Origin of the sequence: Sporolactobacillus terrae DSM 11697 (genome assembly GCF_000648615.1) — a bacterium.
Taxonomy (GTDB): Bacteria; Bacillota; Bacilli; order Bacillales; family Sporolactobacillaceae; genus Sporolactobacillus; species Sporolactobacillus terrae.
This window is the reverse complement of record NZ_JFZC01000025.1, coordinates 1-115,343: the sequence shown is the minus strand read 5'-3', so window position 1 is coordinate 115,343 and position 115,343 is coordinate 1. Positions and strand designations below refer to the sequence as shown.

Genomic DNA, 115,343 nt, shown 5'->3' with positions numbered 1-115,343 from the left:
CGCCAGTTTTGCAACACTGCTCATCCCTTCAGATAATTGGTGCGTGTAGGGAGCCAAGTTTTGGATTCCGCTTGAAAGCTGATCGGCACCATCATTCAACTTAGAAACAGCAGCTACAAGTTTTTCGACATCCGGTTTGGCCTCACTCAATTGCTGATTCAGCGTGTCAATGCCATCTTTCTCTTTATTCATGCTGGTTTGGAACTGTTGCAATCCCTTAAGATAATGTTCCATGCCATTGCTCAAGCTCTGCCCCCCACTACTGAGTTGACCGGATCCGCCGGCAAGTTTCTCAGCACCTGCATTCAGTTCATCAAGCTTATCAGCAAGTGTGCTTGCACCATCTGCCAGCTTTGCAATATCCGCACTGTTTGTACTGGTCTGATCATAGAGCTGACGGGTTCCGCGAGCAACCTGATTCAAGCCGCTGGTTAATGCATCAGCACCGTCCACCAGTTTTGCCGAACCGTTTTTTAACTGGCCGGTGCCGTTCATTAACGATTTAAAACCGTCGCGTAAATGAACGATGCCATCGACGACTTTCTTATTGCCTTTGGTTAATTGATTGGAGCCAGAAGCAGCATTTCCTAATCCTTTGGTCAATTCATTTATTTGTGCATACATCGTTTTCGCATAGGTTTTCGTTAATTCCTCCGACACGCGTTTCTGAAGTTCCTGAACGCCCGAACTTGCAATACGCCCAGCAATAAAGTTGTAATCGGAATTAATTTGATAGCGAAACTGCGTTGGCTTCAAGTGATCATCAGCTAAAGTCACTGCATTATCTGAGAATGTTCTCGGAATTGTGACCACCATAAAATAACGATTCTTTTTAAATCCGTCTTCAGCCGACTTTTCGCTTACAAAGCGCCAATCAAAATCCTTGTTGTCTTTTAATTCATCAACTAAATCCGCGCCCGCATGAATGTGTTTACCGGCGAGGATCGCGCCGTCATCATGATTGACGACGGCAACGGGAAGGTTGCCCGACTTGCCGAACACATCCCAAAATCCATAAAGAAACATGCCTCCGTAAATCAACGGAATACACATCACACCAAGCATGACAATGATATGATGCGGTTTTGTTACAATTGCTTTCAGCTCGGCACTGATTAAGCGAATCACATTCATTGTGCTTCCACCTGCTTTCTGTCGTTCATTCCAAGATGAATACCCAGGCAATCTAAATGACCAAATGAGTCAATTGGTCAATCCAGCTTAAAAAAATAACAGCTGCAACTATTATTTTTTTAAGCCCTGTACCAAATAGAGTTCAAATAAGTGAGCGATTTCCTCTTTTGATAAAGGCTGATGACGTTGTTCCCACTCAAAAACAAGCGAAATATACAGGTGGAGGATAACAAAAGCAGTCACTTTAGGATCGCACAGCTTGATTTCTTGCTTCTGCTCAGCATGACTGATGAATTCCTCCATAAATCCGAGTATAGCATCCTCAATATTGGCTAACGCTTGTTTTGCTTGAGCGGTTCCGATTTCACGCAGTTCTTGAGTCAGTTTGATTGTGAGCTGATGCTCTTTGCGCAATTCAAGCATTGAATAGAGTGCGCGATGCAAGTTGACGAAAAAATGATCATCATCATGTATTGCATTTGTTGCTGTCGCCTTTATCCGCTTGATAAACTGATTCATGATTTCATTGAAGAGCTCTTCCTTATTTTTAAAAAAGGTATAAATCGTTCCTTTTCCAACATTGGCCAAACGCGCAACCAAATCCATCGTTGTTGCTTTATAGCCAAAAGAAGCGAAGGTACGTTCAGCAGCACTTAATATCATTTTTTTTCGATCAATCGCCACGGGAATCACCATTTTCCAAAAATGACCGTATGAACAGTTTAGTCATTTTGTTCTGAAGAGAATTTTATCACAGACACTTTGGAACAGCAAGGGATTGGCGAAACTTTTTTCATCCATCACTCAAATGTATTTAATACAGTTGAAGCAAGGGCGTCGATAAAAAGCGGATGGGTATCCGGCATCTGCGGGCGATGATAGATGCCACCCAATGATTCAACAAGTGTTCGACATTCACGATCATTATCAAACAGCACCTCTAAGTGTTCAGCAACAAAACCAATCGGACAAAAGATAAAGTGCTTAAAGTGCTCCTCTTGCTGAAATAATGTTCGAATCTGATTCAGTACATCCGGGCCCAGCCAAGGGTCACCTGTTTTTCCCGCACTTTGCCAGGCTTGCGTATAATGGAGGAGATTTGCCTGGTCGGCGATCTTTTCTGCTGTTTCGCGAATTTGATCCGGGTAGGGGTCACCATTTTTTAAAATCTTCTTTGGGAGACTGTGTGCTGTAAACAGAACAACGGTCTGATCCCGCTCTTCTTCGGGGATCTTTGCTAGCTGATCTTTAACTGAACGTACCCAGAAATCAATAAAATGAGGCTGATCATACCAGCTCTTAATCGATGTCATTGTGAATTCACCGATCTCTTCAGCCTTCTTCTGTGCACGATCCGTGTACGCTTGCACGCTGAATCTGGAGTAGTGCGGTGCCAAAGCTATTGATACAGCGTGATCAATGCCATCATCATGCATTTGTTGAACCGCATCTTCGATCAACGGATGTATATACTTTAAACCAAGATACGCTTTGAACGTGTATACAGATTGCTGTTCATTCAAGCGCTTTTCGAGTGCATTTGCTTGTGCCTGCGTCAATTCAGCAAGTGGTGATGTCCCACCGATCGCCTCATAACGACGTGCAAGATCAGCAATTTGTTCGTCACTTGGTCGATGTCCGTGACGAATTGCCGTATAATAGGGAACAATATCTTCCTTCTTGTACGGTGTTCCATACGCCATGACCAATAACCCAATTTTTTTCTGATTCATCGTTTTCAACCCTTTCCAACATCATGCTGTTTTTCTATGTAATGGACCTATTTACTCAATCAAACATCCTCTATTCTAGTACTTTTACGAACAAATGACGAGAAACTGGCATCAAAACCGCTTTCTACTTTCTGGCAAACACAATACCTGTGTCTAGGCAAAAAGCGCCCGGTCCCTAATCTTCAGCCATGTGTGATGGGGGCGTGTCTTTTCGGTGCTGAATCGTCGCTTCGGTTACTCGCTTGCCGCGGGCAGCCCGGTACTTTACCAGCTTCTTATAATTTTGAGAACCAGTTAATTTCGACCGACGGAGACGCTTTACCGCTTTGATTCGTCTGTGGATTATAAGGCACCACATAGTACGTCTCATTGCTCATAGGATTAACGAAATCAATTCGATAATGGGTTTGCCCTTTGACCTCGCCTTTGAGCGAACGCCGTCCATCTTTTTCTGCGTAGATCCGGTAAACAATTCGTTTATCCGTATTCCCCTCCCAATTAAGCTGAAGAGCAGGCAATGCATATTTTCCAAGTACACCCTTCGCACGCAGGCGCGAGACCGAGGCGATCCGAATCGGCTCGTCAAGATCCGTAACGCCGTCAGGTTTGCTGAAACTCAGCTTTTGTTCGCCGGGCATGCTGTTGATGACCGTCTTAAACAGCCGAACCGCATCATTGCTGGAGCCGGTCAGATATTGGTTTTTATTCGTCTGGTCGTAACCGATCCATACAGAGCCGACCGCATCAGGCGTATAGCCGACAAACCACGCATCGCGCAGTCCATTTTTCGAATATGCCGTGGATCCTGTTTTACCGGCAATCTCCGCTGGACTGTACCCTGAACGACCGGTTCCGTCTCTCATGACGGCCTGCAGCATCCGCGTCATATACCAAGCAGTTTGTTTCGAAAAAACCTTTTTCGTTTGCGGATGTGCCTCGCCAATCTTTTTGCCTTGATGATCATAAATCGCTGAGATAAAATACGGTTTCGACTGAGATCCGTTATTGCTGAATGTCGTGTAGGCGGTCGTCATTTGCAGCGGCGTGACGCCCTTGCTCAGCCCGCCGAGTGCTATCGCCAGCCCATGGTCTGATAGATTAATCCCCATTTTTGTTAAATAGCTTTTACTTTTCGCAATACCAATCTGATTGAGCAGCCAAACCGCCGGTGCATTTTGTGATACGGTAATCGCATCGTACATCGTCATTGTGCCTGTATATTGGCCGTTGTAATTCGTTGGCGTATAGTTTCCATAGCTGACCTTCTTGTCTTGAAGCATCGAATAGGGCTGATACTTGCCCGAATCAAGTGCCGGTCCGTAGACAGCCAGCGGTTTAAAGGCAGAACCGGGCTGCCGTTTATCATTGACGCGGTTATAGCTTCCGCGGACATAATTTCGCCCGCCTTGAACCGCGAGCATGGCACCATTTTTATTCATCAAGGTGAATGCGCCTTCCGGTGATTGATTGGGATTGCTGCCTTGAAAATACACATTATTTTTGAATGCATTATAGGATGCCGATTGCGCTTCTCGGTTCATGGGCACAACAATTTTATAACCGCCGCGAATGAGATCCTCAGAAGAAATATGATACGTTTTCTCGGCCTCTTGCTTCACAAGATCCATGTAGGAATCATACTCCGGATGGGTTTGAATTTTATGGACATTCAGCCCAAGCGTCTTTCCTTTGAGACGCACCGTCTGTTCTGCGGATAAATAGCCGTTCTTCTCAAGCAGCGAAAGGACAAGATTTCGGCGGACAAGTGCTTTTTGCGGATGCAAAATCGGCGAGTAGCCGTTAGGTCCCTTCTGCATCGCTGCAAGCAGCGCTCCTTCGTCTTCTGTCAAATCACCAACATCTTTATTAAAGAAAAATTTTGACGCCATCTGAATGCCGTAAACGCCATGACCAAAATACACCTGGTTTAAATACATTTCCAAGATCTGTTTCTTACTATATTTTCGTTCGAGACTGATCGCAATGGTTGCCTCTTTGAATTTTCGAAACCATGTTTTCTCGTTCGAGAGATAGGCATTTCTAGCCAATTGCTGTGTGATGGTACTTGCTCCCTCGGCTTTGTTGCCAGCAACAATGTCTGTAACCAGCGCACGCATCACGCCGCGTAAATCGATACCCGAATGCTGATAAAAGCGCAGATCTTCGGTCACGATAAACGCATTCTGAACCGGTTTGGGAATCTTATTTAATGAAACCGGTTCACGGTTCTCAGCATAAAGTCGGGAAAGCTCATGACCTTGTTCATCCACAACGACAGAAGTCCTGCTCATCACCAATTTCTCATCATCCGTATAATGATTGCCGATCAGAAGAACAACAAAATAGACAAGCAGCCCGACGATTGCTGCGCCGATAATGAAATAAGCTGCCTGGAACAACCGTTTGTACAGCTTTCCTCTGTCCATTTGTCCTCCACCTTTCTAAACACTTCGATACATACATAGTCTTTGCAATATCTCTATACACATTAGCAAAAAAAGAAAAATCCGTCCTGTTTTACGAAAATTTTTGACAGGATTCCCCGAATGAGAGGGTTCAAAGCACGGATTAAATAAAAATAAATGGGTATGTATGTTTATACGTCCGACTGACACCGCTTCATGCCTCTTAAACATAAAAATCTCCCGGCACATGAACACATGCTCGGGAGATTGAATCATTAATTTGTCTAACCGAATAAAATTAGCTCTGCAACTGTTCATCAACACTGCTTTTCGTGCGAAGCGCACTATGCTTATAGCTATAGGCAAAGTATACGATCAGTCCCAGTACGAACCAGACAACAAAACGGATCCACGTTGCCGGCTGAAGCCCGGAAATCAGATAGCCGCATGAAAGAATACCGAGAATCGGTGTAACCGGAAAGAATGGAGCCTTGAACGAACGCTCGAGATCTTTGCGTTTGTAACGGAGCACAATTGTACCGGCGCAGACAATGATAAAAGCAACCAGTGTCCCGATGCTCACCAGCTCAGAGACAATGCCGATTGGGAAAAGTCCTGCGGTCAATGCGCAGACCGTTGCCACAATTGTCGTTGAAACGGCAGGCGTTTGATGTTTTTGGCTGACACCGCCAAGCACCTTAGGGATCAGACCATCTCTTGCCATCGCGAAGAAGATACGTGACTGGCCGAACATCAACACAAGGCATACCGATGTAATCCCGCAGATTGCGCCAACCGAAATAAGCGCAGCACCCCAATGAATACCAATCAAATCAAGCGCGTAAGCAACCGGTGCATTGTGTCCTGCCGGCGTTTTGTAGGCTGTATATTTTACAATTCCCGTTAAGATTGCGGAAACAGCAATATAAAGAACCGTACAAATCAAAAGTGAGGCTATAATTCCTCTTGGCATATCTCTCTGCGGATTGCGCGTCTCTTCAGCAGCCGTTGACACTGCATCAAATCCGATATAAGAGAAGAATACAACGGCGGCACCGGAGATAACTCCATTGAATCCGTATGGCATAAACGGTGTCCAGTTGCTTGGTTTGACATGCCATACAGCTAAGACAATGAACAACAGCACAACCGCAACTTTAATAATAACAATCACGCCGTTAACGCCTGACGTATTGCGGACACCACTAATCAGCAGCCAAGCAATCAAAGCAATGATCAGCATTGCCGGAACATTAATGACCCCGCCCTCAAACGGTGAGGATGTGATTGCCTTCGGCAGAACAATTCCGATATTATTAAGAAGGTTGACCACATAGCCTGACCAGCCGATCGCAACGGTCGCAATACCAACTGCATATTCCAAAATCAAATCCCAGCCAATAATCCAACCCCAAATTTCACCTAGACCGGCGTAGCCGTATGTATAAGCACTACCGGCGACAGGAATCATCGAAGCAAATTCTGCATAGCAAAGTGCTGCGAAGCAGCAAGCGAGTCCGGCAAAAACAAATGAGAGGACCAAAGCCGGGCCTGAGAGATCCGCGGCCGCAACACCGGTTAAAACAAAAATACCGGTACCGATAATACAGCCGATACCAAGCATTGTCAGATCAAGCGGTCCCAATGCTTTTTTAAGTCCGGATTTCCCTTTGGTCTCTGCAATGAGACTGGAAACGGGCTTCGTTCTGAATACATTCACTGAAAACATCCCCTTTTCCATATATAAAAATAATTTCAAATACGATTATAACTCTAATGTAAGAAAATGTGACCTAAAAGGTATAACTTTTCTCCATTTTAATCGATTTTTTATTTAAGAAACCCTTTTCCGGTCATTATTCAATGATTATTTCGTTGCATCCGGATGTATTTGTTACGTTTTTTCCCGTTCCAATTACTTAAAGCGTAATTTTCTATTTTGGGGTTGACCCTATTTTCCTTGAGCAGTATAATCTGTAACGTACTCTTTATGGGGCATTAGCTCAGCTGGGAGAGCGTTGCCTTCGCATGGCAGAGGTCAGGGGTTCGATCCCCCTATGCTCCATCAAAAATAAGCATAATATTGTTGCAGTACTTACTCTTCATGTGTCTCGAGATTACTGCACAAAGAAGCCGCCGATTATCAATTAAATCGGCGGCCTTTTGATTCATGTTTATTTTCGTTTATTTCTTGCCTTTCGTTTGCTGACCCGTTTCTTGATTCTTCTGCGTTCTTCTTTCCACCAATAGTGCTCCTCAGGATTATCCAAAATATTCTTGATTTCTTTCTCGCCAACAACTGCCGGTGCGGAACCTCTCAGTGCTTTACCAGATGTATTGTGGACAAAGAACGTCATGACAATGAGTCCGATCACGCAAGCAGCAATCATGTAATAAGCAGGCATCATCGTGTCGTTGGTGGCGTGTGTCAGCCAAGCCAAGACCATCGGCGTCGTACCGCCGAAGAGTGAAACAGAAATATTATACGTAATCGCCAGTCCCCCGTATCTTACCGATGTGAAGAACAGAGATGGAAGCAAAGAAGGTACCGTGCCTTCAAAACAGGACAGGAAAACCGCAAGGACAAGCAGTCCCGTAAAGACGAGTATACTGTTTCCGCTTCCGATCATGAAAAAGGCTGGTATTGATGCAAGAATCAAGCCGACTAGTCCAATCTGAACCACCCGTTTATTTCCAATTCGATCACTGAAATGCCCCATTAAAACGACAATTGGGATCATGATAAACATGACAATCAAGATCAAAAGAAGCCCTTCGGTTTCTCCATAACCGAGTACGGCACTTAAATGGGACGGCATATAGGAAAGCAACAGATACTCGACAAGATTGAAGAAGCATACGATAACCGCACAGGCAATCAGCGGCCGTAAATGATACAGAAAGATCTCCTTAACCGATACCTGTTTTTCTTCTTTCTGGTGTTTCTTCTTCATGGCTTGGAAAGCCGGAGTTTCTTCAAGATGTTCCCGCAAATAGAAGCCAACCATGCCAATTGGTGCGGCAATGAGAAAAGGAATGCGCCAGCCCCATGACAGCATCGCTTCGCTGCTTAAAAAATAAGTGAGCAGCGTCACAACACCGGATCCGGCGATGTAGCCGCTGAGCGTGCCGACTTCCAAACTACTAGTCATGACTCCGCGTTTTTTATCCGGCGTCGACTCGGCAAGAAAGGTCATTGCTCCGGAATATTCACCGCCGGTTGAGAACCCTTGAACCAAACGCGCAGCAAGCAATAGTAGCGCGGCTGTCGGACCAATCGCAGCATAAGAAGGGATTAAACCAATACTTAACGTCGAGAGCGCCATCATGATTAGCGTTACCGTTAATACCTTTTTTCGGCCATACCGATCGCCCATCATACCAAAAACCAAACCGCCGATCGGACGCGCGATAAAGGCAATCGAAAAGGTTGCAAATGTATAAATTAATTGTACAGAATTACTCATTTCCGGGAAAAAGACTTTGCCTAAAGTCACTGCCAGATAAGAGTAGATCCCGAAATCAAACCACTCCATCGCATTGCCAACGCTTGTGGCAATCACCGCTTTGCGCGCTGTTTTTAAATCAATGACCGTAATGTCATCTTTTTTTACAGTTTCATTTTCTTTTCTTTTCATGTTCCTGTCTCCTTCAGTCATTTGTTCGTTTTCGATGAATATGCGTTTTTTACATACGCTGCATCGAAAACCTCATTCCCCCTTATTTATTAAATTTCCCGTTTTTGCAAATTCACACACAAACCGGGTATGGATTTTTAAGGTTAACAATGATTTCTGTGCCTGTCAAATTTTTCTTATCTTTTGCATGGGGTTAAAACGCTGTTTTTATGCGGCTTTTAAGCTTTTTTATGAGCAAACAACGCCAACAGGCAACGTGTCAAATAAATAGAAAAAGCAGAAAGTCATCCTTCTGCTTTTGTGAATTCAATCGGTTTATTTCATTTTCAGCATACTAAAGATTTTTTGAATACCAAACCCAATAATACTATACACGATCAGGGCAAATAATGCGGAAAGGTCGAGGATATGTTCTTTATAAACGATCGGATGAAAAATGCCTTGAAACGGATTAAGGATCGGTTCACTTAAGCTGTTCAGAAAATTAACAAACGGCGTCGGATTTGCTCCAAAAAATTTAAGCAAAAGATATAAAGCAATGACAACTTGGACAAAAGTCAGCAAAATGCTGATCAGTTTAGGAAACATCCCTGTTTTATTACGTTTCACACGCCCTCTATCCTTTCGTGCAATCAGTTAGAACTCGTCTTCTTCGTGAATCTCTGTTTTTATGTTAAGCGATAAAGCGTTGATCGTCAAACCTGCGCGTCGCAGAAGTCGCGTCAATACGTCGGCTAGAATCTTATATAAGAAAAATTGGGCAAAGCCCAGTCCTCATTTTCGCAGGATGCGATGGCTTTCGCGTTACCTACAGGACATATGCGCGCTTAGCGAAAGTTCCTTTAGGAAAGTTCCTTCATACATGTGTGATGGACTCGTGTCTTAACAGTGCTGAATCACCGCTTCGGTTACTCGCTGGCACGCATCAACTAAGCGCGATCCCGCAGGCGCCACAGTACCTCCGCTTTGATTCTCGGCCAAGACACTGGGCTATTGATTTGAAGACGGGGTAAAATCACATACTTTCTTTACCTGCAAAAAAAGTTTCGCCGTCAAACGGCGAAACTTTTTTATATCGTATTTAAGCATTTTAAATCAATGATTCAGACGTGCTTCGAGCGATGCCTTCTCTGATTCATAGCCCGGTTTGCCAAGAAGAGCGAACATGTTCTTCTTATACGCTTCAACACCCGGTTGGTTGAAGGGGTTGACGCCGAGCAAATAACCGCTGACAGCCACTGCTTTTTCGAAGAAATAAATCAGATAGCCAAAGTGATAAGCCGTCAATTCAGGAATCGAGACCACCAGTTGCGGCACTTGACCGTCCGTATGAGCAAGACGAACGCCTTCAGCTGCTTTCTTATTTACGTAGTCCATCGTTTTATCCGCCAAGAAATTCAAGTTGTCCAAGTTTTCCTTTTCCGCCTTAATGGTTACATTCTTTCTTGGTTCGTCAACAAGCACTGCCGTTTCGAACATCACGCGTCGGCCTTCTTGAACGAACTGGCCGAGCGAGTGAAGATCAGTACTGAAATCCGCAGATGATGGATACAGACCCTTGAAGTCCTTGCCTTCACTTTCGCCAAATAGCTGCTTCCACCATTCTGAGAAGTAGTGCAGATGCGGTTCGAAGTTAACCAGCATTTCAACCGTTTTGCCCTTGTTGTACAGAATATTGCGGACAGCTGCATACTGATAGGCTTGGTTCTTACTCAGTTCCGGTTCGCTGAAATCATTTTGTGCATCGCGCGCACCGGTCATAAGTTCATCAATATCAATGCCTGAGGCAGCAATCGGAAGTAGCCCGACAGCCGTCAAGACAGAGAAGCGTCCGCCCACATCGTCTGGAATGACAAACGATTCATAACCTTCTTTATCGGCAAGTGTTTTTAGAGCACCTTTGGCCTTATCGGTCGTTGCATAAATTCTTTGTTTCGCTTCTTCTTTTCCGTATTTGTTTTCTAGGAATTCGCGGAAAACACGGAATGCGATCGCCGGTTCGGTCGTTGTTCCCGATTTCGAGATCACATTGACCGACACGTCCTTGTCCTTTAGAACATCGAACAGCTCGTTAAGGTACGTTGCGCTGATGCTGTTCCCTGCGAAAAAAACTTGAGGTACTTTACGTTCCTCTTTAGGCAGCACATTGAAAAAAGAATGGTTCAATGTTTCAATAGCAGCCCGTGCTCCCAAATAAGAACCGCCAATACCGATAACAACCAGAACGTCTGAATCCGATTTAATTTTTTCAGCTGCTTTCTTAATTCTCGAAAATTCTTCTTTATCATATGCAGTCGGCAAGTCAAGCCAGCCCAAAAAATCGTTGCCTGCGCCCGTTTGTTCATGAATTGCTTTATGGGCAGCAGAAACTTGTGACGTCATATAGTCCACTTCATGCTGTGCAAAAAAGGAAAGCGCATTACTGTAATCAAAAGCAACTTTCTTGCTCATCTCATCGGCCTCCATTATTCATTATCATTCCTTCTTAACTGTACAAGATCGCGGGCGCAAATTCAAGTCATCATGGATGAATATCCCTCTATCTGCAAACGATTTCACAATGTGATCATATTTTGTAATCTTTCGCCCCAATCACGATTTAAATGAATAGTTTTGCCAGAAAAAGACATGATAGGGATGCACGCACATAAAAGGAGGAACGGTTATGAGCGGTTTGCAGAAAACATGTCTCGTCTTGCTTATTATCGGAGGAATTAACTGGGGGCTGATCGGCTTCTTTCGCTTTGATCTTGTCGCCGCCATTTTCGGAGGTGCAGGATCCGCTCTCTCACGTCTTATTTACGGTATTGTCGGACTCTGTGCCTTGTATTGCCTAACAATCCTGTTTCGCCCAAGCGAAAGTGTGGAACACGAACGTGAAACACAAACACGTTAAATGGTGCAGGCCCATAAAAAGGATCTCAACCGATCATGGCTGAGATCCTTTTTATTTTCTACTTTTATGCTTGAAAAGCAGGTTCAGGGTGAACCGTCACCGTTTTCTCAATGAAAATCTGATGCCAGAGCATGAACATCAGTATTGTCCAAATTTTTCGGCTGTTGTCAGCTTTGCCGCTGCAATGATCATCCAGCAGTTTCAGCGCATAAGATTTATTAATCAATGCATCAGTATTACTTTCATGAATCAAATTTACCGCCCAATCGTGCAGCTCATCCTTAAGCCAGATACGGATTGGAACCGGAAAGCCTAGTTTTTTTCGAAACAGAATCGAATCAGGTACAATGCCACGCATTGCTTCTCGGAAAGCATATTTCGTTGTTCCTTCTCCAGTCCTCAGGGCAGCAGGGAGGGTCCGTGCTGCTTCAAAGACATGTACATCCAAGAACGGGACACGAAGCTCCAGCGAATGGGCCATGGTCATGCGATCAGCAACCGTAAGAATATCGCCGCGCAGCCATGTCTTAAGATCAACCAGCTGCATCTGGTCCAATTTATTTTTAGAAGCTTGGCTATAAATTGGATCCGTTATCTTAGTAAACCGCGCTTGATCAGAGTACGTTTTGAGCACAAACTTCTTCTCTTCCTCATCAAAGATGAACGCATTACCGACGTAACGCTGCGAGAGCGGTGTCGTCCCACGGAGCAAATAGCTTCGTCCCCTCATTCCGACCGGCATCTGCCGTGCAATGGCGTGAAGTAAATTTTTGCCAAGTTTCGGTACCTTGTCAAACCAGTTTAAAGCAAGCGGCTCACGGTATATATTGTACCCGCCGAATAACTCGTCGGAACCTTCGCCCGATAAGACGACTTTCACTTGTTTTCTCGCTTCACGGGCAACAAAATAATTGGGTATTGCTGCTGGGTCTGCCACAGGATTATCCAAATGCCAGACAATCTTCGGTAATTCTTCCAAAACCATTTCCGGTGTGATCTCCAGAGAATTGTTCTGAACGCCTAGCTTATCTGCCGAGTCCTGAGCAATATCAATTTCGTTATATCCTTTGCTGGCAAAACCAACGGTAAATGTTTTGATTTGCTCATTATAACGTTTCGCTAATGCCACAATGGAAGTCGAATCAATGCCGCTGGACAAGAAGGCTCCGACCGGGACATCGCTTCTCATATGAATTTTCACTGAATTGATTAACGCGTCCTGTATCTTTTTCTTGGCATCCCCAAGTGTCTGTTCCACAGGGGCAAAGCTTGGTTCCCAAAACGCCTTCTTGGTCAACGGTTCACCATCTTTTTTGAGCAGATAATGCCCTGGTTCCAAGCACTTAATATCCGCAGCAAGCGTTTGCGGCTCTGGAACAAATTGGAAAGTCAGGTAATATTGCAGTGCTTCTTCAGCGACCGGATGCGTATTTTCACCAACAAGCATGCTCTTCATTTCAGAAGCAAAGAAGATACCCTCCTCTTTTTCCATATAATAGAAAGGTTTGATGCCGAAATGGTCGCGTGCAGCAAAAAGCGTCCGTTCCTCTTTGTCCCAAATAATGAAAGCAAACATCCCCCGCAACTCATTCACGCAGTCGATTCCACGATCTGCATAAAGCGCAACAATCACTTCAGTATCTGAGGTCGTCTCAAATTGAAAACCTTTTTTCTTTAATTGATTTCGCAGCTCAACGTAGTTATAAATTTCACCATTGAAAATGATGTAATAGCGTTCGTTTTCATAAGGCAGCGGCTGATGTCCACCCGCCAAATCGATGATGCTTAATCGGCGAAAGGCAAGTTGTACTTGGTCATCTGTATAGTAGCCTGCATCATCGGGACCACGGTGATTGATGATCTCTGCTCGCGCGGTCATTTTATTCTGTTTGTGATTCCCCGGTTGCAAACGATGATCGTTTGCAATATAGCCGCAAAATCCGCACATATCAATTCTCCCTTTCAAAGGAACGATAGAGTCACTATGCCGATCGGTTCGTATCTCTGCTTCATTCACTAAATTATTTCATCCTTGTTTTAGTTTATCATCAACACGAACAAAATCAACGTTATGTATGCGTTCCATCAACAATCATTTTCACCACTCTTTTTATAAATCATCCTTCTCATCCCTTTCTTCTCTTTCCGTAAAAAAGGTTTCAATCGGTTGGTTTAAAACGGTTGCCACCTTTGCAAGCATTTCCGCACTGATTTTGCTTCGCCCGCTTTCCAAGTAATAGTATCCATTAGCGCTCTGATAACCGATTTGCTGTGCCATCTCTCGTAAGGACATTTGCGATTCTCGTATCTTTTTCAGTTTCGTTAGATCCACAGTCAGCATAGGCTAACTCCCCCCAAACAGTTTCCTTATTGGTAATATTAATCAAAATTATAGCATTTTTGTCGCTAATATTCTTAATGATTTTTCCTATTTGGTAAATTAAGCCCATGTAAAATGAGAACATGATACTATTTTCTTGTTTATATACGCCGTGCAATGTATGTACAGGAGGAACCATTCGGAATGGAGAATACTCTCGGCAGCCGGATTCGCTTTTTGCGTGATGAGCAAGGCTTATCTCAGTTGGAAATGGCACGTCAACTAAATATTTCCAATGCACAGCTCAGCCGCTATGAATCGGGCGCAAGGAAACCGGATCCGGATATGATCGTGCGAATTGCCGATTACCTGAATGTTTCCACCGATTACCTGCTTGGTCGTACGCTCATGGTTAATGAGCCGGAATTAAGCTACACAACGCTTGAAGATCAAGTACTGTTGAAAAAAATAAAAAGTATATCTGGACTGGACCATTTGATCGACCAAATGGCTGAACAGCCGGAAAAAGCGGCAACATTGATCAAAATTTGGTCCGTTCTTCAATAATTAATAAGAAAAACCGGGCATAGCTCAGCAGCCCTTACTTCCGCAGGATGCGCCTTTCATTCATCAACGCTATGCTTGAACGACACTTCAGCTGCTCGCTGGCACGCTGTTCTCGCTGGCACGCTGTTCTCGCTGGCACGCTGTTCTCGCTGGCATCTCACGCTTACGTGTCTTGAACCGATTTGTTGATGAAATGACGCTAATTGTCGTGACAGAAAGGCAAAATCGCATACTATCTTTACCTGTAAAAAAGCTGTACGACTCTTTTTCATTCGAGGTACAGCTTTTTTATGCATTTTTAAATAGTGCATGATGCAAACAAACGCCTTTGATCAGCCGATCGGCTAATCAAAGGCGTTTGTTTTTGATTCCTTTTTTACAGGAGATTTAATTTGCCCTTCTTCAGAACGAGCGGGACTCCACCAAGCATCAGCAAATAACGGTCGTCAATCACTTTTTTCATTGCTGCGGCCGGCTTTCCGGTCAGTTTGTGATCAAATACAACGCCAATGGCCTGTTTTTCACCAAGTGAAGCAACCGTACCCTTCGGCTTATAAACAAAAGCCTCGGTCTTTTCGCCATGGAGAATATGTTTGATGTTCTTAGCCAGATTCTCAGCTTCTTGAATCGCAATCTGTGCTGTTGGCGGGTAAGGACGCTCAGCATTTTTCGGGAAAACCACGGCGACGTCACCGACGGCGAAGACATGATCATCCTCGGGATAACGAAGATCCTCAGTCACCTGAATCTTGCCGCGATTTGTTTCGAATCCGGAATCAGCAGGTATATGATTGGCTTTCACGCCTCCGGTCCATACCACCGTACCTGCTTGAATCTCTTCCAGTTCCTCGCTGTCTTTTTTCTGCACTTTAACACCTTCAGGGGTTGCTTCTTTGATAAAGGTACTCAGTTTAAATACAACGCCCTTGCTTTCTAAATAATTCTGCGCGTATTTTGCAAGTTCGCGATCAAATGGAGGCAGAACGAACGGCATGCCTTCAACATCGACAATTTTGACCTTGTTCGGATCAATATCGTATTCTTTGCACAGATCAGGAATTCGGTCCACAAGTTCACCGAGGAATTCAATACCGCTGAGTCCGGCGCCACCGACAACAATCGTCAGATCACTGTCCTTAGCATCCGGATCATTGTTGTAGCTTGCAAATTTATACTCAATATGTTCACGGATTTTGCGTGCTGTATTTACACTGCGAATTGCAAATGCATTTTCTGCCAATCCTTTAATGCCGAACGTATTTGATTCAAATCCAAGGGCAACGATTAGATAATCGTACGCGATCTCGCCGTTTTTTAGCGCAACTTTCTTGTTCTCCCGGTCAATGGATTCTACTGTGTCTTGTACAAATTTAACGCGTTTTGTGTTTATGACATTCTTAATCAACATTCTTGTACGGTCATGATGAATGGTTCCCGCTGCTGCTTCATGCAGCCAAGTTGTTTGGTAGTGATAATTGTGCTTGTTCACCAGTGTTATATCGGCATCCTCCGCTTTTAATTCCTTTTCGAGGCGTACGGCGGTCATCATGCCGCCGTATCCGGCACCAAGGATCACAATCTTAGGCTTGCTCATGGTATTCACTGCCACCTTTTTTATAGTATGAAAAAAAATAAAGCCTTTGTCTGATGAATGGACACATCATAGGCTTGATTGATCACGTGTTGATCCAAGCAGACAGAAAATTCTATGCAATAATTTGTTTTTCCTCATTAATAATATGTCTTTTTTGTTAACATTTCAAGGATAATTTGTGTCGAAATCAGGCGATTTATGTCTTTTATTAAAGAACAAGAAACGACCTTTAATGGGTGGATTAGATCAGAACAACCAAGAACATCTACGAAAAAACAAAAAACCATCTTCTCGTTTGATCGTTTCAAGAAGATGGTTTAGCGTCTATTTTACCGATGAAAAACGTAGTGAGCAATCAGCAGTCGCACTGCTTTGCAGGCTGTCCTTCGTTGTCTGCAGTCTTAAATGAATGACCGCAGCCGCATGAAGAAATTGCGTTTGGGTTGTCGATCGTGAATCCTCCGCCATCGAGATTTTGTTTAAAATCAATGGTAACACCATCGAGCATTGGTGCGCTGTTTTGATCAACAACGACGTTAAAGCCTTGTCCTTCAAAAGCGAGATCACCGTCAATCATTTTATCATCAAAACCCATGCCGTACGTCAGTCCGGAGCACCCACCACCGCCGACACCGACACGAAGGAACAGATCTTCTCCCGGTTCATTTGCCAACATTTCCCGAACACGAAAGCTTGCTGCATCGGTCAACGTAATATTCATTTCCTTCAGCTCCTTATGTGAGTTATTAACATTATATCCTGATGTGCGATGAATCACAATCAAAGACAATCAGAAATGGTTTTTTCGTTCATCTCCTACATTCAGATGAGTCAATGCTCATAAAAATACACACCGTCACAAATTGTCTTCGCCTCTCCGGTCATCAGCACATGATTGGTTGCGGATTGCCATTCAATCGTCAGATCGCCGCCGTCAAGATGAATCGTGATCGGTATATCCTTCCGTGCACGTTCTTCTAAGATCGCCGCTACCGCAGATGCACACGCGCCAGTGCCGCATGCTTGCGTAATTCCTGAGCCACGCTCCCAAACTCGATAGTTTAATTCATGGTCGGTCAATGGTTGAACAAAGCCGATATTGGCGCCGTTGGGAAAGAGCGGATCGGTGTCTGCGAGCCGTTTTCCAAGCGCATGAATCGGCGCTTCTTGAATATGGTCCACAAAGAACAGGGCATGCGGATTTCCCATTGAAACCGCCGTAAACCGATAGGTCTTATCCGCGATAGTCAAAGGCTCCTCAATGACCCGCTGCGCTTTCGGCGTTCCGGCAACCGGAATCCGCTCTCGCTCAAGGATCGGTTCACCCATATCAACCGTTACCGTGTCAACCATTCCATGTTCTGTATGCACGGTTGCCTGCTTATTGCCGGAGCGTGTCTCAATCAAAAATTGCTTGCTGCGCACCAAATGGTGATCATAAGCATATTTGGCAACGCAGCGAAGCCCGTTGCCGCAGTTCATCGCCTCAGAACCGTCTTTATTAAAGATGCGCATTTGCACATCGGCTGAGTCTGAAGGCAAAATGAGGATTAAACCGTCTGAACCGATCCCTTTATACGGATCCGATACACGGCGCGCCAGTTCGGGAAAAGAGGGAACTGCCAAATCCCGCGTGATTCCGTCCAGATAAATATAACAGTTGCCCAGCCCATGCATTTTCGTAAACGGTACATCTTGTCTCACAATTATCGCTCCATTTCTTCTGCTCAATCTTCGCTAACGCAGCACCTGTGTAGCCCAGATATAATCGCGATCCATTGTCTCAATCACGATTTTCTCATGGCAGCAGGGCATGACGAGATTGGTTTTTATTCCTTGGAATGCACGTGCTTCCGCCTCCTTTTTTAAAGAAAGCAAAACCGGTGATTCATGACAAAAGGGGCACTCTTCAAAATAAAGATCACTGGCCACTCGTTCATAGGGCCAGCTGTGATGAAAGTCAAGCATACGGCAATCTCCCCCATTTCATTTTGTTTCTTATGATCAGTATACAGCTCCTTACTCCGCGCTCCTTCCGCTATTGTCCAAGGGAGTCATCCCGTTCCGGATACAGAACTGCACAATCGGTTTTAAGGAAATAAATCCCTCACCGAGCACTTCATCCTCGTGTACGACCAATGGGTAAAAAAAGTCATCAGCAAGAATTTTTGTGCAGTACACGCGATCCTTCTCTGTTTCCGGCTGATAAATATCAATATAACGGACAAGCATTTTCTCTCTGAATTTGCGGCTTAAGGCGGATTCAAGCCATTCCGCCGTCGTCTTTGACGGAGGCGCTTGAACGCAGCTTGCACATACGGCTTCTGCACCATAAACGGTGAGCTCCACTCTGTTCACCTCTGACTTGTTGTTGAATTATAAATTAATATAGCAAATTCAGGCGCCGCCGTCACTGATTTGATTTCCATCTTTCGCATTCTCGACTGAAACATCCCGCAATGAATCGAATAAATAGATTTTCTGTTTCAAAAAAGATATAATGACCTTATCTGTGATAGTTAAGGAGTGAGTGTATGTATCAACAAGTCGAAGAAGTATTGGAGAAACTTCGTCCTTATTTGCTTCGCGACGGCGGAGATGTTGAACTACTCGAGGTTGAGGACGGCGTGGTACGCGTTCGGCTGCTCGGTGCATGCGGAAACTGCCCGAGCTCAACGCTCACATTGAAAGCCGGCATTGAACGGGCACTCATTGAAAATGTTCCCGGAATCAAAGAACTGGAACAAGTTTTTTAAAATAAAAATCATCCGCAAACAAAGGCCGCTCTTCATGAGCGGTCTTTGTTTCTCGTTATGGACGCATCAACCATTCCGGCGCGGATACGCGTCCTCCATAACGATCGATCACACCTTTTAAAACACGCTCACGCTCTTTTATTTTTTCTCCGCACCGGCGCAGCTGAAGCTCAAGCGTCCGCTGATCATCGCCTTGGTTGGCGAAATAACGTTCACAACATTCGATAAAAGCCAGCGGATAAAGCAGCCGCCCAACCATTTTCTCAATCACCGGTTCAGTGAGCGGAAAACGCGATTCATAAGCATCAAGAAAAGCATTTGCAGCCACATCTGCGTCACCAGCACTGCGCCAGGCAAAAAGACGCATTGCTTCGGCTAAATCCCTTGAACGGTCATCGATCACCCACTGTGAAGGATCTTCTGTCATTTCCTGTTCATCGATTGAATAGCGATAATGACCGACACACAACTGCTCCTGATTTGGATAATCAATGGCATCATCTGCATACATTTGCACAGCATTTTCAGCGCAACATGCAAAATAGGGAAATAGTTCGATGAATGTCCGCTCGAAAGAAGACGGGTCTTCTTCACTGCGGCATCGCTCATAGAAGCCTTGCAGTGCATCCAGTCGGCCCAACAATTCTCCTCTTGAAGCAGCTGGTGACTCCGGGAAGGCTTGCAGATTCGCACCGATTGTCCGGGCATGCAGTTCGCTCAGCAGCTCTGCTGACGAGCGGCGCTGCCAGCGCGGGTCAATCTCCAGTCGGCTCATTAAAACCCATGAACGCCCATTCATTTTCGTCTCGTAGCTGCCATAACGGTTAACCATTAAGCGCGACACCGGAAAATCGGCTTGTTCGGACAAAAAGTCTGCGACACGTGCTAATTGCTGTAAATTTTGATGGTAAAACCGGCTCAATGGTTGAAAATAAAGCTTGACTGTCGCGTTCAGATCATCCAAGTCATAGTAGTAAGCAGCAGTTTTTCGTACATCCGGCATCTCCACGTTCTGTGTCCCTCCAGTCGTTTTGCCAGCCATAATCCCTCTCTATTCATTTTATCGGTGAATCTGCCAACTATGCCTTCGCTTTTCTGTAGTCCCCGCAGGCATCTCACGCCCGCAGCTTTGCTGATCAGTCAAGACATTGTTTTTAAATAAAGGAAAAAAGAGGGTGTCTCAACAGTCAATTGACTGTTGAGACACCCTTAAAAAAACGTCTATTTTGAGGTTAAGCGCGAAGATGCGCGACTCCTGCGAAGCGTTCCCGTTGATCGCGAGCCAAAGCAGACCCCGCTGGCTTTACAGGATCAGCCGAGGAGACTCCTGGATCGTCCGCGGCCGCGCTCTGTTGATGCGAGCAATCGGAGCGCAGTATAAATCTAACCCCTTTTGGGACGCCCTCTCAGTTCATGCATCCAGTGGTGCTCAAGAAATGTTTCGTGCATGCGTTTAGTTGAATCTCCATTCACTCAGTGAATGCAGTGCGAAGGTCGGCTGCACCTCCTTCGTTTTAAGCGCTTCTGGCGTCGTTACACCGGTGTGTACCAGCAGCGTATCAATTCCCGCATGGATCCCTGCCAAAATGTCCGTATCATAGTTGTCGCCAATCATTATTGTATGTGCTTTTGACGCCCCAAGCTTCTCAAGCGCAAGATCAATAATGATCGGTTCCGGCTTTCCAATAAACGTCGGTTTTACCCCTGTAGAAACGCTGATAACCGAGGTTAATGCACCATTTCCAGGCACAAGACCGCGCTCATTTGGAAGCGCAACATCAGGATTGGTTGAAATGAATGTCGCGCCGGAACGGACCGCCAGACAAGCTTTTGCATATTTCTCGTACGTAATTTGCCGATCCATACCAAAGGCAACAAAATCTGGATGTTCCTCATCGTAGATAAGCCCTGCATGCTCTATCGCTTGTTTTAATCCTTGTTCGCCGATATAAAGGACTTTTGCATCTTTTTTTTGCGCTTTGATGTAGCTCGCTGTTGCCATGCTGGTCGTCAAAACATCATCAGGCGTGCAAGGAATACCGAATCCGCTTAATTGATCAGCAACGGTTTCTTTTGTCCGCGTTGAATTATTGGTGACAAACAAATAACGCAGCCCTTTTTCTTTTAGCGTTTTAACAAAGGTTACCGCTTCGGGAATTTCCTCTTTTCCCCAGTAAACGGTGCCATCCAAGTCCAGTAAAAATGTATCATAGCTTGTCACATCTCTGCCTCCCGTTTTCGTCCTATTTCTCCCCATAATAAAATCCATCAGGATCTAAATGCTCAGTCATTAATTTTTTAATTTTGTACACACTAACGAACAAGGTTCAATCGAACATCATTTTTTGTTCACTTTTTTAAGTACAAAATAGGCACAACCGAAACTGCAATATTCGACAATATAGTCGACAAGCGTGCTTATTTTTGTATCGAAGGTTGATTTGGAATTGTGGTTATCGTAAAAGCCGCGCAGTCTAAGCTGCTCGTAACCCCAATCACCCACAATATAGTCGAATTTACCTAAGATTTCACTGTATCTTTTTAAAAAGGCTTCCTCATTCCAGCCATTGCGGACATCTTCAATGACTTCATATGTATTGGAATCAACCGAGACAGTCGAACCGGTCAATGGGATAACCTCCCCTCTGATTAGTAAAGCGTATCGCCTGCCGGAGCAAGACAGAAACGGTGCTCTTTACGACGTACTACTTATTATAGCAGATCATGCGCTTATGGTGAAAAGTGCAAGAAACAAATGGATCAGAATAAATTGATAGGAAAGGACCGCTGTTCATCAATGAAACGCTCACGAATGTTCTGTCTTTTTTGCGTTATCTTAATTTGGATCATGACACCTGCATTAACGTGTCAAGCAGGTTCACATGTAGCGGCTCAAGACCGAAAAGCCTTATATTTAAAGACGGCCGCATTGACCGGGATACGCTGGAGCATTCTGGCCGGTTGCGACCAATATGCACGTAACATCCTTGCGCTTGATTCAGAGCATGCTAACAAAGACGAATTGATCAGCATTGCCTTTGATAAACGCACATGGGCCGGTCCGTTAAATCCTAATCCGGACGACCAGAATCCGAGTACAATTGCCTTGTTCGGTGGAATCGGAAGGGATGGAAATGGTGACGGTCGCGCGCAACGGAGCAGTGCAGAAGATCGGCTCTATGCGTTTGCACAGTCCATTGCTCAAGCAGGACCTGGTGAAGAAAATACACGAATCGGTCTCTGGCAGCACTATCGGCGTGGTAAAGCAGTCGACTTAATTAATCATTTCGCGCGGCTCTTTGAACATGCAGCACCTGAGGAATTGGAAAAACATGCCTTCCCAGTACCGCTCAATTACAACTATGATTATGCCTCGACATGGGGGGCAAAACGCGGCTGGGGCGGCAACCGTATCCACGAAGGTACCGATATTTTTGCTGACTACGGTACACCGGTGCGCGCCACTTCCTACGGCATCATTGAGCTGATCGGTTGGAATAAATACGGCGGCTGGCGCATCGGCATCCGTGATCTTCACGGGAACTATCACTACTTTGCCCATTTGAATGGCTATGCACCGGGCATCCATCATGATGTGATTGTAAAGCCGGGGCAAGTGGTCGGTTACGTTGGCAGTTCTGGATACGGACCCAAGGGCACAATGGGCAAATTTCCGCCTCACCTGCATTACGGACTCTACCGTGATAATGGGCGTGCCGAATATTCGGTTGACCCCTATCCGGCTTTGCGCATCTGGGAACGGCAGGATGCGGCAAAAAAATGAAGCTTGCCAAAAAAGGCACAGCCATGAAAACGAAATGTCGTCCTACTGATTGCTCTTCTTATTTTCAGAAGGCGTTTCAATCGGAACGGCCGGCGTGACGCCTGATCCGTTTGACCCGTAAAAGTAAGGAACACCCGGATTTAAGCCTTTTATGCCAATCGGGATGCGCTGCTTGATCGTTTGTGATTTCATCGCAAACGGAACAATCACATCCACCTTGACGGTCACGACCATGTAAATGGAGTAGAGCGGGTTGTTAATACCAGCATTTTTATAGTCCTCCTTAATATCTGTTTCAACGTTGCTGACGACCTCCATTTCTACGGGAACACGCGGGCCGTAATTACTGAGCAGTGCGTTGTTTAAGATCTGACCGAGCGGAATATCGGCGATAATTGCGTCGCCATGGTGGTTTTTACGGTAAATGAGATCATCTTCCGGACCATTGGTAAATGAAATACGGCCCTTCTCCGCTGCGCGAAGAAACCATAGAATTCGATTTGAGATCTGTCCTTTAAGCTGATTTGCTTTTTCGGAATTAAGCTCAAAATCAGTGATTTTCTGGTCCTCGGTACGATGGGTAATGAACAATTCTTCTATTTTGGGAATTTCATTAGGATCATTCTCTTCAGTAATGTTGCTGAGCACATGCTCTCCGATGCCGTAATTAATTGCGTAATGAGCCATCTGTTCCGTCTGCGTCTGCGCAATACTGAACAATGCCGGTTTCATTTTTTCGTTTACCAGCCAAATGGCTAAAGAAACGCAGAGGATGAAAATGAACAAGGAGAGCAGCAGCGATTTTTTAAAAGACAGGTTTCTTCGTCGATAACGTCTGCTCGGTTTAAACATGACAACCCTCCTCCACTTCAATATATATGAAGGTGAAGGAGGGTTCAGTCTTTTTTCTTTGGAAAGGCTCATTCTGGGTAATGGATGCTTTCCTTAGAAACCCATTGAAATCAATGCCTTATTTTTACGTCAAGCCATTTTTTTTAATGCATCAATACCGCTCATTCCCGGATGAACACCAATCTTTTCTGCACCAACGGTTACCTCAGCAAGTGGGGCATGCAAAAGATCTTCTAAGGTCCGAACGCCGACTGCTTTGCCTGCTCGCACATCGCGGTCCGCCAGTTTATCGTTCAGCAAACCGACATCAAGAGCGCCGCACATAATGTAGCCGGATGCTCCAGTGATGATCAGTAACGTTGTCTTCGGCAAGGAAACACTGATGCCTTGAACTAAGCGGCCGTCAATAGCAAAAGGTTGCACGTGAATCATTCTAAAGCCTCCCCTCCTCATTCAGTTTATGGAGGGATGAGGCAATGGGTGACTGTCCGGTTTTGCATCGCTGCGCTTACTGAGCTGCCAAGCAAGTAAATCGCGCAGCGTCTCCGGCAAGTAAAAGCGCTGCTCCGCTTTAACAATTGGCGGCAGCATCGCGCCTAGCGTAAACATGTCGATTGTTCCGATGCTGTAGCGTCCCGCTTTATCAAGGGGTTTACCGTTGATTCGAACATGAACCGCAGTCTCCCCTTCCTGCTCATAAGTCAGATGACTGAAAATGAGACAGCCGACGCGTTTCCCGCGAAAGCCGAACCCTTTTAGCGCATAATTTTGGAAAGACTTCTTCATGCCGAGCTGAATCATCGAAATAATCGCATTGCCGGACACTTCAACCCGACACGGATTAATCGGGTGTGGGCAAATCTGATGCACCATGAAACGGGTCACAGCGCCTTTAGGAAGCGGACCAAGAATGACTCCCGCATTGACCAGGCCAATGTCGGCATCACACCATAAGCGAAGCGCATCCGCCATCATTGACGGCAATTCAGACGATTGAAACCAATCGACCTGCAATGGATGATCCAAATAAGCAATACGATGCTGCATATTGGCAATCCCGCGATCCGTTAATCGTTTCACTTCAAGAGCGGCGGACTGATCTTCAGGCTTGCGCAGTGTAATCAAATCCGCACCTTTATGAAGAACCTTACGCTTGCATTCATCGTATTCAATAACAATATGACCGGCATAGCCCAAGAATTTGCCTGTCTGTGCAATTAATGTGCCGTCCAACAGTTCTCCTTGTTCGAGCACATGATGCGTATGGGCGCCAATGATCACATCAATCCCGGACAACTCTTTTGCCACACGTTCATCAAAGGGCAGCCCGCAATGAGACAGCACAACCACAAGATCTACTTTACCTCGCACTTGATCCACTGCCGCCTTCAGCTCTGTGTAGGGGTCTGAAATGCTCCAGCCGAGTAGGCGGTAAAAGTTTGGGAAAGCGGCGGTTATCCCGATCAAACCCACTTTTATCCCTTGCATGTCATCAATGACCCAAGGCAGACACCACGATGGCCGCGAGCCCGAATGCTGATCATAGAGGTTGGCAAGCACAACTTTGAAGTGGCGCATGGTATACGCAGCGCTAAGTTGATCCTTGGTAAACGTGATGCCTTCATTGTTGCCGATCGTTGCGTAATCATATCCGGCTTCGTTTAGCAAGTGTACATTGCCTGCGCCAAGCAAGCCTTCGGTCAGCGGGTTTACGCGATCCATATGATCACCGAGATCAAGCGTCAGATACGGTTCCCCGACCTGATCGAGCCGATGGCGTTCATCGTTTAAATAGCGGACCAGGCAGCCCCAATTGTTGAGATGACTGTGAATATCATTTGTATGGAAAAAGTGTAGTCGTATCACGCATTTGTCCCCCCGATCATAAACCAAATGCAAAACGAACGAAATCAAATGAATGCTTCTATTTTACCTCACTTCAGCTGCTCGCTTTACCTTCTTATTGTAAAACAAAAACCTTTCAAATTGCGCGTATTCGCGCATTGAAAGGTCTGCTGGAAAGGATCGGAAACCGAACGATCAGCCGATCGAGCCTTCCATGTTATATTTAATCAATCGATTCATTTCAACCGCATATTCCATCGGAAGCTCTTTGGTAAATGGCTCGATGAAGCCCATCACAATCATCTCAGTAGCTTCTTGTTCCGTAAGGCCGCGGCTCATCAAATAGAAAAGCTGCTCTTCAGATACTTTTGAAACTTTCGCTTCATGTTCCATCGAAATGTCTTTATTCAGGACTTCATTATATGGAATCGTATCCGATGTTGATTGATCATCCATGATCAAAGTATCGCATTCAATGTGGGAACGAGAATTCTTTGCTTTAGGCGAAAAATGAACTTTCCCTCGATAAGTAACATTTCCACCATTTTTAGCAATCGATTTAGAGATAATTGTTGATGATGTATTCGGCGCAAGGTGGATCATCTTTGATCCTGAATCTTGATTTTGTCCTTTTCCGCCAATAGCGATTGTCAACGTGCTGCCTCGCGAACCTTCACCCTTGAGAACAACCGATGGATACTTCATTGTAACCGCAGAACCAATATTGCCGTCAACCCATTCCATCGTCGCGTGATCCTCACAAATCGCACGCTGAGTCACAAGATTATAAACATTGTTTGCCCAGTTCTGAATCGTCGTATAGCGGCAGTATGCATCTTTGCACACATAAATCTCAACGATTCCGCTGTGCAATGAACTGCTCGAATAAACCGGAGCAGTACAGCCTTCAACATAATGGACAGACGCCCCTTGATCGACAATGATCAAGGTTCGTTCAAATTGACCCATACTTTCGGAATTAATCCGGAAATAAGCTTGCAGCGGTGTCTTGCACACAACGCCCTTTGGAATATAAACAAAGGAACCGCCGGACCAGCATGCCGCATTAAGGGCAGAGAATTTATTATCGGCATAAGCGATCACTTTGCCAAAATATTGTTTAAAGAGTTCTTCGTGTTTCTGCAAGGCGGAATCCGTATCAAGGAAAATCACGCCGTCCTTTTCCAGCTCGTCTTTCATGCTGTGGTAGACCACTTCGGATTCGTATTGGGCAGAAACGCCGGCCAGATATTTGCGCTCAGCTTCAGGAATACCAAGCTTATCAAAAGTGTCTTTAATTTCATCCGGCACTTCATCCCAAGAACGTCCCTGATTATCCACCGGCTTTACATAGTAGGTTAGATCATCGAAATCTAATCCACTGAGATCAGCACCCCATTGAGGCATCGGCCGTTTATAAAAATGATGCAGACCCTTCAGACGATAATTGAGCATCCATTCCGGTTCATTTTTCTTCTTGGAAATTTCGCGCACAATATCTTCAGTCAGACCCCGCTTGGTCCGAAATACGGACACATCTTTTTCCCTAAATCCATATTTATACTCTTCAATGTCAGGAAGCTGCTGCTGTTCTGTAGCCATTGCGGAATTCCTCCTTTTTAGCTTTATAAGGCGATGCACCGCATCGCATATTTATTGATCACAGAGATACACCGAATGTTCACCTGTTCGAATTCATTAAGTCGTACATACCCTAAGTGTACCATAAGTCACAGAAAAGTTGCATGTACTGCTCATTCATGATTCAAGTCTTGATCTGCTGTGCGCAGTGCTTTTTCAACGGCTTTCCACGCCAGCGTCGCGCACTTAATCCGAGCCGGATATTGCGAAACCCCATGAAGCGCTTCAGCATCGCCAAGATCCAGGTCGTCATTATGCGCTCGACCTTGAACCATTTCCGAGAAATCAAAAGTAAGTTGATGGATTTGATCAACATCAAGTCCTTTAATTGCTTCGGTCATCATTGAAGCTGAGGATTGACTGATCGCACAACCCGATCCCAAGTACTTTACATTCTTTACCTTATGGTTCTCAATCTCCAGAGAGACCTGAATTTTATCGCCGCATGACGGATTGTTCATTTTCACCGTCACACAATGATTGCCGTTGAGTTCGCCGCGATTTCTCGGTTTCTTATAATGGTCCATAATGACCGAGCGGTACAGCTGGTCAAGATTATTAAACAACATGTCCAAAGAACTCCTTCGTTTCTTTAATTCCTTTGGCTAACGCTTCAATCTCATCCTCGGAATTATAGAAGTAGAAGCTGGCGCGAACCGTCGATTCACACTTTAAACAGCTCATCAGCGGCTGCGCACAATGGTGTCCGGCGCGAACCGCAATGCCTTCCGAGTCAAGTGCTGTTGAAACATCGTGAGGATGTACACCGTTAATGTTAAACGAAACCAGTCCGGAGCGTTTGCCCGGTCCGTACAAGGTCACACCGTCAATCTGCGACAACAGCTCATAGGCCTTATCGGTCAACGATTCTTCATAGCTTTGGATCTGATCCATGCCGATCTGCTGTAGATAATCAATCGCTGCACCAAGGCCGATTGCACCGGCGATATGCGGCGTCCCTGCTTCAAGCTTCCACGGGAGTTCTGCCCATGTCGCACTTTGAAAACCAACCTCATCAATCATTTCTCCGCCGGTTTCAATCGGTTCCATTGCCTCAAGCAGTTCCTGCTTGCCATACAAGATACCGATTCCCGTTGGACCCAGCATCTTATGCCCGGAAAATGCAAAAAAGTCTGCATCAAGCGCTTGTACATCAACCGGCATATGCGGGGTACTCTGCGCACCGTCAACAATCATGATTGCACCGCATTCATGGGCAATTTTTGCAATGTCTTTCACCGGATTAACCGTACCCAAGACATTGGATACTTCTGTCACAGACACGATTTTCGTCTTATTGGAAATCGTCTCGCGGACTTTTTCCAGTGCGAGCGTACCGTCTTCTTCCATTGGAAAATAACGCAGCACGGCTCCGGTCTTTTGCGCGACCTGCTGCCACGGTATGAGATTCGCATGATGTTCCATCGGCGAGATAACAATCTCATCGCCCTCACCAAGACGTGCGAGCCCATACCCATAGGCAATTAAGTTTAAGCTTTGCGTGGTACCGGTTGTATAAATAATTTCTTTATCACTTTTCGCATGAATAAAGCGGCGTATTTTTTCGCGTGCTTCCTCATAGCGATCCGTTGCTAACGTCCCCAGTGTATGTACACCGCGATGAACATTAGAATTATAGCGTTCATAGTAATCCACCATCGTTTGAATGACTGATGTTGGTTTTTGCGAAGTCGCTGCATTGTCTAAGTAGACAAGCTGATGTCCATTAACCTGTTGATCGAGAATTGGGAAGTCCTTACGAATTGTTTGAATATCCATTAGCCGACTTTCCTCTCAATTAGTTTTGTCAACTGTTTCTGAACGCCTGCAACAGGGAGCAAATCAACGACCGGTGCAAGAAATCCTTCAACAATCAATTTTTCAGCGGTTTCTTGCTTTATTCCGCGGCTCATTAGATAGTAGAGCTGATCCGGATCAACGCGTCCAACAGATGCCGCATGTCCGGCAATGACATCATATTCGTCAATGAGCAAAATCGGATTGGCATCGCCGCGTGCTTGGTCGCTCAGCATCAGCACACGCTGCGTCTGTTCACCATCCGCACCGGATGCTCCGTGTTCAATCTTTGTCCGCGCATTAAAGATCGAGTTTGATGCATCTTTTTGAGCGGCGCGAACAAGCAGCTGACTTTTTGTTGCTTTGCCAACATGGCGCACATAATTATCAAAGTTTTGTTTTTGAGATCCGCTGCCGATACTTACCGCCTTAATGTCTGCTTCGGCACCGTCTCCCTCAAGATTCGTCGCATTTTCGGACAAGGTATTGCCGTCATTCATTTGTCCGAGTGCCCATTGAATACGACCATCTTTAGCAACGTTGGCCTGCCGACTGACATAGGTGACAAATTGATCAGAGAATTCATCGACTGCACCATAGTTCACTTGGGCATTCGCACCGACGACAACTTCATTGACAATATTGGCAACACTTTTACCTGCCGCTGCATCAGAAAGATAGCTTTCTACAAAGGTGACCGAACTGCTCTCTTCTGCGACAACAAGCGTATGGGCAATCAGTCCCGCTTCCGGTGCATCTTGGTAATAAACCGCTTGGATCGGTTCGCTGACCACGACATTTTTCGGCACGTAGAGGAACGTTCCTCCATTGACGAGTGCTGCATTTAAAGCGGTCAGTTGGTGTTTGTCAATGGACGTTGTCTTGAAATAATAGTTTGCGAGCAAATCGCTATGTTCACGAACTGCAGTTGCCAGGTCTGTATAGATAACGCCCTGATCCTTGAGGTTCTGTGATAAATGGTCAAAAACGGCCGAATTGTTCACATGAATCAATACATTGCCGACCTGATCGCCTTTGCCCATCAGATTGCTGATTTCTTCAGGCAGATCACTCAGTTGATCGACAGCACCGCTTTCGGTTTGAACGTTAAATTTTGTAAAATTCCAATCCGCGATGCGCGTTTTTTCCGGTGTCGGCAATGGAAGTTCCTCTGCAAGACCCAACCCCTTCAGACGGATCTCTGAAAACCATTTCGGTTCATTTCGATTCTTTGTAAAATTAGTGATTGCTTCCGCATCAAACGGAAGGTTTTTCAGCTGCATAGACATCGTCACCCCTCCTTACTATTTCAACGTTCAGGCTTCTACCGTTTCATCGTCTTTAATACCCAGTTCAGCCTTCATCCCGTCATAGCCTTCTTTTTCAAGCTGCAAAGCAAGTTCCGGTCCGCCTGTTTTAACAATCCGTCCTTGCATCATAATGTGTACCTTATCCGGTTTAATATAATTCAACAGCCTCTGATAGTGGGTGATAATTAAGCAGCCAAAGTTCTCTGAGCGCATCGAGTTAACCCCTTTGGCAACCCACTTCAACGCATCAATATCCAACCCAGAATCAATTTCATCCAAGATCGCAAATTTCGGTTCAAGCATCATCAGCTGCAATATTTCGTTGCGTTTCTTTTCACCGCCGGAGAATCCTTCATTGACATAGCGTTCGGCAAAGGATTCATCCATTTCCAGCATGTTCATTTTTTTATCCAGCGTTTTGATAAACTTCATCAGCGGAATCTCATTGCCTTCGCCGCGTCTGCCGTTAATCGCTGTTCTTAGAAAATCAGCATTGCTGACACCGCTCACTTCACTTGGGTACTGCATGGCGAGAAACATTCCTGCGCGGGCACGTTCATCAACCGCCATATCCAGCAGGTTCTGCTCGTTAAGCAAAGCCTGTCCTGAAGTGACTTCATACTTCGGATGCCCCATCAGTGCCGATGCAACCGTTGATTTCCCTGTTCCGTTTGGCCCCATCAAGGCGTGAATCTCTCCGCCCTTCATATCTAGATCAAAGCCCTTGACAATGGACTTGCCTTCAACGGAAACGTGAAGGTCGTTTATTTTCAATTCAGGTGCAGTCATCTCAAAACCTCCAGTATGGATAATGTCAATTTGCAGATTGATTCACATTCTCAATCTATTCTCATTATCATCTTATATCAGATGTAAATAGATAGCAAATAAAAGGATATCCCCATCGTTTATAAATGTATGTACCCGTATTATACCGCTGTTTTCAAGATTCATCATTGATCTTTGATAAAAAAACAACTTTATTTATGATTGTAAAAGGAGAAACGAATCGCTCTGATTAGAATAGAAAAAAACCGCTCAGCCATGGCTATCGAGCGGTTTCATCGGTCTTGTATTTGTTATTATTCAGATACCGGCAGTACTGCGCCTTTGTATTTTTCATTAATAAATGATTGGATTTCCTTAGATTGAAGCACATCGACTAACTCTTTAATTGCTTTTTTATTTTGATCGCCCTTGCGTACGGCGATAATATTCGCATATGGCGATGAAGCGCCTTCGAGAATCAACGCATCTTTTTTCGGCTGCAGTTTTGCTTGAAGCGCAAAATTTGTATTAATCGCAAACAGGTCTGCCGCACTATTTTCGTAGGCTTTTGGCAGAAGTGCCGGATCAATCGGCTGCAGGAATTTCAGATGTTTGAAGTTATTAATGTCTTTTAGTGTAGCAGAAATCGGATCAACGCCGGATTTGATCTTCAAAAGCCCTTTCGACTGCAAGAGCAGCAGAATACGGCCTTGTTCTGACTTGTTGTTGCTGATTTGAACCGTTGCTCCGTCTTTTATGTCGGCAACCTTTTTATATTTCTTCGAATAAATACCAAAAGGTTCAATGTGGATTTTTCCTGCATTAACTAAATCTGTATTGTGTTGTTTATTATAGAGATCTAGGAATGGAACGTGCTGGAAGTAATTGGCGTCCAATTGTTTTGATGCAAGCGCCTGGTTGGGCAATACATAGTCTTGGAACACTTTTACTTTCAAGTTAATCCCTTTTTTCTTCAGCAGCGGTACCGCTTGTTTCAAGATTTGTGCATGAGGAACTGCTGACGCACCGACAGTGAGTGTTTGCGTCTTTTGAGACGTCTTTTGAGACGATCCTGCCGATTGTGCGCATGCGCTGAGAATGAGTGCGAATGCTAGAATGAGCGAAAAAACGATTGACTTTTTCATATTTGTAACCCCCAATTAAGATGTGTCGCCATGATTTTTTTACCATCATTTTTTTATGATCAGCTTTTAGCTGTCTATCTCTTGTCTACACGTCGCGTGATGCGATCGCCAATGTATTGAATCAAAAAAACAATGACTAGGATGATGATCGTTGCAATGAACGTAATCAAGTTATTATTTGTTTGAAAACCTTCATTATATGCAATCGTGCCTAAACCGCCGGCACCAATAACACCCGCCATTGCCGTATTGCCGATCAGAGCAATAAAAGTTACCGTCATCCCTGAGGATAACGCCGGCATCGCCTCGGGAAGCAAGACCTTCAGAACAATCTGCCACCTCGTTGCCCCCATTGCCTGAGCGGCTTCAATGACGCCTTTGTCCACTTCTCTAAGTCCAATTTCAACCAGTCGGCCATAGAACGGCGCCGAACCAATAATAATTGCCGGCAACGCCGCCGTTGCTCCGATCATTGTGCCAAGCAGGAGCATTGTGAACGGGATCAAAAGAATAATTAAGATGATAAACGGGATTGATCGGAAAGTATTGACAAATGAGGCGATCAGACCATAGATCACCTGATTTTCAAAAAGTCCACCTTTTGCGGTTAAATAGAGCAGTAAACCTAAAAAAATACCTAAAATAAATGTAAAAACACCAGATATAATCGTCATATAAAGCGTTTGTCCGGTTGCCAGCCACATGCCGGGCCAATCAACCGTTTGAAGCCATTCACTCATTAGAATTGAGCACCTCGATTGCTGCATGCTCGGAACGAATCGCTGCAAAAGCATCGTTCATCACATGGATAGTTCCTTCGACGGCAAGCAATGTCTTCTCCTGATGGTCCTTATCTGAACGCTCAGTCCCCAGCACTTTAACTGAAAGGTTAGTGTTGGCAAGCAGTCGGGCAAGATTTTTCTGAAGAAGCTGCGGATTATCCGCACTTAGATGAACCAGTGTTGCACGCTTCGGCGCCAAATCACGCAAACGTGCTGCCTTCTGCCTGCGGCCGTCATCGGAACTACCGATGAATTCTTTCGTTATCTGCTGTTTCGGGTGTTGGAACACCTCGGTAACGCTGCCCTCTTCGACAATGCAGCCATGGTCAAGAACGGCGACGCGTCTGCATAGCTTTTGAATGACGGACATTTCATGGGTAATCAATAGGATCGTTATGCCTAATGATTGATTGATCGATGACAAAAGCGAAAGAATTGAATCGGTCGTTTTGGGATCAAGTGCAGACGTTGCTTCATCGCACAAAAGCACCTTTGGGTTGTTCGCCAGAGCGCGTGCAATGCCGACACGCTGTTTTTGACCACCACTCAGTTGCGCGGGATAAGCCGATTCCTTTCCTTCCAACCCCACCATTTTGATCAATTCCGCAATTCTGGACTCGCGCTGATCTTTGTTCGTATTCGTTAACTCTAAGGGAAGTGCAATATTCTCGGCAACGGTTCGCGACCAAAGCAGATTGAAATGTTGAAAGATCATACCGATATTGCGCCGTTCTTTACGCAACTGACGCTCATTCAGCTTCGTCAAATCGTGGCCATCGATCGTGATGGTCCCTGAAGTCGGTTTCTCAAGTAAATTAATCAACCGAATCAGCGTACTTTTTCCAGCACCGCTGTACCCGATAATACCGAACACTTCTCCTTCTTGAACCTTGAGATTAACCCTTGTTAAAGCTTGGACAGGACCTCTCGCAGTTCGAAACGTTTTCTCAATATTGCTTAATTGAATCAAATGCGTTCACCGCTTTCAAAAATTACACAACGCCATCCAAGGCATAAAAAAACTGTTTTCCTGTGTTTTCGTTTCGATTATGAAACGTTTCCGGCCCCTTCACCTCTTGTTCATTCATTATTCTCCAATAAAAAAACCCGCCTTGAGAGAGGTGGGTCCGCCTCTCTCATCTGCCAGAATACATTACACTTCTGTAGGAATTAGCACCTTGACTTTGCGCATGCGCAATCAGGTTGCCGGGCATCATCGGGCCAGTCCCTCCGCCACTCTGGATAAGAGTTTTTCTATTCAATTGAGTGTACTTAATTTACCATCCAAAACGGTTCGTGTCAATTCTTTTTATCATTCCCCGTGCTGCTTCGATCAAGCTTATCACGGTACACCGTCACAGCGGTTTTCCTTGTTCTTAATCCCCTTTATACCGTTCAGGCATAACACGCAGTGCGACTATTCAGATCGTGGTAACCACTGTCCCTTTGATCGATGAACCGTTCTCTCGATTGAAACGGATTCTGAAAGAGCGGATGTGCATGCCTCCAGTCCGATACGGCCTGCTCCGCTTTTGGATGATTCGCCCGAATACTTTTCGTTTCCTTAAATAAAGCGCGCCAAGGGAGTGAAAGTGACGCCGACCGTTCGCGAATTTTCTCGGCGGACAGCTGCCGAGCATCATCAAGGGATAACGTTTTCCCATAGGCATTCGCATTTAAATAAAGCAGATACTTGCCCGCCGACAAACCACGTGCTTCAGCCGCTCGTTTTTGCTGGAGCGAGGTATGCAGCCATTGCACGCCGATGCCGTTCGCCTTTATTGCGCGACGTGTACTGCTTTTGAATGCTGCAGTCAGACCACTAGTGAAATCCGTTCGTTGCGAACGGCTGATTTGATCCGTAAGAACGGACGTAACAATGCAAAGTGAGCTGCCCGAATCCTTGCCCAATTTTGAAAGCAGCGCTGCGCTCAGTTCTTGAAAAGACCCATTCTGAAGCATTGGGCGTTCTTGAATAAATTGTTTTGCCTCCTGGTTTAAAGGTTGAACAGAAATAATGTTCATGTTGCGATCCACACTCGCTTCAACGCTCGCTTTCAGATCAAAATATACATAAGCGGCCACAGGCCCTGGGGGCGCGTATGAGCTGTGTGAAAGCGGCAGAAAACAGAGCACGGAGATGCTCAGTGCCATCATCGGTATCATAAGCGATTTGGGAAGAAGGAAGAAATGAGCAAGGTGTGCCGCCGTAACGGTTTGGCCAATCGACAATCTCGCCGTCCGTGTGAGATGAACGGACTTAAAATCTCCGTCATCAGTTAAAACGATGGCACGGCGCCCTCTCTTGGAAATGAGTACACCCTGATCTTGTTTAATCAGTGTTTCTCCCCACCTTTCTCAGGTCATTGAACCGTCTCCATTTCTGGTTCAATATAGGACCGTAATGCGCTGAACCCACCAATATAGATGAGTGCTAAAGCTATTATATACTTTCGATTCCTTTCAATCGTTTTACGGGAGCACGAAACAAATTGTAACAAATCTTTTATCGGTAACTGCTTTTTTTTCTTTAAGTAAGCGACCAATTCCTTATGTTCAACAAGCAATTTCGCAGAAACTTTTGCATTTTCGCGTGCATCTGCATGCTTCGGGCAGTGTTTGCTCAGTACATCAAACGTAATGCCGTAATCGAGCAGCAGCGCGCGGTAGCTTTCAATCTGTTCCATCCGTTCTTGAATGCGACGCTGTTCTTCGTAGTGATCAATCGCCGCTTGTTGTTCGATAAAGCTTTCTTCCATCGTATTTTCATCCGACGGTTTTGTCTGATCCAAGTAAATATGGCGTACTTGTCGGGATTCTTTTCGAATAAAATCGATGATTCGGCGACGAATAACCATATCGGCAAAAGTCAGAAATTTACTCCCCTGACCGTTCTGATATTGATTGATCGCCTCGTTGAACGCAACGAGACCCACACTGAATTCGTCCATTGTTTGATCGATAAAACGATTGCATACTTTAGAAACAACCTTTTTAATAAAAGGTTTGTAGGATTCGATAATTGAGTTTCTCAAGATTTCATTTCCCTGTTGTACTTGGGATATATTATTTTCAAGCGAAATATTAAACGCTCCGCCTAATGTCATCTGGTTTGCGCTCATCAAAACACTCACCTCTCGCTTTTGCTTCTTCTTTAAGTAAAAAACTAGTCAAGATCCAGAGTCGGTTGCTCTTCTTTTTTATAACATAACATGTCCCATTAACTGGATGAACTATTGTCAAAAACTTTTGTTAATGTACAAGTCTATCATTTTTTGTCGAATGAACACAAAAAATCCTTGTCTTATTTATACCATGGGCTGCTGCTCCAAATAAAGCAACAATACGGTAACAAATTGATGACAAGGATTGTGATGAGCGGTGGTGTCTTAAACTTTGCGCTTTTTAAATTAACCGATCAATTTCTCATAAGCAGCAGCATCAAGTAATTGTCCAAACGCAGATTCATCCACAGATTCAAGTTCAATCATCCACGCTTTTTCGTAGGGCGACTCGTTGACAAATTCGGGTGAATCCTCCAATTCATCATTAATTTCAGACACGACTCCGTTAACCGGTGCGTATAGTTCTGAAACCGTCTTTACTGATTCAACGCTGCCGAATGAATCGCCGGCATTCAGTTCTGCACCGACTTCAGGCAGTTCGACAAAAACGATATCTCCAAGTTCTTTTTGTGCAAATTCTGTAATACCGATACGAACTTTTCCATCGGCTTCTTTTTTTACCCATTCATGGTCCTTTGAATAAAGCAGGTCTGTTGGTACGCTCATTATTTTGCCTCCGTTTTTCACAAATGAATGATGTTCGTCTTCCTAAATATATACATATTATACCGTAAGGAAATGGAAGAAAAAACAGTAAAGTTTACGCGTTCTTAACCTTTTCCAGCCATTCCTTTTCAAACATGTTCTCACTGAATCCAACGGTCGCCTTTTGTTCATCAAAAACAAGTGGACGTTTGATCAGCATGCCGTCTGCTTCCAGCCACTCCAGCAATTGTTCGTCAGAAGCATCTTTTCTTTTGTTTTTATAATCGCCTTCACGGTAATGCTTTCCGCTTGTATTAAAAAATTTGCCGATCGCTGTCCCGCTTTTTTTGATGATCTGTGCTAGCAAGGCACGGTTTGGCGGCTGCTCAGCAATATTTATGATCTGATAGGAAATATCATGCTCATCCAACCATTTTTTTGCTTTTCGGCAAGTGCCGCATGGCGGGTAACTGTACATCGTAAGCACATCGCTCATCCTCTCTTCGTTTTGCTTTCTTTTTTATTATACCCAAGCTTATTGGGTAAACCAAAGATCACCACTGATTCGTATCAATTTTTTTAAAGCGTGTGGACATAATACAAAGGAGCGCCGCTACCAAACAAAACAGGAGTGTGAAAAACACATGAATATGCAACAGCAAAGCGGGCAGAATCAAGTGACCTACCCACAGCCTCCGGCAATACTTTCTACAAAAGATTTTCTGTACATTGAAGACATGCTTTCGTGGAACCTTGAAGTCATTAAAAAGGCTCATGCCTACGCGACAATGTGTCAGGATCAGGACGTTGTTCAAGCGATGAATCGGACATGCCAGCTTCACATGCGCCATTACCAAGCAATCCTGAATCACCTGAGCAAACACGTTCAAGCGAAAACAATGGCAGGAGGTATGGCAAAATGATGGAACAACAGCCGGCACAATCCACGCCGATTCAAAATCCGGAAGCTCAGGTTTCAAAAACCCCGCAAATGAATGACCGCGACTACTTGAACGATGTACTGCTTACAGAAAAGTATTTAGGCGTCTCTTATGCACATGCGCTTCAAGAAGCCAGCCATCAATCTTTATATCAAGATATAAAGAACGTCTCCGAACAGACCAGCGATCACCAACGTGATCTCTTTAACCTCATGTTCCACAAAGGCTGGTACAAAATGGAGTCTCAAGACCCGCAAAAGATTCAACAGGCGGTGCAGCAGTTCACTCAGTACGCGCAGCAGCAATTTCCTAAATAAGGTTAAGTTTTGCCTTTTGACATCATCCCATACCTTGGGATGATGTTTTTTTCATAAGGGAAGAAAGTATAAGATTTGGCGTGCAGTACTGCGCGCAGCTGTGCGTTACTTTACCCCGTCTTCAAGCGAATAGGCCAGTACCTTGACCGAGAATCAAGGCGGCAAGCGAGTAACCGAAGCGACGATTCAGCACCGGACGATTTTTGTCCGGTTTTTGTTGTTTCAAACAAAAAATGCTGATCTTCCTTTTCTAATCACCTATAATGAACAAAAAGGAGGCAACATTTTGAATAAACGATTAATTGCCGTTGAAGATTTGGCACAATTTACGTTTGCCGGAAACCCCGTGCTCTCTCCCGATGGAACAACCGCTGTCTATGTAGTAACAAAGACCGACTTACATCAAAACGGTTATGTTTCGACACTATACATAACAAATGATGAACAGGCACCAAGGCCGCTGACTCACGCGTACCAAACGGATCGGTTGATCAAGCATCACCGCCCTTCTTTCTCTGCAGACGGAACTTATGTTTATTATTTATCCAATCAAACTGGAACGGATCAGGTTTGGCGTATCCGATTATCCGGCGGTGAATCGGAACAAGTAACCAAATTTGAACATGGCGTTGAGGATTATGTACTGAGTCCAGATCGTATGCACATGGTCTGCCGAGCCATAAATAAGGATCGTCAAGAATCGGAAAATGATGATGTGACGGTCATTACAAGACTCCGCTATCTGCAAAATGGGAAAGGTTTTGTTGATCAGACAGGCGTCCTATACTTCTGCTCGATTAAGCGCAAGCAGCAGACACGGATCACCAAACCAAATTGTGATGCGAAGATGCCGCGGTTTTCATTAGATGGACATACACTCTACTTTTTAATGACAAAATCCGCTCCTGAAACAAGTGATTTTCTGTTTGATGTCTACTCGTATCACTTGTCAACGGAAACAACAACCTGCATTTATCAAGCCAACGGCACACTCTATGATCTCGCTGTTTCCCCAGATGGACGCACGGTCGCACTTGCTGGAACTGAAGATGGTGAATTTTCTCCGAAAAACATTGAGCTATTGTTGCTCCCTTCTCATGGAGGAACCGTCCATCATATAACCGAGCACTGGAATCTATCACTTGGTAACTTTGTTAGTACCGATGCCCGCTTTGATGCAGGAAATTCCTTAATTGCGTGGACGGAGGATAGCCAAGCGTTGATCTGTCTCGTTCAAGACGGAGCGATTAGCGGCTTAAAGACGGTGCATCTTGACGGGAGCTGCACAACGCTTTTTATGAAAGAAAAGCATGTCGTCACTTCTTTTGCGATGCAGAACAACGTTATTGCTGCAATCATTTCAACACCGCTTTCAACCGGTGAGCTTTATTTCCTAGGAAATAACGACTCAATTCGACAAAACAGTTTCCATAATCAATCGCTTTTTAACCAACTCGATCTCAATGAACCGATTGCTTTTACTTACAAGGGGGCTGATGATTGGACCATCGATGGATGGGTATTGCTGCCGCCAACACGCGCACGAAAAACAGGGAAAATTCCCATTGTTCTTGAAATTCATGGTGGACCCGCTTCCGCATATGGCGATTCATTTCATCATGAATTTCAATGTCTTGCAGCAGAGGGGTATGCGGTCGTTTATACCAACCCGCGCGGCAGCCGTGGTTACGGCTCTGCTTTTTGTGCGGGATGCTTTAACGACTGGGGCAGAAAAGATAAAGAAGATATTTTAAAGGGCCTTGATTATGTTCTTGATCATTTTCCAGAATGCGATCGGACGCATCAATACGTCACCGGGGGCAGTTACGGAGGCTTCATGACCAATACCATCATTGGTACGACCAATCGTTTTCGTGCCGCCGTAACCCAGCGTTCCATTTGCAACCTTTATAATTTTTACGGAACAAGCGATATCGGCTACTATTTTCTGAAGCGCTATTTTAATGGTGCTGATTTATGGGATGCTGAAGAACGGTTGATGCAGTTCTCACCAATCCGTAACGCGCCGAGAGTTAAAACACCAATCTGCATTATCCATAGCGAGCAGGACCATCGCTGCCCGATCGAACAAGCAGAACAATGGTATGTTGCCTTGCGCCGCCTTGGCGTTCCTGCTCGTTTTGTGCGCATCAATGGTGAAAATCATGAGCTTTCGCGCAGTGGACGGCCGCAAAATCGTTTTACGCGTTTACACGAACTGATTAATTGGTTTAATCGTTATTGTCCAAAAGAAACAAGCGACTAAACGTCACCGTCTCGATCACACTTACAGAGGGCATCTCAAGCGTTCGGTTTCAACTTTGAGATGCTCTTTTTTCACATAAAGAAGGTTTATGGTTTTGCACTTGCTGAACAGGGATAAGCGATATAGCGATATAGCGATATAGCGATATAGAAAAGGAACCTTCCTGATTATAAAGGAACTTTCTTGATGCAAAAGAACTTTCTTAATGATAAAGGAACTTTCGCTAAGTGCGCATACGTCCTGTATGCAACGCGAAAGCCATCACATCCTGTGAAAGTACGTCCTGTATGCAACGCGAAAGCCATCACATCCTGTGAAAGTACGTCCTGTATGCAACGCGAAAGCCACCACATCTTGCGAAGATAAGGACCGGGCGCTTTTTGCCCGGTTTTCTTGCAGGAAAAGAAAGTATAAGATTTTGCCCCATCTTCAAACCAATGGACCAGTGTCTTAGCTAAGAATCAAAGCGGAGCTATTCTGGCGCCAGCGGGATCGCGCTGAGTTGATGCATGCCATTTCCGCATTTCCTCCATTTTTACTTAATCTTCCACAAATCTGGTAACATCATGCAATTCATCCTTTTACCCCATTACTAATCTCCTAATCCCGAAACCTATGAACCAAGGAGGGAGTTATACAATGAAAAAGAAAGTTGTTGGTTTAACGATCGCAGGTGCCCTTGCCCTGCCACTCGCTTTTGGAGGAGGTCAGGCACAAGCAGCGTCTCCGTCAAACAGTAAAGTTTGCACGAAGCAATTCAATGCATTGATCAATCCATTGAATGTGCAAGAACAGCAAGCTACGGATCTCGATGCTTTGCTTAAGAAACTTGGAATCAACCTTGATGGGACCCAGCTCCAGGAACAGCTTAATTTGCAGCTGAATGCAAAAGATGCGTCGGTAAAGGCTCCGGAGAAAAAGAAGGAGACACCTCAGGCAGAAAAGCCTAAGGCTGATTCTCAAAAAAAACAACCGGCACCAAGCCAAGGAAACGGCACTTCTGAAAAAGCAGACAAGCCTGCAAATGATTCGTCACAGCCATCGGACAGTGAACTGAATGCCTTTGAACAAAAGGTTGTTGATTTGACCAACCAAGAACGGACAAAAGCAGGTCTGCAGCCATTGAAAGCAGACAACAGTAAACTGTCAAAAATGGCCCGTGCAAAATCTCAAGACATGAAAGACAAAAACTATTTTGACCACCAGTCACCGACCTATGGTTCACCATTTGACATGATGAAACAATTCGGTATTTCTTATAAAACAGCCGGTGAAAACATTGCCGCAGGACAAAAGACGCCAGAAGAAGTCGTTCAAGGATGGATGAATAGCCCGGGTCACCGTGCGAACATTCTGAAAGGAAGCTTTACGACAATTGGTGTCGGTTACGTTGACGGCGGTTCTTACGGATCTTACTGGACTCAAGAATTTATCGGCAACTAATTTCTACCCCCAAAACAATTCAACATTCACTTTCAGCATCTTGCCATGTACATGAGGCAGATGCTGTTTTTTTGTTTCTTCTCGGCGGCAGCCATCATAGATAAAATGAAAATTAAACTGCTATGACTTGACTTGATTTCATGCCTTATTGGTTCAAGCATTCTATATGCTTGAACCAGATGCAGCTCATAAGAATACATTAGAAATATGGAAACTTTCTCAATTGGAGGTGACGATTTGCGCGCAGAGCCTCTCTATACTGCACTGGGCGATTCATTAACCGTAGGCGTCGGATCAACCGTATTTCAACCTAATTTTGTTAAACTTTATCAGCGAAAGCTAGAGGTGTATTACCACATAAAGCTGCAACGACAGATTTTTGCAAAGAACGGGGCAACAACCGAACAGATTCTGCAATCCACATTTCGCCCGGAAATCGCTGCAGCGATTGGAAGATCAACGTTTCTCACGATTACAGGCGGCGGCAATGATTTTCTCAAAGCCGGCAGATATTGGATGAAAACGGGCGACTTCTCAGCAGTCTTGCAAGCGACTGAAAACAGTTTAGCCCACATGGAACAGATGATCTACAGGATTCATCTGCTTCATGAAGACAGCACTGATTCTTATCGGGTGCGCATTCTTAATTTATACAATCCACTCTTCTATATACCGGGAACTAATCATTGGCTTGAAGACTACAATAAACGTTTAAATCAGTTCGAGGATGATGCGCACGTGCGTATCGCTGACGTTTATCATGCCTTTTCAGGGTATGAACCGCAGCTGCTCGGTTTTGACCATCTGCATCCAAATCCGATCGGTTATCGTGTGATGGCTGAAGTAACGCCAGTGTGATTTTTAAACATGCCACTCGAAAAAAAAAGACTCCTTAGAAGCTGAGCCGTTTGTTTATGCAGTAGGTTTAAGTTTCGATTGGCGTGTTCTGCCACTTTGGCGGCATATTTTTCCCCCAGTAAATCGTTTTGATCTCATGATGATCCTTGAAGCCATCCAATACAGTATGATAATGGAACTGAAACGCATAGCCGGCCTGAGGTGGGTGATTCCTTCTTACATGAAGCTTCGCGACTTCCTGACCGGATAATGTATTGTAAACATGGATGATGCGCTCCCCATAACCCGCTGCCGGTGCATGGGTAATGTCAAGTGAACGAATCCACGTTTTATCGCGTGCCATACTGATCTCTTTAACCGCATTGATAAAAACTGGGACGACCTCTGTTATGTATGGGTCACTTAGCTTTTCCCCGATTCGGGTGCCAAATTTCTGCTTTCCTTGTGTCAATGCTTCACGGGACACATACGCAGAAAGTCCTTTGATTAGCTGCATTTTTTCATTTGATGATCGCCATGAATCGTCGCTTTGCTCTGATTGCTGAGCGTTTTGCTCATGAGTGCTTGTACGCGCAGTCTCCGACTCATGAAGGTTTTGCTGATCATTCTGTTTGTCCAGATCATGTGCAGGCGGTGCTGGTGTGATCAAGCCGAATGTTAGTACGGCAACAAGCGTAACCAGTCCTTTTTTTATCCATTGAACAGGCACCGAAAAACCTCCAAGTCATTTATCGTACAATTCTTATATTTTTCGTATCTTGGTCGAGATTTCTGTCAGTTAAGTGCTGTTATCACGCGTGATTTTCACTGATCGCAGGCAGACCATGCAGTACTAAAGAATCCATCGCTACAAAAAAAGAAGGTGTCTCATCATTAGCCTTGATTTTTGAGACACCTTCTTTGGTTCATACATTGTCAAAATTAAAATCTTCATCCGTGAGCGGTTCAATATTAAGAGGAACCACATAATCACCTTTCGTTGAGAAGAAATCATGGTTGATGGTTCCGGTATCGATCCCATTCAGCACGATTTGGCTCACCGGTTCATGATCATATTTATCCTCATACCCGAGATTCTGCAGGGCGCGATTCGCATTGTAGTACACATAATCCATAACCTCACGAGTCAAACCGATTTTCGTGTATATTTTTTCTGTATATATTTTTTCGATCCCAATTAACTGATCCAGCAGTTTTTCTCGCTGCTGATCTGCTTGCTTGCGTTCTTCATCCGTTAAGTCCTCGCGATACAGCCGTTGCGCCACCATTCCGGTGAAGCTTCCATGTATCGACTCGTCCTGAATAATTTTGCGAATGATCTCCCCGCTGGCAATCATGCGACCTTGTCCGGATAAGAAAACCGGATAAAAGAAACCGCTGTAAAATGAAAAGCTTTCTAAGAATACGGAAGCGCACATCGCCATATAACGCTTGAAGGGTGTCACATTTTCCTTCTTATCGTAAAGCTGATTGTACCAATACGCAATCAAGCGGTATTTTTCCTGCAATTCCGGCTGTCGATCCACCCATTCGCCGAGATAATAATCGGTTTCACGCGATGAAATTAGGGTTGAAAAAATGTGCGAATACGATTTCGCATGAATATGTTCCATCATCCCCATCCAGGCAAAAACGGCTTGTTCATGCATGTTATCATGGTGGATGGCAACAAGCGGCATTCCGTTGTCCCCTTGCTCACGATCAAGACCGGTCAGTCCGGATAACACTTCGACATAGACTGCCCGCTCATCCTCTGTCATGTTCGACCAATCGGAAAGGTCGCGCGATACTTTAAATGCCTCTTCTGTCCAAAACTGGTTAATATTTTGTTTCCAGTAAACCTTTGCAATTTGATTATCATTTCGATTCCAATTAATTGCCTTCATAAAAAATTCATCCTCCGTACTGTCAGCTGCTTGACTCCAGTATCATTTGGATCACAAATGTATTCACACCGAGCAGGCGGTGCATTCTTCAGGTGAAAGAAGCTGCGTTCTTGTATAGTAAAGCGACTTTAGCCCCTTTTTATGTGCATAGACATACAGACGTGCAAGCTGCCTTGTGCTCGTCATACTGTCGACATACAGAATTGTCGAGATTCCTTGGTCGACATGCTGCTGGATTTCAGCGATCAGGTCGATCACGCGATACTGATTGGTCTGATACGCCGATTTATAGTACCACATCGTCTGCGGTGACAAGAACGGCATTGGATAAATTGTTTCACTATTCCCATATTTGCGTCGTTCAATGACGTTAACCACCGGCATAACCGAACTGGTTGCATTCTGCACGTAACTGATCGATTGTGTTGGTGCAACCGCTAGGCGATAAGCATTGTATAAGCCGTGGGTTGCAACCTTGTGCTTAAGCTCGATCCATTCCTCAGTCGTCGGAACAGGAATGCCCTTAAACAGTTCTTGAACGCGCTCTGTTTTTGGTCGGAAATCGTCCTGTTCATATTTTTTAAAATAGGAGCCGTCTGCATAATCGGTTTTTTCAAATCCCTTGAAGGTTTCTCCGCGTTCTTTTGCAATCACCATCGATTTTTCAATTGAGTAGAAATTTACGAGCGAGAAGAACGTCCGTGCAAAATCACGCGCTTCTGCTGATTCGTAAGCGATTTGGTTCTTCGCAAGATACCCATTCAGATTCATGGCCCCTAACCCGACCGAGTGCAATTCGCGATTAGCCAGGCTGACGCCGGGTGCATTAGGGATTTCCGTCATGTCGCTGACCTTGGTCAGCGCAGCAATACCGGAATGAACGGAGTCGCGTACTTTGCCGGATTCCATTACATTAACAATATTTAAGGAGCCAAGAATACAGGAAACGTCACAACGAATATCATCTGGGACGCTGTAGTCGTTAATCGTTGAGGTCTCCTGCAACTGGAAGATCTCTGTGCAAAGATTGGACATTTTGATGTCGCCAAGACGATGAAGCGGATGATTTTTATTGGCATTGTCTTTATAAAAAATATAGGGATAGCCGGACTGCATCTGCATTTGAGCAATCAAATTCAAAAATTCACGAGCATCGGCACTTTTCTTTTTGACTGCTGGATTGGCAACGAGCTCATCATACATTTCGTCCATATTCATGTCGTCCAAGTGCTTGCCGTATGCCTTGTAGACGGTGTAGGGCGCGAACATGAAAAACGTTTTCCCGGCCTCAGCAAGTTCAAAGAACTTTCCAGGAACGATCAAACCAATGGACAAGGTTGACAGGCGAATGTCTTCATCAGCATTTTCTTTCTTCGTATCCAAAAATTCCGGAGCGTCCATGTGAAAAATATTCAGATAAGCCGCGCCTGCACCCGGACGCTGTCCCAGTTGATCTGCATAGGAGAACCCAAGCTGAAGTTTGCGTGCAACTGGTATAACGCCTTTAGCCACACCTTCTACACCTTTAATCGCTTCTCCGCGCGCACGAATCTTCGAAAGGTTCAAAGCAACGCCACCGCCGATTTTCGACAGTTGCTGCGAGGTGCTCTCAATGTAGTTGATCGAATTGAGCGAGTCGTCGGATTCAAGCAAAAAACAGGAAACCATTTCACCACGCCGTGCTTTTCCCGCATTTAAGAACGTTGGCGTGGCCGGCTGATAGCGCTGCTCCATCATCGCATGCATAAATCGCTCAGCGCGTGCATAATTTCCTCCAGAAAGGAATAAAGCAACAATCGAAACCCGTTCAGCGTAGTTTTCGAGATAGTGAGATTTGTCATTGGTTTTCATCGCATAGTCACGATAAAATTTACTTGCAGCCATGTAGGATTTGAATTGGAAATGATAGTCTGAAGCGATTTGATGCAGTCGTTCAATCTCTTCTTCACTATATTGTGCAAAAACATCGTAGTAATAATATTCGTCAACCAAATAGTGCAGCCGTTCAAGTATTCCCGGGAAATGAATCGTTTTTTCATGAACTTCTTCCATATAGACCCGGATCGCCGCTTGGTCTTTTTCCAAGCAGTAAAAACCGTCTTCTCCACGAGTCAGCACTTCATTATTTAATTCAGTATAGGACTTTGATTTGATCGCTTCGTTCGGCAAGTGCCTTCACCCTTTCTTGAAATTCCGCGACATCTTCTGCTGTGCCGCCCAGTTCAAACTTATATAGAATAGGAACATGGTAGCTTTTCGATACAACATCTGCCGCATGAGCAAAATTATGCCCCCAGTTCCTGTTTCCGCTAGCAGCGACCGCAACGAGATAATTTCCGTTTTTCATTAAAAACGCCTTAACGGTTTCCGGAGCGTCACCGAAACCGATTGTATTCGTGACGAGCACAAACGGTTCCTGAACACGGTCCACACTGCTGATTGGCTGGTGAGATAGGCCGGTCTTGCCAAGAAATCGTTTGACATTCCCCGTCATGGTTTCGTATAAAATCAGCAATTCGGGCGCATCTCCTTTACTATGTAATGAAAATGAAGAACCACATCATTTTACTACATACTGTATTATATTAAATACAATACCACAATATATTGTGGTATTTCAACGATTTTATACCAGAATATATTGTGGCTGATTGATCAGGTCTGATCCTGTTTTTTAAAAACTATCTTTTATCATAAGCCATGTTCCGATGCGTTTCAATATGTCTCTTCCTGCATCAAACCGTGAGCCTGCTCACTTCATTCGAAAATGCGCGGTTTTAAGGGGAAAAGGCTCCCCAAATTTGTCGAGAAATTTTTTCGGTTGTCCCCCATCAATGATCCGGATTCTGTGAATCTTCGTTCCCCTTGATTGGAGTAAAGGTCCGCCGTTCACGTAATGAATCCTCACGGCGAATCGTTCGCTGCGCCGCCATCTTTGCCAAGTACTCCTGAACATTAAAGGGGATTTTTCCGCGTCGATCCGTTTTTTCATAGTGATTATCGCTTCCTAGAACGCGCGTTTTGATATTGTCGCGCATCATCAAATCAAACAAATCGATGATGGTCTTTTTGATCTTTGCATTCTCAATCGGAAACATTAATTCAACGCGTCGATTTAAATTTCGAGGCATCAAGTCAGCACTGGCCAGATACACAAGTGTATCGCCGCCGTTACCGAACATATAGATCCTGCTATGCTCCAGGTAACGGCCGACAATCGAATGTACGTCAATATTCTCACTGACGCCGGGAATCCCTGTGCGCAGGCAGCAGATGCCGCGGATGATCAGTTGAATCTTCACACCGGCTGCTGAAGCGCGGTACATGGCCTTAATCATCCCTTCATCAGACAAAGCATTCATTTTAGCGCGAATAAATGCTGGTTTACCGTCCTGTGCATTTTTAATTTCATTATCAATCAAATCCATCAAGGTATCGCGCAACCAAAGTGGTGCCATGACTAATTTATGGAAATAAGGCGGTTCTGAATAGCCGGAGAGCATGTTGAATACGTTGGATGCATCAATCCCCATCTGCTCATTGCAAGTCAGAAGACCCATATCTGTATAAAAGTGAGCGGTAATATCATTATAGTTTCCCGTTCCAAAATGCATGTAACGCTTAATCCCGTTTTCTTCGCGTCTGACGACAAGCGCCATTTTGCAGTGAGTTTTCAGACCAACAAGTCCGTAAATAACATGACATCCCGTTTTCTCCAATTTCTGTGCCCAGTTAATGTTATTTTCTTCATCAAAACGTGCTTTCAGCTCAACCAGTACCGTTACCTGTTTGCCATTTTCAGCAGCTTTTTCCAAATAACGGATGATCGGAGAATGCCCTGATACGCGGTAGAGCGTCATTTTAATTGCCAGCACCTGCGGATCCCTTGAAGCTTGGCGAATCAATTCGATCACCGGATCAAAGGATTCATACGGATGGTGAAGAAAAATGTCTCCCGCGCGCATCGCATCAAAGATCGAATGCTCAAGCAATTCGTACTGAATAAATGGGCGATTCGCTGAATAGACCATATCGCCGGGTGCTTCAATTTTTCCCACTAATTTGGAAAGAAAAGTTAAATCAATCGGTCCGTTTACGCGATAGACATTTTCTTGACTCACGGAAAGACGGTCGAATAATTTAGCGATTAAGCGGTCACTGATTCCTGCCTCGACATCAAGATGAATCACATTGCCGCGCTCACGCAAACGGAGCTGCTTCTCAATTTCCTTAAGCAGATCTTCCGTATCCTCCTCATCAACCTCCAGATCCATATCACGAATAACTCTGTAACACGCCGATTCAATGACATCAAAGCCGACAAACAGCTGATGCAAATGTCGGCGAATAATGTTTTCTAGCAGAATGAAACTGGTATGTCCCTCTTGATCCGGCAGTTTGACAACGCGCGGTAGAACATTTGGAACCTGTACCGTGACAAACTCACGATGCTGGATTTGACTGTTCTTTTTATGAATGAATGCAGCGATATTAATGCTTTTATTCAAGATCAGCGGAAACGGGCGTGACGAATCGACGGCCATCGGTGTCAGAACCGGATAAACTTCACGGTTGAAGTAATGGTCGATAAAATCGAGTTGTTTTTGCGCCAATTCATCGACGTCCAGAATATGAATATTTTTCTCATCAAGGAGCTTCTTCAGCATCCGATTATACGTGGTATACTGTTGGGCAATCATATGGTGGGCAGCTGTACTGATTGCAGCAAGCTGCTGTTCCGGCTTCATTCCGGAAGGATCCGGTTTATCATAGCCAACGTTAACCATGTCAATTAATGATGCCACCCGTACCATAAAGAATTCGTCTAGATTGCTTGCGGTGATCGACAAAAACTTTACCCGTTCAAGCAGCGGATTATCTTTGTCTCTTGCTTCCTCAAGAACCCGCTCATTAAAAAGCAACCAGCTCAGTTCGCGATTGCTGAAGTACTCCTGTCGATCGAACTGTTCCATGACAACCACCTACCCTCTTAAAATCGGTTTCAACCCAAAAACTTCTTCAAAATAGGCTGACTTATCATTAAACGTCTGCTTTTCAAGCGAGAGATCATCATCAGAGCGCGCCGTGATCGTCACTTGATCCTTTTTCAGTGATACGGCAATCCGTTCTACCTTCTGCTGCCTGCTGTCATCAAGTGCATCCGCAATACGAAGCAGCGCAGCAAGTTTTGCAGCAGCCAGCCTGCTTGACTCCGGCAGCTTACGAAAAGCTGTGTTATTAATAGAAGGCGTTTCAGCACTATGATAACGGGCAATCGTGGCAACAAGATCGCGTTCCAGTTCTGAAATGCCGATAATCTCAGATGATTGGATGATGTAATAGGAATGCACATAATGCGCATTCATATCAATATAACTTCCGGTGTCCTGCAGAATTGCCGCAAGCTGAAGCAATAGCCTGTCCCGCTTGTCCAGTCCATGAAGCCGGCGCAAACGATCAAACAGGTGCAGCGCAAAACGTTCAACGACCATAATGTGCTTTGGATCGCAATTGTAGCGATCCGCAATATTGCGTGCGGATACAATGATATCCTCTGTAAACGAATGATCCAGCACCTTTTTGCGCATCTCAAGCAGTTCATGCACAATCAGTCCATCAGCTAGATCAGCTTCGGACAAAATAATACTTTTTGCACCGGTAAGCTCAAGCGTCTTTTTCAAGATCATCACCGAAGGCAGCAATTGTGTTGCCGATTCAAAGGGAACTTTATATTCCTTCGCAAGAATTTGGGGGGGAATCTTCAGAATATGGCGATAGAGTTCAACAAAACGTTCCCTCGTTAACGTATCGATACGGCCGCCCAGAAACATATGTTTAAACGAGCGCAGTTCTGTACCAACAAGCACGAACTTTTGTACTTTAACCTCTTTAGGTGCGAACTGATGGTACCCGTCAACTTTGCTGCGGATATAATCTTCCATAATTTCTACATAATCGCCTGTTTTACTTTCGAGATCGCCGAGCAGTTCGCGAATACGCAGCGGTCCAAGCTTAATATTCCGTGAAAAAACAAAATGACCTGCATTATATACCGTCAGCTGCATGCTCCCTGAACCAATGTCAATCAGCATTGTTCCTTTTTGGATGAGTTCATTAAATCGATCCGAATTATAGGCAACCGCCTGATTATGTAAAAAACGTTCCTCAGCATTCGCTAGCCATGTGAGATTTAATCCCGTTTTAATCCGAATTTGTTCTTTAATATACTCTGCGTTGCGTGCTTCTTTGACGGAACTTGCCGCGACCGCACGATATTCTCTAACGCCGTAATCATTCATGATTTGTACAAAACCTGCTAATTGACGGCAAGCCTGATCAACCGTATTGAATTCGATCATTTGATGATTGTAGATATCTGCCCCAATCGAAACGTCAGCCTTCACATAGTCAACAAGCGACATTTTTGTCAAATCGGCAATCTTTAGTACCAGTGTCTGCAGCCCAACCGTAATCGAAGCGAAGAGTTTATGATTCGCCATCGTCCTCACCCCACAACTCACATGTTCTCTATTTCCATTTTTTTAGCACTTAGTATTTATTATACGGCATATTTCATTGTATATGAGAATCCAATTAAATTCTTCATAATAAATTTACGTTGCGACTTCCGCAGGACGCGGTGACTTCTGCGTTGTGCACAGGATGTGCACGCCCTTAGCAGAAGTTCCTTTTACAATAGCGAAAGTTCATTTTGCTCTGTACGCGGTTTTGATTCATCACCTTGTTGACGCTTCGGTTACTCGCTTGCCACGGGCGCACCGCGAGCCTCCTCAGACAGGGCAGGAATCTGCGGGGTCTCTGGCACGCTGATCCCGCTGGCGCCAGAGCACCTACGCTTTGATTTTTAGTCAAGATACTGGTCTATTGGTTTGAGGATGGGTAAAATCTTACACTTCCTTATCCTGCAAAAAAGAAGGTGTCTCAAAGGTCAATTGACTTTTGAGACACCCTTAAAAAAACATCTATTTTTGGGATTAAGCACGAAGATGCGCGCTTCTGAATCGCCCGCGGTCGCGATCAGTTGATGCGAGCAATCGGAGCGCACTATAAATCCAACACCCTTTTAGAACGGCCGCTTGCATCATACGCTTGCTCATTCGTTTAGTTTAGTACGGACAGTTTCTTGTCCAAGTACAGATCAACAGCGGCGGCTGCGCGACGTCCTTCTTCGATTGCCCAGACGATCAGGCTGGCACCTCTGCGCGCATCGCCCGCAGCAAAAATACCGTCTTTACTTGTCTGATAACGAATCGTGTCTGCCTCAATCACGCGTCCGGATGAATCCCGTTTTACATCAAATGCGTCAAAGACTTGATCCTCCGCGCCTTGGAATCCAATTGCAATGAGTACAAGATCCGCGTCCCATGTTTTATGATCATCTGTATCCTTTGCATCTTTTTTAAAGGAGCCTGTAAGTAGCTCTTTCACATGACCGTTATCGTTGCCCACAAATTTTTTCGTCTCCACATAGTATTCACGTGGATCATTGCCGAGTACTTCTTCAGCCTCTTTGTATGCATAGTCCACAGAAAAAACATTCGGGTGTTCCGGCCAAGGATTGTTTTCAGCACGTTTTGCAGGCAGTTTACCGTGTTTGCCAAACTGAACGACACTTTTGCAACCTTGACGAATCGCGGTAGCCACGCAGTCCTCACCGGTATCTCCACCGCCAATCACGATCACATTTTTACCTTTGGCATCAAAATCATCGGCCAGTGGTTCCCCATAGAGCTGGTTGCGGTTGCTCGCTATCAAATAGTCCATAGCTGGAGAAATACCTTTCAAGGCTCTGCCTTCGAGCGAAACTTCGCGATGCTTGCCGGCGCCCGTGCAAAGAATCACTGCGCTATACGCTTCTTTTAACGAAGCCACACTGATTGTATTTCCAACATTTGCATTCGTTTCAAAATGAATCCCTTCGTCTTTCAATAGCTGCACACGACGATCAACAACATCCTTCTCAATCTTCATGCTCGGAATGCCATACATCAACAAACCGCCGGGACGATCAGAACGTTCAAAAACGGTCACCTCATGACCAATCTTATTCAGCTGATCGGCGCAAGCGAGACCGGCCGGTCCGGATCCAATCACAGCGATCTTCTTTCCGGTACGCCGTTTCGGCGGCTTGGGTACGATCCAGCCTTCTTCAAAGGCGCGGTCAATAATTGCCCGCTCAATTGATTTAATGGAAACCGAATCGCTGACAAAACCTGCAGTGCAGGAACCTTCACATGGCGCAGGACAAGCTCTTGAAGTAAATTCAGGAAAGTTATTTGTCTTAGCCAAACGTTCATAAGCTTCCTTCCACAAGCCATGATAAACGAGATCATTCCATTCCGGAATCAGGTTGTGGATTGGGCATCCGGTTGTTCCTCGATTAATCATCGTGCCGATTTGGCAATACGGAGTCCCGCAATCCATACATCGCGCCGCCTGCTTTTTCACTTCTTTTTCCCTTAACGGAATCTTATATTCGTTCCAGTCACGAACACGCTCAACCGTTTTGCGTTCGCTTTGATTTTTTTTCTCTATATTCATGAAACCCATTAATTGTCCCATGGTGTCCACTCCATCCTTTCAAAATTTATCCGTAGCATCAATTCGCTCGTATCTTTAAACCGTGAGATATGTGGAAGTACGGACGCTTAATTTTCCTTCTTTCTTCAAATAAAACGCCTCTTCCTTAGCCTGTTCAGCATCTAAGCCTTGTGCTTCATATCGCTCGATTTGTTCAAGTATCGCTTCATAATCGCGCGGGATTATTTTGATGATCCTTTGAATGGACATTTTCCAGTTTATGAGCGCCTGTTCTGCCTTTGGACTTCCGGTGTGATCGAGGTGGTTCTTAATCAATTCATAAACCTCTGTTTGTTCCTTTTGGTCGGTAAGCGGCTCAATATTCACCATTTCCTTGTTAATCCGATGAATCGTTTGATCTGGTGCACCATCAGGAAGAATGTAAGCAATACCGCCCGACATGCCAGCCGCAAAATTACGCCCAATCGAACCGAGCACGACAACTTTACCGCCGGTCATATACTCGCATCCATTTTCACCGACACCTTCAACAACAGCCTTTGCCCCACTGTTGCGCACGCAGAAGCGTCCTCCTGCAGTACCGCGTACATAGGCTTCACCACTGGTTGCTCCAAAAAGCGCCACATTTCCCATCATTGCTTGGGAGTCTGTATCGACACCAATAATTTCTTCTGACTTGATGATGACTTTACCGCCGGACAATCCTTTGCCAACATAATCATTCGCATCACCGGTTAAAATCATGGTTACACCTTTTGGGAGAAACGCAGCGAAACTCTGTCCCGCACTCCCAGTAAATGAAAGGGTGATCGTGTCTTCCGGAAGCCCCTTGCCACTGGTAGAGCGCGAGATGAAGTAACCAAGCGTTGAGCCAACGGTTCGATCTGAGTTTCTCAACTTATATACCAATTGGATCGGTTTCTTATTTTCAATCGTTGGTAAGCAGGTTGCGACCAGATTGCGTTCATCGAAGCGTCGATCAACATGATGTTCCTGGGCGCGCGCGAAGAATCGTTTCGATACATCGCTTTCCGCTTGATAGAGCAGGTCGGACAGATCCAAAGTACGTGCTTTCCAGTGATTGTGCACTTCTTTTTTGATCCTTAGAAGATGCGCCTGACCGATGACCTCATCCAGTGAACGATAACCAAGATCCGCCAACTGCTCGCGAATATCGCGGGCGATAAAGGTCATAAAATGAACAATATGCTCCGGACTGCCCATAAAATTCTTGCGCAGTTCCGGGTTCTGTGTCGCAATGCCGACCGGACACGAATCCAAGTGACAAGCACGCATCATAACACAGCCGAGCACAACAAGTGGTGCGGTTGCAAAGCCAAATTCTTCAGCACCAAGGCAGGCTGCGATCAGAACATCGCGGCCGCTCATTAATTTCCCATCCGCTTCAACGCGGACGCGATCGCGAAGACCGTTTTTCATTAAGGTTTGATGTGCTTCTGCCAATCCGATTTCCCAAGGCAGACCTGCATGCTTAATACTTGTTTTCGATGCTGCGCCTGTTCCACCGTCATGACCGCTAATTAAGATCACATCAGCCTTGCCTTTGGCAACACCTGCAGCGATTGTACCAACTCCGCCTTTTGCCACGAGTTTGACGCTGATTCTTGCTTTTGGATTACTTGATTTTAGATCATAGATCAGCTGTGCTAAATCTTCAATTGAATAAATATCATGATGCGGCGGCGGTGAGATCAAGGCCACACCGGTCGTCGCATGACGGGTGCGGGCAATCCACGGATAAACCTTTCCGGCAGGAAGCTGCCCGCCTTCGCCCGGCTTTGCGCCTTGCGCCATCTTAATTTGCAGTTCATCCGCTTCTGATAAATAGTAGCTGGTTACACCGAATCGTGCAGAAGCAACTTGTTTAATGGCACTCCGGCGCCAATTGCCGTTCTCATCGCGGGTGAATCGTTCTGCATCCTCGCCGCCTTCACCACTGTTGCTCTTGCCTCCAATTCGATTCATGGCAATTGCCATTGCTTCATGAGCTTCTTTGCTGATCGACCCGTAGGACATCGCTCCCGTTTTAAACCGCTTGAGTATTTTTTCTACCGGTTCGACTTCATCGAGTGGAATCGGTTTGTGATCGCGCTCAAAAGTGAGCAGACTGCGGATCGTTGAAAAGGGTGCATGATCGACCATATTTGCGTAATCTTTATACAATTTATAATCATTTGTACGTGCCGCTTGCTGCAAGGTATGCACAATCAGCGGGTCAATTTTATGTTGCTCTCCCCCTTGGCGCCATTGAAGCGTACTCCCCGGATCAAGCGGCTTCATCTCCCCGTGATCAAGTTCCTTAACGGCCGTCTCATGACGTATACGCATTTCCTGTTCAAGTTCCTCTAGACCGATACCGCCGATTTGTGAGACCGTTCCGGCAAAGTAACGCTCGATCAAACGACTGGATAACCCGAGCGCTTCAAACGTTTGTGCACCGCGGTAACTTTGAATCGACGAAATGCCGACTTTAGACATAATTTTTACGATACCGGCAACCAGTGCTTTAATATAATTCTGTTCTGCTTTTTCCTCATCCAAGTCAAGATGATCTTCCTTAATCAAAGCGTGTACCGATTCAAGCGCCAGATATGGATGAATCGCATCGGCGCCGTATCCGAGCAGTGCAGCAACCTGATGACTGTCTCGCGGTTCGCCTGAATCAACAATTAAACTGATATGCGGCCGCGTTCCCTGTTCAATCAGATGATGATGGAGCGCACTGACCGCAAGCAGCGACGGGATCGCAAGATGTTTTTCATCAACACTCCGATCTGAGAGAACGATCAAATCAGCGCCTTCATGAATCACTTCATCGACATGAAGAATCAGCTGGTCAACGGCTTTGAGAAGACCAAACGCACCATTATTTTCCGGATAGGTCAAATCAACCGTTTTTGCTTTTAACGCCTGGTGAAACAGATCTTGAAATGCTCTTCGATCAAGAATCGGGTGTTCGAGTCGAATTTGCGAGGTTACATGCTTGAGCGGATCAAGCAGACTAATTTGTGGCCCAAGCCATGTAATTTTCGACATCACTCGCGCTTCGCGAATCGCATCAATCGGCGGGTTCGTCACCTGTGAAAACCATTGTTTAAAATAATCGAATAATAGCTGAGATTTATTTGACAATACCGCCAGCGGGGTATCGTTTCCCATCGACCCGGTAGGCTCTTTACCTTGCTCAGCCATGGGTTGAATTCCCTTGGTCACATCTTCATAGGTATAACCAAATACTTTTTGCTTGAAAAGTCGTGTATCGTCTGAAAACAGCGGTGCTTTCCCATTGTCTCGATTCAGCTTCACAACCGATTTTTCCAGAATATTCTTATAATCAGCTGAAGCACAGACTTCCTTCTTCAATTCATCACTTGGAACGATACGCTGCTTCTCCGTATCAATGAGCAGAAGCTGCCCTGGCTTCAAATGACAGCGCTGTTTGATGTTTTCCGGTTTTAGATCGGCAACACCGACCTCCGAAGAGAATACAACCTTGTCGTCATTGGTGATATAGTAACGTGCGGGACGCAGACCGTTGCGATCCAGAATGGCTCCGATTTGTTTACCGTTGCAGAAACCAAGCGCCATCGGCCCATCCCACGGTTCCATTGTTCTGCTGGTAAATTCATAGAAATTACGAAGATAGTCGGGCAGCTCACTGTCACCTTCCCAAGGTTCCGGAACCATCATCATGACGGCATGCGGCAGCGAAAAACCATGGTAAGTTAAAAATTCAAGCACATTATCAAAAATTGCAGAGTCGCTGCCCTCAGGATCAATGATCTGCGGCAGTTTCCCGCCATCCAATCGTTTCGCTTTCGCATTAAACCAGCTCATATTGCCGCGAATCGTATTAATTTCTCCGTTATGGACAATCATTCGGTTCGGGTGGGCACGCTCCCAGCTTGGAAATGTATTCGTGCTGTAACGGGAATGCACTAAAGCAAGCGCCGAAACGAAACGTTCATCCTGCAAATCCGTATAAAAAGCCGAGACCTCTTTGGCACGCAGCATCCCCTTGTAAACCAAGGTTTGGCTGGAGAGGCTGGCAACATAAATTTCATCTGTTAAATTTGCTTCAATTGCTTTTCTCAATAAATATAATTTAGAATCCAGTGCCGCACCTGCATCTTGATTGGCCGTACCAATGAACATTTGATACATGTATGGGGCCTTACTGCGCGCCAATGCACTGATTTCATTTTCGTCAACCGGAACATCGCGTTCCCCATAAAGTCTCAAATTTCGCGCGGCAATGCACGCTTTAATTTTTCCAATCGCAACCATACGGCTTGAACGGTCTTGAGGCATGAAAAACATACCGACGCCGTAGTGTCCTGCAGGAGGAAGATCAAAGCTGCATGCCTCTTGAAAGAATCGATCAGGGACTTGTACCAGTATTCCGGCTCCATCACCTGTTTTTCCGTCTGCAGCTTTACCTGCACGGTGATCAAGCCGCGCCAGCATTTCCAGCGCTGTTTTAACGATTTCGTTGGATGCTCGCCCCTTAATATCCGCATACATGCCAATCCCGCAAGCATCATGTTCAAATTGCGGACGATAAAGTCCTTCCGGTTTCTCTCTCGTCAGAGCTTTGCTCATCATAAACCTCATCCTTCCTTCTGTTCGCAATCACCCATCACATCTGTGTGAGTTTTCTGAATTCGATCATTCTATCTCTTTATAGGCCAAAAGTTTTGTGATTCAATTTTACTCTTTCATTATCGATCTTTACAATATATAATTTAGAATAAATTAATCTCATTTTTAGATGAATGAAGGTTGGATGATGGAATTAAGACAGATTTACTACTTTATGGAAGCTGCAAATCGAGAACATATCACGCAGGCCTCCGAGGCACTGCACGTGGCCCAATCAGCGATCAGCAGGCAGATTGCATTGCTTGAAGATGAACTAGGTGTTCCGCTTTTTTCGCGAAAAGGAAGAAACATCCAGCTAACAAAAGCGGGCAAAATCTTTCTTGAGCATGCGGAACGAGGAATCGGCGAATTCGAAAAGGCCGAACAGAAGATCAAAGAATACCTCAATCCCGAAACAGGATTGATCCGTCTCGGCATTTCAACCAGCCTGTCTGTTCATACGCTACCTATTGTCCTGCAAAAATTTCACAGCATCCATCCAGGCATTGATTTTCAGTTACATCAAGGGACTGTGCCCTATTTAATTAAATTAATCAGCCAAGGCAGCATCGATCTGGCCTTTGCTTCACCTGTACCCAAACATCATGAACGGATACGGAGCAGCATCCTTTACACGGAACGAATGGTGCTTCTCATGCCGAAACGGCATAAAAAAGCCGGACAAGGACCGATTGCGTTAAGTCAGTTAAAAAATGAGCGGTTTATTACCTTCAGAAGCAAGCTGTCACTGCAAGAATTATTTCGCGATGCCTGCCGGCAAGCAGGATTTGCTCCGAATATTGTTTTCGAAGGCGAAGATATGGACACGATTAAAAGTCTTGTTTCATCTGATTTTGGTATTGCTTTAATGCCTGAAAACGCTGCCGCTTACAATCTTCCGGAAACGATCGTGGCCGTCCCGCTCAGTGCGCCGAAAATCTCACGCTCTGTAGGGGTCATTCGTCCACGTGACCGCGAGCTGGCACCATCGGAACAGATTTTTTCGCAGTTTATCGATGCATTCTATGATCGACTGCACCGTTTCGGACAGTAACCGTACGTTTGCACGGTTCCCATACTGTTTTTCCACAAAATAGATACAGAAAAGGGCGTCTCAAAGTCAACTCCAGTCTTCAAGACGCCCTTTCTTCTTATTCCGTTCCGTTCTCGTTCTCTTCTTGTTGAATCCGCAAATCATGTCGGCGCCGCGAATCCTCGCCAACCTGTTCATCGGCGTGATACGACGATCGTGCGAGCGGACCTGCTTCGCAATGTTTGAATCCTTTCGCCAATGCGATTTCCTTAAGTTCCGCGAACTCTTCCGGTGCGTAATAGCGTACCACATCCAAATGTTTTCGCGTCGGCTGCAAGTACTGGCCAATGACCATAATATCCACATGATTGGCAAGCAGATCATCCATTGTTTCAACAATTTCTTCTTTTGTTTCGCCCAAGCCAACCATGATGCTTGATTTCACGGGCGTATTCGGACTCAGTTCCTTCACACGCTTCAATACAGCAAGTGAGCGATCATACGTTGCAATCGCCCGAACACGTTTGGTCAGTCTCCGAACGGTTTCGATATTATGATCAAAGATATCCGGTTTCGCATTCATCAGAGTCAGAAAGCTTTCATCGTCGCCTTTCATATCCGAAGGAAGAACCTCAATGGTACAATAAGGCGCTTTTCTTCGAATGGCACGAATCGTTTCGGCAAAAACATACGCCCCGCCATCCTTCAAGTCGTCACGAGCAACCGCAGTAACAACAACATGTCGCAAACGCATTTTAACGACCGAATCAGCAACTCGTTCCGGTTCACGCAGATCTAGCTCGGTCGGTCTTCCTGTTTTCACCGCGCAAAATCGACATCCGCGCGTACAAACATCGCCAAGAATCATAAACGTCGCGGTACGGCGCGTTGCCCAGCACTCATGAATGTTCGGACATTTTGCTTCTTCACAAACCGTGTGCAGTCGTTCCGTTCGCATCAACTGTTTGATTCCTCGGTAATCTTGATTCGTATTCAGCCGAATTTTCAGCCATTCCGGTTTTCTGACGTAGGTTCCATGTTTGTTCATGTATCTTCCCCCTCTTTTCTTAGATGAGTCGGCCGATCGCGCTTCTCATCTGGATCGATTCCAAGCATCCGTTTCATATTTATTCTTCGCACGCTCGCGAACCGTCTGCTCTTCTTCATCAGTTAATACGAGTTGGCGAAGGTTTATGTTCAAGCCTTTTTCAAAACCATGATAAAAAGCTGTTTTCACTTCCTCCAGTGTCACTTTTCGCCCAAGCAGTTCTTCGAGTGCTGCCGCCTTGCCTGTAAACGCCCGCTTCGCTCGCTCTTTCAGACGCGGATTGGCATAGGAGAAGCAATCAAACAGTTGATCCGTGTTGACACTGATCGGGATCGATCCATGTTGAAGGATCATGCCTCGCTGCCTTGTTTGTGCACTTCCAGCCGCTTTTCGTCCCTCAACAATTAATTCATACCAGGAAGCTTCTTCAAAACAAACCGGCGAATGCGTGCCGATCCGTTTGTCCTCAGGAATCGCCAGATCGGCATTCAGTGCTAATGCTCTGAATCCCTCAAGCAACCCCCTCGACAAAACCCGGTAGGCGCCGACGACGGAATGCGGCATGTCCGGATAATCTTCGGGAATCACCACGCTGTAGGTCAATTCGTCATCATGCAGAACCGCCAGTCCTCCTGTCAGTCTGCGGACACAAGCAATGCCATGTGCTGCCGCACCATCAAAGTCGATTCTTCCCGCTGTTTTTTGAAAATAGCCAATCGATAAACCGGGAGGATCCCAGCCATAGAAGCGGAGCACCGGGTTTTTTCTTCCTTTTTCGCCGCATTCGAGCAAATACTCATCTAGGGCCATATTATAGGCTGGTGAATGGATCCCGGAGTCAATAAAATACCATTCCTGCTTATTCATCTGTACCTATCCCACCTTTGTTGCCAACCTTAGAAAACAGCCAAAATGGATTGTTCTTTTTCTCGTCATCGTGTTTCTACTGATGTTAACGCTATCATTTTCTGAGAAAGAGGTTGTATAGAATTGGGCTTCAATGTGTCATACTGCATAAGTACTTTTTATACTCCTATACTGAACTGCAACAAGAAATATCATAACAAGAAATTCACAAAATTGCACGTTTTGAAAGCCGCACGGAATCTTTTCAAATGCGTGTATCTCACCCGCCCATATGATACACTAATAGGATACGAACGAACGGCGACACACTGCAGCGACTGAGTTGATCTGTACTTTATTATCAGCGCGAAATTTAGGATCATGCTTAAGGAGATCTTTGTACATGGATCGTTTTTTTCAGATGACGTTTCTCCCCCATATTGAGAATACATGGAATTTTTTTTTCTGGTTGACAGACCGTGATGGCACGGCACTGCCTTTACCTGAATCAAACGCTTTGCCTTCTTGGCTTTCCGAAACTTCCGATTATCCAACCTATCCTTATACGGCAACATTCATTGACGGAAAACAAGATCATGAGGTTGACGGCATCATCATGCCGATGGCTCACGCTTTTCGGTTGATCCGCAGCGGTATCCTTCAATCGAATAATTCGTTCTACCCTGGACTGACCGTTCAATGGTTTCGGCAAATTTCCGAGGCTGTTCATAGTTTATTAGAAAACGGGCTTTTTTATCCCTTTTTCTATCATTTGCGACGCGGAAAAGATGAACAGTGCTATTTCAGCACATGGATTCCGGATGCAGAACCGCTGCACGAAAGCGGTTTATTCAGCGATTGGCTGAGCCGATTGCCTCGTCTTGCCGTCTCTATCGATGAATTACAAGATCAAAAAGTGCAGCAGTGGCTCTATTTAATTGTCATCTACTGGATCAATGCCTTGATTCGAGAGGTGCGCACAGAAAAAAACCAGACCGATCGGCTTATATCGGCACAGGATCAGAGCGCAGACAAAGCATCTGCGCATGACGACTTGCTGCCGTCCAACGAAAAGGCGTGGAAGATCACCCGCGATCCTAAGGCGATCGAAACTCTGGATCGTCTTGAATTTGAATTGGCGGGATGGGTTCAGCCCGTAGCAACCCCATCCGCGCATGCATGGATTCAGGCACTATTAACGCTAAAGCGTAAACAAATGGACGCTTACTTTGCACCGGAGAAAGCAGAGATCGCACTGCATCCAATCAATCCCCACGATCTTTTTTCTCCAGGAGCACAATGGAACTATTCAATCAGTCTCTCAGGATGGCAAAGCGGCCGACGCACCATCCGTATGCCTGAAAATGATCCTCTGTCGTCGTTGAACGCGAACAGCTGGCTTGCAAAACAGTTAACGTCCCTTCGGACAAAACTGCCGGCATCACTGATTTCTCTACTGAAACGCGCTTATACAGGCACCATGACCGTTGGGGAAATCTCTGAACTTTATCAAAATGAAGAACTTTTGAAGCGTGTTTCCATACATGTCGCTTTTCCAAATGATCTTGAGATTCACGATGCATCGGACGTATCCGTAGATCTTGATATTGAACAGAAAAAAAGTCCTGGAGACAGCTCCTTGTTCGGTTTGAATGCACTCATCAGTTACAACTGGAGAATCGCCGTTGGAGATCTGGAATTCAGCAGTGAAGAATTCGCAACCCTTGTCCGTGCCAACCAGCCGTTTATTCATCACGGAAACCAGTGGATCCATTTACCGGTGAAGCAAATGATCAAGGCCTATGCGGAAATGGAAGATGCGCTCGATTTGCTGAATCAGAGAGCAAACGTTTCCACTGCAATGAAGATCGAGGCAGCACGACGACGTAAACGCAAACCAAGCATTAAAGTCCATCTCAATACCGAATTGGATAATTATTTGAGTCATTTATTTAAGCGCCCGTCTCGAGCAATCACCCTGCCCAACAGTTTTGTCGGCAAACTGCGTCCCTATCAGCAAAAGGGCTATACCTGGCTTGTTCATTTGCGGCACCAGCATGTCGGCGGCTGTCTGGCGGACGATATGGGCCTTGGCAAGACCGTGCAAGCCATCGCTTATTTGGATTATTGCAAACAAAACCCGACACAACCGTCCCCTGATCAGACGGTCAAACGCGGGCCGTCGTTAATTATCTGTCCGACATCGCTCGTTGCAAACTGGAGTCATGAGTGTGCCACCTTTTCCCCCAGTCTCGATGTCTATATTCATCATGGGACCAATCGGCTGCATGGGCGCGCGCTCGATCAGCGTTTGCAGACCTGTGATGTGATGATCACCAGCTATGCGATCTATACGAAAGAAGCCGATCAGCTTGCCTATGAATGGAATTGCTGCATCCTTGATGAAGCCCAGGCGATCAAAAATCCGCATGCGCAAAAAACGCGGGCACTACGACATATCAAAACCGTTCATCGGCTTGTTCTGACCGGCACACCGATTGAAAATCGCTTGGAAGAATTATGGTCAATTATGGAATTCTTAAATCCAGGCTACTTAGGTTCGCTTGACCGATTCCGAGCACGCTTTATTCAGCCGATCGAGAAGAAAAACAATCGTTCCAAAGCGACCCAGCTGACACGTATGATTCAGCCGTTTCTCCTTCGCCGAGAAAAATCGGATAAACGGATCATTCGTGATCTTCCTGAAAAAATTGAAGCAAAGCGCGTCTGCAATCTAACCAAAAATCAGGCATCGCTTTATCAGTCCGTTGTAGACCGACTGAAACAAAATGTCGGTGAGACGGGCGGTATCAAAAGAAAGGGCTTAATTCTGTCTACTTTGACAAGACTGAAACAGGTGTGCGATCATCCGGAACTGGTCAGTGACTTGGATCCTGAGGCCGGTGGAACGTCTGGAAAAATGGAGCTGTTGTTTGATATTCTCGATCCGCTCTTCGATCAGAATGAGAAAGTCCTGCTCTTCACTCAGTACGTCAAAATGGGGAAGATTCTTGTGGATAAAGTGCAGCAAAAGTACCCGGATGCCGCAGTATATTTTCTCCACGGCTCTCTAAGCGCTCATCAGCGTCAGCAGTTAATCACCGATTTTCAAAATAAAGAGAAGCGAAAAACGCTCTTCATTCTTTCATTGAAAGCAGGCGGAGTCGGGCTTAACCTCACGGAGGCCGGCTATGTGATTCATTATGATCGCTGGTGGAATCCTGCTGTGGAAGAACAGGCGACCGATCGTGCCTACCGAATTGGTCAGAAGCGTAATGTTTATGTCTATAAATTGATTTGTGAGGGTACGCTGGAAGAACGGATTGATTTGCTGATTGAACGAAAAAAAGGCTTACAAAAACAAGTTTTGAGCGGCGGCGAGGCGTGGCTGACCGAGATGAGCGATCAGGAACTTTTCGATTTAATCCAGCTGCATGAAGGAGTGGTTTAATATGGTTCGACGCATTACATTCCGCAATGCCAGACTTGCGCACTGGCTTTCCGATTTTGCGGCAACACTTCCGCAAAATCGATTTGAACGGGGGATCATGCTTTATGATAAGCACCGGGTTTGGGATTATCATGCCTCTCAAAATGGCTTGCATGCAAGTGTAGAAGATCTACACAACAGCTTTTATCAAGTCGAAATCAAATGGAGTAACGCTGCAGGTGAAGCAGCAGCACTTCCCAATCCTAATGCAGCTTCCGTTACCTGCAGCTGCGCCTCTGCGGCACACTTCTGCACGCATAGCATCGCAGTCGTGCTCTATTGGATCATGAGGATGGATCAATCCGGATCCATCAATGAATCTGAAACGGCAGTTGATCAAGGCGACAGCCCTGCTTACCAAGTGCTCGAATCGAAAATGAAACAGCTTGCTTCAAAGGCTGCACCAAGCTTTCAAAGGCTGGATGCAAACAAACTTGCCAGTCATCCAGAATTGCAGATCCATCTTGAGAAGATTGTTCGTCAGGTGATGGCCCAAGATCACCAAACCTCTCATCAGCAGCCAACAGAAAATCGGCATTCTTCTGCGCATTAAAACCATTTTTCTCCATCACGAACACTTCCCTTATTCATCGCCAGTTTGTTTCCCCTCCCTGCCCTCTTTTTTTCTCAAGATAACAAAGATTTGCTTATTTCCTAACCGTTCAGTCACATTTGACAGCAAATCCTGTCTTGTTGTCAGGCTTGCTTCGGGTTATAATGCAAATTACATAATGTCGTCTCTTATTAACTGAAAAATAGAAAAGTGCGGACAGTTTCATGAATTGTTCATGCGTTGCGATGCCGTCACAGGGTTGGTGGGACGATGCGATGATTTGAGGAGTGATAAGAATTGAAGAAGGTGTCCGTAGGCTTGCTTGGATTCGGAACAGTCGGTACAGGCGTGGTCAGGCTGCTCACTAAAGATAAAGAGCGGCTTGAAGAACGTACAGGCTGCCAAATCCAATTAGAGAAAATACTTGTCCGCAATAAGAACAGGGCAAGGAAAGTACTCATTGATAACCGTAAATTAACTACAGATGTCTATGAAATTCTTGACAATCCGACTATTAATGTAATTATTGAATTGATTGGCGGGGTCGACCAAGCGTACCGCTATATTCTTCGTGCGCTGAAAAACAAGAAAAACGTCATCACGGCAAACAAGGATCTCATGGCATCCTACGGCGAAGAACTGCTGCTTGAAGCACGCGCGAACCAATGTGACCTGTACTACGAGGCAAGCGTTGCGGGCGGCATCCCGATCCTCCGTACATTGACCGACAGTTTGGCTTCCGACCGTATAAATAAAATGATTGGAATCGTCAACGGAACAACAAACTACATTTTAAGTAAAATGAGTTCAGAAGGATTGTCCTATGAGAAAGCTCTGTCATCAGCGCAGCGGCTCGGTTTCGCAGAATCTGATCCAACTTCGGATGTGGAAGGTCTGGATGCTGCCCGAAAAATGGTCATTCTCAGCCACCTTGCCTATTCCATTCCGGTCAAACTTGCCGATGTAAGCATTAAGGGGATTACAGATGTCACACGCGAGGATATTCAATTTGCCAAAAAACTTGGTTACACGATTAAACTCGTCGGTGTATCCGAAGTCAGCAATGGTGCAATCGATATTCGCGTCGAGCCGACCCTCTTGCCGGACCTTCATCCGCTTGCATCCGTTGAAAATGAAAACAACGCGATTTATGTCCACAGTGAAGCGCTTGGGCAGACGATGTACTACGGCGCCGGTGCCGGTGAAGGACCAACCGCTGTTTCCGTCGTTTCCGATTTGATTTCCGTTGCACGCAATATAGCTTTAAATGTGACCGGGAACCATATCTTTATTCCGAAGAAAGAGCTTCACTCGCGCAAGGACAGTCTCGTTGAAAGCCAGTTCTTTATTCGCATGCATATGAAGGATGAACCCGGTTCATTCTCCAAACTTACCGATCTGTTTCGTGAACAGCGCATCAGTTTGGGCAAGCTCTATCAAGAGCCAATTCCGGGCAGCGACGTTGCTGAGGTTGCAATTATCACCCATATCACCAACAAAGTGCTTTTCGAGAATTCCTTTGCGATGCTAAAAAAATTAGATGTCGTCGTAAATGCCAAATACTTCCGTGTTGAAAGGGGTTAAGAATCATGGCTTGGAAAGGTTTAATGGAAAAATACAAGGACGTTTTGCCGGTTACAGACAAAACGCCTCGTTTGACGCTTCTCGAAGGAAACACACCGCTCATACCGCTTGAGAAACTATCAAAGAAATTAGGATGCGAGATTTACGGAAAATTTGAAGGACTTAACCCGACAGGCAGTTTCAAGGATCGCGGCATGTTTCTTGCTGTCGCAAAAGCGAAAGAAAACGGAAGCACCGGGGTCATCTGCGCATCTACTGGAAATACTTCGGCGTCCGCAGCCGCTTACAGCGCGCGCGCAGGTATGAACTGCATTATTGTCATACCAAAAGGGAAAATTGCACTCGGAAAATTAGCACAATCCGTGATGTACGGTGCGAAAATATTCGAAGTGAATGGAAACTTTGACCAAGCCCTTGATATTGTCCGCTACACAGGCAAGCATTCCGAATTAGCGATCGTCAATTCAATCAACCCGTTCCGTCTTGAAGGACAGAAAACCGGTGCGTATGAAATCGTTGACCAATTGGGCGAAGCACCGGACGTTCTTTGCATCCCGGTCGGTAACGCAGGAAACATTTCCGCCTACTGGAAAGGATTTAAAGAATTGCGCGATGCGAAGCAGATCGAAGCTCCGGAAATTCACGGATTTGAAGCTGAAGGATCAGCCGCAATCGTGAAAAATAAAGTGATCGAGCATCCAGAAACGATTGCGACTGCAATTCGAATCGGTAACCCGGCAAGCTGGAAATTAGCCGTAGCAGCCGAGCAGGAATCTGGAGGAGAAATTGATTCGGTCACTGATGACGAGATCATTGCTGCGTATAAATTAATCGCACGGACTGAGGGCGTTTTTGCAGAACCCGCATCCTGCGCATCCATTGCCGGTCTGATCAAGCATGTTGAAGCTGGAAAAATTAAAAAAGGTTCGAAAATTGTCTGTATCTTGACAGGTAACGGATTAAAAGATCCGGCAACTGCTATGGATACGTTGACCATCGAACCAACAATTATCGGTGCTGACCCTTCTGCTGTTGTCGACCATCTACAGCAGGTGTCACAATGAGCAAGCCTTCAACCTTTCAGATTAAAGTACCCGGGAGTACGGCGAATCTTGGTCCCGGGTTCGATTCAATCGGTATGGCTGTAAACCGCTATCTGCTTCTGGAAGCGGATAAATCAGAGAATTGGTCGTTTCACTATCTCGATCAGCCCAAGTTCCGCCCTGCTCTGGAAAGTAACTTAATTTACGTTACCGCAAAGAAAATTGCCGACGAGTATGGGAAAACACTTCCTGCCTATTCTGTGAACGTACGAAATGAAATTCCGCTCTCTCGCGGTCTGGGCAGTAGCGGTTCGGCAATTATCGCAGGTATTGAGCTTGCTGATTTTCTGCTTGATCTCAAACTTCCTGTTGAAGAAAAGTTATGGATCGCTTGCCAAACGGAAGGTCATCCCGATAACGTCTCTGCTTCGCTGTATGGTGGGCTTGTGATTTCGTCTCAGTCTCAAACGAAGGTAACCAGTATGTGTTTACCCGCACCAGATTACGATTTTGTCACGGTCATTCCAAATTTTGAGTTAAAAACGAGCGATGCACGCAAAGCCCTCCCTCTGTCCCTTTCATTCAAGCAGGCCGTTGAAGCAAGCAGTGTCGGCAATGTTCTGGTTGCTGCACTGCTCAGCGGAGATGGAAAAAAAGCAGGACAGATGATGGCGAGCGATAAATTTCATCAACCTTATCGCGCAAATTTAATCCCGTGTATGGATAAAATAATACGTCTTGCTCATGCAAATGGTGCCTACGGGACCTTTTTAAGCGGTGCAGGTCCTACAGTAATGTCTCTCACCGAACGCAGTAGGAGCAGTAAATTATGCAGCCTGCTGCGCGATGCATTCCCTGATTATGAATGTACGATACTAAGGCCCGTAAATGACGGTGTACGTACCACCGTTCCCGCAGAAAAATAATTCAGCCGAGCATCTTTATGAAAAACCGGGCAAAAGCGCCCGGTCTTTACTTCCGCAGGATGCGGTGGCTTTGATTCATCACGTGTGCACGGGTACGCTTCGGTTACTCGCTTGCCGCGGGCGCCAGAGTACCTCCGCTTTGATTCTTGGCCAAGACACGGGTCTATTGGTTTTGAAGATGAGGCAAAATCAGCTACTTTCTTATCCTGTAAATAGAAACCTCCTTATTGTCCAAACTAGAGACAGTAAGGAGGTTTTTTTATGAAAATACGCATTGGTTGGTCGTTTATCTTCTTTTTTGCGTTGCTCTTAGGCGGATTATATATTATTTATCTCATCTTAGGCTCACACTGACGCCTCATGTCGATCATTTAGTTTGAGAAATCGTTTTCATTATTTCCTAAGTTTAACCCTGTAAAAGGATGCTGTTCTGCGTGTCGTCGCTCAACTGTGCTTCTTTACGTTGATTCATCATACTCACAAACAGCGCATCGATGAGTGTCATTTGTGCTGCGCGGGCCACATAAGACTCTGAGCGAAAGTCAGTCGGTACAGCAACGGTATGAAGCGAAACATCCATTAATTCGCCCAGTGCGGATTTCATGAATCCGGTAATGCCGATCGCCGGACATTTCTTTTGTTTCACCATTTTTGCTACTTGAACCAAATGCTTATCCGTTGCCGAATAAGAGATAAATACGGCAGCATCGAGATTGGATAGCTGCGTGGCAGACAACATCTGAAATTCTCCATCATTTGGTGCATACGTCATCACACCGGCACGAACAAATTTACGATGCGCTTCTTGAGCAATGAGTGCGGAACCGCTGCTCCCAAACAAGGCAATACGATTTGAATGGGTCAAAATGCGAACGGCCTGTTTAAAATCCGTACGGTTCAAAATCTGATACGTGTTTTCCAATGTACGGATATTGTCTTGAAAGACTTGCTCGGCCAGTTTCATCATTTCATCACTCGACTCATTCTTAATTGCTTCATCGAAACGCTGACTTCGTGCAATATCCGAGGCAAGCACGATTTTCATTTCCTGAAAGCCCTTAAAGTCGAGACGTCGGCAAAAGCGGAACACGGTCGCATCCGCAACCTTAATTCGCGCCGACACTTGGTTAATGCTGCTGTGAATCGTTTCTTTTGGATGATTTAATATATAGTCGGCAATTCTTCGTTCCTTTTCACTCAGATGCGGATAGGCGGACTGAATACGTACGATACATTGACTTTCCGTCATGTTTTTATCCCTCCCTATACTATAAATCCATTGTACATCAAACGCTTTCATTTGAAAATAATTTTCCGTGAAACGCTTTCATTTTTTTTGCTTTTCACATTCTTTTTCGTCCTTGATCGTTCTTTATGCACAGCTTCTTCTCATCCTGCGCATGCGTCATGTCAGCCATTGTCACGCCTTCTTTACAATTCACCAGTTCCATGTTTAAATGATGGAGACTGGCGAAATGCGCGCGTCCTACCAAATTGCTGGGAGCAAAGTGCAGAGGCATAACAAAACCTAAAGCCAGATTTGACAAAATGAGCGAAACTAGAACTGAATGAGGGGTGGAGCGATCACTATGTTTAAAAAGTCTCTTCAAAATCTCCGTGCCTATAATCCTGGGCCGTCTGTTGAAGAAATAAAAAAAATGTACGGCTTATCTCGCGTCGTTAAACTCGATTCCAATGAAAATGTCTATGGGGCCTCCCCAAATGTGCGCAAGGCGATTACCTTGGACGCTTTGCTTCCAGAACTCTATCCGGATTGTCAGGATCTAGACCTCAGGCTGGAACTTTCTCGGCGACTTGGTCCGGCACCGGAACATTTTCTTTTCGGTAGCGGTCTCGATGAAATCATCGTTTTAATCAGCAGAGCCTTTCTTGAGCCTGGAAACAGTATCATCATGGCTTGGCCGACGTTCTATGAATACTATTGTCATGCACAAATTGAAGGAGCAGATACACGCAAAGTCCCTTGCCGATCAGACGGAAAACACGATTGGAAGGCGATGCTGCAGGCAATCGATGAAACGACGAAGGTCGTCTGGATCTGCAATCCGAATAACCCGACAGGCACTTATCTGACGAAAAGCGAACTTGATCAATTCATAGACTCCGTTCCAAGCAATGTACTGGTCGTACTGGATGAGGCCTATATCGACTTTGTCACCGCAGAGGATTTTCCTAACGGACTGGACTATTTGAATGACTATGAAAATGTACTTGTGCTTAGAACCTTTTCTAAGTCTTATGGCCTGGCATCGTTTCGAATCGGTTATGCAATCGGCAGCTTAACTGTGATTAATGAACTAGACAAAGTGCGTCCTCCTTTTAACAATCCAAGATTAAGCCAAGTGGCCGCATTAGCTGCCCTCAAAGATGATTCGTTCAAGGAAGACTGCCTACATAAAAACCGGGAAGTCATGGCCATGACCACCGCTTTTCTTAAGGAAAAAGGGATTCGTTACGATAAATCTCAAGCCAACTTCATCTTCATTCGCGTCAATGAACCAAAGCGAATGGCGATGATTTGTAAGCAGAACGGCTTCCTGATTAATCCTTTTGAAGATGGTGTGCGTGTGACTCTGGGAAAAATGGAAGACATGAAACAATTTTTGAAACTGCTTGAATCGGCTATTGACGAGGCATCGGCAGTGGTAGGCAGCAGTAAGAAATAATTTTTCCAGAAAGAATTAAACGATTTTTCTTTACAAATTGTCAGATAGCAGTTACAATTTAGACACAATCAAGCAAACAATTTAATAAGAACTTGCGATGATGGAGACAACAAGCGTTTGCCTGTGCGTTGCAGAGAGCCGGTGCAAGGCTGGAAACCGGTACGCGCAACAATCGCTTGAGCACTCCGTAGCAGATGAGCGGAACATTGATTCACGCTGAACCATGAGAATCAATTAGTATGCACATTCGGCCTTAGGTCGTTAATGAAGGAATGAAGGCTGCTGAAGCAGAATTGTTTCAGCAGCAAATGAGGGTGGCACCGCGAATATCAACGTCCCTCGCAGTATGTAGAATCATGCTGCGGGGGACGTTTTTATTATATAAAATTGGACGGCATGCGCTTGTGATGCCAGATCCGCCATTTAGATAATCAGAGAGGATGAGTTCATTGTTTTTAGATCAGACCTATTTGTTTACACCAGGACCGACCCCTATCCCAAATAAAATCAACGCCGCGATGGCGCGTCCGATGATCGGACACCGGAGTCCTGACTTCTCCGTACTGATTGAAGATGTCGCAACACGGCTAGAACCGATATTCGGCACGAAGCATCCCGTTATGATTTTAACCAGCAGCGGCACTTCCGCACTTGAAGCTGCCGTCGTGAACACGATTCATGAAGGCGATCATGCTATTGTGATTGTTGCCGGATCTTTTGGCGACCGACTGGCAACGATCGCAGAAAATTACGGAGCTTCTGTTCATCGTTTGAATGTTGAGTGGGGCAAATCATGTACGCCGGAAATGCTTGAAGCATTTATTGACGAACTCGGCGACACACCCATCAAAGCGGTATTCGGTACATTCAACGAAACATCAACCGGTGTCTTGAACCCCATCCATGCATTAGGTCAAGTTGTCAAAACGAAAACCGACGCCCTGTTCATCGTGGACGGAGTCAGCTGCATCGGCGCTGTTCCGGTAGATATGGAGAACGATCACGTCGACATTCTTGTCACCAGCTCGCAAAAAGCACTCATGCTCCCTCCTGGCTTGGCATTTGCCGCATTCAGTGATCGCGGTCTGCAGGCCATTCGTGAATGCCCGGAACGACGTTTTTATCTCGATTTAAAACGCTATGTCGATACCTATGAAAAACAAAAATCAACGCCGTTCACACCGGCTGTTTCACTCATACAAGGTGCCCAAGCGGTTTGTGACATGATCGAAGAAGAAGGATGGGAAAATGTAATCAAACGTCACCTTCTGCTTCGTGACATGCTACGCGCCGGAATCCGTGAATTGGGGCTTCCGCTTCTGACTTCTGAGGAAGATGCCTCTCCAACCGTAACCGCGGTTAAACCAGAAGGGATCGCTGCACCGGCTATTCAAAAAGCACTTAAGAAAGATTTTGCAATCACAATCGCCGGCGGACAGAAAGATCTAAAAGGAAAAATTTTCCGAATCGGCCACATGGGCTATTGCACACCATTCGATGTACTGAAAGTTTTAAGCGCACTTGAAATGACGCTCGCCAAATTCGGACAGGCTCCTCATTTTGGTGCAGCGGTTAAAAAAGCTGAGGAGGTTTATGTAAAAAATGTATAAAGTTATCGTCACAGATCCGATTAGCGAGAGCGGACTAAAAGCACTGACTGAGCACGATGCATTCCAAGTTGAGCAGCGTGTTGGTCTTGAACCTGAAGTACTTGCAGAAGTGATTGGCGATTATGACGCCTTGATCGTCCGCAGCCAAACGCAGGTCACCCGCGACATCATCCAGGCAGCAGACCGTTTGAAAGTCATCGCGCGCGCCGGTGTCGGTGTTGACAATATCGACATTGATGCGGCAACCGAAAAAGGAATTATTGTCATCAATGCACCTGCCGGAAACACAATCGCAGCTACCGAGCATACGCTTGCAATGATGTTGGCACTTGCCCGCAATATTCCTCAGGCATACGGATCGCTGACCTCGGGAAAATGGGAACGCAAACGGTTCAAGGGCGTTGAACTTTACCAGAAGACGCTCGGCGTTGTCGGCATGGGCAGAATTGGCACTGAAGTTGCTAAACGCGCTAAAGGATTTCAGATGAACATTCTCGGCTATGATCCGTTTCTCACCGAGGATCGTGCGAAGAAACTTGGCATCATCAAAGCCAGCTTGGATGACATTGCGGCTCAAGCGGATTTCATTACCGTCCACACGCCGCTTACTCCCGAAACACGTGGATTGATCAACGCAGAATACTTTGAGAAAACTAAAAAAGGTGTGCGTTTCATCAACTGTGCACGTGGTGGAATTATCGATGAACAAGCACTCGTTGACGCGGTGAACAGCGGGAAAGTCGCCGGCGCTGCAATTGATGTGTTCGAACATGAACCACCGGAAACCCCAGGACTGACTCAAAATCCAAGAATTATTGTCACACCGCACCTTGGTGCATCAACAACTGAAGCCCAAGAAAAAGTAGCTGAATCGGTCAGTGAAGAAATCCGCGATATTTTAACAAGCGGAAGCGTGCAACACGCGATCAATTTGCCGCATATTTCTGCAACGGTAAAACAGAAAATCAAGCCTTATTTGACACTTAGCGAACAAATGGCCGAGCTTCTGATGCAAATTTTTAAGAAGGCTCCGAAAAATATTAAAATTAATTATTACGGAGAACTCTTCTTGGAAGACACCGGGTTGCTCACTCGTCAAATGATTAAAGCCCTGCTCTCTTATTACCTTGATTCATCGATCAACATCGTCAATGTGATGCAGGTGCTTAAAGCACACGGACTTGCTTACAGTGTGCAAAAGAATGCCGCACACAAAGGATTTACCAATTTCATTGAGTTGGAAATTGGAAACGGTGAGGACAAGGCAACAATCGCGTGCACCTATTTGTCCGGCTTCGGCGGCCGCATTGTTTCGGTCAACGGCTACCGTCTCGATATGGAACCGGAACGTTACTTGCTGTACATTGACCATATGGATGTTCCAGGAATGATCGGCAATGTGGGCTCAATTCTTGGAAAAGGCAAGATCAATATAGGCAGCATGTACGTCGGCCGTGAAACCATTGGCGGAAAAGCCGTGATGGTGCTGACGGTGGACAAACCGGTCCCTGAAGAGATCCGCAGCGACATTCTTAGAATTAACGACTTAAATGATGTTCAGTTTGCTGAAATTAACATTGAAGAATCCGTTGACTAATTGATTCGCCAATTCGATTAAAAATCCTGCTCCCAAAATGTTGGGAGCAGGATTTTTTTTATAGCACGAGTCAACAGCTTGTGAACACGGGCTGGCACATTGGGCCAAACAAGGAAAACCTTCTCAAGAACAGGCTGCTCCAATGGCCCCGCAATAAACACCATTCTGTGGAAGAATTGCCGTAATTCCCCATTGCGCGCAGTATTGTGCAGCAATCTCCTTCAGCTGTTTATTCCCAGACAACGCACCGCCGACAAAAATCACGGTGTCCACCTCTGCTTTCTGCGCTGCTAAGATGCTGAGCGAGGTCACTGTTTCTGCGACAAGACCAATAATCGAGGCAATTTGATCCTCGGGAGACAAAGAACGCGTATTCTCTGATAGGGCACCGAAGTTGCTTGCAGTCAGGTCGCCTGCAATTGGCGGTTCCTCGCCTTCATAGATCCGTGCTACCGTTAAATCAATGATGTCTCGCTTTCCACGCGCGGCATAACGGAGCAAGGTCTTAAAATCGTAGATGCCGGTTAGCAAACCGGTTAAACCCATGAGCGTTCCGCCACCGACTCCGCTCCCGCCCAGCCAATCCATTGCCCCATCGTGAACGTAATTCAGCGATGTTCCGGTACCAACCGTTGTGAGCAAGAATCGGTTCGGAACAGTGGTGCATTCACGAGCCAGCAACTGTCGTGCGCCTTGCGCCGACGCTGCAAATTCCGGCAAAACGGAACAGAATCTGTCCGTAAGCTTCTCCTTCAGGTGCGCCGCTCTTCCCCCTGTAAGCATAACCAAGCGCTCAGGATATTCATGGGCGAGCCAGTCTGCACAGGCATCACTCCGGGTGCTTGGAAAGGAGCGATAGAGCCAGCCTTCTTCTGTTTGCAGTGCAACTTTAATCAGCGTACCGCCGGCATCGATTCCAATCTTTTCTGTCATAGGCCGCCTGCCCCCTTCTCCCGGGCAACGTTTTTTAACTTGTCCAGGCACTGCGTTTTACTTTGCATTTTTGATTAAAAAATAAAGGCGAGCCGCAGCCCGCTTGTTCCTGCTTTCTCTTATTTTTCCAAGAGACCAAGAACCAGATCCTTTACATCCGCTACTGAATCAAGAATAAAATCAGCACCATGCGTCTCCAACTCGCTGCGTGCCGCCTGACCGGAAAGTCCGGTCAGGACACCGGCAAAACGGCAGCCAAGCTGCTTCGCACAGAGCAGGTCGGCAAGCGAGTCACCAACGATCATCACCGCATCACCGTTCGGGAGAGGCTCAGGCGTGCGCGCGGTCCATTTTTTCAGATCACTGTCCTTACCGTAATAGGAGGCAAGGTAAGTAAATGGATGCGGCTTGGCGAGTGGTGCTGCATCAAATTTCTTCTCAGCATCCAGCACGTCATCAGCCGTAGCGATATGATTCTGATCCAGTTCACCGATCCAATTCAAGTAGGTAAACGGTTTAAACGTTTCAAGCCGAGGGCGTCCGGTAGCAATACCTACGTTGATCCCCTGCTCGCGAAAAGCGTGAAACATCGTGCGAATAAATGCAGGATCCGCAAGCGTCACTTCCTCATTCATGAACCCTTTCTTACCCGTCTGAACCGATGGCGTTCCGGTCGCGCCCAGAACATTCTCATCACCAATGTACCATTCTTGCGACGCATGCTCGCCAATATGCCAGAAGGCGCTCTTAGGTTTGAACACATCGGTTTTAACACCGAAACGTTTGGCAACAAGTTCATTTAAATAAAAAATCAGTTCTTGTTTCTCTGCTTTTGTCTCTTTATAATCAACCATGAATCGATGAAAATCCGGTTTTACCGGATACTTACGGAACAAACTCCGAAAGGCTGCCAGTGTCTTGTGGTCGATTGGTTCGGTTAACAACCGCACCGCTTGATCGCGCGCCTCATCCGGAAGCTGCGCTGCAAGATGAATTAATTGAACCGATGTGGTGATGTAGATCATATCCCAATTCGCATTCATTCCGCGTGACTTCAAAAAGTTTAGAACATCGTCATTCAAGAATACTTTTGATCGTATCGCAGCAATTTCCTGATCACTGTATTCGGTTTGAAAAGGCTGTTCGCCGCCCAATCCTAAATAGTGACTGCTCATCAGCAATTCTCGCACTGTTAATGCTGATGCATCGAAATAACGTTCCTCGCTTAGAAAAACACCGTCAACATCGAATAAAACCGTTTGAATCATTTTTTCACCGATCCTCTCGCTCTTTTTATCAGTTTACCATAGTAAAGCGGTTGTCCGCATTCACTTGCTGTCCAAACCGCGTCCTTTTTGTGCAATAAATGTCCAGTTTTGGCCGCCATTATTCGTTTGATACAGATCGCCGCGCTGGGTAAAAAGGACGGCTTGTCCTTGGTGTCGCGGATTTTGCACAATTTTTATTAGACGATCTCGTTCAACTGTTCCAGTATCTAATTGAATCGTTTTCTGCTGTTTCGGTACAATTTGATAAAGCATCGATTCTTTTCCGGAAACAGCTGCGAATAGAGAGGCTTTTTGATCAAAGCTATAGGCAGCACTCGTCACCAACTGTCCTTTTAAAAAGTGTTCAAAATGCGCACCTTGATCATTGCTGAGGTACAATCCTTTGGAAGTTCCAATCGCAACCTGATTTTTATCAATTGGGGACGCAGTCAGAAATGAGACGTTTCCCGTAATCCGAATACTGCCGCCCGGCTGCCAGGACCGTCCCTGGTCATCCGACCAGCGTAGAACGAAAACTTCCCCAGTCTTCTTTTGAAGTTGATAAATCCGCCCGGTTGCATAACCAATCGTCATCAATCCACTTTGCTTGTCCAGCTTGTGCCGCTGCATGGTCGCTTGATCCAATCTCTTCCATTCGAGCATCCCCGACTCATTCAGTTGTAGCAAGCCGGTATGTATCGGCCAATATTGAGCGGGTTTTTCACCGCCTTTTAATTTATGCGTCTGCCATTGGCCGTCCTTATAGGTGACCAGCTGCTTGTCTGCTGTAGCAAGCCATAAAGTCTCTCCATCACTGCTGTATCCGGCACCGAGCAGATGCGAAAAGCGAACGCTGCTCGTTCCGCCAGAATTTGCTTCGTGAACGGCATAAATAATCCATAAAGTTATTCCCGCGAGCAGAAGGATGAAGATGATCTTTGCAAGCAGCAGCCAGAAAACCCAATGGACACTGCGCTTGCCGGATGTTTGTCCGTTTGTTTCTGTCACATGAAACCACTCCGTCTATTGAGATCTTCCTCTAGTGTAGCGAATCTGTGAAAAAAAGCCGAGCAGACTGCTCATTCATCACCGCCCTATAGTCAGCGGCACTGCTCATCGAATCGGCGTCAGTCGCCGTTAAACAGATTCCAAATGCCGCCGCCAAGGCTTCCTTCATCCTTGCTTCTGCCTGCAGGATTACCCGGCATCGCACTGAACACGCGGCTCGCCAGGCGGCTGAAAGGAAGCGATTGAACGAGCACTTTGCCCGGTCCCCGCAAACTCGCAAAGAAAAGGCCTTCGCCTCCGAACAGGGCTGTCTTGATGCCGCGCACAAACGTGATGTCATAATCAACATCGCGAGTCATGGCGACGAGGCATCCGGTATCGACCTTAAGCGTTTCTCCAGGAGCAAGGGTCAATTCTTTCACCATACCACCGGCATGAACAAAGGCCATTCCGTCTCCTTCAAGCTTCTGCATAATGAACCCCTCACCACCGAAAAAGCCAGCACCCAACCGTTTCTGAAAGGCGATACCGACAGAAACACCTTTTGCTGCACAAAGGAATGCATCCTTTTGGCAAATCATCCGGCCGCTGTATAGGCTCAAGTCAAGCGGAATAATTTTTCCCGGATAAGGAGAGGCAAACGATACATGCCGTTTTCCTCCTCCTTCATTGGTGAATGCGGTCATGAACAAACTCTCACCAGTCAGCATCCGTTTCCCGGCGCTGAATAATTTTCCCATGACACCGCCTTGCTCGGCGCCATCGCCGAAAATCGTTTCCATCGTAATCCCGTCTTCCATCATCATAAAACTGCCGGCTTCGGCAATGACTGTTTCACTTGAATCAAGCTCAATTTCAACAAACTGCATCTCTTGACCTTCAATTTTATAGTCAATATCGTGATTATTCATTGGATTGTCCGCCTTCCTTATTACAATGATTGATACAGTGATGAATTCTGATCGACTCTGCCAGATCGAAAGAAGAAACTGCAAAGGCTTATTTATAAGCGATGATATAGTAGTCGGTTACGGGTTCCCTAAAAACGCCCGATGAATCAATTGTTTTCAATACATCATAGATTTCCTTTTCAAATTGTGGCGCTTCTTTGCCAAGTTGAGTTTTCCGACACGTTGATGTGGAATAAAGATAGCCGATGATGGAAGGTATATCGCGCTCACGTTCCGAGTGGATCTGTCCGGTCAATAAGGAATGAAACGAAGATTGAGCAACGATGTGTTCATGGCGAACCGCGTTGATGCGTCGATTGCGGTTCGGAAACCACTTGTCAACAACGTGCTGCACTGCCTTCTGCCACTCTAATGAACGGTCACCAAGGATATGCCCCTGTCCGACCAGAGCGAGTGCGCCGCCTTCTTCAAGAAGATCATAGCTCAATTTCAGCACATGTTCGCGATCCATCCAATGAAAAGCATCACCAGCTGTAATCATACGGAAGCTGCCGAGTGCGGGGCTAATTTTTTCCGAAGGCATTTTCATCCACTTCATCTTTTTTATGTTGAGCAGTTCGCACTGACTTTGAGCAGATTTCAACATGTCTGAACTGACATCAATCCCAACCGTTTCTTCAAAGTACTGTGCGAGAGGAAAAGTCAATTTTCCTGTCCCACAGCCAAGATCAAGCAGCCGGCCTTCACCATTCAAGTGGCACTTATTCGCTAACGTATCGATTAATCGGTCACTGTATTGACCACGGTATTTCAGATAATAGTAGGCTGCTCCGTCATACAGGCCATGTGTTTGCATAATCTCTTTCACCTTATCACCTGTTTTCTCATGCGATTCGATTCTCATACATACATTCGTATGGAAAGAAAATTTTTTTCCAATCAGAAGATGCACTCGCTCTCATTTCAAAGCGATGAACACCTTTATTATTTTAACATAAGATACCTTCGGAACGGGCGTTTTTCATGACTTCAAGAGAGAAAAGGCGCAGCACATGCAAAACCAATTTAAGGGGATGAAGCGATGCACTGGATGATGATTCTCTTAATTGGCATCGCTGCGAGTATTGACAACTTTGCAGTGGGCCTGACCTATGGAATTAAAGGAAAGAAAATTACGTTTTCCGCTAATCTCTTCATGGCTGCAGTCGCTTTGACGGCTTCACTCATAACCTTGTTTGCCGGTGCGGCACTCGGGTTTGTCTTTCCTGAATTTATGGCCAATTTGATTAGCGGGTTAATCATTCTCGGGATTGGCGTCTGGTCACTGATTAGCGGGATCAGGCAGAAAGCCAAACCATCACGAACTATTCCACAGGCAGAACAAATCGATCGCGACCAAAATAATTTGATTTCATTTAATGAAACGATTTGGCTGAGTTTCGCTTTATCGTTTAATGCAATGGGTACCGCATTCGGTGCGGGCATCGGCGGTCTTAGTCCGGCAGCGGTTGCTCTGTCGGTTGCCGTTTTGTCCTTTCTCTCGATTGAGGCGGGGCAGCGATTCGGGTTAAAAAAATTGCGGACACGGATCGGTGCGCTGTCCGAATATGCGGCATCGATCTTATTAATCTGTATCGGTATTTACACCATTTTCGTGTCAATGTAAGCCGTACAATACGGACAATACGGTCGCGGGCAGGCCGTCCAGAATGCTTCTCTGCGATTACCACGGTGCTCTGTAGAACCCTCACACCCGCGCATTGGGTTCACCAATCTGTGATTTGCTGAACATATAGTTTCTTGCTGATACAAAAACGCGTTATATTAAGCACAAAAACAATTAAAACGGTTTCGTCAATGGAACGGCCCTTCCCTTACACTACGATATAATTTTGCAAGTCGCTTAACCAGCATATACAATCCAAAGGCGGATAATCCGTAGATCATGGCTGCCCACGCACCTTCGCTTAACCATATTCTCTTTTCAATGAAGGCGGTATAGAATAAAGCCAACGCGAATGCGGACGGCAGCAGCAGCAGATCATCGGATCGAAAGAAAAATTTGACGATAACCAGCCCCACCATAATGGCAACAAGCCCAAAAATCATTTGCGTCATAATCAATTGAACCAACCGTTCCACCTGCTTTCAATTCTGCCAGTCTTGGTTTCGATCTATTCTATGCAGCGGCTTGTTTCAAGATTCATCACAAACGGCGCGACATGAGACGTTTTCGTGTGGATCATTTGGTTGCGGATGAATCGCTGATTCTGTAAGAAAAATTAGGCTACACCTTGGCCTTGGCCATCGGTCTTGTGCCTGTGCGCCACTACAGCTGCTCGCTTGCCGCGGGCGATGCGGAAGTCTCCTCGGACGCGCAGTTTTCCTGCGGGGTCTCCTTTGGCTCGCGATCAACGGGAACGCTCCGCAGACGCCGAAGCGCTTTCGTGACTTCCGCAGGATGCGCTGACTTCTACGTTGGCGCAGGACGTATTTTCACAGGATGTGATGACGTTCGCGTTGCATATAGGACATATGCGTACTTAGCGAAAGTTCCTTTACAATTAGCACAGGTTCCTTTTTTAATGACACGAATCGTCGTTCCACAAAATAAAAGCATAACTTGTGACAAAAATCCGGAAGGCATGCCTTCCGGATTTTCGATGCACTTTTAATTCGATTCGTGCTGCCCTTTTGAACAGGAACCTAGGCAGATCAGCCTTCGGTCACTTTGATTTCTTTTTCCAAATCCTCACGGGAAAGATTTGCGTTTAAGAAACCTTTCGTCTCAGGCGTATAAAGGCTCATGTGTGTTTTTTGATCTACCTTCAGTGTTCCATGATCCAGTTCGTAGTCAAACACATGACCGCCGCCTTTTCGCTCTTCATCGATAAAATGAAGGTGAAATCCTGAAACGGCAATTCCTTGCGTGAATGCCGGTGACCAGAATCCAAGTACAGTGCCCTTCACATTCTTAAAATGAAATACCGGCTGCGTTTTCACCGCTTCTGTCATCGGAATCGGTTTTTCCTGATAGGAAACGGTGCGTGTACTGACCTCTTTGAAAACACCGTCGATCCGGAAAGCATAAAATAAATTTTCGCTTTTCATCAATTTTTTCATTTCTGCTTCAAAAGCTGATTTATTAAGCGGATGTTCAAAGGTCTTCGTTACTGCTGGTTTAAAGTAGGTAAGCGAGCAGAACGGTGTTTTGTCTTCACTTTTCAGCGGTGTTGCCGTGCCGTCACCGCGCAGTCGGTAAAATTCGCCATCAAAAGCGATCATTTCGCCATCAAGATGTTCAAACGTTCCAATACCAAAATCACCAAATGCTTTAATTTCATCATAGCTCATTGCCCCTTCAAAAACGCCGTCGAGCAGTGACGACATTGTTGAAAGTTGAAACAACTGCCCATTGTCTACTGTTTGTGTCATCGCGCGCATCCCTCATTTCATTATTTGTCTCCGTTTAAATTCAATCAGTTCAACTGGTTCGGAATCAAGCTCTTGCCTAGAGCCACATTGTCACTGTAATCAACAGGTACGTCAATAATTACCGGACCGTCATTGTACGCGAGCCCTTCCTTAAGCACCGCTTCCAGTTCTTCCGGCTTGTTGACACGCAGCCCCTTTGCACCGAAAGCCTCCGCATACTTCACCACATCGATCGGGCCAAAATCAACACCAGAAGTACGTTTGTATTTCATCTGCTGCTGGAACGCAACCATGTCATATGTCCCGTCGCGCCATACAATATGAACAACCGGAAGCTTCAGACGAACTGCTGTTTCCAGTTCCATTGCTGAGAATAAGAATCCGCCGTCGCCGGACATTGAGATTGTTTTTTGGTGATCGTTTACAAGCGAGGCAGCCATTGCCCACGGAAATGCGACACCTAACGTCTGCATGCCATTGCTGAAGAGCAGCGTCTTCGGTTCATAAGAACGGAAGTGGCGTGCCATCCAGATGTAGTGAGAACCGACATCACAGGTCACGGTTGTATCATCGCGGATCAAGCTGCGCAAGGTATGGATCAGACTAAGCGGGTGAACACGGTTGCCATTGACCTTCTTCGGCGGTTCATCGCGGATATCCAATCTGTGCCGCATTTTTGCTAGATAGTCAAGATTTTCTTCAGTAATATTTAAATGCGTCAACTTTTCTGTGATTCGCTTAACCGTTGACGGAATATCACCAACCAGTTCAAGATCCGGCTGATAGTAATGATCGATATCGGCACGCACTTCATCGAGATGAATAATTTTCCGCGCACCAACATTGTTCCAGAATTTCGGATCATACTCTACTGCATCATAACCGATGGTAAGTACCACATCCGCTTTTTCAAGCACCAAGTCGCCCGGCTGGTTGCGGAATAAACCGATACGTCCATAGAAGTTCTCTTCCAAATCGCGCGGAATTAATCCGGCAGCTTGGAACGTTTCCACAACCGGAAACGAGATTTTTCTCAGCAGTGCACGGACAGCTGAAACAACCGAGAAACGATTCGCACGCATACCAGCCAAAATCACAGGCATCTTTGCGTGTTTAATGGCTTCTACGGCCTTGTCGATCGCATCCTCTGATGCTGTACCAAGTATCGGGCTCTCAAGCGGTCCAAGTGCATTTACCGTCGTTTTTGATACCAGAACATCTTGTGGGAAGCTGACCACGCTTGCGCCGGCCGACGTTGATTCAGCAGCACGGAAGGCATTCGTCACAACTTCTGGAACATTCTTCGGGTCGACGACTTCAGCACTAAACTTAGAAATCGGTTGAAAAAGCCCTGCATTGTCCATCGATTGATGGGTCCGCTTCAGGCGATCTGCCCTTGGCACAGCTCCGACAAGAGCCACCATCGGATCGTTCTCCACGTTAGCGGTAACAACTCCCGTTGCCAAGTTAGATGCTCCTGGTCCCGATGTAACGATGCATACCCCTGGTTTGCAGGTAAGCCGTCCGATTGCCGCAGCCATAAATGCTGCATTTTGTTCATGGCGGCACACGATTAATTCCGGTCCGCGGTCCTTAAGCACATCAAAAACGGCATCAATTTTTGCCCCTGGGATGCCAAAAATGTATTTCACACCTTGCTTAATTAAACAGTCAACGACCAATTCAGCACCGGTTGCCAATTCCTGCTTTTTTTCTGTTTTTTCCAAATCGCTCACCATTTTTCCCTCCATTGTTTATGAATAAGCCGTGGTGTCTTGCCGATCTGCTTTATCGAAGCAAACGGTAGTTTGACCGAGCATATTTCAGAAACTTTATCTATGACTAACATCATTCTACCGCGCCGTTTTTCTAATGTGAAATATATTATTGAACATCATGTAATACTCAGTGTATATTAATAATTAAAGGGCTCAAAAGGAAGACAGCTGGGTCACGGTTACTCCGCTAGCGACGTTGATTCATCTATGCTTGAACGACACTTCAGCTGCTGCTTGCCGCGGGCACAAGTCTCCTAGCGACTTGCTCTTTTGCCTCTTGTCCATGACCTTTTCATTTGCCGAAGTCAAATCGTTTCTATAATTAAAACAAAAGCACACATATCTTTTTTCCAAGGAGTGATAACATGGAACTTCGCCATTTTTTATATTTTATAGCAGTTGCTGAAGAACTTCATTTCGGACGAGCCGCTGCTCGTCTGCAAATGACGCAGCCGCCGCTGAGCAAACAGATTCAGCAATTTGAAGAAGAAATCGGCGTCCCGCTTTTCAAACGGAACAAGCGTCATGTTGAGTTGACAACAGCCGGTCAGCTGTTTCTTCCCGAAGCACGTGAAATCATTGCACAAGTAAACCAAGCGGTTGACACAGCGCAGCGAGCCGATCGCGGTGAATTCGGACGTCTTGTCATCGGTTTTGTCGGTTCCGCCACCTACGACATTTTGCCACAAATCATTCGTGAATATCGGCGCAAATTCCCTCACGTCTCGATTCGGCTGCATGAACTCTCAACGCCCGATCAGGTCAGCGCCCTCATTGGCGAGCGGATCGACGTCGGTCTTTTGCACCCTCCGGTCAGCAGTTCGTTTATTGAAACAATTCCAATCAAGCGCGGTTTTGCTGCGCTCTCGCTGCCGAAAAATCACCCGCTTGCAAAAAAAGAGCATATATACATTGAGGACTTGCAAGATATTCCGTTCATTCTTGTCTCACGCGACATTTGGCCTGGGTTGTATGATGAGTTTCTGTCATTGTTTCAATCGGTCGGCTTCACCCCGAGCATTGTCCAGGAAGCAACCGAATATCAAATGGTTGTCGGCTTGGTATCGGCCGGTATCGGCATCGGCGTTGTTCCAGCATCGGCGGAGAAACTCTTCAATCTGGAGGTTGTTTACCGGCAAATTGACAATTACCCGCTTACAGCAGTACTCTCGCTGGCTTATTTGAAAAAAAATACGAATCCTGCTTTGAAACAATTTGTTTCTTTGACAAAGCGGATTCGTATCGATGAATAATTGATTTATTAGGACTTGATCAGCGTATCATCCTTGCTCTTTCGCCGCAGCCGTACTAAACGAATCACATGCGAGACAAACGTTTTAATCATCGCATAAGTTGGAACGGCCAAAATCATACCGATCGGTCCAATCCATTTTCCCGAGACCAGCAGCAGAACAATAATCGTTAAAGGATGGGTGTTTAAACGTTTGCCCATGACAAGCGGCGAAATCAGATGTCCGTCAAGCTGCTGTACGATCACGATCACAGCGAGTACCAGCAATGCTTTCGCCGGCGAATCCATCAGCGCGATCACGATCGCCGGTGTTGCGCCAAGAATGGGTCCCAGATAAGGGATAATATTGGTCACACCGACAACGAGACCGAGTAACAGACTGTAAGGCAAGCCAATGATTGAAAAGCCGATACTCGAGGTCACGCCGACAAAAGACGCAACAATGATCAAGCCATGAATGTACGAAGACAGCGTATCGTTCAAGTCGCTCAAGATATGGTTGACCTCATCATGATACTTGTGCGGAAAAAATCGCGTGACCGCATGGGGCAGCCTGTTCCCATCCTTCAACATATAGAATAGAATAAATGGAACCGTGACGACGGTTAACGTGACATTCACCAGTACATTGAAGAACGTGGACAGACCGCTGCCGGCATTATTGGAGAACTCTTTCAGCATTTGTTCTAAATTGTGCTGTATTTTATCAATCGAATAATAATCTTGATGAACCAGCCATTTAAATCCCTGTGTGTCGGCAAGATGTTCAATACTGTTACGCCAGCTGCTAATATAGTCCGGCAACTGTCCGAACAAAGATTTGATTTGGTCGGTAAGTGGCGGTCCGACGATCAGCACAAGCAACGCAACCAGCCCGGTAAGGATGATATAAATGATTAAAATGCCAAGTGTTCTCGGCACCTTCATCCGTTGCAGCAAATCAACAAATGGACTTATGAGAAAGAATAAGAAACCCGCAACAATAATCGGAAAAAACAACGTTGTAGTCAAAGTCACCACAGGGACAAAAATAAATGAAATTTTCGTTAAGATGAAGATAAGCAAGGCAATACCCAGCAGCTCCAAAGTCCAAAAAATAATCGTTGAATGTTTATTCAGCACCGTTTCCACACCTTTACATAAGCCTCAATGAGGTCGCTTCCGTTTCTTTATTACTATTATTATAGGGGGTAATGGCATTTGGGGCAACGAAAGCGAGGTGGGCGCTTCACTCCGAAGCAGCTATCCGTCTCTCAGTCTGGCTTGTGTCGTTCGATTAGGAGTATAATCAATTATCATACACGCCGTAAAAAAAGGATGTGAGTTAATGAGCATCTACTCAATTTTACTAGCCATTTTAATTGGTATAAATATTCTGTTTGGGATAACAATTGTTTTTCTTGAGCGAAGAAGCGTCAGTTCAACCTGGGCGTGGCTGATGATTCTAAATTTCCTCCCGATCATCGGATTCATCTTCTACCTTATTTTTGGTCAAAATTTGAGCAGACGGAAAATTTTTAAGTGGGATCATATCGTTCATAAACGAACCCAGGATTTAGTCAGCAAACAAATGCTCGGTATCGTCAATCAGGATCCGCCGTTTTCAGAGCCGATTCTTCGCGAATACCATCGTTTGATCTATTTAAATTTGAATAATGATGAAGCGCCGCTGACTTTAAACAACAAACTTTCGATTTTCACTGATGGTGAAACCAAATTTCAGAACCTGCTTCACGACATTCGCTGCGCAAAGCATCATATCCACATCGAATACTACATCTTCCGTGGAGATTTTCTCGGAAATCAGTTGATTGATCTATTGACAAAGAAAGCAGAAGAAGGCGTTATCGTTCGCTTGCTTGTCGACGATGAAGGTTCCAGACGGTTGCCAAAGAAACTGGTACATCGGCTCACTCAGGCCGGCGGCAAATTTTATACATTTTTTCCCGGCCGCCTGCCGTTGCTTAACTTGCGCATCAATTACCGCAATCACCGCAAATTGGTGATCATCGATAGCAAAATCAGTTATATTGGTGGCTTTAATGTCGGCGATGAATATTTAGGGTTAAGCAAAAAATTTGGCTTTTGGCGCGACACGCACCTACGCATTGTAGGTGAAGCCGTGAACAGCATTCAGTCACGGTTCCTGCTTGACTGGCACCAGGCGTCAAAAGAACGCGTGCCGTTTCAATCCTATTACACCATGGATGATCACACCAAATACGGAGAAGTCGGCATCCAAATTGTCTCAAGCGGACCGGATCAGAAATGGGAACAGATCAAAAACGCCTTTATTAAAATGATTTTATCCGCCAAACAAACGGTCTATATTCAAACGCCCTATCTGATTCCGGATGAAAGTCTGCTCAATGCAATCTCGATTGCATCGCTTTCTCATGTCGATGTCCGCATCATGATCCCGAATAAACCGGATCATCCATTTGTTTATTGGGCAACGTATTCCAATGTTGGCGCCCTTCTTGATGCAGGAGCACGTGTATACCTTTATCAAAACGGGTTCCTTCACGCAAAAACGATCATTGTTGACGAACGGTTGTCCACAGTCGGGACATCCAATCTCGATTTTCGCAGTTTTGGCTTGAATTTTGAGGTCAATGCATTCATATACCATCAAGAGACCTCACAACAGCTCGCGACAATTTTTAAAAAGGATATTCGTCTTTCACGAGAATTGACGCCGTCGGACTACCAAAATCGTCCATTCATCATTAAATTTAAGGAAAGCATTTCACGACTGATCTCACCGGTTCTGTAATAAAGAAGTAAGAAGAGCCAAGCTGATTTTTGCGTGCGCTCCGATTGCTCACTTGCAGCGGGCGTCTCACGCTTTCGTATTATTGCTGATATGACGCTAATCGTCATATCAGCAAGGTCAAATCATAGACGATCTTTACTTGTGAAAAACAGCTGAGCGTTTTGAACGCTCAGCTGTTTTAGTCTGTCCATTTTTCTTATACATTGCGAATCTGCCGCAGCGTTGGGACGCCTGCAGGTCCATCCTGATGTTTTCTCAGAATGGCTTTAATCGCTTCCGTCAGCGGCACGACTTTCTTCTGTTTGTAATCATAACCGATCAAAGTTACACGCCCGCGCGCATGCCAGACACCGCCGGGGCCGGCAATCGCATGCTCAACATCAAAGCTGGACCGGGAGATCGTACTGATCCACGTGTAAACGGTAATTTCTTCATCATAATTAATCTCTTGGATATAATCGCAATGCGTCGACGCAACAATAACTTTCCAGTCATGCAAATCCATACTTGGGGTAAACCAGCGGAAAATCTCGCGCTTGCCCTCTTCAAAATACGTAAAGTACACCGCATTGTTCACATGCCCCATCGCATCACAATCAACAAAACGTACCGGAAGTTTTGTTGTGATCATCTCGATACCCCCTGCTTCCTAGATTCTTTGAATCCTATCCGGGAATTAGTGTACCACAACGAACAAAACAGTGGGCAGATCACGAACAAAAATGACTCAGGAAAGCGTCTCTGCACGATATTCAGAAGGAGAACGTCGCACATATTTTTTAAACATCTTCGTAAATGAAGCATTATATTCATAGCCTAATTGATAAGAAATCGTCAACACACTCAATTTCGGATCACTGAGAAGTTCTTTGGCTCGGTGAATACGCAAAAAATGAATATATTCAAGCGGCGTCATTTTCATCTTGCGTTTAAACCAGTCACAATAATAGGATGGTGAATAGTGTTCCATGGCCGCTAGCATTTTCACATCGATCTTTTCCGTGTAATGATCATGAATAAATCGGATCGATACACTTGATGGGTGGTCAGACATTTTATGAAACCAGTAGTTTAGCAAAAGCACCGCTTCGTCATGTTTGTGCTGCATGACTTCGTGCACAAGCAAATCTGTCACCGATTGCCAGATTAAATTTGTATCCCAAATTAATTCGCTTTGTACATCCACTTTGTTGTTCAAGTAATCATGGATATAACCCTCAGGGACATCAATCACAAGATTATCATTCGATTCTAGTGAACCAAGCGAATAATCGAAACCGGCTGGGAGCAAACAAAATTGAGAACTGCTAATTCTTTTTTCTCCAGATCCGGTTATAACCCGGGTATAGCCATGAATCGGAATAATAAGTCTAAAATGTGACGTGCTGTAATAGTGCTTTTCCTTGCTGAAAGACATTAAATGGAATACAATCTCTTCCACCAGACGTTTCCTCCTGAAGTCATGTTGCTTCCTCTATTTGGTTGTCACGCTACCTATGCTTTATTGGCTCATATCCAAATAAACTTCGCTAGATGAAGTATAACAAAGATCACACCGGTGAATGTGACAATATTGTTAACAACTGTCGAAATATGTCGGTTTCGTGATCAGAAGTCAATAAATTTGCACTTTGAAAGCGGATACTACGAAAATTGGCAAATAGTCACCGTAGAAATGGAAAAGTCATTGCCTTGCAATCCTTCTATACTCATTCTGTTAAAACAAATTGCAGGGGGAAAATGAATCAATGCATCAATTAATAGCGGAATTTTTGGGAACGGCGTTAATGATTATCTTCGGTGTCGGCGTGCACTGTTGTGAGGTGCTCAATACATCAAAGTATCAGAACTCCGGTCACATTTTCGCCATTACAACTTGGGGATTCGGAATTACGATCTCATTGTTCATCTTCGGGGCAGTAAACATCAATCCTGCGATGGTTGTCGCACAAGCCATTCTTGGCAACATTCCATGGACCAGCGTCATTCCAATCAGTATCGCAGAAGTGCTCGGCGGTGTCTTCGGTTCCATTGTTGTTTTTATCGCTTATTATGATCAATTTAAAGCTTCCATTGACATCGATCGAGTAAAAATCCGAAACATCTTTTCAACAAATCCAAACGTGCGCAACTTGCCACGTAATTTCTTTGTCGAATTTATCGATACGTTTATTTTTATCACAGCAATTCTTGCGATTGCCGCGGCCACAACGGAAGCTCCGGCTATACTTCCTATCGGTGTCGGCTTGCTCGTATGGGCCATTGGTATGGGTATGGGCGGTCCTACCGGATTTGCTATGAACTTGGCTCGAGACATGGGGCCTCGTATCGCCCATGCTATTCTGCCAATTCCAGGTGGAAAAGCAGACAACGACTGGCAGTACGGGATCATCGTACCAGGTATTGCGCCATTCTTTGGTGCCGCATGTGCCGCATTATTCTCACGCTATTTCTTAGGCTTATAAGATTCACTAACTAAAATCCATTGAACAAAAAGCGGAAAGGCATCATGCCTTCCGCTTTTTTTTGTCCTCTTTCTCTGCAAAGTCAGCATGAGAAAGTCCGGTGCAGCGACCGAACAAGCGCGCTCATCCTAAATCATCTTGCATACGTTGACCACAAGATGCGCTCTTGCGCTTTCCCCTTCCCCTCGTTTCGATCCAATTTGAATCTTATGGTATATAAAAAGCATCTCAAAGGAATCACGTACTTTGAGACGCCATCAAGGCATTGCTTGTTTTCCTTATTGGTGCACACTTAATCCAATCGTTTTCCTTTGATCCTATTCGTAACCATCACGAGAATCATAGGCAGAAGCGAAACAAAGATGATCAGCACCATCATCAACGAAAAGTGTGCTTTAATGAACGGAATTTGTCCGAAGAAGAAGCCGGCCAGCAAACCTGCAAGTGTCCAAACAACCCCGCCGATAATGTTGTAAAAAAGGAAGAACGGATAATGCATCCGGCTTGCTCCAGCGATAAAAGGAATAAACGTGCGAATGAATGGTGCAAACCGTCCAAGAAAGACTGCAAATCCACCATATTTATTAAAAAAGTGCTCCGCCTTAGCCATTTTTTCTTGATTGATCAATCGCTGAAATCGATTGTGTTTCTCAAAGGACTGACCAATTTCACGCCCCAGCCAATAGTTTAATGTATCGCCCAGTATTGCCGCAATCGCAATTAAACAAAGAAGCAGTGCCAAATTCAATTCAGAACCTGCATGGGCGGCAATCGCACCAGCCGCAAACAGCAGCGAATCACCTGGAAGAAACGGGCAAATAACCAGGCCTGTCTCAATAAAAATCACGATAAATAAGATAATATACGTCCATGCGCCATACTGATTGACAATTTGCGTTAAAAATTGATCAATATGGAGAAAGACATCAATAAACCATGATAACGAATTCATCCGTACGTCTCCTTATGTTCATCATTAAAGTCTTTGGATAGCAAATGGAATAGGCAACTGCTTATGAGGTTTTGCCTGTTATCATCGTACCTAAAATAACGTCGGCAGAAAACCCTATTTTTTATTTTCGCTTTCGTTTAATTCTATTAGATGAACATTTTCTTAAAATCAACGCATCGGCTAGAGTTGCCTTGCTGGAGAAATACATCTTATTCCAGTATGAGAAAGTCCAAGATCATGACTTTCTCATTTGTGAAAAAAAGAATGCCTCTTGAGTCCGTAGACTTTTGAGACATCCTTAGTTGCCGAGCGCTCCTCAGCCAATCGCCTCTTTCATGAACGCAGTAATCGTTTCTTCTTTTGAATCACTTAATACCTTGCCTGTTTTTTTATCAATAAATGTTGGAACAGTCAAGAATTGGTATTTTTGCTTCAGTTGATCAAAACGTTCCTGGTCGTCCTCACGTACAAGTAGCTCGATTTGATCATTGTATTTTCCTTCAAGCGCATGGTTCAAGACCATCTTCGCCCGATCGCAATACGGACATACGGTCTGTGTAATCATCAATACCTTCTTTTCAGCCATTGTATTCACTCCTTTACCCTAATTGTAAACTGCGGTATAGCGATCTGTCATCTGTTCTGTTTCACCGGCGAAGCTCAGCGAAGAATAAGCGACACGTCGCTGCAGTATGCCGCTATTGCTAGTATCCGCGCACTATCCTCTCCTTATTATGCAAAGCAAGAAAATGATGCGAAAAAAGTTACTTCTGTTCTTTAAGAAATTCTATTGACAGTTCCGTAAGCAAAGGGTAATATCAGTCTTAATCCCTTGTAAGCTAGTGGGTTTTTTTGAACTCATGTTTTTCATTATTCTTTTCAGAGGAGAGTCGATTATGAGCAAGCAAAGTAAATCATTTGGCGTTCGTGACATCGTGCTCGTTGCATTGTTTGCAGCAGTAACTTATTTGGGCATTTCCGCATTGAGAATTCCTCTGCCGGCAGCAGTAGGCGCTCCATTTATTCATTTCGGCAACTCGCTGCTTGTGCTTTCCGTCTTGCTGCTTGGCGGTTTTCGTGGTGGTTTGGCGGGGGCGATCGGACTTGGGTTGTTCGATCTGCTCAATGGCTATGCATCCACTGCTCCAGTGACCGTCATTCTCGCTTTTCTTGTTGCGGCAATTGTCAGTGGAGCCTTCACATTGCTCAAACATCAGGACAGCCCGCTCAACCTCTTTATTCTTGCTTTGGTTGCCGGCGTATCAAAGATTGCGCTTGAATTTTTACATGGCTTGATTGAGAAACTGTTGCTCGGGAGTGCATTTACTCCGGCAGTGGTTGCAGCCTTCACCAGTCTGCCTGCAACAGCGATTAACGCAATATCTACCGTGATCATCGTCACCGTACTGTACTTCCCGCTCAAAAAGGGATTGTCAATCTTTGATTCAAACAAAGGGATATCCAAACTCGGATAAAAAGATGGTATGATTAAGTTCGGACAATCATTTTGTCCGAACTTTTTTGTATACTCACAAATCCTACCCTAAGGAGCAGACATGAGTGCGCTGATTGAAACGCAGAACCTTTATTTCCAATATCTGCATCACCAAACCAAGCAAAAATGGATTTTGAATGGGATCGATCTCTCAATCCATCAAGGCGAGTTTGTCGCGATTCTCGGCCCGAACGGATGCGGGAAGTCTACATTGGCCAAGCATTTAAACGGGTTGCTGCTTCCTTCAGACGGCTCCGTTCAAATACAAGGTATGGATACGGCGGACCATCAGCAGCTTGATGCAATCCGCCAAACGGTCGGCATGGTCTTTCAAAATCCGGATAACCAGCTTATCTCGACGCTGGTCGAAGAAGATGTTGCTTTTGCACCGGAAAATCTCGGCATGAAGCCCAGTGAGATTCAAAGACGTGTGGATTGGGCGCTTGATGCAGTAGATATGCTGGCTTACAAACGGCATTCCCCGTTCAAACTATCCGGTGGTCAGAAGCAGCGCATTGCCATCGCTGGCATTCTTGCTATGCGGCCGCAATGCATTGTCATGGATGAGGCAACTTCGATGCTCGACCCAAAAGGACGTGCCGATGTCATGCGCATTATCAAACGGCTCAATTATGAATTTGGGATAACGATCCTTTTAATTACACACCACATGGATGAAGCGGCTGAAGCAAGCCGCATTCTGCTTATGAATCAGGGAAAAGTGGTGATGGATGATCGTCCCGAACACGTCTTTTATCAGATTGATTTGCTCAAACAATTGAAATTGGATGTGCCTCAGGTCGTCGAGCTTGTGCTGCGCTTGCGACACCAAGGAATCCGCTTACCTAATCCGATTATCCACGTTGATCAGTGTATCAATGCATTAATAGCTGCCAGGGAGGAAGATTATGGCACTTATTGAATTAAAAAACATAAATTATTGCTATAGCCTGGGAACTGCTTTTGAAAAGCATGCGCTTCGTGATGTATCCATGGCTGTTGACGCCGGTGAATCCGTTGGCCTGATCGGGCATACTGGTTCTGGAAAATCAACGCTGATCCGCCATTTTAATGGACTGCTTCGCCCCAACTCCGGACAAGTGTTGTACCAAGGCAATGATTTATGGAAAAAGCCGAACGAAATCCGTTCGATCCGTTTTCAGATTGGGCTGGTTTTTCAATATCCGGAAACGCAGATCTTCGAGGAAACGGTCGGCAAGGATATCGCCTATGGTCCGCGGAATATGGGACTTGATCAAGAAGAAATTAATGCCCGCATTCGTGAATCCTTGCAATGCGTTGGACTCGACAAATCGTACTTGGAACGCAATCCCTTCCGACTGTCTGGAGGCGAAATGCGCCGAGTCGCCATCGCCGGTGTCCTTGCAATGCGCCCAAAAGTGCTGATTCTGGATGAGCCGGCAGCAGGTCTTGACCCCGAGGGACGTCATGCCCTTTTTGATGCGCTCCATCAGTATCGTCGGAAAAGCGGGGCAGCAGTCGTGCTTGTCTCGCACAGCATGGAGGATATCGCCGACTTTGTTGATCGAGTCGTTGTGCTCGACCAAGGCAGCGTTGCACTGGACGGACCGGTTGCCTCTATTTTTGCTCAAGCAGAGAAACTTGTGTCGATTGGGCTGGATATTCCGCAAAGCACTAAGGTTCTGCTTGGGCTCAAAGCGAAAGGCTATTCCGTTAAAACAGCGGCCTATACCGTTGAGCAGGCGGAGCGGGAGCTGCTTTGTTTTCTTAAGGAGGCGGATCGTCCATGACGCGCGATCTTACCGTCGGTCAATTTATTCCCGGACATTCACTCATGCATCGGCTTGATCCGCGGACAAAGTTGATGCTTACTTTTCTGTTCATCATTCAAGTATTTTTGACGAAAAGCGCGCTCAGCTTACTCTTTTTACTTTTGCTGCTCTGGATTTATATAGTATGTGCCCAAGTCCCCGCGCAAAAAGTATTTCGAGCCGTTCGACCGATTATTCCTGTGATTATCGTTACCGCGCTGCTGAACATTTTTTATGTATCCGGTCATGTCTTGTGGCACTATGCGTTCCTCCGTATCACGGATCAAGGCTTGTTTACCGGGTTTACTTTACTGGTCCGCCTGATCACACTGATCGCCGGCTGCTCGCTCATTACATACACCACGTCGCTCAATGCACTGGCAAGTGGATTGGAACAACTGCTTGCGCCCCTGAAGCGGCTTCATTTTCCGGTTAACGAGTTGTCGATGACGTTGTCAATCACACTGCGCTTCCTGCCAACGCTCGCTGAAGAGCTCGACCGAATTATCGAGGCACAGAAAGCGCGCGGCGCCCAGTTTGGTACCGGAACGATCCTCAATAGGATTCGCGCCTTTTTTCCGGTTATCCTTCCTCTGTTCATGTCGGCATTCCGTCGCGCGTTTGAATTGACCAATGCGATTGAATGCCGTTGCTACCATGGCGGCGAAGGCCGAACGAAATTGCATCCTTTGAAACTTAGGCGACTTGACTATGCAGCAGTAATCTTTTTCTTGGCTGCATTCGCCATGACACTGATTTTCAACGGTATCCGGCAACCGTTTTAATCGTTAACGAAGCGACAATCAGAAAAAAATCGGTACATTTGCCCTCCCATTCTAGGTAACTGCAACATATAATGCAGTATCCGATCATGAGGGGGTGTTCTGATGGGCGAACCAGTAAAAGGCGGTGCCGGCTGCGGATGCGGCGTAGGAAACGGCTTCGCACTTCTTGTTGTACTGTTCATCTTGTTAATCATTGTAGGTGCAGCATTTTGCTACTAATTCCGTTTGAGCGTTGAAAAGCAGCAGCTCATTCGACCCGACACCAAATCGAGTGGTGCCGAATGGCGTAAATAAATGTCAAGCCTCCTGAGAAAGGGCATCCGAGCTGCGGATGCTCTTTTCTCGGTGGATTAAAAGCGTGAGGCGAACATCCCGATATATTCCTTCAGCGCAGTAAATGCAGTACCCCCGCTTGCAGGAACAAACTGACCGGGATAAAGTGCAACAGGCCTGCTTTCAAGATAGTCGGTCGGGTAGGGCGTCACGCGAACACCTTCATTCTGAAACAGTAAGACCGCACGCGGCAAATGAAAGGCTGATGTAATCAGAATCGGCCGCTTAAACCGATATGCTTTCATTACTTTTTTCGTATTTTCAGCATTGGTTTTCGTTGTAATGCTCTTGGTTTCCGTAATAATCTTGTTTGCAGGTACGCCAAGTGCCGTGAGTTGACGCTTACCGATCTCAGCCTCAAGTCCACTGTCCGGATAGACCTTTCCTCCGCTTAAAATGATCGGTAAATGCGTTTTCTGATACAAACGGAACGTTGTCAGTAATCGATTCGCCGCATTGCCCGACAACTGCCCCTTCCCTCCTAAATCAGGCGTTCCGAGCGTCGCCCCCCCCGCCAAGCATCACCAGGACATCGCCCTTCGGCTTTTCCGGCGGCTGATAATGATTTTCCAGAGGGTGCACCAAAAGAATCCCAGTAAGCGGAATGAAGCTAAGATACATAAGGCAGGTAACCGCTCCAAGCAAAATCGCCAGTTTGCTTTTTTTATGAAACAGCATGACACTCAATAACGCAAGCACCGTCACAAACAGTCCTGGAGGCAATAAAAACCCATAAATAAATTTAATGATATATGCCACGTTCACCGCTCCCGTAGAGACATTTTTAGTGAACACGGCTCGTCTGCCTCAAAGAGGATCTTTGCGCATAACCGCAACAGGGGAGGTTTGTTTCTCCATATCGTCCGTATATACGGTGATCGAACCTTTGTAATATTCCGCGCAAAAGACATCTTCCTTCGACGCAATCCCCATATGCTGAAACACGTCAACCAGCCATTGTTCATCCTTGTCCATCAAATCAAGCATATCATAATCAATCGAACCTTCGGCGACAAGGATAAAACCAAGCCGTTCGTTATCTTTTTTCAATACGGTGAGATGCCCGTTCTGTTCAACCTGCGCCCGGCTCACATCTTTTATTGTGTAAATGTCCTGCATCCGCAGCATGGTCGCAAAATCCGTAACCGACAGATTGGCTTTCTTAAAATTTTTTGGGATCATTTTACCCTTATTAACAATGACAATTGGGTCACCATCAATCCACTTACGCACCTCACTGTTTTTCGCCTTCAAGATTCTCATCGCGATAATCAATCCTGACCAGATGAGCAGAACAATCAGAAATTGCATAATTGTAATATCCGGGTTATAGATCATCCCGCCTATGATCCCGCCAAGCACATAATTCTGGATTTGATCGGCAGCAGATAACGGTGCTAGATTGCCTTTACCCGACATATTGATGAAAATGACGAGGCAGATGAGACCGATGACTAACTTAATGGCTACGTCCATGTATGAAAACACACTGCGTCCCCCTTCACTTTTCGATGAGTTTCACGGAGAATTCATTGATCACCTGAATCCGCTCAAGCATATAATGATCGGGATCGCCCTCTGTTCGTTCCAATCGATAGAAGTGATCACCTGCCAGAAATAAAGCCACCTCATCCGGCTTCAAATGATTGGTGTAAATGTGATCCACTGGAACATCCAACTCACGTGACAGCTGCCGCATCTGATTGAGCACGCCGCGGTATTCATTTTGTACATGCTCACGGTTCAGCCAATCATTCACTTGGATTCCCGCAAGCAAGATAATCAGAATCCCAGCTAAAAAAATGATCTCCGTATATTTATGGGGCATCCGTCTTTTTCTAAAGCGGAGAATAAAGAAAAAAATAATGAGAAGCAGCGCTGCCATAAAACCAAACTGTACAAAAGCTGCCGTATGAGTTTGACCTTCGATGTAGTCATAGCTGTAAAAATTCAGTGCGACCATCCTCTTTGTCAAAAATTCATTCATCTCTAGTATGGCTAGGAACACTTTTTTTCATGAATGCTGCATGCCACAAAAACTCCGACAAATAGGCGGTCGGAGTTTCAGAGACACCGTTTTATAGAAACACACAAAATAAATCAAATGATTCACGTGACTCATTGATTTCAAGCAATACGACGCTTTGCAAACGATTCCCACATCGATAACGCCTTGCATTGCCCTTCGCCTAAAACAACGTGTTCCAAGTTTCTGGTCCTACGATGCCATCTACAGAAAGATTATGGCGTCGCTGATAGGCTTTGACTGCTTTCTTGGTCGCAGGTCCAAAGACTCCGTCTACTGAAAGCGACAGGGCACGTTGGATTCTTTCCACATCACGGCCGCGGCTTCCCCGTTTGATGATGTGTCCCGGGTACGGAACTACAGCCAAACCACCTCTTAGCGCCTGACTGAGTGCAATTTGGGTTTGCAGGCCGACAATTCCGTCCACCGTAATTCCTGAGTCACGCTGCAGTGCACGAACAGCGGCTTCTGTTGCTACACCGAAGACTCCGTCCGCACCTGCACTACCCACACTGTATCCGGCATGAATTAAATTCTGCTGCACGACTTTGACCGTTGAACCGCGACTGCCTCTTCGCAGCAACGAAGCAGTCTGAACGGATGAAGGGGCAGCTTCTTTTTTCGGACTTGCCACTTTTGGACTTGCCGCACGCGACTTTTTTGACGTGATGGTGCTTCCTAAGATGCCTTCTGCAATGGCCCGACCAATTGCATCGGTATGGGTAGAAACGAAAGTTGCATCGCTTTGATGATCCACGAAGCCGCATTCAACCAGAATCGCAGGAGCAGTCGTATTGCGCAGAACATATAAACTCGAATTCGTGTGGACGCCGCGGTTTTTTAATCCCGTTACCGCGCAAACTGCATTGAGCACACGCTGCGCAACCCCATTTGTTCGTATATCGGGTTGGTAAACCTCAATCCCCGTTCCACCGCCTGCATTTAAATGGATCGAGACGACTAAACTGAGATTAGTGTGGCTGTTTATTTTGCGCACAATTGCAGCAAGATTCTCGTTTTGTGTTTTTGCTTGGTCATCCGTATCATCGTAGACCGTATGACCTGCTGCTCGAAGATCGTTGATAACCGCGTTCTTGATTTGCCGATTAACGACTTCTTCCTTGATAAACCCCTGAGCACCAGGAACAAAGGAATTATGTCCGGCATGAATACTGTATTTAGCCATTATTAAACAACCTCCTTCTCTTATGTGTATGCACATCCTAGGGATGCCGAAAGTTAGAACACCTATTATGTAGAAAAAGACACACATGCCTGGTGAAGCGCACAAAGAAAAAGCAGCCGCTTCAGCGAGGAAACCCCTCGAAAACGGCTGCTCCATTCTTTATTTAACCTTTTGCGGTTCTTCATACATTCAGATAATAAAATTGCGCGATCAAGCGTCCCCTGTACTGCACTTCTCATCATACTCCATTAGCATGAGACTGCTCAACTGATTACAAATTCGATGAGGCAAAGACATGATCGATCGTTTGGTAATCCTCATCCCGAAGCGCTGTAGAAACACTTGCCACATTCGCCAGCAGTTGTTCCGGTGTACGCGCCCCGGGAATCACGGGTCCGATCAGCGGATTCTTCATGTACCAAGCAAGAACAAGTTGTGCCGTTGTGACACCATAGTGCGAAGCGATCGGTTTCAGCTTTTCAACTTTTTCAACATTTCGCTTCAATTGATCCGGTTGATACAAATCAATCGTCAGACGGTGATCGCCTGCTTCAAAATGCGGCAAGTTATCCGGGTTGTAGCGTCCGGTCAAAAGTGCGGCAGCAAACGGTTCATAAGGCACAAAGGTAATCCCACGCTCCTTCAGATAAGGGACGACTTCACGCATCGCATCCTGCTGCAGCAAATTGTATTGATTTTCGACTAAATCAACATAACCGTCTGCATCAGCTTCTTTAATTTGTTCCAAGCTAAAATTCGAAATGCCGATTGCCCGAATCTTGCCCGCTTCTCTCAAACGCTGAAGCGCCCCGACCGCTTCTGCCTTCGGCGTGTCCTGATCTGGAAAATGGATATAAAAGATATCCAAATAATCGGTCTGCAGTCGTTTCAGACTTTCATCAACTGCTTGCGTCAGAAATTCAGGATTATTACTCAACGTGACAGCGCCATCCGCAGCAATTTGCTGCGCGCCTTTCGTTGCCAAAATTACTTTTTCACGATCATTGTTCTTCAGCACGTCACCGATCAGTTCTTCAGAATGACCGAGCCCGTACATAAATGCGGTATCAATCATTTCAACCTCGTGGTCAATGGCCGTTTGAACCACCTGCTTTCCCGTCTCATCATCAAGATTGGGAAACAAGTTATACCCACCAATTTTATTTGTTCCAAGCCCAAGTGGATTTACAGTTAGTTCCGTTCGACCGATTTTCACCTTTTCCATTAAATCACCAGCTTCATACGAGAATAACTTTAGCGTAAAAAAGGATGGCACTGCTTGTCAAAAATTATGCCTGCTTTGAACAGACGATCGTTTTTTGCAAATTGGCTAAAAAAGCTTGAAAAGCCAACCGATTTAGCGTAGACTTCAAGACAATCAAATCAATGAATCAATCATTCTTATCTAGAGAAGCCGAGGGACTGGCCTGATGACGCTTCAGCAACCGTCGTTTTGCGACAAGGTGCTAATCCCAGCCGGCATTTAAAACGCCGGAGGGATAAGAAGAGACCCGAACGCACAGTCTTCTTATTCCCAAATAAAGAAGACTTTTTTATTTGCTCTAAAGCACCCGGTTGATCACTTAGGTCTCCTGCATGATGAATGATTGTGCCATAAAAATTGAGGAGGATAAAGAAATGACCGTAAGCACAGCAAAAAAAGCGCCATTCCGTTTCGACCAAGTAGGAAGTCTCTTGCGTCCACAAGCATTGAAAGAAGCACGAGAAGCCTTTCATGAAGGAAAAATTGACCAAGCTGCACTGACCAAAGTCGAAGATGAGGAGATCAAGAAAATCGTCGATAAGCAAATTGCATTAGGACTAAAAGCCGTAACCGACGGTGAATTTCGTCGCAGCTGGTGGCATTTGGATTTTCTCGCCAATCTCAACGGCGTTGAGACCTATTCACAACATGAAAGCTATAAATTTAAAGGTGCAAAAACGCGTGACACCAACGTCCGCTTCGTCGACAAAGTTGCCTACAATCCGAACCATCCATTCTACGAGGCATTTACATACTTGCAGCGTATCGTACCTGAAGGCGTGCTGGCAAAACAAACGATCCCAAGTCCTACACTCTACTTCCGTGACCACCGAGATGATCAAGCGGTTAACTTCTATGAAACACGTGCCGACTTCTTAGCAGATCTCGCAACCGCCTATCGGCAAACGATCCTGCATTTCTACGAACTTGGCTGCCGCTATCTTCAACTCGATGACACGACTTGGGCCTTCCTGATCGACCGAATCAGCAATGCAAAAAGCAATGAAGAAAAAGCAAGCGCTGAACAAATCGCACAAGATGGTGTCACGGTGATCAACGCTGCAGTCAAAGATCTTCCTGAAGATTTAACGGTCACCATGCACATTTGTCGCGGCAACTTCCGCTCCACCTTCCTGTTCTCCGGTGGCTACGGACCGGTTGCTTCCTATCTCGCACAGCTTAACATCGACGGCTATTTTCTCGAATATGATAATGAACGCGCCGGCGACTTTGCGCCGCTTGGAGAAATTTTCCAAAATGGTGCTGACAAAAAGGTTGTTCTAGGTCTGATAACGTCCAAGTTTCCTGAACTGGAATCTGAAGAAAAGCTGCAAAAACGGATTGAAGAAGCAGCCACTTTTGTTCCATTAAAAAATCTATGTTTGTCCACACAATGTGGTTTCGCATCCACTGAAGAAGGCAACAAGTTAACTGAAGCTCAGCAATGGGCGAAATTAAAACGTGTTGTCACAACTGCAAAAAAAGTATGGACTGATCAATAAAAATTAACCGCACTGAATAACGAAAAATGAGCCTCTGAAATCAAATCCTTGGGATATGATTTTAGGGGCTCTTTCTATAGATTGAAGATTCTTTTTCCACTATTTCTGGTTCAGTTCAGAAAAATAAAGTGATCAGATAAGCGGCTAACCCTGCCAGAACGCTATAGAGGATGGCAGGAGCAACGGTCTTACGAATAATCTCGCCTTCTTTGCCGGCAAGTCCGACAACGGCACTTGCAGCAACGACGTTATGAATACACATCATGCTGCCCGCTGAACCGCCGATCACTTGCAAGGCCAGTACAAGCCGCGGATCAAGGCCCGCATCCATCGCAACATCAAATTGAATTGGGGAGAATGTTAGATTGGATACCGTTCCGCTTCCGGTAATAAACGAACCCAGTTCCCCAAGAAAGGGAGCAGCGGCCAGCCAAATCCCGCCAAGACTTCCCGAAAAAGCTTGGGCAATATACTCCGGCATGCTGACGAGATCCTTTGTTGTCAGTCCGGAATTACTGAATACTTGAACCATAATTAAGGTTGCAACCAAGGCAATTGCCGTTGTTTTCATCGAGCGAAGCGAAATTTTAGCACCCCATATGAACGCTTCGGCCGGTGTCCGTTGAAAAATGAGTGCCAGAAGTGCCGAAACCGTTAAGATCGTTCCTGGTGAGTACAACAGCTTCCATTCAGAATGAACTTCTTTAATCCCAAGGATGTTATTCCATGACAGGTCGAACGCAGTCGTCGCAACATGATGGATCGGCGGCACAATACGTGTAAGCAGCAGTAGAATAACTACCGCAATATAAGGTGCCCAAGCAGCAAGCAGGCTCATGGTCTGCGGTTCGGTATCTTCTTTAAAATCACTGCGAAGCGCGCCCTTCCATTCTTTTTTCGGAAGCAGCCAACCGCGCGCGGCCGTAATTGAAGCTACGGCCAGTGCTGTAATGGAAGCCAAAATCGAAACAAATTCATAGCCAAAGAAAAATGCATACGCGAGCGCAGACCATGTATATGAAAAGCCGACAACCAGCGCCCATGGGAGCATCGAACGCAACACACCTTTTTCCTTCTCCTGTGCATTGGTGAAAAAACGCGTCAGTACATAGATTAATAAAACAGGTAGAAACGAACCGGCAAAAAGATCAAGAATCGTAATGGTTTGTCCAATTTCACGGAAAAAGTCGGGGTTACTCGTAACAATGTTGCTTAAACCAACCGAAATCGGCGTACCCACCGCGCCAAAAGATACCGCTGTGCTGTCCGAGATCAGTGCGAGCGTCACTGCAGCCGCCGGCGGAAAGCCAATCGCAATCATTAGCGGAGCCGTAACCATTGCCGGCGTTCCAAAGCCCGCCGCTCCCTCGATCAACGACCCAAATAGATAGGCAATGATCACCGTCTGAACACGCATATCACCGGAAATATAGGTGAAGCCGCGATTGATCCGTTTAATGGCACCGGTACGCTGAAGCGTGTTTAGCAAAACTAAAGCGCCGAATAGAATCCATAAGATCGTCAGCGTCTTATGCGCGCCTTGTAACACTGAAGAAAACAAGGCTTGCGGACTCATGCCCCAGATAAAATAGGCAGCGAGCCCTACCAGCAGCGCACTCAAAGGCATTCCTTTTGTTGCCGGAATGTTCAACAAGACAAGAAATAAAAATGGAATAATGATTGCACTCAGCGCGATTAAAAGCAAATGCAGCGTCGCCTCCCTTTTATTCAACACGATTCCTCTGATTTTAAATCCTAATCTACCTTCTATTATACACGAAATGGGTCGATCTTTATGCGATGATTACGTACACGACCACTTTACGAATAATCAGCAACTCACAGCAAAATAGGTGCAGGCTTCGCACTTTTCACGTAAAATGAATAGTGTATGATTTAACCAAAAATAAACATAGTATTATGATCCTTCTTTTGAAAGGAATGAGTATCCTGTTTAATGATATCTTTCTGAGGGCGTGCCGAAAAGAAGCTGTACCGTTTACCCCTGTTTGGTTCATGCGGCAAGCGGGACGCTATCAGTCGGAATACAGAGCAATACGCGAACGCTATTCTTTTTTTGAAATCAGCCACCATCCGGATGTATGTGCCAAAGTGACGCGCCTTCCTGTTGAAAAACTCGGTGTTGATGCGGCGATCCTTTTCGCCGATATCATGACCCCGCTTAAAGCACGCGGCTTGAAGGTTGAGATTGTTGAAGGTGTCGGGCCGGTATTCAACCATCCGATTCGTACAGGCGCCGACTTTTCTCATTGGAGGTCGCTCGATGCGGCAAGTGATTTGCCTTATGTTCTTGAAACCGTTCAACTGCTCCATCAACAATTAAATGTGCCTTTGATCGGCTTTGCGGGTGCCCCGTTTACGCTCGCAAGTTATCTTATTGAGGGCGGACCGTCGAAGAATTATCATCGCACCAAGGGGTTCATGTATGCCCATCCAGAAGACTGGGCGGCACTCATGGAAGATTTGGCGGAAATGACGCTGAATTATCTGCATGCACAAATTCGCTGCGGGGCGCAAGCGGTACAAGTCTTTGATTCATGGGTTGGAGCACTCAGCGCAGAAGACTATCATCGCTATCTCGCACCAACGATGCAGCGGATTTTTTCTGAGCTAAAGAAAACGCATGCGGTAAGTTTGTACTTTGCTGCTGGAGCCGGACATCTTTTACCTGAATGGAATCAGCTCCCGATTGATGTGCTCTCCATTGACTGGCGGACAAGTTTCGCTGATTTTGGGCAGCTGGGCATCGAAAAAGCGATTCAAGGAAATCTCGATCCATCGCTACTTCTTGCGCCGCTTCCGATGCTGAAGGAACGCGCAAAGCGGCTCTTAGAAGAAAGGAACGGAAAGCCCGGATATATTTTTAACCTTGGTCATGGGATCTTTCCTGAAGTGAGTGAGGACAAATTACTTGCACTGACCCAATTTGTTCACGCATATTCCCAGCAGTTGGGGTCCCAGTAACATGCAGGCAACAAAATAAAGGTTAAGCGTTCTCGGTGACTGAAATCCGGTTGTCAACTGGATTCCCGGCACCGAGTTTTTCTTAGTAAAAAACCCGGACAGCTGTTTGTCCGGGTTCATTCATTCTTTATTCTTTTCCAGCTCATTCTTCACGAAGCCAACGGATCGCATCCTTTGCATGATAGGTAATAATCATATCGGCTCCGGCACGTTTCATCGCGGTCAACGATTCAAGAACCACCGCTTTTTCATCGATCCACCCATTGAGCGCTGCTGCTTTGACCATCGCATATTCACCGCTGACGTTATAGGCAACGAGCGGAATATTGGTTTGATTGCGCACATCGCGCAGTACATCAAGGTAAGGCAATGCTGGTTTGACAATGAGGAAATCAGCGCCTTCCTTAATATCTGATTCAGCTTCGCGCAGCGCTTCTCTACGGTTCGCCGGATCCATCTGGTACGTTTTGCGGTTGCCGAATTTCGGTGCACTTTCCGCTGCATCACGGAACGGTCCAAAGTAACTGGATGCATATTTAACTGCATAGGACATGATCGGAATTTGCGAGAACCCTGCTTCATCAAGTGCTTGGCGAATACTGATCACAAAACCATCCATCATATTGGAAGGAGCAATGATATCCGCACCGGCTTCTGCCTGTGATACAGCTGTTTTAGCGATATAGGTCAGACTTTCGTCGTTATCCACGTCGCCATTATGGATGATGCCGCAGTGACCGTGATCCGTATATTCACACATACATGTATCGGCAATCACAACCAGGTCCGGATACTTCTGTTTCGTTTGCCGGATTGCCTTCTGGACAATGCCTTGTTCATCATAGGCACCGGAGCCGACCGCATCCTTCACTTTAGGAATGCCGAAAAACATGATCGATGGAATACCAAGCGCAACCACTTCGTCAAGCTCTTCGTCCAATCGGTCGAGCGAGTACTGGTAAACATTTGGCATCGATTTGATTTCCGACTTAATATTGCTGCCCTCTTCCGTCACAAATATAGGATAGATAAAGTCCGCAGGCCGCAAGAACGTCTCCCGAACCATTGTTCTGAGTACTGAGGTTCTTCTGAGACGACGATGACGGTCAAAGTTAAGATTGCTGTTCATTTTGATGACTTCCTTCTTTATTTAAATAGTAAGTTGCCAGTGCGTTAATCATGCTTGCCGCTGTGAACGTTTCCGGAACGACATCCGCAACAACACCAAGCTTTTCAAGTGAATCGGCCGTTGTCTTGCCGATCACTGCCACAACGCAGCGGTTTAAAGCACTGCGCCATCGTTTTTCGGGCAAGAGTTCGGTAAAAAAGTGAACGGCGGATGGACTCGCAAAAGTGATCGCCGACAGCCGGTTGGATACAGCTGCTTCTTCAAGTTGCTTTTGACTCGCCTGATCCGCAATCGTTTGATAGAGAACACGGCTCGCCACCTTGATCCCCAAGTGATTGAATCCATTAAGAAGTGTTCGGTTTGATAAAGAACCGTGCGGAATCGCGACTTGCTCAGCGGCCAATCGACCATTGCGGAACGCTTCAAGCAGTGCCTGTCCTGTATAAGGCTTGGGGATAAAATCTGCATGGAGCCCGTAGGCTTCAAGCCGTTCCCCGGTCTTTTTGCCAACAGCAGCGATTTTGACGCCGTGCATCCGATCGGATTGATCAAGCAGATCCATAAAAAAGTCCAGACTGTTCTGACTGGTAAAAATCAGCCAGTCCGAATGCTGAACAGCCTGCAGCCATTTCATGCGCTCGGTGTGGGAAAAGGATACCCGGCGATAGGCAACGAGCGGCACAGGCAGCGGTTCACCGCCGTATCTGCGAATGTGTTCACACAGGCTGCCACATTGGCTCGTCGCACGCGTGACCAGCACCTGTTTTCCCTTTAACGTTAACGCGTCGTCCCCACGTTCATCCTGCATTTGGATCACTGCCTAGTTGTTTCAGAACCGTACCGGCACCTTGGTGAAGCAACGCTTCCGCCGCTTCTGTGCCCAGCTTCTCCGGATCCTCGCCCACGCGGCACGTCTTAAATACTTCTTTTCCATCAACAGAAGCAACCAACCCGGTCAGTTCCAGCTTGGTATCGGCACGGCGTTTGCACAAGGCAGCAATCGGCACCTGGCAGCTGCCGTTCAAACGCGTTAACAATGCACGCTCCGCGCGAACAGTAATCTCAGTATCCGGATCATTGATGGTTTGCAGCAAAGCTTTGAGCTCTTCATCGGACGAACGGCACTCGATCGCCAGTGCGCCCTGGCCAACCGCCGGAAGCATTTCATCGAATGCGAGCGGATGATTTTTTTCATGAACACCAAGTCGTTTCATTCCCGCCGCAGCAAGAATAATCGCATCAAAATCGCCGGATTTCAACCGGCCAATCCGTGTATCGACATTGCCGCGCAATGGCTGTACATTCAAATCAGGACGGAGGCTGAGCAGCTGTGCTCCGCGGCGCAAACTGCTTGTCCCCACAATTGCCCCGGGTTCAAGACTGTCCAGCCCATCTCCAGAACGTGTCAGCAACACGTCACATGCGTCTTCCCGCATTGGAATGGAAGCAATCTCTAAACCCCTTGGCAATTCCGCCGGCATGTCTTTCATACTGTGAACCGCAAAATCGATTGCGCCATCCAATAAGGCACGCTCAATTTCTTTAACAAACAATCCTTTTCCGCCAACTTTGGACAGCGTCACATTTAGAATTCGGTCGCCTTTGGTTACGATATGGCGGATCGCAAAGGCAAATTGGTCTGATTTATCGCTCAGATTATGGATGACCTGCTCGCTTTGAACCAAAGCAAGCTTGCTTTTTCTTGATCCAACCTGAATCGTCCTCATTTTCTCGCCTCTCTCGTTACTCGCTCAGTCCAGCGTGCTTAACCAATAGTCGTTGGTTTGAGCGTTTCGTGTTCCGCTTTTTCAATTCGGAACTCCGTCACCTTTTCTTCTTCTTCTGACTGGCCGCGCTGAGGCACATCCCCGTCGATATTAAAAATTTCAGCAAAGTGGTCAATGGCATGTTTGCCATGTTCATGACAGGCTAATTCTTTAATATTATTTATCGGATCGCGCAAGAGCTGATTAATCATGCTCTTCGCCTGTTTGCTGACCACTCTGCGTTCCCGCTCCGTCATTTCCGGCAGCTTATTTTCAATCCGCTTCATCGTATCCGAATGGATCGCCAATGCTTTTCTGCGCAACGCAGAAATCACCGGGACAACGCCCAGTGTGTGCAGCCATTCACTATATTTCCCTTGCTGCTGTTCAATGAATCCCTCAATCTGTTTCGCTGCACGTCGGCGTGCGGCACGATTTTCATCGACAATTCGGTCCAGATCATCGACATCAAACAAAGATACGCCATCCATATATGCCGTGACTGGATCAATGTTTCTTGGCACGCCGATATCGACCAATACAAGCGGCCGGCGTTTTCGTTGATCAAGAATCGGCTGAAGTTGCGCTTCCGTAATTAAATAGCCAGGTGCTGAGGTAGAAGCAAAAACAATATCGCACTGTTTCATTTGCTCGCCGAGCGATTCGAGTGAAGCCGAATTCGCCTGTGCCTGTTTCGCCAGCCCATCCGCTTTTTCCTTGGTCCGGTTTACAATGGTCAGCCGGCGAACGCCGCTGCTCGACAAATGCTTCTGCGCCAGTGTGCCCATTTCTCCAGCGCCAATCAACACCACCGATTTATTTTCTAACGGTCCAAAATAATCCTGAATCAGCTTGACTGCTGCATAACTGATCGAAACCGGATGATCGTTGATCTGCGTGACGTCCTGCGCATGCTTTGCAACCGTAAGTGCTTCTTTAAAAAGTTCATTAAAGAATGTTCCGGTTGTCCGGCATTGCTGCGCATGTACAAAGCTCTCTCGCACCTGTCCAAGAATTTGAGTCTCACCGAGCACCATTGACTCCAAACCGCATGTAACCCGAAACAAGTGTTGGATGGCTTCCTGATCTTCCTGGATGATCAAATAAGGCGTTAACGCTTCCAAGGAAATACCGAACCACTCAGCAAAAAATTTCTTACTGTAATAGCGTCCCGTATGGAGCTGATCGGAAACAACATACAGCTCCGTCCGATTGCACGTCGAAAGGATAACATCTTCAAAAATACTTTTTGTTTGCCTCAGTTCTGAAAGTGCCCGCTCCAAATCCTCAGGCTGAAAGGTCAGCTTTTCTCTTATTTCCACCGGAGTGTTTCGATGATTGACGCCAATTGCCAAGATATGCATGAAACGACTCCCTCCGAATCCTTTAATTCACCGAATAGGAACACGAATAAATGCTGTCTAAATTCCATATTTACGGTACCAAATCGAGAAACCAAAATCAAAGTATAAGCGTCAAAAAAAGTGATAAATATCACCATCAAGTCACAAAATGTTCACATATTGTCTATTATAATCCCCGAGTCAAGCGGTAGGTATGAAGGAACAAGCCATGGACATCGCGTAAAGAACGCCTAAAAATCGTTAATGATTCAGATGCATCCGCTCGCGAAAGGCTTTGACCTTACTCCTGCTGACCGGGAGTTCCGCATTTAGATCATTCAGTCGAACAAGATACGTTTGATTAAACCAAGGCACAATTTCGCGGATTTTTGAAAGATTAACCAGATAGGAACGATGGCAGCGGAAAAAAAGCGAATCGGGAACCATTTGCTGAAACTCGGACAAACTCATCGGCATCGTATAGTGGGCATCATTGGTATAGACAAGCGTTACTTTTTCGCGAGCTTCTGCGTAGTAGATCGCATTGACCTCTTTAACAATAATGCGTTCATCCTGGCGCAGGTTTATGCGGACCGGTGTACTCATCGCACCATTTCCAGCACTGCTTCGCTTATCGGTTGGACAGTGGTCACGCTTAAATACCGCTTCAAGCTTTGTCAGCATCGGCGCAATTCGCGCTTCATCATAGGGCTTGAGGATGTAATCGAACGCTTCAAGTTCAAATGCTTTTGCGGCATGCTCCTTATACGCCGTTGTAAAAATGATATACGGTTTCCGTTTGAACTTGCTGATGTTCCCGGCAAGCAGCATGCCGTCGAGCGAAGGAATATTAATATCAAGAAAAATTGCATCCGTTTCATGATCCTGCAAAAATTTCAGCACATCCAGCCCATCTTCGAAACAATTCGTGACCTTAATCGAGCTGTAGGTTTGAATCAAGTATGCCAGCTCTTCACGGGCCAGTTGTTCATCTTCTACAATAATCGCGTTCATTGACTCACCTTCTTAATATCGAAAAAAACACCCGTCCCCGGGGACAAAGATCGGACCACAAGCCCTTCTCCATAGATTAACTTGACCCGCTGATGAACGTTCAACAGGCCGATTTTCTTTGCCGGCATTTGATTTTGGTACAGTCGCTCAACAATATTCTGATCAATTCCCGGTCCGTTATCGCGCACATGCACGCGCACGCGATCAGCCATTTTTTGCACGCGAAGGGTCACGCTGCCCGCTCCTTTTGCTTTTAGTGCGCCATGCTTGATCGCATTTTCAACGAGTGGCTGAATCAGCAGGCTCGGAATGTTCAGATCGACGTCCTCAATCTGATAAGTCACTTCAAGCCGCGGACCAAACCGCGCTTTTTCAATTTCTACATAGTCTTTAACCTGCTGAATGGCTTCCTCCATGCTGATCAATTCATCGGTTCGCTCGATATTGGAGCGCATGTAGCCGGAGAGGTGGATGATCAGTGCTCTGGCCTTTCTTGGATCGCGACGAATCAAAGAAGCAATCGTATTCAGTGCATTAAACAGAAAGTGCGGATTGATTTTGGATTGGAGCGCTTGCAATTCCGCCTTGCTTGCCGCCTCCTTGATTTGTTCCAATCGTGAAATTTCAAGCTGCGTCGAAATCATTTGTGACAGACCAATGGCGAGCGACTGCTGCGAATAGGTCATCTTCGTCGCCTTGCGATAGTACATTTTCAACGTTCCCGTAACCTTTTCCCGTTCTTTTAAGGGAATAATCAGCACCGATTGAATCTGCGGCAAATGATGTTCGGAAGCGTCATTGGAAAAAGTAATCGTTCCTTCATGAATGACCTTTTTCGTCAAAGCGCTAACGATTTCCTTACCTACCGTATAACGCTCATCGCCGAATCCGACATAGGCAAGCACGCTTGCTGTATCGGTCATCGCAACGGCGTCTGCATGGATTTCCTGTTTAATAATCCGACAGACTTGCGCCAGCGAGTCTTTATTCACGGAACGGAAGTAGGGCAGTGTTTTGTTGGCAATATCCAGCGACAGTTTCGCTTGCATCGCGGCAATCTTTTCTTTTTCGCCCTCGACGCTCATGACCAGCAGAACGATAAACCCGATGTTGATTTCGCCTAAGATCATCGGCAATGCAATCCGCGAGACGATGCTCCATCCTTGCTCCGTCGACCCGGACATCAGCAAAATCAGCAGCATTGTCAGCAGTTCACAGAACATACCGCCAGCAATGCCGTAAATCCAGCGCTGCGACTTCTTCACGCTGCGATGAATCCAGACCGATACCAAGCCGGCAAAGGTACTCGTGATAAAGCAAGGGAGTGCCGTCACACCGCCGATATCAATCAAATAACGGTGCAAACCGGCGACCACACCGGTGATAATTCCGACCACCGGACCAAAAAGAATACCGCTTGATACAATCGTGGCGACGCGCACATTCACTAATGAGCCGTCCACATGAATACCGGAATAAGTGCTTAAAATCGCAAACAGACAAAAAATGCTCGTCAGAATGGCCAGCTCCGAAGCAGAATGCTTTTCACGCTGCAAGATTTCCTTAAAGCGCGGCATCCGGGTGACTAAGAACAGGAATACAATCAATAAGGCAGCACGCTCAAACAATTGGAAAAGCATGGTCACAAAAGCGGTCATCGGCAATCCACTCCATTACCCACTCTATATGTAAACGATTTACTCTAATTTTAGCAGACTTTTTCTAAAATGATCATGATGACGAGAAAAAAACGTGTGTACTCATTGGTTGCGCTTCTCCCGTAGCTTTTCTACCTGGAGAAAACGAATAGCTGAGCTCGCCACAACCGCAAAAACAAAGCATCTTGCTAAACGAAGACAAAGTGATCCCAAGTTAAAGTTTCATTCGAAGCTTCCGTTCAGATCATCATTAAACAAAAAAACGTTCTCTCTTCCCTAGTGATTTGTAAGGAAAGCGCAGAACGCGTGGTTAAATATGATCTTATTTGCACTGTTTAATCGCCGCTGCTGCTGCGTTCTTGTACTTTGCGTGCGGAAAACAGATGGACCTTTTTTGTTCCCGGTACGTGAAGCAGCAGCGCAGTCACAGCAGCGAGCACACAGATGACGGCAATGAAGTTGAAGGTCGGTGCAAACCCGCCAAGCATTCCGGAGATAAACGATACGCTTAAGCCGCCAATGCCAAATCCTTGATAGATCATCCCATAATTTCGGCTTTGATTCTTCAATCCGAAGAATTCAGCAACGATTGTCGGAAAGATCGTAATGTTGCCGCCGAAGCAAAAAGCGACGCTGGCGACGCAGATGAAGAACAGGGCAAAGTTCAAAGTAACTTGGCTAAGGATCAAGGCAGCGCCCGCCGTGACGAGTAAAGAGACAGCGATCACTTTTAATCGTTCAAAATGATCCGATGCTGCGCCGAGAATAATCCGTCCGGTTGTGTTAAAGATGGCAACCAAAGCAACGGCATTTGCGGCCGCTGCCGCATCAAGTCCAGCAAGACTGACACCGATGTTGGCAACGCTACCAATCAAGTAAAGTCCGCTCATGCACGCCGTGAAGAGAACGAAGAAGAGCAAGTATGCCTCTTTTGTATGAAGCATTCCGCCAATCGTATAATCCTTTTGCGTTTGCTTGCCGCTCTTCTGCGGTGCGGCTTGTGCCTTAGCTTCTTTGATAAGAAACGCACTCGCGAAAAGCAGAACCATTGAAATCAAGCCCCAGTAAAGGAATGTCTGGACCAATCCTGCGTGAGCAAGGAAAAAACCGAGCACATATTTAAACAACAAACTGCCTGTTCCATATGCACCAACTGCGATTCCGGAAATCAACCCTTTCTTCTCCGGAAAGGATTGGATCGCATTCGAAAGGGTCGTCATGTAGGCGATACCGTTTGAGGCCCCAACGAGAATGCCGGCAAAAATGTAAAGCATCCACAACGATGTCGAGAGAGCACCAATCATCAAACCGACGCCCATCCCCGCCCCGCAAACCATCAGCAGACCACGAATTCCCAGTTTCTTCTGAATACTGCTTGCTGAAAGTGTTGAAAACGACAGTGCGAAACTCATAATGGAGAACGTTGCAGCTACTGCACCGATGCTCCAACCGAATTTGTCGGCGAGTGGCTGATTAAACAAACTCCATGTATAAATGGTTCCTAAACCGACCATGGCAATGATCGTGCCGATAAGTACAGAAAGTCGTGATTCACTTGAGCTTTTCATACGTGTAACTGTCATGAGTATGACCTCTTTTCGCTCCTATTTTGCTGGGAGGGATATGCTTCATCCCTCCCTTTCCTACACTCATAGTGTAGCAATGAAAACACTTTTGGAAGCGTTAACAGAATGAGATGACGACGATTTGGTATGAACGGCTGAAATGCGCGCATCAGCATCAATTGGCATGGTGTGCCAGCATTTCAGCAGCGAAAAGAGGTCTTGTAAGAAAAACCGGGCAAAATACGCCCGGTCCTTAATCTCCAACCATGTGTGATGGACTAGCGTCTTTTCGGTGCTGAATCGCCGCTTCGGTTACTCGCTTGCCGCGGGCGCACCGCGAGCCTCCTCAGACAGGTAGGTATCTGCGGGGTCTCGCTGGCACGCTGTTCCCGCAGGCGTCTCGCACCTCCGCTTTGTTTCTCGGCCAAGACACTGGGCTATTGGTTTGAAGACAGGTCAAAATCATATACTTTCTTATCCTGTAAGAAAGACCAAGCTGTGCTTGGTCCTTACTTTCGCAGGCTCTCGCGCTTTCATGACTTGAACTGATCTATTGATGAAATTCCGCTCATCGTCGTACCAGCAAACCCAACTCTTACACTTTCCTTATCCATAAAAAAACGGCATCCATTCAGATGCCTGTTTCGTGAATTGAAGAATAAAAGCGTTTTGCGTCGTTGGTTCAATCGAATCAACTCAAGCGGCGGTCAGTCTTTCTCCTGAAGCAGAAGCTCTGAAAAATGCTTACCCATCTGCAGTGCCTGAGTCTCCTCATCAGGCGACATCGTCACGTCAATTTTCAGACTGGGCAAAACAATTTTTGCCTCCCGTTCAATGAGTTTCTTCTCTAAGGTATCAACGGCTCCGCAAAATAAATCATACGCCGTATCGCCTGATCCAAAGGTTGCCGCCAGCCTCCCCCTTAAGTTCAGCGTATCCAGACCATCATAGAGATCGAGCGCTTCATAAGGAAGATCACCATCTCCGGTTGTTCCGCTGCCAAGCAGAATGCCGTCATACGCCAAGAATTCCTCAGCGTCTGTATCAAATGCATCCTTTACGACCGGATCTAGTCCACCTTGACGTACACCCTCAGCTATTTTTGACGCGATATCCGCTGTGTTTCCCGTTTCACTAGCAAAAATAATGATTACTTTTGGCATCATTCCATCTCCTCTCCTGTCATCATTATTTTATTGATAACGATTATCATTTTCAAGAAAAAAAGAGATTCGCATGGACCATGCGAATCCCATTTACTTATTTGTTTTTTTTCTGTTCCTGTTCTTGTTCCGCTTCTTGCTCAAATTCTTCCGCAAACTCAGTATTTACGTTGTCTGTCTGATTGTTTTTTTCCTGGAAGTTATTCTTCTTTTCTTTGTTCTTACCCATTTTCTTCCACACCTTCTCGTTTAGTTTAGCATTGAGTATGCCGAGAATTAGTGTGGCTTTTCTTAAGCGGTTTATGCATCGCGAATCGATTCTTTTAGAACGCTCCTAGGCTTTTGTACGTGTCCCTTCCTCTAGCGCGTGCATCTAATATTAGTGGGGGGATTGCTTATGAGTAATAAGGATTGTCATTGCGGCAACGACGGCTCCAACGTTAAACCAATTATTTGTGATCCACGATACGTGATCCACAATACTTGCGTGCCAAGATATGTGCCGGTCATTCATCCGGTCATACACATTAATAGGAAGAACATCGTAAACGTTCCGCGACACATTGTGCGGGAATCCGAACGTACAGAAATTGTCGATCCAGGTTATCCAAGCAAGTGTGACGTATGCGACCGCAAACGTTCCTGCTTTGATTTTTGGTTCTGATCATAAAGTCTTTCGATTCTTGGCGAATAAGGGGATGCCTCACGTATTCGTTGTGAGGCATCCCCTTACCGCGTGCTACAGCAAACACAGCAGCGCACTATTTTGTTTATGCGTTTCTATAAAACAATAACCAATTATTTTTCGTGCCGTCCTGCTCGAATTGAATCACATAGCCGTTATAATGAATGATACTGAAGCAAGCGTTTTCCGTTTATTTTCGGCGACAGGTGCATTGCTTCAATGATCTGATCGCGCGTTGTCTTTAGATGGATGACAAAGCTGTAATTATAACGTTTCTGATCTTTAAAGTCATCGGTTTCAATGTTGTCATCGATCTGGAAGGTCTGCCCATTTTTCCGATATACATCGCTTTGAATCTCTTCACGATCAATGTGCCGCTCCGGCTCTCCCCAAAACTTTTTTGACGTCGTCCAAATCAAAGCCATCGTTTAAAGAAAGCGGCATTCCGCTGACTTCCCCATGCTTCAAACCTTTAACAAGTACAACATTTACCGGGATCTGCCTATCATCCGTTGAATGCTGCGCATCCGTGCATCCTGCAAAAAGAGCGCGCATGTTTCTCACATCCGGCACAATTCGAGCAACACAAATGCAATGCGTTTTATTATCTTTTACAAAAACAACTTTATTTTCTTAGCCCATGTTACCATGTGAAGACATAATCCAGCCAAATAATCAGCGAACGAAGCGATGAGCAAGTGGTTGATAAAATAATTGATGAGATAAGAAGTACCGTAACAACGCTGGCCGCGATAATCGGTGCCTATTATCTCATCAAAGATCA

Annotated in this window: 104 protein-coding genes, 1 tRNA gene and 2 riboswitches (1 of these 107 running past the window's edge); of the genes, 31 read left to right on the top strand and 74 right to left on the bottom strand. The window is 45.7% G+C overall.

The window, feature by feature from the left end:
• The 5 genes from AA84_RS0103570 to AA84_RS0103550 all read right to left on the bottom strand — a co-directional run.
• Positions 1-1,134 carry the 5' portion of a YhgE/Pip domain-containing protein gene (locus AA84_RS0103570; RefSeq protein ID WP_028976057.1) on the bottom strand. The gene continues 1,503 nt to the left of window position 1, outside the view, so 1,134 of the gene's 2,637 nt are visible here — the first part of the coding sequence; the start codon lies at positions 1,132-1,134; its stop codon lies off the left edge, out of view.
• A 111-nt stretch (positions 1,135-1,245) separates the two neighbouring features.
• Positions 1,246-1,818 carry a TetR/AcrR family transcriptional regulator gene (locus AA84_RS0103565; protein WP_028976056.1) on the bottom strand — a complete coding sequence of 191 codons (573 nt, stop codon included), beginning with the start codon at positions 1,816-1,818 and terminating at the stop codon, positions 1,246-1,248.
• A gap of 116 nt (positions 1,819-1,934) precedes the next feature.
• Positions 1,935-2,867, bottom strand: coding sequence for a ferrochelatase (gene hemH, locus AA84_RS0103560; RefSeq protein WP_028976055.1), 933 nt, complete (start codon positions 2,865-2,867; stop codon positions 1,935-1,937).
• A gap of 275 nt (positions 2,868-3,142) precedes the next feature.
• A complete protein-coding gene (locus AA84_RS0103555; RefSeq protein WP_037562868.1) occupies positions 3,143-5,293 on the bottom strand; it encodes a transglycosylase domain-containing protein in 2,151 nt (716 codons plus the stop codon).
• A 277-nt stretch (positions 5,294-5,570) separates the two neighbouring features.
• On the bottom strand, positions 5,571-6,992 hold the full coding sequence (locus AA84_RS0103550; protein ID WP_028976053.1) for an amino acid permease: 1,422 nt from the start codon (positions 6,990-6,992) through the stop codon (positions 5,571-5,573).
• Between the two features lie 272 nt (positions 6,993-7,264).
• Between AA84_RS0103550 and AA84_RS0103545 the strand changes: the two genes are divergently transcribed.
• Positions 7,265-7,337 (top strand) — tRNA-Ala (locus tag AA84_RS0103545).
• A 109-nt stretch (positions 7,338-7,446) separates the two neighbouring features.
• Here AA84_RS0103545 and AA84_RS0103540 read toward each other — a convergent pair.
• From AA84_RS0103540 to AA84_RS0103530, 3 genes are all read right to left on the bottom strand, one after another.
• Positions 7,447-8,910, bottom strand: a complete 1,464-nt coding sequence (locus tag AA84_RS0103540; protein ID WP_128166502.1) for an MFS transporter — start codon at positions 8,908-8,910, stop codon at positions 7,447-7,449.
• Positions 8,911-9,225: 315 nt separating this feature from the next.
• Positions 9,226-9,519 carry a YggT family protein gene (locus AA84_RS0103535; protein WP_028976051.1) on the bottom strand — a complete coding sequence of 98 codons (294 nt, stop codon included), beginning with the start codon at positions 9,517-9,519 and terminating at the stop codon, positions 9,226-9,228.
• A 486-nt stretch (positions 9,520-10,005) separates the two neighbouring features.
• On the bottom strand, positions 10,006-11,361 hold the full coding sequence (locus tag AA84_RS0103530) for a glucose-6-phosphate isomerase (RefSeq protein WP_028976050.1): 1,356 nt from the start codon (positions 11,359-11,361) through the stop codon (positions 10,006-10,008).
• Between the two features lie 214 nt (positions 11,362-11,575).
• On the opposite strand from AA84_RS0103530, the gene AA84_RS0103525 reads away from it, so the two are divergent.
• The gene (locus AA84_RS0103525; protein WP_028976049.1) at positions 11,576-11,806 is read left to right on the top strand and encodes a DUF378 domain-containing protein; all 231 of its coding nucleotides are present in this window, start codon (positions 11,576-11,578) and stop codon (positions 11,804-11,806) included.
• Positions 11,807-11,870: 64 nt separating this feature from the next.
• Here the strand turns inward: AA84_RS0103525 and asnB are convergent, their stop codons facing one another.
• Together asnB and AA84_RS0103515 are read right to left on the bottom strand one after the other, a co-directional pair.
• Positions 11,871-13,754: an asparagine synthase (glutamine-hydrolyzing) gene (asnB, locus tag AA84_RS0103520; RefSeq protein WP_028976048.1), complete on the bottom strand. Its 1,884-nt coding sequence runs from the start codon at positions 13,752-13,754 to the stop codon at positions 11,871-11,873.
• 162 nt (positions 13,755-13,916) lie between these two features.
• Positions 13,917-14,147: a helix-turn-helix domain-containing protein gene (locus tag AA84_RS0103515; protein WP_028976047.1), complete on the bottom strand. Its 231-nt coding sequence runs from the start codon at positions 14,145-14,147 to the stop codon at positions 13,917-13,919.
• A 183-nt stretch (positions 14,148-14,330) separates the two neighbouring features.
• Between AA84_RS0103515 and AA84_RS0103510 the strand changes: the two genes are divergently transcribed.
• A complete protein-coding gene (locus tag AA84_RS0103510; RefSeq protein WP_028976046.1) occupies positions 14,331-14,693 on the top strand; it encodes a helix-turn-helix domain-containing protein in 363 nt (120 codons plus the stop codon).
• Positions 14,694-15,069: 376 nt separating this feature from the next.
• Here AA84_RS0103510 and AA84_RS0103505 read toward each other — a convergent pair whose 3' ends face one another.
• The 5 genes from AA84_RS0103505 to AA84_RS16990 all read right to left on the bottom strand — a co-directional run bounded on the left by AA84_RS0103505 (position 15,070) and on the right by AA84_RS16990 (position 18,636).
• Complete coding sequence (locus tag AA84_RS0103505; RefSeq protein WP_028976045.1) at positions 15,070-16,287, bottom strand: NAD(P)/FAD-dependent oxidoreductase; 1,218 nt, start codon at positions 16,285-16,287, stop codon at positions 15,070-15,072.
• A 355-nt stretch (positions 16,288-16,642) separates the two neighbouring features.
• Complete coding sequence (locus AA84_RS0103500) at positions 16,643-17,008, bottom strand: HesB/IscA family protein (protein ID WP_037562865.1); 366 nt, start codon at positions 17,006-17,008, stop codon at positions 16,643-16,645.
• A 110-nt stretch (positions 17,009-17,118) separates the two neighbouring features.
• On the bottom strand, positions 17,119-17,964 hold the full coding sequence (gene dapF / locus AA84_RS0103495) for a diaminopimelate epimerase (protein ID WP_037562881.1): 846 nt from the start codon (positions 17,962-17,964) through the stop codon (positions 17,119-17,121).
• 60 nt (positions 17,965-18,024) lie between these two features.
• Positions 18,025-18,255, bottom strand: coding sequence for a hypothetical protein (locus tag AA84_RS0103490; RefSeq protein WP_010025360.1), 231 nt, complete (start codon positions 18,253-18,255; stop codon positions 18,025-18,027).
• A 51-nt stretch (positions 18,256-18,306) separates the two neighbouring features.
• The gene (locus tag AA84_RS16990; protein WP_037562864.1) at positions 18,307-18,636 is read right to left on the bottom strand and encodes a YuzD family protein; all 330 of its coding nucleotides are present in this window, start codon (positions 18,634-18,636) and stop codon (positions 18,307-18,309) included.
• A gap of 185 nt (positions 18,637-18,821) precedes the next feature.
• Between AA84_RS16990 and AA84_RS0103480 the strand changes: the two genes are divergently transcribed.
• Positions 18,822-19,043, top strand: a complete 222-nt coding sequence (locus AA84_RS0103480; protein ID WP_010025357.1) for a NifU family protein — start codon at positions 18,822-18,824, stop codon at positions 19,041-19,043.
• 55 nt (positions 19,044-19,098) lie between these two features.
• Here AA84_RS0103480 and AA84_RS0103475 read toward each other — a convergent pair whose 3' ends face one another.
• The 3 genes from AA84_RS0103475 to AA84_RS0103465 form a co-directional block, all read right to left on the bottom strand.
• Complete coding sequence (locus AA84_RS0103475; RefSeq protein ID WP_128166500.1) at positions 19,099-20,085, bottom strand: protein kinase family protein; 987 nt, start codon at positions 20,083-20,085, stop codon at positions 19,099-19,101.
• Positions 20,086-20,496: 411 nt separating this feature from the next.
• A complete protein-coding gene (locus tag AA84_RS0103470) occupies positions 20,497-21,264 on the bottom strand; it encodes a TIGR01457 family HAD-type hydrolase (protein WP_028976041.1) in 768 nt (255 codons plus the stop codon).
• 117 nt (positions 21,265-21,381) lie between these two features.
• A complete protein-coding gene (locus AA84_RS0103465) occupies positions 21,382-21,672 on the bottom strand; it encodes a YutD family protein (protein ID WP_028976040.1) in 291 nt (96 codons plus the stop codon).
• A gap of 219 nt (positions 21,673-21,891) precedes the next feature.
• On the opposite strand from AA84_RS0103465, the gene AA84_RS0103460 reads away from it, so the two are divergent.
• A complete protein-coding gene (locus tag AA84_RS0103460; protein ID WP_223362470.1) occupies positions 21,892-22,827 on the top strand; it encodes a M23 family metallopeptidase in 936 nt (311 codons plus the stop codon).
• A 42-nt stretch (positions 22,828-22,869) separates the two neighbouring features.
• On the opposite strand, the gene yunB is transcribed toward AA84_RS0103460, so the two are convergent.
• From yunB to AA84_RS0103380, 15 genes are all read right to left on the bottom strand, one after another.
• Positions 22,870-23,679 (bottom strand): sporulation protein YunB, encoded by an 810-nt coding sequence (gene yunB, locus AA84_RS0103455; RefSeq protein WP_028976038.1) that lies wholly within the window; start codon positions 23,677-23,679, stop codon positions 22,870-22,872.
• Positions 23,680-23,808: 129 nt separating this feature from the next.
• Entirely contained in the window at positions 23,809-24,111 is a 303-nt protein-coding gene (locus AA84_RS0103450) for a YunC family protein (protein WP_028976037.1), read from the bottom strand.
• Positions 24,112-24,132: 21 nt separating this feature from the next.
• The gene (locus AA84_RS0103445; protein ID WP_028976036.1) at positions 24,133-25,545 is read right to left on the bottom strand and encodes a bifunctional metallophosphatase/5'-nucleotidase; all 1,413 of its coding nucleotides are present in this window, start codon (positions 25,543-25,545) and stop codon (positions 24,133-24,135) included.
• 174 nt (positions 25,546-25,719) lie between these two features.
• The gene (sufB, locus tag AA84_RS0103440) at positions 25,720-27,126 is read right to left on the bottom strand and encodes a Fe-S cluster assembly protein SufB (RefSeq protein WP_028976035.1); all 1,407 of its coding nucleotides are present in this window, start codon (positions 27,124-27,126) and stop codon (positions 25,720-25,722) included.
• A gap of 152 nt (positions 27,127-27,278) precedes the next feature.
• A complete protein-coding gene (gene sufU, locus AA84_RS0103435; RefSeq protein ID WP_028976034.1) occupies positions 27,279-27,734 on the bottom strand; it encodes a Fe-S cluster assembly sulfur transfer protein SufU in 456 nt (151 codons plus the stop codon).
• Positions 27,724-28,944: a cysteine desulfurase gene (locus AA84_RS0103430; RefSeq protein WP_028976033.1), complete on the bottom strand. Its 1,221-nt coding sequence runs from the start codon at positions 28,942-28,944 to the stop codon at positions 27,724-27,726. Before AA84_RS0103430 ends, sufU begins: the two co-directional genes overlap by 11 nt.
• The gene (sufD, locus tag AA84_RS0103425; RefSeq protein ID WP_028976032.1) at positions 28,944-30,251 is read right to left on the bottom strand and encodes a Fe-S cluster assembly protein SufD; all 1,308 of its coding nucleotides are present in this window, start codon (positions 30,249-30,251) and stop codon (positions 28,944-28,946) included. The genes AA84_RS0103430 and sufD overlap by 1 nt, the downstream gene beginning before the upstream one ends.
• Positions 30,252-30,278: 27 nt before the next feature.
• Entirely contained in the window at positions 30,279-31,061 is a 783-nt protein-coding gene (sufC, locus tag AA84_RS0103420; RefSeq protein ID WP_028976031.1) for a Fe-S cluster assembly ATPase SufC, read from the bottom strand.
• Positions 31,062-31,354: 293 nt separating this feature from the next.
• A complete protein-coding gene (locus AA84_RS0103415) occupies positions 31,355-32,185 on the bottom strand; it encodes a MetQ/NlpA family ABC transporter substrate-binding protein (protein WP_028976030.1) in 831 nt (276 codons plus the stop codon).
• Positions 32,186-32,259: 74 nt separating this feature from the next.
• Positions 32,260-32,925 (bottom strand): methionine ABC transporter permease, encoded by a 666-nt coding sequence (locus AA84_RS0103410; protein ID WP_028976029.1) that lies wholly within the window; start codon positions 32,923-32,925, stop codon positions 32,260-32,262.
• Positions 32,918-33,937, bottom strand: coding sequence for a methionine ABC transporter ATP-binding protein (locus AA84_RS0103405; RefSeq protein WP_028976028.1), 1,020 nt, complete (start codon positions 33,935-33,937; stop codon positions 32,918-32,920). The genes AA84_RS0103410 and AA84_RS0103405 overlap by 8 nt, the downstream gene beginning before the upstream one ends.
• Positions 33,938-34,100: 163 nt before the next feature.
• A riboswitch (SAM riboswitch) is annotated at positions 34,101-34,216 on the bottom strand.
• Between the two features lie 146 nt (positions 34,217-34,362).
• On the bottom strand, positions 34,363-35,280 hold the full coding sequence (locus AA84_RS0103395) for an anti-sigma factor domain-containing protein (protein ID WP_420542173.1): 918 nt from the start codon (positions 35,278-35,280) through the stop codon (positions 34,363-34,365).
• A gap of 50 nt (positions 35,281-35,330) precedes the next feature.
• The gene (gene sigI / locus AA84_RS0103390) at positions 35,331-36,089 is read right to left on the bottom strand and encodes an RNA polymerase sigma-I factor (protein ID WP_037562863.1); all 759 of its coding nucleotides are present in this window, start codon (positions 36,087-36,089) and stop codon (positions 35,331-35,333) included.
• 288 nt (positions 36,090-36,377) lie between these two features.
• Entirely contained in the window at positions 36,378-36,758 is a 381-nt protein-coding gene (gene gcvH / locus AA84_RS0103385) for a glycine cleavage system protein GcvH (protein ID WP_028976025.1), read from the bottom strand.
• A 94-nt stretch (positions 36,759-36,852) separates the two neighbouring features.
• Positions 36,853-37,233, bottom strand: a complete 381-nt coding sequence (locus AA84_RS0103380) for a Spx/MgsR family RNA polymerase-binding regulatory protein (RefSeq protein WP_037562862.1) — start codon at positions 37,231-37,233, stop codon at positions 36,853-36,855.
• Between the two features lie 148 nt (positions 37,234-37,381).
• Between AA84_RS0103380 and AA84_RS0103375 the strand changes: the two genes are divergently transcribed.
• The 5 genes from AA84_RS0103375 (at position 37,382) to AA84_RS0103355 (ending at position 42,562) form a co-directional block, all read left to right on the top strand.
• Entirely contained in the window at positions 37,382-37,660 is a 279-nt protein-coding gene (locus AA84_RS0103375; RefSeq protein ID WP_028976023.1) for a hypothetical protein, read from the top strand.
• A complete protein-coding gene (locus AA84_RS0103370) occupies positions 37,660-37,995 on the top strand; it encodes a spore coat protein (RefSeq protein ID WP_028976022.1) in 336 nt (111 codons plus the stop codon). Before AA84_RS0103375 ends, AA84_RS0103370 begins: the two co-directional genes overlap by 1 nt.
• A 142-nt stretch (positions 37,996-38,137) precedes the next feature.
• The gene (locus AA84_RS0103365; protein ID WP_051577796.1) at positions 38,138-40,261 is read left to right on the top strand and encodes a S9 family peptidase; all 2,124 of its coding nucleotides are present in this window, start codon (positions 38,138-38,140) and stop codon (positions 40,259-40,261) included.
• Positions 40,262-40,900: 639 nt separating this feature from the next.
• The gene (locus tag AA84_RS0103360) at positions 40,901-41,704 is read left to right on the top strand and encodes a CAP domain-containing protein (RefSeq protein WP_028976020.1); all 804 of its coding nucleotides are present in this window, start codon (positions 40,901-40,903) and stop codon (positions 41,702-41,704) included.
• Between the two features lie 237 nt (positions 41,705-41,941).
• Positions 41,942-42,562 carry a GDSL-type esterase/lipase family protein gene (locus AA84_RS0103355; protein WP_037562861.1) on the top strand — a complete coding sequence of 207 codons (621 nt, stop codon included), beginning with the start codon at positions 41,942-41,944 and terminating at the stop codon, positions 42,560-42,562.
• A gap of 67 nt (positions 42,563-42,629) precedes the next feature.
• Here AA84_RS0103355 and AA84_RS0103350 read toward each other — a convergent pair whose 3' ends face one another.
• The 8 genes from AA84_RS0103350 to gltB form a co-directional block, all read right to left on the bottom strand.
• Positions 42,630-43,271 carry a YpjP family protein gene (locus tag AA84_RS0103350; protein WP_028976018.1) on the bottom strand — a complete coding sequence of 214 codons (642 nt, stop codon included), beginning with the start codon at positions 43,269-43,271 and terminating at the stop codon, positions 42,630-42,632.
• Positions 43,272-43,467: 196 nt separating this feature from the next.
• Positions 43,468-44,448: a class 1b ribonucleoside-diphosphate reductase subunit beta gene (gene nrdF, locus AA84_RS0103345; RefSeq protein ID WP_028976017.1), complete on the bottom strand. Its 981-nt coding sequence runs from the start codon at positions 44,446-44,448 to the stop codon at positions 43,468-43,470.
• A gap of 63 nt (positions 44,449-44,511) precedes the next feature.
• Positions 44,512-46,617, bottom strand: a complete 2,106-nt coding sequence (nrdE, locus tag AA84_RS0103340; protein ID WP_051577795.1) for a class 1b ribonucleoside-diphosphate reductase subunit alpha — start codon at positions 46,615-46,617, stop codon at positions 44,512-44,514.
• Positions 46,580-46,963, bottom strand: a complete 384-nt coding sequence (gene nrdI, locus AA84_RS0103335; protein WP_028976015.1) for a class Ib ribonucleoside-diphosphate reductase assembly flavoprotein NrdI — start codon at positions 46,961-46,963, stop codon at positions 46,580-46,582. The genes nrdE and nrdI overlap by 38 nt, the downstream gene beginning before the upstream one ends.
• 316 nt (positions 46,964-47,279) lie before the next feature.
• Positions 47,280-49,421, bottom strand: coding sequence for an RNA degradosome polyphosphate kinase (locus AA84_RS0103330; protein ID WP_028976014.1), 2,142 nt, complete (start codon positions 49,419-49,421; stop codon positions 47,280-47,282).
• A gap of 9 nt (positions 49,422-49,430) precedes the next feature.
• Complete coding sequence (locus AA84_RS0103325) at positions 49,431-50,948, bottom strand: Ppx/GppA phosphatase family protein (RefSeq protein ID WP_028976013.1); 1,518 nt, start codon at positions 50,946-50,948, stop codon at positions 49,431-49,433.
• A 622-nt stretch (positions 50,949-51,570) separates the two neighbouring features.
• On the bottom strand, positions 51,571-53,031 hold the full coding sequence (locus tag AA84_RS0103320) for a glutamate synthase subunit beta (RefSeq protein WP_028976012.1): 1,461 nt from the start codon (positions 53,029-53,031) through the stop codon (positions 51,571-51,573).
• Positions 53,032-53,085: 54 nt separating this feature from the next.
• The gene (gene gltB / locus AA84_RS0103315; protein ID WP_037562860.1) at positions 53,086-57,636 is read right to left on the bottom strand and encodes a glutamate synthase large subunit; all 4,551 of its coding nucleotides are present in this window, start codon (positions 57,634-57,636) and stop codon (positions 53,086-53,088) included.
• 184 nt (positions 57,637-57,820) lie between these two features.
• Here gltB and gltC point away from each other — a divergent pair, with 184 nt between their 5' ends.
• On the top strand, positions 57,821-58,726 hold the full coding sequence (gene gltC, locus AA84_RS0103310) for a glutamate biosynthesis transcriptional regulator GltC (protein WP_028976010.1): 906 nt from the start codon (positions 57,821-57,823) through the stop codon (positions 58,724-58,726).
• A gap of 97 nt (positions 58,727-58,823) precedes the next feature.
• On the opposite strand, the gene lipA is transcribed toward gltC, so the two are convergent.
• Together lipA and AA84_RS0103300 are read right to left on the bottom strand one after the other, a co-directional pair.
• Positions 58,824-59,753, bottom strand: coding sequence for a lipoyl synthase (gene lipA, locus AA84_RS0103305; RefSeq protein ID WP_028976009.1), 930 nt, complete (start codon positions 59,751-59,753; stop codon positions 58,824-58,826).
• Positions 59,754-59,798: 45 nt separating this feature from the next.
• Positions 59,799-60,620: a lipoate--protein ligase family protein gene (locus AA84_RS0103300; RefSeq protein ID WP_028976008.1), complete on the bottom strand. Its 822-nt coding sequence runs from the start codon at positions 60,618-60,620 to the stop codon at positions 59,799-59,801.
• A 382-nt stretch (positions 60,621-61,002) separates the two neighbouring features.
• On the opposite strand from AA84_RS0103300, the gene AA84_RS0103295 reads away from it, so the two are divergent.
• The 5 genes from AA84_RS0103295 (at position 61,003) to thrB (ending at position 68,195) form a co-directional block, all read left to right on the top strand.
• Positions 61,003-64,050 carry a DEAD/DEAH box helicase gene (locus tag AA84_RS0103295; protein WP_028976007.1) on the top strand — a complete coding sequence of 1,016 codons (3,048 nt, stop codon included), beginning with the start codon at positions 61,003-61,005 and terminating at the stop codon, positions 64,048-64,050.
• A 1-nt stretch (position 64,051) separates the two neighbouring features.
• Positions 64,052-64,642, top strand: a complete 591-nt coding sequence (locus AA84_RS18275; protein WP_051575289.1) for a hypothetical protein — start codon at positions 64,052-64,054, stop codon at positions 64,640-64,642.
• Positions 64,643-64,939: 297 nt separating this feature from the next.
• The gene (locus AA84_RS0103285) at positions 64,940-66,226 is read left to right on the top strand and encodes a homoserine dehydrogenase (RefSeq protein ID WP_028976006.1); all 1,287 of its coding nucleotides are present in this window, start codon (positions 64,940-64,942) and stop codon (positions 66,224-66,226) included.
• Between the two features lie 5 nt (positions 66,227-66,231).
• Positions 66,232-67,290: a threonine synthase gene (gene thrC, locus AA84_RS0103280; RefSeq protein ID WP_028976005.1), complete on the top strand. Its 1,059-nt coding sequence runs from the start codon at positions 66,232-66,234 to the stop codon at positions 67,288-67,290.
• Positions 67,287-68,195, top strand: coding sequence for a homoserine kinase (thrB, locus tag AA84_RS0103275; RefSeq protein WP_028976004.1), 909 nt, complete (start codon positions 67,287-67,289; stop codon positions 68,193-68,195). Before thrC ends, thrB begins: the two co-directional genes overlap by 4 nt.
• A gap of 406 nt (positions 68,196-68,601) precedes the next feature.
• On the opposite strand, the gene AA84_RS0103265 is transcribed toward thrB, so the two are convergent.
• Positions 68,602-69,444 (bottom strand): MurR/RpiR family transcriptional regulator, encoded by an 843-nt coding sequence (locus AA84_RS0103265; protein WP_028976003.1) that lies wholly within the window; start codon positions 69,442-69,444, stop codon positions 68,602-68,604.
• A gap of 340 nt (positions 69,445-69,784) precedes the next feature.
• On the opposite strand from AA84_RS0103265, the gene hisC reads away from it, so the two are divergent.
• The 3 genes from hisC to serA all read left to right on the top strand — a co-directional run bounded on the left by hisC (position 69,785) and on the right by serA (position 74,089).
• Positions 69,785-70,882 (top strand): histidinol-phosphate transaminase, encoded by a 1,098-nt coding sequence (gene hisC, locus AA84_RS0103255; protein WP_037562857.1) that lies wholly within the window; start codon positions 69,785-69,787, stop codon positions 70,880-70,882.
• A 449-nt stretch (positions 70,883-71,331) separates the two neighbouring features.
• Positions 71,332-72,492 carry a pyridoxal-phosphate-dependent aminotransferase family protein gene (locus AA84_RS0103250; protein WP_028976001.1) on the top strand — a complete coding sequence of 387 codons (1,161 nt, stop codon included), beginning with the start codon at positions 71,332-71,334 and terminating at the stop codon, positions 72,490-72,492.
• Positions 72,485-74,089, top strand: a complete 1,605-nt coding sequence (serA, locus tag AA84_RS0103245; protein ID WP_028976000.1) for a phosphoglycerate dehydrogenase — start codon at positions 72,485-72,487, stop codon at positions 74,087-74,089. Before AA84_RS0103250 ends, serA begins: the two co-directional genes overlap by 8 nt.
• A 123-nt stretch (positions 74,090-74,212) precedes the next feature.
• Here the strand turns inward: serA and coaW are convergent, their stop codons facing one another.
• The 5 genes from coaW to AA84_RS0103220 form a co-directional block, all read right to left on the bottom strand.
• Positions 74,213-75,022 (bottom strand): type II pantothenate kinase, encoded by an 810-nt coding sequence (coaW, locus tag AA84_RS0103240; RefSeq protein WP_028975999.1) that lies wholly within the window; start codon positions 75,020-75,022, stop codon positions 74,213-74,215.
• 119 nt (positions 75,023-75,141) lie between these two features.
• Positions 75,142-76,290: an HAD family hydrolase gene (locus tag AA84_RS0103235; RefSeq protein ID WP_010026017.1), complete on the bottom strand. Its 1,149-nt coding sequence runs from the start codon at positions 76,288-76,290 to the stop codon at positions 75,142-75,144.
• 60 nt (positions 76,291-76,350) lie between these two features.
• Entirely contained in the window at positions 76,351-77,298 is a 948-nt protein-coding gene (locus AA84_RS0103230; RefSeq protein ID WP_028975998.1) for a hypothetical protein, read from the bottom strand.
• Between the two features lie 119 nt (positions 77,299-77,417).
• On the bottom strand, positions 77,418-78,209 hold the full coding sequence (locus AA84_RS0103225; protein WP_010026014.1) for a TIGR00266 family protein: 792 nt from the start codon (positions 78,207-78,209) through the stop codon (positions 77,418-77,420).
• A gap of 88 nt (positions 78,210-78,297) precedes the next feature.
• The gene (locus AA84_RS0103220; protein ID WP_160168688.1) at positions 78,298-79,065 is read right to left on the bottom strand and encodes a class I SAM-dependent methyltransferase; all 768 of its coding nucleotides are present in this window, start codon (positions 79,063-79,065) and stop codon (positions 78,298-78,300) included.
• Positions 79,066-79,290: 225 nt separating this feature from the next.
• Between AA84_RS0103220 and AA84_RS0103215 the strand changes: the two genes are divergently transcribed.
• Complete coding sequence (locus tag AA84_RS0103215) at positions 79,291-79,875, top strand: manganese efflux pump MntP (protein WP_028975996.1); 585 nt, start codon at positions 79,291-79,293, stop codon at positions 79,873-79,875.
• 188 nt (positions 79,876-80,063) lie between these two features.
• On the opposite strand, the gene AA84_RS0103210 is transcribed toward AA84_RS0103215, so the two are convergent.
• The 3 genes from AA84_RS0103210 to alsS form a co-directional block, all read right to left on the bottom strand.
• Complete coding sequence (locus AA84_RS0103210) at positions 80,064-80,342, bottom strand: hypothetical protein (protein WP_028975995.1); 279 nt, start codon at positions 80,340-80,342, stop codon at positions 80,064-80,066.
• Positions 80,343-80,924: 582 nt separating this feature from the next.
• Entirely contained in the window at positions 80,925-81,644 is a 720-nt protein-coding gene (gene budA / locus AA84_RS0103200) for an acetolactate decarboxylase (protein WP_081788041.1), read from the bottom strand.
• 44 nt (positions 81,645-81,688) lie between these two features.
• Complete coding sequence (gene alsS, locus AA84_RS0103195; protein ID WP_028975992.1) at positions 81,689-83,383, bottom strand: acetolactate synthase AlsS; 1,695 nt, start codon at positions 83,381-83,383, stop codon at positions 81,689-81,691.
• 404 nt (positions 83,384-83,787) lie between these two features.
• Here alsS and alsR point away from each other — a divergent pair, with 404 nt between their 5' ends.
• On the top strand, positions 83,788-84,675 hold the full coding sequence (gene alsR, locus AA84_RS0103190; RefSeq protein WP_028975991.1) for an acetoin biosynthesis transcriptional regulator AlsR: 888 nt from the start codon (positions 83,788-83,790) through the stop codon (positions 84,673-84,675).
• A gap of 8 nt (positions 84,676-84,683) precedes the next feature.
• Here the strand turns inward: alsR and AA84_RS0103185 are convergent, their stop codons facing one another.
• The gene (locus tag AA84_RS0103185; protein ID WP_028975990.1) at positions 84,684-85,796 is read right to left on the bottom strand and encodes an AI-2E family transporter; all 1,113 of its coding nucleotides are present in this window, start codon (positions 85,794-85,796) and stop codon (positions 84,684-84,686) included.
• A gap of 205 nt (positions 85,797-86,001) precedes the next feature.
• Here AA84_RS0103185 and cls point away from each other — a divergent pair, with 205 nt between their 5' ends.
• Positions 86,002-87,450, top strand: a complete 1,449-nt coding sequence (gene cls, locus AA84_RS0103180) for a cardiolipin synthase (protein WP_028975989.1) — start codon at positions 86,002-86,004, stop codon at positions 87,448-87,450.
• Between the two features lie 196 nt (positions 87,451-87,646).
• Here the strand turns inward: cls and AA84_RS0103175 are convergent, their stop codons facing one another.
• The gene (locus AA84_RS0103175) at positions 87,647-88,081 is read right to left on the bottom strand and encodes an acyl-CoA thioesterase (RefSeq protein WP_028975988.1); all 435 of its coding nucleotides are present in this window, start codon (positions 88,079-88,081) and stop codon (positions 87,647-87,649) included.
• Between the two features lie 96 nt (positions 88,082-88,177).
• Positions 88,178-88,891: a helix-turn-helix transcriptional regulator gene (locus AA84_RS0103170; protein ID WP_028975987.1), complete on the bottom strand. Its 714-nt coding sequence runs from the start codon at positions 88,889-88,891 to the stop codon at positions 88,178-88,180.
• Positions 88,892-89,198: 307 nt separating this feature from the next.
• Between AA84_RS0103170 and larD the strand changes: the two genes are divergently transcribed.
• Positions 89,199-89,915, top strand: a complete 717-nt coding sequence (larD, locus tag AA84_RS0103165) for a D/L-lactic acid transporter LarD (RefSeq protein WP_028975986.1) — start codon at positions 89,199-89,201, stop codon at positions 89,913-89,915.
• Positions 89,916-90,207: 292 nt separating this feature from the next.
• On the opposite strand, the gene AA84_RS0103160 is transcribed toward larD, so the two are convergent.
• Both AA84_RS0103160 and AA84_RS0103155 read right to left on the bottom strand, forming a co-directional pair.
• On the bottom strand, positions 90,208-90,867 hold the full coding sequence (locus tag AA84_RS0103160) for a VTT domain-containing protein (RefSeq protein ID WP_028975985.1): 660 nt from the start codon (positions 90,865-90,867) through the stop codon (positions 90,208-90,210).
• Between the two features lie 316 nt (positions 90,868-91,183).
• Positions 91,184-91,453: a glutaredoxin family protein gene (locus tag AA84_RS0103155; RefSeq protein WP_028975984.1), complete on the bottom strand. Its 270-nt coding sequence runs from the start codon at positions 91,451-91,453 to the stop codon at positions 91,184-91,186.
• A gap of 310 nt (positions 91,454-91,763) precedes the next feature.
• Between AA84_RS0103155 and AA84_RS0103150 the strand changes: the two genes are divergently transcribed.
• From AA84_RS0103150 to AA84_RS18545, 5 genes are all read left to right on the top strand, one after another.
• A complete protein-coding gene (locus AA84_RS0103150) occupies positions 91,764-92,342 on the top strand; it encodes an ECF transporter S component (protein WP_028975983.1) in 579 nt (192 codons plus the stop codon).
• Positions 92,343-92,423: 81 nt separating this feature from the next.
• Positions 92,424-93,284 (top strand): energy-coupling factor transporter ATPase, encoded by an 861-nt coding sequence (locus tag AA84_RS0103145; protein ID WP_028975982.1) that lies wholly within the window; start codon positions 92,424-92,426, stop codon positions 93,282-93,284.
• A complete protein-coding gene (locus AA84_RS0103140) occupies positions 93,271-94,134 on the top strand; it encodes an energy-coupling factor transporter ATPase (protein WP_028975981.1) in 864 nt (287 codons plus the stop codon). Before AA84_RS0103145 ends, AA84_RS0103140 begins: the two co-directional genes overlap by 14 nt.
• Positions 94,131-94,940, top strand: a complete 810-nt coding sequence (locus AA84_RS0103135) for an energy-coupling factor transporter transmembrane component T family protein (protein ID WP_028975980.1) — start codon at positions 94,131-94,133, stop codon at positions 94,938-94,940. The genes AA84_RS0103140 and AA84_RS0103135 overlap by 4 nt, the downstream gene beginning before the upstream one ends.
• A 102-nt stretch (positions 94,941-95,042) precedes the next feature.
• Positions 95,043-95,159, top strand: coding sequence for a YjcZ family sporulation protein (locus tag AA84_RS18545; RefSeq protein WP_010024738.1), 117 nt, complete (start codon positions 95,043-95,045; stop codon positions 95,157-95,159).
• Positions 95,160-95,290: 131 nt separating this feature from the next.
• On the opposite strand, the gene AA84_RS19545 is transcribed toward AA84_RS18545, so the two are convergent.
• From AA84_RS19545 to AA84_RS0103105, 6 genes are all read right to left on the bottom strand, one after another.
• Positions 95,291-95,740: a YdcF family protein gene (locus tag AA84_RS19545; RefSeq protein WP_328286225.1), complete on the bottom strand. Its 450-nt coding sequence runs from the start codon at positions 95,738-95,740 to the stop codon at positions 95,291-95,293.
• 19 nt (positions 95,741-95,759) lie between these two features.
• A complete protein-coding gene (locus tag AA84_RS19540) occupies positions 95,760-96,032 on the bottom strand; it encodes a hypothetical protein (protein ID WP_328286224.1) in 273 nt (90 codons plus the stop codon).
• A gap of 48 nt (positions 96,033-96,080) precedes the next feature.
• Positions 96,081-96,761: a DUF421 domain-containing protein gene (locus AA84_RS16975; RefSeq protein ID WP_164875481.1), complete on the bottom strand. Its 681-nt coding sequence runs from the start codon at positions 96,759-96,761 to the stop codon at positions 96,081-96,083.
• A 13-nt stretch (positions 96,762-96,774) separates the two neighbouring features.
• The gene (locus AA84_RS0103115) at positions 96,775-97,236 is read right to left on the bottom strand and encodes a DUF3290 family protein (RefSeq protein WP_028975979.1); all 462 of its coding nucleotides are present in this window, start codon (positions 97,234-97,236) and stop codon (positions 96,775-96,777) included.
• 226 nt (positions 97,237-97,462) lie between these two features.
• Positions 97,463-98,485, bottom strand: a complete 1,023-nt coding sequence (locus AA84_RS0103110; protein ID WP_028975978.1) for an N-acetylmuramoyl-L-alanine amidase — start codon at positions 98,483-98,485, stop codon at positions 97,463-97,465.
• A gap of 271 nt (positions 98,486-98,756) precedes the next feature.
• Positions 98,757-99,710: an aldo/keto reductase gene (locus AA84_RS0103105; RefSeq protein WP_028975977.1), complete on the bottom strand. Its 954-nt coding sequence runs from the start codon at positions 99,708-99,710 to the stop codon at positions 98,757-98,759.
• A gap of 173 nt (positions 99,711-99,883) precedes the next feature.
• Positions 99,884-99,991, top strand: a riboswitch (SAM riboswitch).
• Positions 99,992-100,123: 132 nt separating this feature from the next.
• Between AA84_RS0103105 and AA84_RS0103095 the strand changes: the two genes are divergently transcribed.
• The gene (locus AA84_RS0103095; RefSeq protein WP_028975976.1) at positions 100,124-101,251 is read left to right on the top strand and encodes a vitamin B12 independent methionine synthase; all 1,128 of its coding nucleotides are present in this window, start codon (positions 100,124-100,126) and stop codon (positions 101,249-101,251) included.
• A 115-nt stretch (positions 101,252-101,366) separates the two neighbouring features.
• Here the strand turns inward: AA84_RS0103095 and AA84_RS0103090 are convergent, their stop codons facing one another.
• Positions 101,367-102,983 carry an L-lactate permease gene (locus tag AA84_RS0103090; protein ID WP_223362466.1) on the bottom strand — a complete coding sequence of 539 codons (1,617 nt, stop codon included), beginning with the start codon at positions 102,981-102,983 and terminating at the stop codon, positions 101,367-101,369.
• Between the two features lie 209 nt (positions 102,984-103,192).
• Here AA84_RS0103090 and hemE point away from each other — a divergent pair, with 209 nt between their 5' ends.
• A complete protein-coding gene (gene hemE / locus AA84_RS0103085) occupies positions 103,193-104,236 on the top strand; it encodes a uroporphyrinogen decarboxylase (RefSeq protein ID WP_028975974.1) in 1,044 nt (347 codons plus the stop codon).
• Positions 104,237-104,378: 142 nt separating this feature from the next.
• Here the strand turns inward: hemE and hemB are convergent, their stop codons facing one another.
• The 9 genes from hemB to AA84_RS19475 all read right to left on the bottom strand — a co-directional run bounded on the left by hemB (position 104,379) and on the right by AA84_RS19475 (position 114,103).
• Entirely contained in the window at positions 104,379-105,365 is a 987-nt protein-coding gene (gene hemB, locus AA84_RS0103080) for a porphobilinogen synthase (RefSeq protein ID WP_028975973.1), read from the bottom strand.
• Positions 105,349-106,173, bottom strand: coding sequence for a uroporphyrinogen-III synthase (locus AA84_RS0103075; protein ID WP_028975972.1), 825 nt, complete (start codon positions 106,171-106,173; stop codon positions 105,349-105,351). The genes hemB and AA84_RS0103075 overlap by 17 nt, the downstream gene beginning before the upstream one ends.
• On the bottom strand, positions 106,163-107,092 hold the full coding sequence (gene hemC / locus AA84_RS0103070) for a hydroxymethylbilane synthase (protein ID WP_028975971.1): 930 nt from the start codon (positions 107,090-107,092) through the stop codon (positions 106,163-106,165). Before hemC ends, AA84_RS0103075 begins: the two co-directional genes overlap by 11 nt.
• A gap of 38 nt (positions 107,093-107,130) precedes the next feature.
• The gene (gene hemA / locus AA84_RS0103065; protein WP_028975970.1) at positions 107,131-108,495 is read right to left on the bottom strand and encodes a glutamyl-tRNA reductase; all 1,365 of its coding nucleotides are present in this window, start codon (positions 108,493-108,495) and stop codon (positions 107,131-107,133) included.
• A gap of 240 nt (positions 108,496-108,735) precedes the next feature.
• Positions 108,736-109,488, bottom strand: coding sequence for a LytR/AlgR family response regulator transcription factor (locus tag AA84_RS0103060; protein WP_028975969.1), 753 nt, complete (start codon positions 109,486-109,488; stop codon positions 108,736-108,738).
• Positions 109,485-111,146: a sensor histidine kinase gene (locus tag AA84_RS0103055; RefSeq protein ID WP_028975968.1), complete on the bottom strand. Its 1,662-nt coding sequence runs from the start codon at positions 111,144-111,146 to the stop codon at positions 109,485-109,487. Before AA84_RS0103055 ends, AA84_RS0103060 begins: the two co-directional genes overlap by 4 nt.
• A 335-nt stretch (positions 111,147-111,481) precedes the next feature.
• Positions 111,482-112,714 (bottom strand): L-lactate MFS transporter, encoded by a 1,233-nt coding sequence (locus tag AA84_RS0103050; protein ID WP_028975967.1) that lies wholly within the window; start codon positions 112,712-112,714, stop codon positions 111,482-111,484.
• A 704-nt stretch (positions 112,715-113,418) separates the two neighbouring features.
• Complete coding sequence (locus AA84_RS0103045; RefSeq protein ID WP_028975966.1) at positions 113,419-113,874, bottom strand: flavodoxin domain-containing protein; 456 nt, start codon at positions 113,872-113,874, stop codon at positions 113,419-113,421.
• 97 nt (positions 113,875-113,971) lie between these two features.
• The gene (locus AA84_RS19475; RefSeq protein WP_263282749.1) at positions 113,972-114,103 is read right to left on the bottom strand and encodes a hypothetical protein; all 132 of its coding nucleotides are present in this window, start codon (positions 114,101-114,103) and stop codon (positions 113,972-113,974) included.
• A gap of 168 nt (positions 114,104-114,271) precedes the next feature.
• Between AA84_RS19475 and AA84_RS18540 the strand changes: the two genes are divergently transcribed.
• Entirely contained in the window at positions 114,272-114,538 is a 267-nt protein-coding gene (locus tag AA84_RS18540) for a hypothetical protein (RefSeq protein ID WP_081791712.1), read from the top strand.
• A gap of 176 nt (positions 114,539-114,714) precedes the next feature.
• Here AA84_RS18540 and AA84_RS0103035 read toward each other — a convergent pair whose 3' ends face one another.
• On the bottom strand, positions 114,715-114,984 hold the full coding sequence (locus tag AA84_RS0103035; protein ID WP_028975965.1) for a hypothetical protein: 270 nt from the start codon (positions 114,982-114,984) through the stop codon (positions 114,715-114,717).
• Positions 114,985-115,343 lie beyond the last annotated feature (359 nt).

Bases quoted from the DNA above. Each gene is read 5' to 3' on its own strand.
- hemH (WP_028976055.1), bottom strand. From the start codon at position 2,867: ATGAATCAGAAAAAAATTGGGTTATTGGTCATGGCGTATGGAACACCG.
- AA84_RS0103555 (WP_037562868.1), bottom strand. From the start codon at position 5,293: ATGGACAGAGGAAAGCTGTACAAACGGTTGTTCCAGGCAGCTTATTTC.
- AA84_RS0103540 (WP_128166502.1), bottom strand. From the start codon at position 8,910: ATGAAAAGAAAAGAAAATGAAACTGTAAAAAAAGATGACATTACGGTC.
- AA84_RS0103530 (WP_028976050.1), bottom strand. From the start codon at position 11,361: ATGAGCAAGAAAGTTGCTTTTGATTACAGTAATGCGCTTTCCTTTTTT.
- AA84_RS0103525 (WP_028976049.1), top strand. From the start codon at position 11,576: ATGAGCGGTTTGCAGAAAACATGTCTCGTCTTGCTTATTATCGGAGGA.
- asnB (WP_028976048.1), bottom strand. From the start codon at position 13,754: ATGTGCGGATTTTGCGGCTATATTGCAAACGATCATCGTTTGCAACCG.
- AA84_RS0103515 (WP_028976047.1), bottom strand. From the start codon at position 14,147: ATGCTGACTGTGGATCTAACGAAACTGAAAAAGATACGAGAATCGCAA.
- AA84_RS0103510 (WP_028976046.1), top strand. From the start codon at position 14,331: ATGGAGAATACTCTCGGCAGCCGGATTCGCTTTTTGCGTGATGAGCAA.
- AA84_RS0103505 (WP_028976045.1), bottom strand. From the start codon at position 16,287: ATGAGCAAGCCTAAGATTGTGATCCTTGGTGCCGGATACGGCGGCATG.
- AA84_RS0103500 (WP_037562865.1), bottom strand. From the start codon at position 17,008: ATGAATATTACGTTGACCGATGCAGCAAGCTTTCGTGTTCGGGAAATG.
- dapF (WP_037562881.1), bottom strand. From the start codon at position 17,964: ATGCATGGGCTGGGCAACTGTTATATTTATCTGGACGGAATCACGCGG.
- AA84_RS0103490 (WP_010025360.1), bottom strand. From the start codon at position 18,255: ATGCTTGACTTTCATCACAGCTGGCCCTATGAACGAGTGGCCAGTGAT.
- AA84_RS0103480 (WP_010025357.1), top strand. From the start codon at position 18,822: ATGTATCAACAAGTCGAAGAAGTATTGGAGAAACTTCGTCCTTATTTG.
- AA84_RS0103475 (WP_128166500.1), bottom strand. From the start codon at position 20,085: ATGGCTGGCAAAACGACTGGAGGGACACAGAACGTGGAGATGCCGGAT.
- AA84_RS0103460 (WP_223362470.1), top strand. From the start codon at position 21,892: ATGACACCTGCATTAACGTGTCAAGCAGGTTCACATGTAGCGGCTCAA.
- yunB (WP_028976038.1), bottom strand. From the start codon at position 23,679: ATGTTTAAACCGAGCAGACGTTATCGACGAAGAAACCTGTCTTTTAAA.
- AA84_RS0103450 (WP_028976037.1), bottom strand. From the start codon at position 24,111: ATGATTCACGTGCAACCTTTTGCTATTGACGGCCGCTTAGTTCAAGGC.
- sufB (WP_028976035.1), bottom strand. From the start codon at position 27,126: ATGGCTACAGAACAGCAGCAGCTTCCTGACATTGAAGAGTATAAATAT.
- sufU (WP_028976034.1), bottom strand. From the start codon at position 27,734: ATGTTGTTTAATAATCTTGACCAGCTGTACCGCTCGGTCATTATGGAC.
- AA84_RS0103430 (WP_028976033.1), bottom strand. From the start codon at position 28,944: ATGGATATTCAAACAATTCGTAAGGACTTCCCAATTCTCGATCAACAG.
- sufD (WP_028976032.1), bottom strand. From the start codon at position 30,251: ATGTCTATGCAGCTGAAAAACCTTCCGTTTGATGCGGAAGCAATCACT.
- sufC (WP_028976031.1), bottom strand. From the start codon at position 31,061: ATGACTGCACCTGAATTGAAAATAAACGACCTTCACGTTTCCGTTGAA.
- AA84_RS0103415 (WP_028976030.1), bottom strand. From the start codon at position 32,185: ATGAAAAAGTCAATCGTTTTTTCGCTCATTCTAGCATTCGCACTCATT.
- AA84_RS0103410 (WP_028976029.1), bottom strand. From the start codon at position 32,925: ATGAGTGAATGGCTTCAAACGGTTGATTGGCCCGGCATGTGGCTGGCA.
- sigI (WP_037562863.1), bottom strand. From the start codon at position 36,089: ATGAGCGCAAACCAGATGACATTAGGCGGAGCGTTTAATATTTCGCTT.
- gcvH (WP_028976025.1), bottom strand. From the start codon at position 36,758: ATGAGCGTACCAACAGACCTGCTTTATTCAAAGGACCATGAATGGGTA.
- AA84_RS0103380 (WP_037562862.1), bottom strand. From the start codon at position 37,233: ATGAGCGATGTGCTTACGATGTACAGTTACCCGCCATGCGGCACTTGC.
- AA84_RS0103375 (WP_028976023.1), top strand. From the start codon at position 37,382: ATGAATATGCAACAGCAAAGCGGGCAGAATCAAGTGACCTACCCACAG.
- AA84_RS0103370 (WP_028976022.1), top strand. From the start codon at position 37,660: ATGGAACAACAGCCGGCACAATCCACGCCGATTCAAAATCCGGAAGCT.
- AA84_RS0103360 (WP_028976020.1), top strand. From the start codon at position 40,901: ATGAAAAAGAAAGTTGTTGGTTTAACGATCGCAGGTGCCCTTGCCCTG.
- nrdF (WP_028976017.1), bottom strand. From the start codon at position 44,448: ATGAAGGCAATTAATTGGAATCGAAATGATAATCAAATTGCAAAGGTT.
- AA84_RS0103330 (WP_028976014.1), bottom strand. From the start codon at position 49,421: ATGGAACAGTTCGATCGACAGGAGTACTTCAGCAATCGCGAACTGAGC.
- AA84_RS0103325 (WP_028976013.1), bottom strand. From the start codon at position 50,948: ATGGCGAATCATAAACTCTTCGCTTCGATTACGGTTGGGCTGCAGACA.
- AA84_RS0103320 (WP_028976012.1), bottom strand. From the start codon at position 53,031: ATGGGACAATTAATGGGTTTCATGAATATAGAGAAAAAAAATCAAAGC.
- gltB (WP_037562860.1), bottom strand. From the start codon at position 57,636: ATGATGAGCAAAGCTCTGACGAGAGAGAAACCGGAAGGACTTTATCGT.
- gltC (WP_028976010.1), top strand. From the start codon at position 57,821: ATGGAATTAAGACAGATTTACTACTTTATGGAAGCTGCAAATCGAGAA.
- lipA (WP_028976009.1), bottom strand. From the start codon at position 59,753: ATGAACAAACATGGAACCTACGTCAGAAAACCGGAATGGCTGAAAATT.
- AA84_RS0103300 (WP_028976008.1), bottom strand. From the start codon at position 60,620: ATGAATAAGCAGGAATGGTATTTTATTGACTCCGGGATCCATTCACCA.
- AA84_RS0103295 (WP_028976007.1), top strand. From the start codon at position 61,003: ATGGATCGTTTTTTTCAGATGACGTTTCTCCCCCATATTGAGAATACA.
- AA84_RS18275 (WP_051575289.1), top strand. From the start codon at position 64,052: ATGGTTCGACGCATTACATTCCGCAATGCCAGACTTGCGCACTGGCTT.
- thrC (WP_028976005.1), top strand. From the start codon at position 66,232: ATGGCTTGGAAAGGTTTAATGGAAAAATACAAGGACGTTTTGCCGGTT.
- thrB (WP_028976004.1), top strand. From the start codon at position 67,287: ATGAGCAAGCCTTCAACCTTTCAGATTAAAGTACCCGGGAGTACGGCG.
- AA84_RS0103265 (WP_028976003.1), bottom strand. From the start codon at position 69,444: ATGACGGAAAGTCAATGTATCGTACGTATTCAGTCCGCCTATCCGCAT.
- hisC (WP_037562857.1), top strand. From the start codon at position 69,785: ATGTTTAAAAAGTCTCTTCAAAATCTCCGTGCCTATAATCCTGGGCCG.
- serA (WP_028976000.1), top strand. From the start codon at position 72,485: ATGTATAAAGTTATCGTCACAGATCCGATTAGCGAGAGCGGACTAAAA.
- coaW (WP_028975999.1), bottom strand. From the start codon at position 75,022: ATGACAGAAAAGATTGGAATCGATGCCGGCGGTACGCTGATTAAAGTT.
- AA84_RS0103235 (WP_010026017.1), bottom strand. From the start codon at position 76,290: ATGATTCAAACGGTTTTATTCGATGTTGACGGTGTTTTTCTAAGCGAG.
- AA84_RS0103225 (WP_010026014.1), bottom strand. From the start codon at position 78,209: ATGAATAATCACGATATTGACTATAAAATTGAAGGTCAAGAGATGCAG.
- AA84_RS0103220 (WP_160168688.1), bottom strand. From the start codon at position 79,065: ATGCAAACACATGGCCTGTATGACGGAGCAGCCTACTATTATCTGAAA.
- AA84_RS0103215 (WP_028975996.1), top strand. From the start codon at position 79,291: ATGCACTGGATGATGATTCTCTTAATTGGCATCGCTGCGAGTATTGAC.
- budA (WP_081788041.1), bottom strand. From the start codon at position 81,644: ATGACACAAACAGTAGACAATGGGCAGTTGTTTCAACTTTCAACAATG.
- alsS (WP_028975992.1), bottom strand. From the start codon at position 83,383: ATGGTGAGCGATTTGGAAAAAACAGAAAAAAAGCAGGAATTGGCAACC.
- alsR (WP_028975991.1), top strand. From the start codon at position 83,788: ATGGAACTTCGCCATTTTTTATATTTTATAGCAGTTGCTGAAGAACTT.
- cls (WP_028975989.1), top strand. From the start codon at position 86,002: ATGAGCATCTACTCAATTTTACTAGCCATTTTAATTGGTATAAATATT.
- AA84_RS0103175 (WP_028975988.1), bottom strand. From the start codon at position 88,081: ATGATCACAACAAAACTTCCGGTACGTTTTGTTGATTGTGATGCGATG.
- larD (WP_028975986.1), top strand. From the start codon at position 89,199: ATGCATCAATTAATAGCGGAATTTTTGGGAACGGCGTTAATGATTATC.
- AA84_RS0103160 (WP_028975985.1), bottom strand. From the start codon at position 90,867: ATGAATTCGTTATCATGGTTTATTGATGTCTTTCTCCATATTGATCAA.
- AA84_RS0103155 (WP_028975984.1), bottom strand. From the start codon at position 91,453: ATGGCTGAAAAGAAGGTATTGATGATTACACAGACCGTATGTCCGTAT.
- AA84_RS0103150 (WP_028975983.1), top strand. From the start codon at position 91,764: ATGAGCAAGCAAAGTAAATCATTTGGCGTTCGTGACATCGTGCTCGTT.
- AA84_RS0103145 (WP_028975982.1), top strand. From the start codon at position 92,424: ATGAGTGCGCTGATTGAAACGCAGAACCTTTATTTCCAATATCTGCAT.
- AA84_RS0103140 (WP_028975981.1), top strand. From the start codon at position 93,271: ATGGCACTTATTGAATTAAAAAACATAAATTATTGCTATAGCCTGGGA.
- AA84_RS0103135 (WP_028975980.1), top strand. From the start codon at position 94,131: ATGACGCGCGATCTTACCGTCGGTCAATTTATTCCCGGACATTCACTC.
- AA84_RS18545 (WP_010024738.1), top strand. From the start codon at position 95,043: ATGGGCGAACCAGTAAAAGGCGGTGCCGGCTGCGGATGCGGCGTAGGA.
- AA84_RS0103115 (WP_028975979.1), bottom strand. From the start codon at position 97,236: ATGGTCGCACTGAATTTTTACAGCTATGACTACATCGAAGGTCAAACT.
- AA84_RS0103110 (WP_028975978.1), bottom strand. From the start codon at position 98,485: ATGGCTAAATACAGTATTCATGCCGGACATAATTCCTTTGTTCCTGGT.
- AA84_RS0103105 (WP_028975977.1), bottom strand. From the start codon at position 99,710: ATGGAAAAGGTGAAAATCGGTCGAACGGAACTAACTGTAAATCCACTT.
- AA84_RS0103095 (WP_028975976.1), top strand. From the start codon at position 100,124: ATGACCGTAAGCACAGCAAAAAAAGCGCCATTCCGTTTCGACCAAGTA.
- hemE (WP_028975974.1), top strand. From the start codon at position 103,193: ATGAGTATCCTGTTTAATGATATCTTTCTGAGGGCGTGCCGAAAAGAA.
- hemB (WP_028975973.1), bottom strand. From the start codon at position 105,365: ATGAACAGCAATCTTAACTTTGACCGTCATCGTCGTCTCAGAAGAACC.
- AA84_RS0103075 (WP_028975972.1), bottom strand. From the start codon at position 106,173: ATGCAGGATGAACGTGGGGACGACGCGTTAACGTTAAAGGGAAAACAG.
- hemC (WP_028975971.1), bottom strand. From the start codon at position 107,092: ATGAGGACGATTCAGGTTGGATCAAGAAAAAGCAAGCTTGCTTTGGTT.
- hemA (WP_028975970.1), bottom strand. From the start codon at position 108,495: ATGCATATCTTGGCAATTGGCGTCAATCATCGAAACACTCCGGTGGAA.
- AA84_RS0103060 (WP_028975969.1), bottom strand. From the start codon at position 109,488: ATGAACGCGATTATTGTAGAAGATGAACAACTGGCCCGTGAAGAGCTG.
- AA84_RS0103055 (WP_028975968.1), bottom strand. From the start codon at position 111,146: ATGACCGCTTTTGTGACCATGCTTTTCCAATTGTTTGAGCGTGCTGCC.
- AA84_RS0103050 (WP_028975967.1), bottom strand. From the start codon at position 112,714: ATGAAAAGCTCAAGTGAATCACGACTTTCTGTACTTATCGGCACGATC.
- AA84_RS0103045 (WP_028975966.1), bottom strand. From the start codon at position 113,874: ATGCCAAAAGTAATCATTATTTTTGCTAGTGAAACGGGAAACACAGCG.
- AA84_RS19475 (WP_263282749.1), bottom strand. From the start codon at position 114,103: ATGGGTAAGAACAAAGAAAAGAAGAATAACTTCCAGGAAAAAAACAAT.
- AA84_RS18540 (WP_081791712.1), top strand. From the start codon at position 114,272: ATGAGTAATAAGGATTGTCATTGCGGCAACGACGGCTCCAACGTTAAA.
- AA84_RS0103035 (WP_028975965.1), bottom strand. From the start codon at position 114,984: ATGGCTTTGATTTGGACGACGTCAAAAAAGTTTTGGGGAGAGCCGGAG.